At 61.0% G+C, this 113,251-nt stretch carries 114 protein-coding genes and 4 tRNA genes (1 of these 118 cut by a window edge); 32 read left to right on the top strand and 86 right to left on the bottom strand.

Annotation, left to right across the window (positions count from 1 at the left end; translation table 11 throughout):
* The 23 genes from rpsE to rpsL all read right to left on the bottom strand — a co-directional run.
* On the bottom strand, window positions 1-361 hold the 5' portion of the coding sequence (gene rpsE / locus C8K44_RS17655; RefSeq protein ID WP_109577154.1) for a 30S ribosomal protein S5. 209 nt of this gene lie to the left of the window's left edge; the window shows 361 of its 570 coding nt (coding positions 1-361); the start codon lies at window positions 359-361; the stop codon falls past the left edge of the window.
* A 128-nt stretch (window positions 362-489) separates the two neighbouring features.
* Window positions 490-849, bottom strand: a complete 360-nt coding sequence (gene rplR, locus C8K44_RS17650) for a 50S ribosomal protein L18 (protein ID WP_055976445.1) — start codon at window positions 847-849, stop codon at window positions 490-492.
* 87 nt (window positions 850-936) lie between these two features.
* Window positions 937-1,470, bottom strand: a complete 534-nt coding sequence (rplF, locus tag C8K44_RS17645; RefSeq protein WP_109577105.1) for a 50S ribosomal protein L6 — start codon at window positions 1,468-1,470, stop codon at window positions 937-939.
* Window positions 1,471-1,505: 35 nt separating this feature from the next.
* The gene (gene rpsH / locus C8K44_RS17640; RefSeq protein WP_067961896.1) at window positions 1,506-1,904 is read right to left on the bottom strand and encodes a 30S ribosomal protein S8; all 399 of its coding nucleotides are present in this window, start codon (window positions 1,902-1,904) and stop codon (window positions 1,506-1,508) included.
* 12 nt (window positions 1,905-1,916) lie between these two features.
* Window positions 1,917-2,222 carry a 30S ribosomal protein S14 gene (gene rpsN, locus C8K44_RS17635; RefSeq protein ID WP_055976436.1) on the bottom strand — a complete coding sequence of 102 codons (306 nt, stop codon included), beginning with the start codon at window positions 2,220-2,222 and terminating at the stop codon, window positions 1,917-1,919.
* 27 nt (window positions 2,223-2,249) lie between these two features.
* Window positions 2,250-2,807 (bottom strand): 50S ribosomal protein L5, encoded by a 558-nt coding sequence (rplE, locus tag C8K44_RS17630; RefSeq protein ID WP_109577104.1) that lies wholly within the window; start codon window positions 2,805-2,807, stop codon window positions 2,250-2,252.
* Entirely contained in the window at window positions 2,800-3,114 is a 315-nt protein-coding gene (gene rplX, locus C8K44_RS17625; protein ID WP_109577103.1) for a 50S ribosomal protein L24, read from the bottom strand. The genes rplE and rplX overlap by 8 nt, the downstream gene beginning before the upstream one ends.
* A 12-nt stretch (window positions 3,115-3,126) precedes the next feature.
* Window positions 3,127-3,495 (bottom strand): 50S ribosomal protein L14, encoded by a 369-nt coding sequence (rplN, locus tag C8K44_RS17620; protein ID WP_006205457.1) that lies wholly within the window; start codon window positions 3,493-3,495, stop codon window positions 3,127-3,129.
* 68 nt (window positions 3,496-3,563) lie between these two features.
* Window positions 3,564-3,803, bottom strand: coding sequence for a 30S ribosomal protein S17 (gene rpsQ / locus C8K44_RS17615; RefSeq protein ID WP_109577102.1), 240 nt, complete (start codon window positions 3,801-3,803; stop codon window positions 3,564-3,566).
* A gap of 11 nt (window positions 3,804-3,814) precedes the next feature.
* Window positions 3,815-4,015 (bottom strand): 50S ribosomal protein L29, encoded by a 201-nt coding sequence (gene rpmC, locus C8K44_RS17610; protein ID WP_018427849.1) that lies wholly within the window; start codon window positions 4,013-4,015, stop codon window positions 3,815-3,817.
* 16 nt (window positions 4,016-4,031) lie between these two features.
* Window positions 4,032-4,445, bottom strand: coding sequence for a 50S ribosomal protein L16 (rplP, locus tag C8K44_RS17605; protein ID WP_055976423.1), 414 nt, complete (start codon window positions 4,443-4,445; stop codon window positions 4,032-4,034).
* A gap of 27 nt (window positions 4,446-4,472) precedes the next feature.
* Window positions 4,473-5,192 (bottom strand): 30S ribosomal protein S3, encoded by a 720-nt coding sequence (gene rpsC / locus C8K44_RS17600; protein ID WP_108608186.1) that lies wholly within the window; start codon window positions 5,190-5,192, stop codon window positions 4,473-4,475.
* A complete protein-coding gene (rplV, locus tag C8K44_RS17595; RefSeq protein ID WP_055976417.1) occupies window positions 5,192-5,581 on the bottom strand; it encodes a 50S ribosomal protein L22 in 390 nt (129 codons plus the stop codon). The genes rpsC and rplV overlap by 1 nt, the downstream gene beginning before the upstream one ends.
* 1 nt (window position 5,582) lies before the next feature.
* Window positions 5,583-5,861, bottom strand: coding sequence for a 30S ribosomal protein S19 (gene rpsS, locus C8K44_RS17590; protein WP_055976414.1), 279 nt, complete (start codon window positions 5,859-5,861; stop codon window positions 5,583-5,585).
* A gap of 15 nt (window positions 5,862-5,876) precedes the next feature.
* Entirely contained in the window at window positions 5,877-6,710 is an 834-nt protein-coding gene (gene rplB / locus C8K44_RS17585) for a 50S ribosomal protein L2 (RefSeq protein WP_109577101.1), read from the bottom strand.
* A gap of 22 nt (window positions 6,711-6,732) precedes the next feature.
* Window positions 6,733-7,026, bottom strand: a complete 294-nt coding sequence (locus tag C8K44_RS17580) for a 50S ribosomal protein L23 (RefSeq protein ID WP_109577100.1) — start codon at window positions 7,024-7,026, stop codon at window positions 6,733-6,735.
* Entirely contained in the window at window positions 7,023-7,643 is a 621-nt protein-coding gene (gene rplD / locus C8K44_RS17575) for a 50S ribosomal protein L4 (protein WP_109577099.1), read from the bottom strand. Before rplD ends, C8K44_RS17580 begins: the two co-directional genes overlap by 4 nt.
* On the bottom strand, window positions 7,643-8,356 hold the full coding sequence (gene rplC / locus C8K44_RS17570) for a 50S ribosomal protein L3 (RefSeq protein WP_109577098.1): 714 nt from the start codon (window positions 8,354-8,356) through the stop codon (window positions 7,643-7,645). The genes rplD and rplC overlap by 1 nt, the downstream gene beginning before the upstream one ends.
* A 58-nt stretch (window positions 8,357-8,414) precedes the next feature.
* The gene (rpsJ, locus tag C8K44_RS17565) at window positions 8,415-8,723 is read right to left on the bottom strand and encodes a 30S ribosomal protein S10 (RefSeq protein ID WP_006205468.1); all 309 of its coding nucleotides are present in this window, start codon (window positions 8,721-8,723) and stop codon (window positions 8,415-8,417) included.
* Between the two features lie 64 nt (window positions 8,724-8,787).
* Window positions 8,788-9,963, bottom strand: a complete 1,176-nt coding sequence (gene tuf / locus C8K44_RS17560) for an elongation factor Tu (RefSeq protein WP_109577087.1) — start codon at window positions 9,961-9,963, stop codon at window positions 8,788-8,790.
* 66 nt (window positions 9,964-10,029) lie between these two features.
* Window positions 10,030-12,120, bottom strand: a complete 2,091-nt coding sequence (gene fusA, locus C8K44_RS17555; RefSeq protein WP_109577097.1) for an elongation factor G — start codon at window positions 12,118-12,120, stop codon at window positions 10,030-10,032.
* A gap of 32 nt (window positions 12,121-12,152) precedes the next feature.
* Window positions 12,153-12,623, bottom strand: coding sequence for a 30S ribosomal protein S7 (gene rpsG / locus C8K44_RS17550; RefSeq protein WP_109577096.1), 471 nt, complete (start codon window positions 12,621-12,623; stop codon window positions 12,153-12,155).
* A gap of 79 nt (window positions 12,624-12,702) precedes the next feature.
* On the bottom strand, window positions 12,703-13,074 hold the full coding sequence (gene rpsL / locus C8K44_RS17545) for a 30S ribosomal protein S12 (RefSeq protein ID WP_008837709.1): 372 nt from the start codon (window positions 13,072-13,074) through the stop codon (window positions 12,703-12,705).
* 461 nt (window positions 13,075-13,535) lie between these two features.
* Between rpsL and C8K44_RS17540 the strand changes: the two genes are divergently transcribed.
* On the top strand, window positions 13,536-13,817 hold the full coding sequence (locus C8K44_RS17540) for a transcriptional regulator (RefSeq protein WP_109577095.1): 282 nt from the start codon (window positions 13,536-13,538) through the stop codon (window positions 13,815-13,817).
* Between the two features lie 30 nt (window positions 13,818-13,847).
* Here C8K44_RS17540 and C8K44_RS17535 read toward each other — a convergent pair whose 3' ends face one another.
* The 13 genes from C8K44_RS17535 to C8K44_RS17470 form a co-directional block, all read right to left on the bottom strand.
* Window positions 13,848-15,269 carry an APC family permease gene (locus C8K44_RS17535; protein ID WP_109577094.1) on the bottom strand — a complete coding sequence of 474 codons (1,422 nt, stop codon included), beginning with the start codon at window positions 15,267-15,269 and terminating at the stop codon, window positions 13,848-13,850.
* A gap of 149 nt (window positions 15,270-15,418) precedes the next feature.
* On the bottom strand, window positions 15,419-19,615 hold the full coding sequence (gene rpoC / locus C8K44_RS17530) for a DNA-directed RNA polymerase subunit beta' (RefSeq protein WP_109577093.1): 4,197 nt from the start codon (window positions 19,613-19,615) through the stop codon (window positions 15,419-15,421).
* A gap of 193 nt (window positions 19,616-19,808) precedes the next feature.
* Window positions 19,809-23,945, bottom strand: a complete 4,137-nt coding sequence (gene rpoB / locus C8K44_RS17525; protein ID WP_109577092.1) for a DNA-directed RNA polymerase subunit beta — start codon at window positions 23,943-23,945, stop codon at window positions 19,809-19,811.
* 205 nt (window positions 23,946-24,150) lie between these two features.
* Window positions 24,151-24,525: a 50S ribosomal protein L7/L12 gene (gene rplL / locus C8K44_RS17520; RefSeq protein WP_109577091.1), complete on the bottom strand. Its 375-nt coding sequence runs from the start codon at window positions 24,523-24,525 to the stop codon at window positions 24,151-24,153.
* A gap of 54 nt (window positions 24,526-24,579) precedes the next feature.
* On the bottom strand, window positions 24,580-25,098 hold the full coding sequence (rplJ, locus tag C8K44_RS17515) for a 50S ribosomal protein L10 (protein WP_067961867.1): 519 nt from the start codon (window positions 25,096-25,098) through the stop codon (window positions 24,580-24,582).
* A gap of 387 nt (window positions 25,099-25,485) precedes the next feature.
* Window positions 25,486-26,184, bottom strand: coding sequence for a 50S ribosomal protein L1 (gene rplA, locus C8K44_RS17510; RefSeq protein WP_109577090.1), 699 nt, complete (start codon window positions 26,182-26,184; stop codon window positions 25,486-25,488).
* A 4-nt stretch (window positions 26,185-26,188) separates the two neighbouring features.
* A complete protein-coding gene (gene rplK, locus C8K44_RS17505; protein WP_055973823.1) occupies window positions 26,189-26,617 on the bottom strand; it encodes a 50S ribosomal protein L11 in 429 nt (142 codons plus the stop codon).
* A 155-nt stretch (window positions 26,618-26,772) separates the two neighbouring features.
* Window positions 26,773-27,300 (bottom strand): transcription termination/antitermination protein NusG, encoded by a 528-nt coding sequence (gene nusG / locus C8K44_RS17500; RefSeq protein WP_109577089.1) that lies wholly within the window; start codon window positions 27,298-27,300, stop codon window positions 26,773-26,775.
* Window positions 27,301-27,325: 25 nt separating this feature from the next.
* Window positions 27,326-27,526, bottom strand: a complete 201-nt coding sequence (secE, locus tag C8K44_RS17495) for a preprotein translocase subunit SecE (protein WP_067966516.1) — start codon at window positions 27,524-27,526, stop codon at window positions 27,326-27,328.
* 306 nt (window positions 27,527-27,832) lie between these two features.
* Window positions 27,833-27,908 (bottom strand) — tRNA-Trp (locus C8K44_RS17490).
* A 1,075-nt stretch (window positions 27,909-28,983) separates the two neighbouring features.
* Window positions 28,984-30,159, bottom strand: a complete 1,176-nt coding sequence (gene tuf / locus C8K44_RS17480; RefSeq protein ID WP_109577087.1) for an elongation factor Tu — start codon at window positions 30,157-30,159, stop codon at window positions 28,984-28,986.
* Window positions 30,160-30,355: 196 nt separating this feature from the next.
* Window positions 30,356-30,429, bottom strand: a tRNA-Gly gene (locus C8K44_RS17475).
* A gap of 111 nt (window positions 30,430-30,540) precedes the next feature.
* Window positions 30,541-30,625, bottom strand: a tRNA-Tyr gene (locus tag C8K44_RS17470).
* Window positions 30,626-30,824: 199 nt separating this feature from the next.
* Here C8K44_RS17470 and rlmB point away from each other — a divergent pair.
* Both rlmB and C8K44_RS17460 read left to right on the top strand, forming a co-directional pair.
* Window positions 30,825-31,673 (top strand): 23S rRNA (guanosine(2251)-2'-O)-methyltransferase RlmB, encoded by an 849-nt coding sequence (gene rlmB / locus C8K44_RS17465; protein WP_109577086.1) that lies wholly within the window; start codon window positions 30,825-30,827, stop codon window positions 31,671-31,673.
* Between the two features lie 143 nt (window positions 31,674-31,816).
* Window positions 31,817-32,689 (top strand): F510_1955 family glycosylhydrolase, encoded by an 873-nt coding sequence (locus C8K44_RS17460; RefSeq protein ID WP_109577085.1) that lies wholly within the window; start codon window positions 31,817-31,819, stop codon window positions 32,687-32,689.
* Between the two features lie 114 nt (window positions 32,690-32,803).
* On the opposite strand, the gene C8K44_RS17455 is transcribed toward C8K44_RS17460, so the two are convergent.
* The 3 genes from C8K44_RS17455 to gcl are packed head-to-tail and all read right to left on the bottom strand — an operon-like array spanning window position 32,804 to window position 36,341.
* Entirely contained in the window at window positions 32,804-33,721 is a 918-nt protein-coding gene (locus C8K44_RS17455) for a 2-hydroxy-3-oxopropionate reductase (RefSeq protein WP_109577084.1), read from the bottom strand.
* Window positions 33,722-33,743: 22 nt separating this feature from the next.
* The gene (gene otnI, locus C8K44_RS17450) at window positions 33,744-34,541 is read right to left on the bottom strand and encodes a 2-oxo-tetronate isomerase (RefSeq protein ID WP_109577083.1); all 798 of its coding nucleotides are present in this window, start codon (window positions 34,539-34,541) and stop codon (window positions 33,744-33,746) included.
* 18 nt (window positions 34,542-34,559) lie between these two features.
* Window positions 34,560-36,341: a glyoxylate carboligase gene (gene gcl, locus C8K44_RS17445; RefSeq protein ID WP_109577082.1), complete on the bottom strand. Its 1,782-nt coding sequence runs from the start codon at window positions 36,339-36,341 to the stop codon at window positions 34,560-34,562.
* A gap of 196 nt (window positions 36,342-36,537) precedes the next feature.
* Between gcl and bhcR the strand changes: the two genes are divergently transcribed.
* From bhcR to C8K44_RS17400, 9 genes are all read left to right on the top strand, one after another.
* Entirely contained in the window at window positions 36,538-37,374 is an 837-nt protein-coding gene (gene bhcR, locus C8K44_RS17440) for an HTH-type transcriptional regulator BhcR (RefSeq protein WP_109577081.1), read from the top strand.
* Window positions 37,375-37,442: 68 nt separating this feature from the next.
* Complete coding sequence (locus tag C8K44_RS17435) at window positions 37,443-37,937, top strand: YbaK/EbsC family protein (protein ID WP_109577080.1); 495 nt, start codon at window positions 37,443-37,445, stop codon at window positions 37,935-37,937.
* Between the two features lie 107 nt (window positions 37,938-38,044).
* On the top strand, window positions 38,045-39,889 hold the full coding sequence (locus C8K44_RS17430) for a sensor histidine kinase (protein WP_109577079.1): 1,845 nt from the start codon (window positions 38,045-38,047) through the stop codon (window positions 39,887-39,889).
* Window positions 39,886-41,247 carry a sigma-54 dependent transcriptional regulator gene (locus C8K44_RS17425; protein WP_109577078.1) on the top strand — a complete coding sequence of 454 codons (1,362 nt, stop codon included), beginning with the start codon at window positions 39,886-39,888 and terminating at the stop codon, window positions 41,245-41,247. Before C8K44_RS17430 ends, C8K44_RS17425 begins: the two co-directional genes overlap by 4 nt.
* Window positions 41,248-41,458: 211 nt before the next feature.
* Complete coding sequence (locus tag C8K44_RS17420) at window positions 41,459-42,436, top strand: tripartite tricarboxylate transporter substrate-binding protein (RefSeq protein WP_109577077.1); 978 nt, start codon at window positions 41,459-41,461, stop codon at window positions 42,434-42,436.
* 197 nt (window positions 42,437-42,633) lie between these two features.
* Window positions 42,634-43,095: a tripartite tricarboxylate transporter TctB family protein gene (locus C8K44_RS17415; protein ID WP_109577153.1), complete on the top strand. Its 462-nt coding sequence runs from the start codon at window positions 42,634-42,636 to the stop codon at window positions 43,093-43,095.
* Window positions 43,096-43,105: 10 nt separating this feature from the next.
* A complete protein-coding gene (locus C8K44_RS17410; RefSeq protein WP_109577076.1) occupies window positions 43,106-44,617 on the top strand; it encodes a tripartite tricarboxylate transporter permease in 1,512 nt (503 codons plus the stop codon).
* 318 nt (window positions 44,618-44,935) lie between these two features.
* Entirely contained in the window at window positions 44,936-45,418 is a 483-nt protein-coding gene (locus tag C8K44_RS27540) for a hypothetical protein (protein ID WP_158282749.1), read from the top strand.
* Window positions 45,419-45,584: 166 nt separating this feature from the next.
* A complete protein-coding gene (locus C8K44_RS17400) occupies window positions 45,585-46,034 on the top strand; it encodes a CAP domain-containing protein (protein ID WP_109577075.1) in 450 nt (149 codons plus the stop codon).
* Between the two features lie 580 nt (window positions 46,035-46,614).
* Here C8K44_RS17400 and C8K44_RS17390 read toward each other — a convergent pair.
* The 20 genes from C8K44_RS17390 to C8K44_RS17300 all read right to left on the bottom strand — a co-directional run bounded on the left by C8K44_RS17390 (window position 46,615) and on the right by C8K44_RS17300 (window position 60,445).
* A complete protein-coding gene (locus C8K44_RS17390; RefSeq protein WP_109577073.1) occupies window positions 46,615-47,247 on the bottom strand; it encodes a hypothetical protein in 633 nt (210 codons plus the stop codon).
* A 112-nt stretch (window positions 47,248-47,359) separates the two neighbouring features.
* Window positions 47,360-47,968, bottom strand: a complete 609-nt coding sequence (locus C8K44_RS17385; RefSeq protein ID WP_109577072.1) for a hypothetical protein — start codon at window positions 47,966-47,968, stop codon at window positions 47,360-47,362.
* 2 nt (window positions 47,969-47,970) lie between these two features.
* Complete coding sequence (locus tag C8K44_RS17380; protein WP_146203956.1) at window positions 47,971-48,918, bottom strand: hypothetical protein; 948 nt, start codon at window positions 48,916-48,918, stop codon at window positions 47,971-47,973.
* A gap of 329 nt (window positions 48,919-49,247) precedes the next feature.
* Window positions 49,248-49,409, bottom strand: coding sequence for a hypothetical protein (locus C8K44_RS27535; protein WP_158282748.1), 162 nt, complete (start codon window positions 49,407-49,409; stop codon window positions 49,248-49,250).
* 187 nt (window positions 49,410-49,596) lie between these two features.
* Window positions 49,597-50,094 carry a hypothetical protein gene (locus tag C8K44_RS17375; protein ID WP_109577070.1) on the bottom strand — a complete coding sequence of 166 codons (498 nt, stop codon included), beginning with the start codon at window positions 50,092-50,094 and terminating at the stop codon, window positions 49,597-49,599.
* Window positions 50,095-50,312: 218 nt separating this feature from the next.
* Window positions 50,313-50,501, bottom strand: a complete 189-nt coding sequence (locus C8K44_RS17370) for a hypothetical protein (RefSeq protein WP_109577069.1) — start codon at window positions 50,499-50,501, stop codon at window positions 50,313-50,315.
* 46 nt (window positions 50,502-50,547) lie between these two features.
* Window positions 50,548-50,880, bottom strand: a complete 333-nt coding sequence (locus C8K44_RS17365; RefSeq protein WP_146203955.1) for a hypothetical protein — start codon at window positions 50,878-50,880, stop codon at window positions 50,548-50,550.
* A complete protein-coding gene (locus tag C8K44_RS17360) occupies window positions 50,880-53,015 on the bottom strand; it encodes a phage tail tape measure protein (RefSeq protein WP_109577067.1) in 2,136 nt (711 codons plus the stop codon). Before C8K44_RS17360 ends, C8K44_RS17365 begins: the two co-directional genes overlap by 1 nt.
* A 120-nt stretch (window positions 53,016-53,135) precedes the next feature.
* Window positions 53,136-53,402: a phage tail assembly protein gene (locus C8K44_RS17355; protein ID WP_109577066.1), complete on the bottom strand. Its 267-nt coding sequence runs from the start codon at window positions 53,400-53,402 to the stop codon at window positions 53,136-53,138.
* Window positions 53,399-53,587 (bottom strand): hypothetical protein, encoded by a 189-nt coding sequence (locus C8K44_RS17350; protein ID WP_109577065.1) that lies wholly within the window; start codon window positions 53,585-53,587, stop codon window positions 53,399-53,401. The genes C8K44_RS17355 and C8K44_RS17350 overlap by 4 nt, the downstream gene beginning before the upstream one ends.
* Complete coding sequence (locus tag C8K44_RS17345) at window positions 53,584-53,982, bottom strand: hypothetical protein (protein ID WP_109577064.1); 399 nt, start codon at window positions 53,980-53,982, stop codon at window positions 53,584-53,586. Before C8K44_RS17345 ends, C8K44_RS17350 begins: the two co-directional genes overlap by 4 nt.
* 113 nt (window positions 53,983-54,095) lie before the next feature.
* Complete coding sequence (locus tag C8K44_RS17340) at window positions 54,096-55,133, bottom strand: major capsid protein (RefSeq protein ID WP_245417524.1); 1,038 nt, start codon at window positions 55,131-55,133, stop codon at window positions 54,096-54,098.
* An 11-nt stretch (window positions 55,134-55,144) separates the two neighbouring features.
* Window positions 55,145-55,900, bottom strand: coding sequence for a hypothetical protein (locus tag C8K44_RS17335; RefSeq protein WP_146203954.1), 756 nt, complete (start codon window positions 55,898-55,900; stop codon window positions 55,145-55,147).
* A 179-nt stretch (window positions 55,901-56,079) separates the two neighbouring features.
* A complete protein-coding gene (locus C8K44_RS17330; RefSeq protein WP_109577061.1) occupies window positions 56,080-56,394 on the bottom strand; it encodes a hypothetical protein in 315 nt (104 codons plus the stop codon).
* Window positions 56,387-57,016, bottom strand: a complete 630-nt coding sequence (locus tag C8K44_RS27325) for a hypothetical protein (protein ID WP_146203953.1) — start codon at window positions 57,014-57,016, stop codon at window positions 56,387-56,389. The genes C8K44_RS17330 and C8K44_RS27325 overlap by 8 nt, the downstream gene beginning before the upstream one ends.
* A complete protein-coding gene (locus C8K44_RS17320) occupies window positions 57,013-57,909 on the bottom strand; it encodes a helix-turn-helix domain-containing protein (protein ID WP_109577059.1) in 897 nt (298 codons plus the stop codon). Before C8K44_RS17320 ends, C8K44_RS27325 begins: the two co-directional genes overlap by 4 nt.
* Window positions 57,909-58,100 (bottom strand): helix-turn-helix domain-containing protein, encoded by a 192-nt coding sequence (locus C8K44_RS17315; RefSeq protein WP_109577058.1) that lies wholly within the window; start codon window positions 58,098-58,100, stop codon window positions 57,909-57,911. The genes C8K44_RS17320 and C8K44_RS17315 overlap by 1 nt, the downstream gene beginning before the upstream one ends.
* Window positions 58,101-58,198: 98 nt before the next feature.
* Window positions 58,199-58,978, bottom strand: a complete 780-nt coding sequence (locus C8K44_RS17310; RefSeq protein ID WP_109577057.1) for a hypothetical protein — start codon at window positions 58,976-58,978, stop codon at window positions 58,199-58,201.
* A gap of 8 nt (window positions 58,979-58,986) precedes the next feature.
* Entirely contained in the window at window positions 58,987-60,204 is a 1,218-nt protein-coding gene (locus C8K44_RS17305) for an integrase arm-type DNA-binding domain-containing protein (RefSeq protein WP_109577056.1), read from the bottom strand.
* A 165-nt stretch (window positions 60,205-60,369) separates the two neighbouring features.
* Window positions 60,370-60,445, bottom strand: a tRNA-Thr gene (locus C8K44_RS17300).
* A gap of 159 nt (window positions 60,446-60,604) precedes the next feature.
* Here C8K44_RS17300 and C8K44_RS27735 point away from each other — a divergent pair.
* The 3 genes from C8K44_RS27735 (at window position 60,605) to C8K44_RS17290 (ending at window position 63,398) form a co-directional block, all read left to right on the top strand.
* Window positions 60,605-60,772, top strand: a complete 168-nt coding sequence (locus C8K44_RS27735; protein WP_199227127.1) for a hypothetical protein — start codon at window positions 60,605-60,607, stop codon at window positions 60,770-60,772.
* Between the two features lie 143 nt (window positions 60,773-60,915).
* Entirely contained in the window at window positions 60,916-61,689 is a 774-nt protein-coding gene (locus C8K44_RS17295) for an NAD kinase (RefSeq protein ID WP_109577055.1), read from the top strand.
* A gap of 167 nt (window positions 61,690-61,856) precedes the next feature.
* The gene (locus tag C8K44_RS17290; RefSeq protein WP_199227126.1) at window positions 61,857-63,398 is read left to right on the top strand and encodes a DEAD/DEAH box helicase; all 1,542 of its coding nucleotides are present in this window, start codon (window positions 61,857-61,859) and stop codon (window positions 63,396-63,398) included.
* Between the two features lie 176 nt (window positions 63,399-63,574).
* Here the strand turns inward: C8K44_RS17290 and C8K44_RS17285 are convergent, their stop codons facing one another.
* The 6 genes from C8K44_RS17285 to C8K44_RS17260 all read right to left on the bottom strand — a co-directional run bounded on the left by C8K44_RS17285 (window position 63,575) and on the right by C8K44_RS17260 (window position 70,776).
* Window positions 63,575-64,222: an OmpA family protein gene (locus C8K44_RS17285; protein ID WP_109577053.1), complete on the bottom strand. Its 648-nt coding sequence runs from the start codon at window positions 64,220-64,222 to the stop codon at window positions 63,575-63,577.
* A gap of 245 nt (window positions 64,223-64,467) precedes the next feature.
* Window positions 64,468-64,806: a hypothetical protein gene (locus C8K44_RS17280; protein ID WP_245417523.1), complete on the bottom strand. Its 339-nt coding sequence runs from the start codon at window positions 64,804-64,806 to the stop codon at window positions 64,468-64,470.
* Between the two features lie 138 nt (window positions 64,807-64,944).
* Window positions 64,945-66,076 (bottom strand): peptide chain release factor 2 gene (gene prfB, locus C8K44_RS17275; RefSeq protein WP_109577052.1). Its coding sequence is split into 2 segments (ribosomal slippage): window positions 64,945-66,009 and window positions 66,011-66,076, totalling 1,131 coding nucleotides; the frame shifts between segments, so codons are not numbered across the junction.
* Window positions 66,077-66,218: 142 nt separating this feature from the next.
* Window positions 66,219-66,689, bottom strand: a complete 471-nt coding sequence (locus tag C8K44_RS17270; protein ID WP_109577051.1) for a VOC family protein — start codon at window positions 66,687-66,689, stop codon at window positions 66,219-66,221.
* Window positions 66,690-66,924: 235 nt separating this feature from the next.
* Window positions 66,925-69,366, bottom strand: a complete 2,442-nt coding sequence (locus tag C8K44_RS17265) for a penicillin-binding protein 1A (protein ID WP_109577050.1) — start codon at window positions 69,364-69,366, stop codon at window positions 66,925-66,927.
* Window positions 69,367-69,579: 213 nt separating this feature from the next.
* The gene (locus tag C8K44_RS17260) at window positions 69,580-70,776 is read right to left on the bottom strand and encodes an N-acetylmuramoyl-L-alanine amidase (RefSeq protein WP_245417522.1); all 1,197 of its coding nucleotides are present in this window, start codon (window positions 70,774-70,776) and stop codon (window positions 69,580-69,582) included.
* A 726-nt stretch (window positions 70,777-71,502) separates the two neighbouring features.
* Here C8K44_RS17260 and C8K44_RS17255 point away from each other — a divergent pair.
* On the top strand, window positions 71,503-74,355 hold the full coding sequence (locus tag C8K44_RS17255) for a ribonuclease E/G (protein ID WP_109577048.1): 2,853 nt from the start codon (window positions 71,503-71,505) through the stop codon (window positions 74,353-74,355).
* Between the two features lie 157 nt (window positions 74,356-74,512).
* Window positions 74,513-74,953, top strand: coding sequence for a MucR family transcriptional regulator (locus C8K44_RS17250; RefSeq protein ID WP_109577047.1), 441 nt, complete (start codon window positions 74,513-74,515; stop codon window positions 74,951-74,953).
* 48 nt (window positions 74,954-75,001) lie between these two features.
* On the opposite strand, the gene C8K44_RS17245 is transcribed toward C8K44_RS17250, so the two are convergent.
* Together C8K44_RS17245 and C8K44_RS28195 are read right to left on the bottom strand one after the other, a co-directional pair.
* On the bottom strand, window positions 75,002-75,292 hold the full coding sequence (locus tag C8K44_RS17245; RefSeq protein WP_109577046.1) for a Dabb family protein: 291 nt from the start codon (window positions 75,290-75,292) through the stop codon (window positions 75,002-75,004).
* An 86-nt stretch (window positions 75,293-75,378) separates the two neighbouring features.
* Window positions 75,379-75,507: a hypothetical protein gene (locus tag C8K44_RS28195; protein WP_281063001.1), complete on the bottom strand. Its 129-nt coding sequence runs from the start codon at window positions 75,505-75,507 to the stop codon at window positions 75,379-75,381.
* Between the two features lie 372 nt (window positions 75,508-75,879).
* Here C8K44_RS28195 and C8K44_RS17240 point away from each other — a divergent pair, with 372 nt between their 5' ends.
* Window positions 75,880-77,136: a cyclopropane-fatty-acyl-phospholipid synthase family protein gene (locus tag C8K44_RS17240; RefSeq protein ID WP_109577045.1), complete on the top strand. Its 1,257-nt coding sequence runs from the start codon at window positions 75,880-75,882 to the stop codon at window positions 77,134-77,136.
* A 139-nt stretch (window positions 77,137-77,275) separates the two neighbouring features.
* Window positions 77,276-78,256: a glycerophosphodiester phosphodiesterase family protein gene (locus C8K44_RS17235; RefSeq protein ID WP_109577044.1), complete on the top strand. Its 981-nt coding sequence runs from the start codon at window positions 77,276-77,278 to the stop codon at window positions 78,254-78,256.
* Window positions 78,257-78,328: 72 nt separating this feature from the next.
* On the opposite strand, the gene C8K44_RS17230 is transcribed toward C8K44_RS17235, so the two are convergent.
* Window positions 78,329-80,311 carry a bifunctional 2',3'-cyclic-nucleotide 2'-phosphodiesterase/3'-nucleotidase gene (locus C8K44_RS17230; protein WP_109577043.1) on the bottom strand — a complete coding sequence of 661 codons (1,983 nt, stop codon included), beginning with the start codon at window positions 80,309-80,311 and terminating at the stop codon, window positions 78,329-78,331.
* Window positions 80,312-80,542: 231 nt separating this feature from the next.
* On the opposite strand from C8K44_RS17230, the gene C8K44_RS17225 reads away from it, so the two are divergent.
* Window positions 80,543-81,205, top strand: a complete 663-nt coding sequence (locus C8K44_RS17225; RefSeq protein ID WP_109577042.1) for a 5-formyltetrahydrofolate cyclo-ligase — start codon at window positions 80,543-80,545, stop codon at window positions 81,203-81,205.
* Window positions 81,206-81,222: 17 nt separating this feature from the next.
* Here C8K44_RS17225 and C8K44_RS17220 read toward each other — a convergent pair whose 3' ends face one another.
* Window positions 81,223-81,696: an Lrp/AsnC family transcriptional regulator gene (locus C8K44_RS17220; RefSeq protein WP_109577041.1), complete on the bottom strand. Its 474-nt coding sequence runs from the start codon at window positions 81,694-81,696 to the stop codon at window positions 81,223-81,225.
* A 153-nt stretch (window positions 81,697-81,849) separates the two neighbouring features.
* On the opposite strand from C8K44_RS17220, the gene ald reads away from it, so the two are divergent.
* On the top strand, window positions 81,850-82,965 hold the full coding sequence (gene ald, locus C8K44_RS17215) for an alanine dehydrogenase (RefSeq protein WP_109577150.1): 1,116 nt from the start codon (window positions 81,850-81,852) through the stop codon (window positions 82,963-82,965).
* 73 nt (window positions 82,966-83,038) lie between these two features.
* Here the strand turns inward: ald and C8K44_RS17210 are convergent, their stop codons facing one another.
* From C8K44_RS17210 to C8K44_RS17185, 6 genes are all read right to left on the bottom strand, one after another.
* Window positions 83,039-83,515 carry a DUF1203 domain-containing protein gene (locus C8K44_RS17210; protein ID WP_109577040.1) on the bottom strand — a complete coding sequence of 159 codons (477 nt, stop codon included), beginning with the start codon at window positions 83,513-83,515 and terminating at the stop codon, window positions 83,039-83,041.
* Between the two features lie 152 nt (window positions 83,516-83,667).
* Window positions 83,668-84,225, bottom strand: coding sequence for an OmpA family protein (locus C8K44_RS17205; protein ID WP_109577149.1), 558 nt, complete (start codon window positions 84,223-84,225; stop codon window positions 83,668-83,670).
* Between the two features lie 110 nt (window positions 84,226-84,335).
* Window positions 84,336-84,899, bottom strand: coding sequence for a GNAT family N-acetyltransferase (locus C8K44_RS17200; protein WP_109577039.1), 564 nt, complete (start codon window positions 84,897-84,899; stop codon window positions 84,336-84,338).
* Between the two features lie 2 nt (window positions 84,900-84,901).
* Window positions 84,902-85,753, bottom strand: coding sequence for a 3-mercaptopyruvate sulfurtransferase (sseA, locus tag C8K44_RS17195; protein ID WP_109577038.1), 852 nt, complete (start codon window positions 85,751-85,753; stop codon window positions 84,902-84,904).
* Between the two features lie 15 nt (window positions 85,754-85,768).
* Window positions 85,769-86,512 (bottom strand): alanyl-tRNA editing protein, encoded by a 744-nt coding sequence (locus C8K44_RS17190; protein ID WP_109577037.1) that lies wholly within the window; start codon window positions 86,510-86,512, stop codon window positions 85,769-85,771.
* On the bottom strand, window positions 86,512-87,546 hold the full coding sequence (locus tag C8K44_RS17185; protein ID WP_109577036.1) for a cysteine synthase A: 1,035 nt from the start codon (window positions 87,544-87,546) through the stop codon (window positions 86,512-86,514). Before C8K44_RS17185 ends, C8K44_RS17190 begins: the two co-directional genes overlap by 1 nt.
* A gap of 188 nt (window positions 87,547-87,734) precedes the next feature.
* On the opposite strand from C8K44_RS17185, the gene C8K44_RS17180 reads away from it, so the two are divergent.
* Window positions 87,735-88,556 (top strand): SDR family NAD(P)-dependent oxidoreductase, encoded by an 822-nt coding sequence (locus C8K44_RS17180; RefSeq protein WP_109577035.1) that lies wholly within the window; start codon window positions 87,735-87,737, stop codon window positions 88,554-88,556.
* Between the two features lie 130 nt (window positions 88,557-88,686).
* Here the strand turns inward: C8K44_RS17180 and C8K44_RS17175 are convergent, their stop codons facing one another.
* From C8K44_RS17175 to C8K44_RS17165, 4 genes are all read right to left on the bottom strand, one after another.
* Window positions 88,687-90,045, bottom strand: coding sequence for a DEAD/DEAH box helicase (locus tag C8K44_RS17175; protein WP_109577148.1), 1,359 nt, complete (start codon window positions 90,043-90,045; stop codon window positions 88,687-88,689).
* Window positions 90,046-90,379: 334 nt separating this feature from the next.
* Entirely contained in the window at window positions 90,380-90,556 is a 177-nt protein-coding gene (locus C8K44_RS27730; protein WP_199227125.1) for a hypothetical protein, read from the bottom strand.
* A 186-nt stretch (window positions 90,557-90,742) separates the two neighbouring features.
* Window positions 90,743-91,489, bottom strand: coding sequence for a purine-nucleoside phosphorylase (gene deoD / locus C8K44_RS17170; RefSeq protein WP_109577034.1), 747 nt, complete (start codon window positions 91,487-91,489; stop codon window positions 90,743-90,745).
* Window positions 91,490-91,596: 107 nt separating this feature from the next.
* The gene (locus tag C8K44_RS17165; protein ID WP_109577033.1) at window positions 91,597-94,188 is read right to left on the bottom strand and encodes a PAS domain-containing sensor histidine kinase; all 2,592 of its coding nucleotides are present in this window, start codon (window positions 94,186-94,188) and stop codon (window positions 91,597-91,599) included.
* Window positions 94,189-94,396: 208 nt separating this feature from the next.
* On the opposite strand from C8K44_RS17165, the gene C8K44_RS17160 reads away from it, so the two are divergent.
* Complete coding sequence (locus C8K44_RS17160) at window positions 94,397-95,155, top strand: flagellar biosynthetic protein FliO (RefSeq protein WP_109577032.1); 759 nt, start codon at window positions 94,397-94,399, stop codon at window positions 95,153-95,155.
* A gap of 68 nt (window positions 95,156-95,223) precedes the next feature.
* Here C8K44_RS17160 and dksA read toward each other — a convergent pair whose 3' ends face one another.
* Entirely contained in the window at window positions 95,224-95,640 is a 417-nt protein-coding gene (dksA, locus tag C8K44_RS17155; protein ID WP_109577031.1) for an RNA polymerase-binding protein DksA, read from the bottom strand.
* A 244-nt stretch (window positions 95,641-95,884) separates the two neighbouring features.
* Here dksA and C8K44_RS17150 point away from each other — a divergent pair, with 244 nt between their 5' ends.
* The 6 genes from C8K44_RS17150 (at window position 95,885) to C8K44_RS17125 (ending at window position 102,314) form a co-directional block, all read left to right on the top strand.
* Window positions 95,885-96,388, top strand: coding sequence for a histidine phosphatase family protein (locus tag C8K44_RS17150; protein WP_109577030.1), 504 nt, complete (start codon window positions 95,885-95,887; stop codon window positions 96,386-96,388).
* A 67-nt stretch (window positions 96,389-96,455) separates the two neighbouring features.
* On the top strand, window positions 96,456-97,928 hold the full coding sequence (locus C8K44_RS17145) for a YcjX family protein (protein ID WP_109577029.1): 1,473 nt from the start codon (window positions 96,456-96,458) through the stop codon (window positions 97,926-97,928).
* Window positions 97,925-99,013, top strand: coding sequence for a TIGR01620 family protein (locus tag C8K44_RS17140; protein WP_109577028.1), 1,089 nt, complete (start codon window positions 97,925-97,927; stop codon window positions 99,011-99,013). The genes C8K44_RS17145 and C8K44_RS17140 overlap by 4 nt, the downstream gene beginning before the upstream one ends.
* Before the next feature lie 72 nt (window positions 99,014-99,085).
* Window positions 99,086-99,640 (top strand): hypothetical protein, encoded by a 555-nt coding sequence (locus C8K44_RS17135; RefSeq protein ID WP_109577147.1) that lies wholly within the window; start codon window positions 99,086-99,088, stop codon window positions 99,638-99,640.
* 263 nt (window positions 99,641-99,903) lie between these two features.
* Window positions 99,904-101,766, top strand: a complete 1,863-nt coding sequence (locus tag C8K44_RS17130; protein ID WP_109577027.1) for a monovalent cation:proton antiporter-2 (CPA2) family protein — start codon at window positions 99,904-99,906, stop codon at window positions 101,764-101,766.
* A 2-nt stretch (window positions 101,767-101,768) separates the two neighbouring features.
* Complete coding sequence (locus C8K44_RS17125; protein ID WP_109577026.1) at window positions 101,769-102,314, top strand: DUF924 family protein; 546 nt, start codon at window positions 101,769-101,771, stop codon at window positions 102,312-102,314.
* A gap of 4 nt (window positions 102,315-102,318) precedes the next feature.
* On the opposite strand, the gene C8K44_RS17120 is transcribed toward C8K44_RS17125, so the two are convergent.
* Window positions 102,319-102,894 carry a GNAT family N-acetyltransferase gene (locus tag C8K44_RS17120; protein ID WP_109577025.1) on the bottom strand — a complete coding sequence of 192 codons (576 nt, stop codon included), beginning with the start codon at window positions 102,892-102,894 and terminating at the stop codon, window positions 102,319-102,321.
* 67 nt (window positions 102,895-102,961) lie between these two features.
* Between C8K44_RS17120 and C8K44_RS17115 the strand changes: the two genes are divergently transcribed.
* A complete protein-coding gene (locus C8K44_RS17115) occupies window positions 102,962-104,290 on the top strand; it encodes a DNA polymerase IV (protein ID WP_109577024.1) in 1,329 nt (442 codons plus the stop codon).
* A gap of 25 nt (window positions 104,291-104,315) precedes the next feature.
* Here C8K44_RS17115 and C8K44_RS17110 read toward each other — a convergent pair whose 3' ends face one another.
* The 4 genes from C8K44_RS17110 to C8K44_RS17095 all read right to left on the bottom strand — a co-directional run bounded on the left by C8K44_RS17110 (window position 104,316) and on the right by C8K44_RS17095 (window position 107,449).
* Window positions 104,316-104,624 (bottom strand): hypothetical protein, encoded by a 309-nt coding sequence (locus C8K44_RS17110; RefSeq protein ID WP_109577023.1) that lies wholly within the window; start codon window positions 104,622-104,624, stop codon window positions 104,316-104,318.
* A gap of 45 nt (window positions 104,625-104,669) precedes the next feature.
* Window positions 104,670-105,335, bottom strand: a complete 666-nt coding sequence (locus tag C8K44_RS17105; protein WP_109577022.1) for a L,D-transpeptidase — start codon at window positions 105,333-105,335, stop codon at window positions 104,670-104,672.
* 44 nt (window positions 105,336-105,379) lie between these two features.
* The gene (locus C8K44_RS17100) at window positions 105,380-106,273 is read right to left on the bottom strand and encodes a glycine betaine ABC transporter substrate-binding protein (RefSeq protein WP_245417521.1); all 894 of its coding nucleotides are present in this window, start codon (window positions 106,271-106,273) and stop codon (window positions 105,380-105,382) included.
* A 165-nt stretch (window positions 106,274-106,438) separates the two neighbouring features.
* Window positions 106,439-107,449, bottom strand: a complete 1,011-nt coding sequence (locus C8K44_RS17095; protein ID WP_109577020.1) for a methyltransferase — start codon at window positions 107,447-107,449, stop codon at window positions 106,439-106,441.
* Between the two features lie 192 nt (window positions 107,450-107,641).
* Here C8K44_RS17095 and C8K44_RS17090 point away from each other — a divergent pair, with 192 nt between their 5' ends.
* Both C8K44_RS17090 and C8K44_RS17085 read left to right on the top strand, forming a co-directional pair.
* Window positions 107,642-108,055 carry a YciI family protein gene (locus C8K44_RS17090; protein ID WP_109577019.1) on the top strand — a complete coding sequence of 138 codons (414 nt, stop codon included), beginning with the start codon at window positions 107,642-107,644 and terminating at the stop codon, window positions 108,053-108,055.
* The gene (locus tag C8K44_RS17085) at window positions 108,056-109,408 is read left to right on the top strand and encodes an RNA polymerase sigma factor (RefSeq protein ID WP_109577018.1); all 1,353 of its coding nucleotides are present in this window, start codon (window positions 108,056-108,058) and stop codon (window positions 109,406-109,408) included.
* On the opposite strand, the gene dnaE is transcribed toward C8K44_RS17085, so the two are convergent.
* On the bottom strand, window positions 109,405-112,884 hold the full coding sequence (gene dnaE, locus C8K44_RS17080) for a DNA polymerase III subunit alpha (RefSeq protein WP_245417520.1): 3,480 nt from the start codon (window positions 112,882-112,884) through the stop codon (window positions 109,405-109,407). The two genes, C8K44_RS17085 and dnaE, sit on opposite strands and share 4 nt — an antisense overlap.
* Window positions 112,885-113,251 lie beyond the last annotated feature (367 nt).

Raw genomic sequence — 113,251 nt, 5'->3', positions numbered from 1 at the left:
CTGCGATGATGCCGGTACCCTGCTTGGCAGAGCGCAGCAGAACGCGACCAGCGCCCCAACGGCCTTCAACATCGTGGTGCAACGTGCGGCCCGAGCGGAGCGGCACGAAGATCATGTCGCGCTTGGCCGATTCGGTTGCCTTGCGGATCGCTTCCGGCACTTCGCGCGCCTTGCCGTGACCAAAGCCAACGCGGCCCTTCTGATCGCCGACTACGACGAGTGCTGCAAAACCGAAGCGCCGGCCGCCCTTGACGACCTTGGCAACGCGATTGATGTGTACGAGCTTATCGACGAATTCGCTGTCGCGCTCTTCGCGGTCACGGCTGCGCTCGCGACCACCTTCCCTACGTTCTTGTGCCATATTCCTATCCTTGTTTTTTTCCGGAAGCACGGGGGTTAAAAACTAAATCCGGCGTCTATAGCGTCGCCGGATCGATTGCAACTGGTCAGTGATGCGGCGCAGCGCCACGCGCTACGCCGTAAACTGCATCAGAAGTTGAGGCCACCTTCACGGGCAGCTTCGGCAAGTGCCTTGATGCGGCCGTGATAGATGTATGCGCCACGGTCGAAAACAACGTCCTTGACGCCGGCCTTCGACGCACGCTCGGCGATCAGCTTGCCAACCGCAGTCGCAGCGGCAGTGTCGGCACCGGTCTTCAGCGAGCCCTTGAGATCCTTCTCGAGGGTCGAAGCGGCTGCGAGCGTCCGGCCATTGGCGTCGTCGATGACCTGAACATAGATGTTCTTCGACGTGCGGTGAACCGACAGGCGCGGACGGCCGTTGGCGACCTTCTTGATCTGGCGGCGGATACGCGCCGAGCGGCGCAGTGTGGTTTCTTTCGAAGCCATAGTTGCAGTTCCTTGCCTTCTGAAACGGGCGCGGCCATCTGCGGTAAGCTGAATTGCTTCCCGCGACCGCGCACCGCGGCGTTGATATTACTTCTTCTTGCCTTCTTTGCGGACGATCTTCTCGCCTGCATAGCGGACGCCCTTGCCCTTGTAGGGCTCCGGACCGCGATATTCGCGAATCTCGGCGGCAACCTGGCCAACCTGCTGCTTGTTCATGCCGTTGACGACGATCTCGGTCGGCTTCGGCACCGTGATGGTGATGCCTTCCGGCGTCTGATAGACGACGTCATGGCTGAAGCCAAGTGCGAGCTGCAGGTTCTTGCCCTGAAGCGCTGCACGGTAACCAACGCCGGTGATCTCGAGCTTCTTTTCGAAGCCGTCCTTAACACCCGTCAGGATGTTGACGATCTGCGTCCGCGACATGCCCCACTTGGAGCGGGCATCCTTCGACTGGTCGCGCGGCTGAACAGCGATTTCGCCGTTTTCCATCGTGACCAGAACTTCGTTGTTGACCACGAACTTCAGCTCGCCCTTGGGGCCCTTCGCCGTGACGGTCTGACCATCAACGGAGGCGGTGACGCCCTGCGGAAGCTGAACGGGTTTCTTGCCAATACGAGACATAGTCCTCGTGCCTTTCTTGTTTCAGCCTACGCAGATCAGAAGATCTGGCAGAGGATTTCCCCGCCGACGTTCTGTTCGCGCGCTTCATGGTCGGCCATCACGCCCTTCGGGGTCGAAAGGATCGAGATGCCGAGGCCATTGGCGACCGGCGGAATCGACTTGGACGAGACGTAGACGCGGCGGCCTGGCTTGGAGACACGCGCGATTTCGCGGATCACGGGCTGGCCGTCGAAGTACTTCAGCTCGATTTCGATCTCGGACTTGCCGTTTTCGAAGTCGGTCTGGCTGTAGTCGCGGATGTAGCCTTCCGCCTTCAGCACGTCGAGAACGCGGGCGCGCAGCCTGGACGCAGGCGTCGACACAGTCGACTTCTTGCGGCCATAGGCATTGCGGATGCGGGTCAGCATATCGCCGAGAGGATCACTCAAAGACATATCAAATGCTCCTTACCAGCTCGACTTGACCAGGCCGGGGATTGCTCCCGTCGAACCCAGATCACGAAGCGCGATACGCGACATCTTAAGCTTGCGATAGTAGGCACGCGGACGGCCGGTCACTTCGCAGCGGTTACGGATACGGATCTTGGCCGAGTTGCGCGGCAGCGCTGCGAGCTTGAGCTGCGCGCGGAAGCGTTCCTCGATCGGCTTGGACTGATCCATGATGACGTCCTTGAGGGCCTTACGCTTTGCAGCGTACTGGTCCACAAGCTTGCGGCGCCGGTTGTTCTTCTCGACTGAGCTGGTCTTTGCCATTTCAGATTTTTCCTTTGCTCGCTGCCGTTACTGCCGGAAGGGGAAGTTGAAAGCCTTGAGCAGAGCTCGGGCCTCTTCATCCGTCTTGGCGGTCGTGCAAACGATGATGTCCATACCCCACATCTGATCAACCTTGTCGTAGTTGATCTCGGGGAACACGATATGCTCCTTGAGGCCCATAGCGTAATTACCGCGGCCGTCAAAGCTTTTCGGGTTCAGGCCGCGAAAATCGCGAACGCGCGGCAGTGCGATGTTCACGAGACGGTCCAAAAACTCGTACATGCGCTCCTGGCGAAGCGTGACCTTGGCACCGATCGGCATCTGCTCACGAACCTTGAAGCCAGCGATCGACTTGCGGGCGCGAGTGATGACCGGCTTCTGGCCGGCGATCAAAGCCAGGTCCTCGGCTGCGACCGACGGCTTCTTCGAATCCGCGGTCGCTTCGCCGACACCCATGTTGAGCACGATCTTGTCGATGCGCGGAATCTGCATGACGTTGTCGTACTTGAACTGTTCCTGCATCGCCGCGCGAATGGTCTCGTTGTAGACCGTCTTCAGACGCGGAGCGTTGGTTGCGTTAGCCATTGATGACTTCTCCCGAGCGCTTCGCGACACGGACCTTCGTGCCGTCCTTCTGGACCTGGAAGCCGACGCGGGTCGGCTTTCCGTCCTTGGGGTCGGCAAGCGCGAGGTTCGACAGATGAATCGCCGCTTCCTTGGTAATGATCCCACCCTCTTGGGTCTGGGACTGCTTCTGGTGGCGGCGGATCATGTTCACGCCGCGGACAACTGCCTTGTCTTCCTTCGGCTGAACAGACAGCACCTCGCCGGTGCGGCCCTTGTCCTTGCCGGCCAGAACGACAACCTTGTCGCCTTTACGGATCTTCTGCATTGTTCCGGCTCCTTACAGCACTTCGGGCGCGAGCGAGATGATCTTCATGTGGTTCTTGGCGCGGAGTTCGCGCGGAACCGGCCCAAAGATACGCGTGCCGATAGGTTCTTTCTTGTTATCGACAAGAACGGCCGCGTTCTTGTCGAAACGGATCACGCTGCCGTCCGGACGACGAATGTCCTTGGCCGTGCGAACCACGACCGCCTTCATCACGTCACCCTTCTTTACGCGGCCGCGCGGAATGGCTTCCTTGATCGACACCACGATGATGTCGCCAACAGAAGCATACTTCCGCTTCGAGCCGCCCAGCACCTTGATGCACATGACACGACGGGCGCCGGAATTATCCGCGACGTCGAGGTTTGTTTGCATCTGAATCATGACTGGCCGCCTTCTTCTTTTCTAACGGGATGGGCTACCGCCCTCCCCGGCTTGTCCAAAATTCGTTGTTACGCCTGGTCCGAGGAAATGACGACCCAGCGCTTGTCCTTGGAAATCGGCTTCGATTCCTGGATAGACACCTGATCGCCTACCTTGTGGGCGTTGTTTTCGTCGTGCGCCTTGTAGTTTTTCGACATACGCACGGTCTTCTTCATCACCGGGTGCGTGAAGCGACGCTCGACCTTGACGACGACCGTCTTCTCGTTCTTGTCGCTGACGACCGTACCCTGCAGGATGCGCTTTGGCATGGTTTTCGTCCTTAAGCCTTCTTGCCGGCCGATTTTTCGGCGGCGATGGTCTTGATACGCGCGATGTCCTTACGAACTTGTTTCACGCGCGCCGTCTTTTCCAGCTGACCGGTCGCCTTCTGGAAGCGCAGGTTGAACTGCTCCTTCTTGAGGCTGGCGAGCTCGTCGGTGAGCTGGTCCTGGGTCTTCGTCCTGATGTCCGAGGCTTTCATGATGATCAGCCCTTCCTTATTCTGCGATGCGCTGAACGAAGCGCGTCCTGACCGAGAGCTTGGCAGCGCCGAGACGCAGCGCTTCACGCGCAACTTCCTCGGAGACACCATCGATCTCGAACATCACGCGGCCTGGCTTGATGCGGCATGCCCAGTAGTCGACGGCGCCCTTGCCCTTACCCATGCGGACTTCGGTCGGCTTCGACGTGACCGGCACATCTGGGAAAATACGGATCCAGACGCGGCCCTGACGTTTCATTTCGCGGGTTATCGCGCGGCGAGCCGCCTCGATCTCACGCGCGGTGACGCGGTTTGGCTCAAGCGCCTTCAGTCCGAAGCCGCCGAAATCCAGGTTGGTGCCACCCTTCGCGGTACCGTGGATGCGGCCCTTGAACTGCTTACGGAACTTTGTGCGCTTTGGCTGCAGCATCGTTCTAACTCCAAATTCCTATGCGTGTCAGGCGTTTTCGCGACGGCGGCGCTCGGGGCGCTCGCCAGCATGCGAATGATCGCCTTCGGTTGCGCGACGCTCGGAAGCCATCGGATCGTGCTCGAGGATCTCGCCCTTGAACACCCAGACCTTGACGCCGCAGATGCCGTAGGCAGTCTGGGCTTCAGCCGTGCCATAATCGACATCGGCGCGCAGGGTGTGCAGCGGAACGCGACCTTCGCGATACCACTCCATACGGGCGATTTCAGCACCGCCGAGGCGGCCCGAGCAGTTGATACGGATGCCCTCTGCACCAAGACGCATGGCCGACTGCACCGCACGCTTCATGGCGCGACGGAAGGCAATGCGGCGCTCGAGCTGCTGCGCGATCGACTGGGCGACCAGCGTGGCGTCCGTCTCGGGCTTGCGAACCTCGACGATGTTGAGGTGCGTCTCGGACTTCGTCATCTCCATCAGCTTCTTGCGAAGCTTTTCGATGTCGGCGCCCTTCTTGCCGATGATCAGGCCCGGACGCGCAGCGTGAATGGTCACGCGGCACTTCTTGTGCGGACGCTCGATCACCACCTTGGAGATCGCGGCCTGCTTCAGCTCGGACTCAAGATACTTGCGGATCTTGATGTCTTCGTGGAGCAGCTGGCCGTATTCGCCGGTGTTTGCATACCAGCGCGAGTCCCAGGTGCGGTTGATGCCGAGGCGGAGACCAATAGGATTGATTTTCTGGCCCATTATGCGGCCTCCCCTTTCTCTTCGACTTCACGAACAACGATCGTGAGGTGCGAAAACGGCTTCTCAATGCGGCTGGCGCGACCGCGGCCACGAGCGTGGAAACGCTTCATGACGATCGACTTGCCGACAAAGGCTTCCGCCACCACCAGCGCATCGACATCGAGGTCGTGATTGTTTTCCGCGTTGGCAATAGCCGATTCGAGGGTCTTTTTAACCGTACCGGCGATGCGCTTGCGCGAAAATTCCAGATCCGAAAGCGCGGTCGCTACCTTCTTGCCGCGGATAAGCGCGGCAACGAGGTTGAGCTTCTGCGGGCTGACCCGGATCGTGCGGAGGACCGCACGTGCCTCGTTGTCAGCAAGCCTGCGCGGAGCTTTGGCCTTGCCCATGTTACTTCCTCTTTGCCTTCTTGTCCGCGCCGTGACCGTAGTAGGTCCTGGTGGGAGCGAACTCACCGAACTTGTGGCCGACCATGTCCTCGTTCACCGAGACCGGGACGTGCTTCTGGCCGTTGTAGACACCGAAGGTGAGGCCGACGAACTGCGGCAGGACTGTGGAGCGACGGCTCCACATCTTGATCACCTCATTGCGACCGCCTTCACGAACCTTCTCTGCCTTCTTGAGCAGATAGCCGTCAATGAACGGGCCTTTCCAGACTGAACGAGTCACTGGCGTTACCTCTTCTTAGCTCTTGCGCTGATGGCGCGAGCGCAGGATGAACTTGTCGGTCGCCTTGTTGGACCGCGTCTTCTTGCCCTTGGTGGGCTTGCCCCACGGCGACACCGGATGGCGTCCACCCGAGGTGCGGCCTTCACCACCGCCGTGCGGATGGTCGACCGGGTTCATGGTCACGCCGCGATTGTGCGGACGCTTACCACGCCAGACCGTGCGGCCTGCCTTACCGTCGTTAATGTTGCCGTGGTCCGGATTGGACACGGCACCGACGGTGGCGATGCAGAGACCGCTGACGACGCGCTGTTCACCCGAGTTGAGGCGAAGGATCGCCATGCCCTGGTCGCGACCGACGAGCTGTGCGTAAGCACCAGCCGAACGGGCAACCTGGCCGCCCTTGCCTGGCTTCAGCTCGATGTTGTGCACGATCGTGCCGACCGGCATCGATCCGAGCGGCATCGCGTTGCCCGGCTTCACGTCGACCTGCTCACCAGCGATGATCTTGTCGCCAGCCTGCAGACGCTGCGGAGCAATGATGTAGCTCAGCTCGCCATCGTCGTACTTGATCAGAGCGATGAAGGCGGTGCGGTTCGGGTCGTACTCGAGACGCTCGACCGTGCCGACAACGTCGAACTTACGACGCTTGAAGTCGATGATGCGGTACGAACGCTTGTGACCGCCGCCGATGAAGCGAGCCGTGATGCGACCGTAGTTGTTACGGCCGCCCGACTTGGTCAGGCCTTCGGTCAGGCCCTTGACGGGCTTGCCCTTGTGGAGACCCGAGCGGTCGACGATGACCAGCTGACGGGTGCTCGGCGTTACTGGCTTGAATTTCTTAAGTGCCATTGTCCTGTCCTCGCGGTCTAGCTCAGAGGCCCGTCGCGACGTCGATCGACTGGCCGTCGGCCAGCGTCACAACCGCCTTCTTGACGTCGCCCTGGCGGCCGATCGTGCCGCGGAAGCGCTTCACCTTGCCCTTGCGGACCAGGGTGTTCACAGCAGTCACCTTCACGCCAAACAGCGCTTCGACGGCAGCCTTGATCTCGGGCTTGCTCGCCTTCTTGGCGACGTTGAAGACGACCTGGTTGTTTTCAGAAGCCATGGTCGACTTTTCGGTGATCGCCGGCGAGACGATCACGTCGTAGTGGCGGAGATCCGTCATTTGAAGCGCTCCTCGAGAGCCTCGACGGCGGCCTTGGATAGGACCAGCGTGCCGCGGCGCAGAATGTCGTAAACGTTGATGCCCTGGATCGGCAGGACATCGATGTTCGGGATGTTGGTCGCTGCGCGCTTGAAGTTGACGTCAAGCTCAGCACCGCCGATCACCAGGGCGTTGGTCAGGCCCAGCGTCGCGAAATTCGCGAGCAGTGCCTTGGTCTTGCCTTCGGCGAGGGTCAGCTCGTCGACGATGATCAGGTTCGAAGCCTTGGCCTTGGCCGACAGGGCGTGCTTCAGGCCAAGAGCGCGGACCTTCTTGGGAAGATCGTGCTCGTGGCTGCGAACGACCGGGCCATGGGCCTTGCCGCCGCCGCGGAACTGCGGAGCGCGTGCCGAATGGTGACGAGCACGGCCCGTACCCTTCTGCTTGTACATCTTGGCGCCGGTGCGTGCGATTTCAGCGCGACCCTTGGCCTTGTGCGTGCCCTGCTGCTTCTTGGCGAGCTGCCAGCGCACGACGCGCTGGAGAACGTCTTCGCGCGGGTCCAGGCCGAAGATCTCTTCCGAGAGCTCAACCTTGCCGGCTTCTTTGCCTGCAAGCGTGGTGATCTTGAGATCCATTATTCCGCTCCCTCTGTGGCCGGAGCCTCGTTCTTCGTAGCGGCGCGGATACCAGCAGGCTTCGGAGCGTTGGCCGGAAGCGCAATCTTGGCAGCGTCGCGGACCAGGATCCAAGCGCCCTTCGAACCCGGAACCGCGCCGCGGATCAGGATGAGACCGCGATCGGTGTCGGTCGAAACAACCTCGACATTCTGGGTCGTGACGCGAACGTCGCCCATGTGTCCGGCCATCTTCTTGCCTTTGAACACCTTGCCCGGATCCTGGCGCTGGCCAGTCGAACCGTGGGTACGATGCGAAACCGAGTTACCGTGGGTGGCGCGACCGCCACCGAAGTTGTGCCGCTTGATGACACCCTGGAACCCCTTACCGATCGTCGTGCCAGTCACGTCGACCTTCTGGCCGGGGACGAAGTGCTCGACAGTGATCTCGGAGCCGACATCGAGCATGTTGTCGGCGGAGACGCGGAATTCAGCGACCTTAGACTTCGGCTCGACGGAGGCGGCAGCGAAATGACCGCGCAGCGCCTTCGACGTATTCTTAACCTTGGCCAAGCCAACGCCGAGCTGAACGGCAGTGTAGCCATTCTTCTCTTTCGTGAGCTGTGCCACGACCTGGCAGTTCTCCATGCGGAGAACGGTGACGGGGACGTGTTCGCCAGCGTCATTATAGACGCGGGTCATTCCCACCTTCTGTGCAATTACACCTGAACGCATCGGTTCGTTTTCCTTCAGAGGAGCCGTTTGGATCTGCTCGCGCGGCTCATGTTAGCTCTTAGAGCTTGATTTCGACGTCGACACCTGCTGCGAGGTCGAGCTTCATCAGAGCATCGACGGTCTGCGGGGTCGGATCGACGATGTCCAGCAAACGCTTGTGCGTACGCATTTCGAACTGCTCGCGGCTCTTCTTGTCGACGTGCGGCGAGCGGTTCACCGTGAACTTCTCGATCCGCGTTGGCAGCGGGATCGGGCCGCGAACATTGGCGCCGGTGCGCTTCGCGGTCGACACGATCTCACGCGTCGAAGCGTCGAGAACCCGGTGGTCAAACGCCTTGAGGCGGATGCGGATATTCTGTCCGTTCATGGTCACTTCCTTGTTCTGGCGCGGCGCGGGCGTATTCCCGCCCGCGACAGATCGTTAATTCGGATTATTCTTTGATCGAAGCGACGATGCCGGCGCCGACGGTGCGGCCACCTTCACGGATAGCGAAGCGCAGCTTCTCTTCCATCGCGATCGGCACGATCAGCTCGACATCGACGGTGATGTTGTCGCCGGGCATGACCATCTCGGTGCCTTCCGGCAGCGACACGATGCCCGTCACGTCGGTCGTGCGGAAGTAGAACTGCGGGCGGTAGTTGGTGAAGAACGGCGTGTGACGGCCACCTTCTTCCTTGGTCAGGATGTAGGCTTCAGCCACGAACTTCTTGTGCGGCTTGACCGAACCCGGCTTGCACAGAACCTGGCCACGCTCGACGTCCTCACGGCCAACGCCGCGGATCAGCGCGCCGATGTTGTCGCCAGCCTGGCCCTGATCGAGCAGCTTGCGGAACATTTCAACGCCGGTGACCGTCGTCTTCGAGGTTGCCTTGATGCCGACGATCTCGACTTCTTCGCCAACCTTGACGATGCCGCGCTCGACGCGGCCGGTGACAACCGTGCCACGGCCCGAGATCGAGAACACGTCTTCGATCGGCATCAGGAACGGACGGTCGATCGGACGCTCCGGCGTCGGGATGTAGGCGTCAACCGCTTCCATCAGCGCGCGGATGGCGTCTTCGCCGATCTTCTTGTCCGAATCATTGAGCGCAGCAACGGCCGAACCCTTGATCATCGGAATGTCGTCGCCCGGATATTCGTACTTCGACAGCAATTCGCGAACCTCGAGCTCGACCAGCTCGAGCAGCTCGGCGTCGTCGACCAGGTCGACCTTGTTGAGGAACACCACCAGTGCCGGAACGCCAACCTGACGGGCAAGCAGGATGTGCTCGCGGGTCTGCGGCATCGGGCCGTCGGCAGCCGACACGACCAGGATCGCGCCGTCCATCTGGGCGGCACCGGTGATCATGTTCTTCACATAGTCGGCGTGGCCGGGGCAGTCGACGTGGGCGTAGTGACGGTTCGGCGTCTCGTATTCGACGTGCGCGGTCGAAATGGTGATGCCGCGGGCCTTTTCTTCAGGCGCTGCGTCGATCTGGTCGTAGGCCTTGAACTCGCCGAAATACTTGGTGATCGCCGCCGTCAGCGACGTCTTGCCATGGTCGACGTGACCAATCGTGCCAATGTTCACATGAGGCTTATTACGCTCGAATTTACCTTTTGCCATGTGAGGTCTCCATTCTTGCTAGCCCATAAGGGCGTTGAATTAATAAAACGCTGCAATCCGTTGGAATTACGCGTATTTCTTTTGAACTTCCTGAGCGACCGCGGTCGGAACCGGCTCGTAGTGGTCGAACTGCATCGTGTACTGGGCGCGGCCCTGCGACATCGAACGCAAGCTGTCCACGTACTTGAACATGTTCGCCAGCGGAACCATCGCGTTGACGACGACGGCAATACCGCGGCTTTCCTGGCCCTGGATCTGGCCACGACGGCTGTTCAAGTCGCCAATGACGTTGCCGACATAATCTTCCGGCGTCACGACCTCGACCTTCATGATCGGCTCGAGCAGCTGGACGCCCAGCTTCGGAGCAGCTTCGCGAAGGCAGGCGCGACCGGCGATTTCGAAAGCCAGCACCGAGGAGTCGACGTCGTGGTAGGCACCGTCGATGAGCGTCGCCTTGACGCCGATCATCGGGAAGCCTGCGAACGGACCCGACGACAGAACGCTGCGGAGGCCCTTGTCGACACCCGGGATGTATTCCTTCGGAACCGCACCGCCGACGATCTTCGATTCGAAAACGAAATCTTCGCCCTCGGGGTTCGGCTCGAACACGATCTTGACGCGAGCGAACTGGCCCGTACCACCCGACTGCTTCTTGTGGGTGTAGTCCTGCTCGTGGGTGCGGGTGATCGTCTCACGATACGCAACCTGCGGAGCACCGACGTTCGCCTCGACCTTGAACTCGCGACGCATGCGGTCGACGATGATGTCGAGATGCAGTTCGCCCATGCCGGCGATGATGGTCTGACCCGACTCTTCGTCCGACTTGACGCGGAAGGAAGGATCCTCGGCAGCCAGACGGTTGAGCGCGAGGCCCATCTTTTCCTGGTCGCCCTTGGTCTTCGGCTCGATCGCGATCTGAATGACCGGCTCGGGGAATTCCATGCGCTCCAGGATGACCGGGTGCAGCGGATCGCAGAGCGTGTCGCCGGTGGTCGTTTCCTTGAGGCCTGCCAGAGCGACGATGTCACCAGCATATGCCTCTTCGATGTCAGAGCGCGAATTCGAGTGCATCTGCAGCATACGGCCGAGACGCTCCTTCTTGCCCTTGACGGTGTTTTCGAGCGAAGCGCCCTTGACCACCTTGCCCGAGTAGATGCGGCAGAACGTGAGCGAGCCGACGAACGGATCGTTCATGATCTTGAAGGCCAGCATCGAAAGCGGCTCGTTGTCGTCAGCGTGACGCTCGATCTCGGCTTCGGTCTTGGCATCGATGCCCTTGATGGCCGGAACGTCGAGCGGCGACGGCAGGAACTCGACGACACCGTCGAGAAGCGGCTGAACGCCCTTGTTCTTGAAGGCCGAGCCACAGAACATCGGGAAGAACTTGACGGCAATGGTGCCCTTGCGGATCAGCGCGCGCAGTTCGTCGTTCGTCGGCATCTTGCCTTCGAGGTAGTTCTCGAGAGCCGTCTCGTCCATCTCGACGGCAGCCTCGATCATCTTGTCGCGGAATTCGGCGGCCTTGTCCTTGAGGTCGTCAGGGATCTCGACGACGTCCCAGGCCGCACCCAGGCTCTCGTCGCGCCAGACGAGCGCATTCATCTCGATCAGATCGACAACGCCCTTGAATTCCGATTCAGCGCCGATCGGCAGCTGGACGGCGACGGCCGTCGCGCCGAGACGGGACTTGATCATCTCATAGGAGCGATAGAAGTCGGCGCCGATCTTGTCCATCTTGTTGCAGAAGATCATGCGCGGGACGTGGTACTTGTCCGCCTGGCGCCACACGGTCTCGGTCTGCGGCTCAACACCTGCGTTGGCGTCGAGCAGCGCAATGGCGCCGTCGAGGACGCGCAGCGAACGCTCGACTTCAATGGTGAAGTCGACGTGGCCGGGGGTGTCGATGATGTTGAAACGGCGCTGCTTGCCGTCACGGCCTTTCCAGAAGGTCGTGGTCGCAGCGGACGTGATCGTGATGCCGCGTTCCTGCTCCTGCTCCATCCAGTCCATGGTGGCAGCGCCGTCATGGACTTCGCCGATCTTGTGCGACTTGCCCGTGTAATACAGGATGCGCTCAGTGGTCGTGGTCTTGCCGGCGTCGATATGCGCCATGATACCAAAGTTACGGTAGTCTTCGATCTTGTATTCGCGGGCCATGGGAGGTGCCTCTCAGTCGTTCGTTCGCGCTGTTACCAGCGGTAATGCGCGAAGGCGCGGTTGGCTTCCGCCATCTTGTGGGTGTCTTCACGCTTCTTCACGGCGGTGCCGCGGTTGTTAGCCGCGTCCATCAGCTCGCCCGAGAGGCGATCGATCATGGTGGTCTCGTTGCGGTTGCGGGCGGCAGTGATCAGCCAACGAATGGCGAGAGCCTGACGACGCTCAGGGCGCACATCGACCGGAACCTGGTAGGTGGCGCCGCCGACACGACGCGAACGCACTTCCACGTGAGGCGCGACATTGTCGAGAGCCTGATGGAAGACCGTGACCGGCTCCTGCTTGGTCTTAGCCTGGACCTGGTCGAGCGCACCATAGACGATCGTTTCGGCGATCGACTTCTTGCCGTCATACATAACGGCATTCATGAACTTGGTGACAACCAGATCGCCAAACTTGGGATCCGGGTTGATTTCGCGCTTATCTGCACTGTGACGACGGGACATGGTTCTTGTCTCTCAAACTTTTGGCCGGCGCTCTATTACGCGGAGAACCTCGCGCAGCGCCAAAATTGCAGAACCCGAATTACTTCGGACGCTTCGCACCGTACTTCGAACGGCGCTGCTTGCGGTTCTTCACACCCTGCGTGTCGAGCACGCCGCGGATGATGTGATAGCGCACACCCGGAAGGTCCTTCACGCGGCCGCCGCGGATCATGACCACGGAGTGCTCCTGAAGGTTGTGGCCTTCGCCGGGGATGTAGCCGATCACTTCAAAACCATTGGTCAGGCGGATCTTTGCGACCTTACGCAGAGCCGAGTTCGGCTTCTTCGGCGTCGTCGTGTAGACGCGCGTGCAAACGCCCCGCTTCTGCGGGTTGGCCTGCATGGCCGGCACCTTGTTGCGCTTCACCGGCGCTATGCGCGGCTTGCGGATCAGCTGGTTGACGGTAGGCATTAAACCCTCTTGTCTCTCAATTCCGTGTCTCAAGCCCGTTCAGGGCGGCTTCAAGCGCAAAATCCATACGCGAATTCGGGCCACAAACCGCGTTTTGCGGTCTTGCCCGAACAAAGGCAGAGGAAGCGAATCCGCTTCATGCACGCCGGAAATGTCTTCTCGCTCGTAAAAACGAACCCTGTTTGAGGTGAACTCCGAAACTCGTCGCTTCGGAAAGACCAACCTCACATCGGCTCAGACGACGCGGTATCTACTCGCATGACCGCGAACCGTCAACCCCGTCCCCGTAAAATCCTTAACGAAACCGGGGCTTCGGGCGGCGTAAAGGGCTCAGAGCAACTTTATTGCGCTGCAACATAGACCGAGCGCCGGTTTGTGACTCTGTTTGCGCTGTCTTGGCCCCACTCTTCATGCGAAAATCGCGAATCCCCCATTAGCGAATCTGAATCAAGGGAATCACCATGAACGACAACGACGAACGGCCGGTGACGATCATCACGGGCCGAGTCTGGCGCAAGAAGGGAAGCAAGCCCGAAGGCGTCCACATCATGCTCGTCGCACCAGACGATGATACGGCCGTACGCTCTGCGCTCGACGCGTTGGCGAAGGAAGGCTACGCCGAAGCCGAACTCGACCAGATCGGCGAGATGCAAGGCGAACCCGACGACGAGCCGCATATCTCCGCCTATCAGGGCGCGCTCGAAGGCGAGGTCTCCATCGTCACCTTCAACGAACCGTTTTGACTCTGGCGGATCCAGATGGATGCGCCAAGGTCAGTTGACCGGCCCCGTCCCTCCGATGTCGGCCATCTCCGGTTCGGCGGGCCTTTGGCCGGTGGCGCGATTGACCAGAACGGTCACCAACCAAAGCGCCACGCCGATGCCTATAAGAATGCCGGCGATCTTGTATTGAACGGGATCGCGTCCGGTCCATGGGCCCGCGAAGAAGGCGCAAGCCAAGGCGCCGACGATCGGCAGCAACGTCGGCGTGCGGAAGTGGTCGTGACCGACGCCGTCCTTGCGCAACACGAGGACTGCGATGTTGACTACGGTGAAGACGCCGAGCAGCAGCAAGGCCGTGGTACCTCCCAGTGCCGGGACCTCACCGACGAAGGTGATCAGTGCAAAGGCCAGCAAGGTGGTGAACCCGATCGCAATGTAGGGTGTACGTCGTGATGCATGGACCTTGCCAAGAATTGCCGGCAGGACATGCTCGCGGCTCATGCCATAGACCAGACGGCTGGCCATCAGCATGTTGATGAGTGCGCTGTTGGCGACGGCGAACATGGTGATGAAGCCGAAAATCCAGACCGGAAAATTCGGCGCGCCAGCCTGGACGACCTTGAGCAATGGCGTCTCGCCCTCGCCCAGTTCCTGTGGTGGCACCAGCGTGATCGCCGAGATCGACACCAGCACGTAGATGACACCGGTGATCAGCAATCCGGTCAACAACACTTTCGGGAAGATGCGCGTGGGGTCCTTGCACTCCTCGGCCATGTTGACCGAGTCCTCGAAGCCGACCATGGCGAAGAAGGCAAGCGTGGTCGCCGCAATCACCGACCAGAACGCGCTGCGGTCGGGTGCCGAGTGGAACTGGGTGATGCGGGAAACATCGCCCTCGCCCGCACCAATGGCCCAAAGGCCTATGACAATGATGATCATCAGGCCGGTGAATTCGACGCAGGTCAACACCACGTTGGCCTTGACGCTTTCACCGACGCCGCGAAAGTTCACCGCAGCCACGATCGCCATGAATGCCAAGCCGATGAGCGTTATGCCATAGGTTCCGGTCAACCCCAGGTCGAAGGCGCCCGACAAGTTGGCGGCGAAGGCACGTGAGGCGGTCGATGCCGAAGTAATGCCCGAGCACATCACGGCAAAGGCAACGATGAACGTGATGAAGTGGATTCCGAAAGCCTTGTGGGCGTAAAGGGCCGCACCTGCAGCCTTGGGATATTTGGTGACCAGTTCAAGATAGCTGAACGCGGTGATGACGGCGACGATGAAGGCGACCAGGAACGGAAGCCAGACGACGCCGCCGACCTGCTTGGCCACCTGCCCCGTCAGCGCGTAGATGCCGGTGCCCAAGATATCGCCGACGATGAAGAGCAGGAGCAGCCACGGCCCCATGACACGATGGAGGCTCGGCTCGACCGACACCGCCTGTCCTTTCTCAATGGAGGGGACGTCGGTCATCGGGCACTCCTCTCAGGGCTGATGGCTTCCAAGAAGAGGCTATTTTCGTGGGACAGAGATGTCAAACAGCACATCGCCGGACCGACTGACTCCAAACCATGAAAAAAGGGGGCCGAAGCCCCCTTTTCCATTGTTGCAGAACGGCGCCCTTACTGAGCGGCGTTGACCATGTCGGTCAGGATCGGCTCGGCGACTTCGGCGCCCGACAGCTTACGACGTTCGTCGAGGATCAACTCGTCGCGCGAGGTGGCGATGCGCCGGATCTGGCTCATCATGCCGCCCGTACCGGCCGGGATAAGACGGCCGACGATGACGTTTTCCTTCAGACCCTGCAGCATGTCGGTCTTGCCGGCGACCGCAGCTTCCGTCAGCACCCTGGTCGTTTCCTGGAAGGAAGCGGCCGAGATGAAGGACGGCGTCTGCAGCGATGCCTTGGTGATGCCGAGCAGAACCGGCTGACCTTCGGCAGGCTTCTTGCCTTCCTCGATCAGGCGATCGTTGATCTCATCGAACTCGATGACGTCGACGTGGTCGCCCGGAATGTAGACCGAGTCACCCTGAGCGGTGATTTCGATCTTCTGCAGCATCTGGCGAACGATAACCTCGATGTGCTTGTCGTTGATCGACACGCCCTGCAGTCGGTAGACTTCCTGGATTTCGTTGACGAGGTAGGAAGCAAGCGCTTCCACGCCCTTGATCGCCAGGATGTCGTGTGGCGCAGGATTGCCGTCGAGGATGTAGTCGCCCTTTTCGATGGCGTCGCCGTCCTGGAGATGGAACGGCTTGCCCTTCGGGATCAGGTATTCGACCGGCTCAAGCGTCGAGTCATGCGGCTCGATGATGATGCGGCGCTTGTTCTTGTAGTCGCGGCCAAAACGGACCGTACCGTCGATCTCGGCGATGATAGCGTGATCCTTCGGACGGCGGGCTTCGAAGAGCTCGGCAACACGCGGCAGACCGCCGGTGATGTCCTTGGTCTTCGCGCTTTCCATCGGGATACGCGCCAGCACGTCGCCAGGACGAACGTGGGCACCCGGCTCGACCGAGAGAATGGCCTCGACCGAGAGCAGGAAGCGGGCATCGCCGCCCTTCGACAGCTTGCCGACCTTGCCCTTGGAGTCCTGAACGACCATCGCGGGCTTCAGATCGTTGCCGCGCGGGGTCGAACGCCAGTCGATGACCTCACGCTTGGTGATGCCGGTCGACTCGTCGGCCGTTTCCTGAACGGAAATGCCGTCGACCAGATCCTCGAACGCCACGCGGCCTTCGATTTCGGTGAGGATCGGACGGGTGTAGGGATCCCACTCGGCAATACGCTGGCCGCGCTTCACCTTGTCGCCGTCGTCCACGAAGATACGCGAACCATAGGTGACGCGGTGCGTGGCACGCTCCTTGCCGGCTTCGTCGAGGATCAGGATCGCCATGTTGCGGCCCATCACGACGAGGTTGCCGTCGGAATTGCGGACCACGTTGCGGTTGCGGATCTCGACCTTGCCCTCGTACGAAGCTTCGAGGAACGAGCTGTCGACCACCTGTGCGGTACCGCCCATGTGGAAGGTACGCATGGTGAGCTGCGTGCCCGGCTCGCCGATCGACTGAGCGGCGATGACGCCGACAGCTTCGCCCTGGTTGACAGGGGTACCGCGTGCCAGGTCGCGACCGTAGCAGACCGCGCAGACGCCGACCTTGACTTCGCAAGTCAGTGCCGAGCGGATGCGAACCGACTGGACGCCAGCCTTTTCGATCACCTCGACGTCGCGCTCGTCCATCAGGGTGCCAGCCTTCACCAGCAGATCGCCAGTGACCGGATGGTTGATGTCGTCGAGCGACGTACGGCCGAGGATACGCAGGCCGAGCGACGCGACCACCTGGCCGGCATCGACGATCGGCTGCATGGTGAGGCCCTTGTCGGTGCCGCAATCAACCGAATTGACGATGCAGTCCTGTGCCACATCGACGAGACGACGCGTCAGGTAGCCGGAGTTAGCCGTCTTCAGAGCGGTATCCGCGAGACCCTTACGGGCACCGTGGGTCGAGTTGAAGTACTCGAGAACCGTCAGACCCTCCTTGAAGTTGGAAATGATCGGCGTCTCGATGATTTCACCCGACGGCTTGGCCATCAGGCCGCGCATACCGGCGAGCTGGCGCATCTGGGTGGGCGAACCGCGCGCACCGGAGTGCGACATCATGTAGATCGAGTTCATCGGCTTCTGACGGCCGTTGTCTTCGAACTCCACCGCCTTGATGCGGGCCATCATTTCGTCGGCGACCTTTTCCGAGCACTTGGCCCAGGCGTCAACGACCTTGTTGTACTTCTCGCCCTGCGTGATCAGGCCGTCATTGTACTGCTGCTCATATTCCTTGGCGAGCGCCTCGGTATCAGCAACCAGCTTCTCCTTGGTATCCGGGATCAGCATGTCGTCCTTGCCGAACGAAATGCCGGCGCGGCAGGCATGTGCGAAGCCGAGAGCCATGATGCGATCGCAGAAGATGACCGTCTCTTTCTGACCGCAGTGGCGGTAGACGGTGTCGATCATCTTGGAGATGTTCTTCTTGGTCATCTCCTGGTTGGCGGTATCGTAAGGCACGTTGACGTTCTTCGGCAGCAGTTCGCCGATGATCATGCGGCCAGGCGTCGTTTCATGGATGTGCGACACGACGTTGCCTTCGGCGTCGACCGTGCGGAAACGACCCTTGATCTTAGCGTGCAGCGTGACGGCCTTGGTCTCGAGCGCGTGTTGGAGTTCGCCCATGTCGGCAAACACCATGCCCTCACCCGGCTCGTTCTGGTTGACGATCGAGAGATAGTAGAGACCGAGAACCATGTCCTGCGAAGGAACGATGATCGGTGCGCCGGAAGCAGGGTGCAGGATGTTGTTGGTCGACATCATCAGCACGCGTGCTTCGAGCTGAGCCTCGAGCGACAGCGGAACGTGAACCGCCATCTGGTCGCCGTCGAAGTCGGCGTTGAAGGCCGTGCAGACGAGCGGGTGCAGCTGGATCGCCTTGCCTTCGATCAGAGTGGGTTCGAAGGCCTGGATGCCCAGGCGGTGCAGCGTCGGCGCGCGGTTGAGCAGCACCGGATGCTCGCGGATGACCTCGTCGAGGATATCCCAGACTTCCGGCTTTTCCTTCTCGACCAGCTTCTTGGCCTGCTTGACGGTCGAGGAGTAACCCTTGGCGTCGAGGCGGGCGTAGATGAACGGCTTGAACAGCTCGAGCGCCATCTTCTTCGGCAGGCCGCACTGGTGCAGCTTGAGCTCCGGACCGGTCACGATGACCGAACGGCCGGAATAGTCGACGCGCTTGCCGAGCAGGTTCTGACGGAAGCGGCCCTGCTTGCCCTTGAGCATGTCGGACAGCGACTTCAGCGGGCGCTTGTTGGCACCGGTGATGACGCGGCCACGGCGGCCGTTGTCGAACAGTGCGTCGACGGCTTCCTGCAGCATGCGCTTTTCGTTGCGGATGATGATCCCCGGCGCGCGGAGCTCGATCAGACGCTTCAAGCGGTTGTTGCGGTTGATGACGCGGCGATAGAGATCGTTCAGGTCGGACGTCGCAAAGCGGCCGCCATCGAGCGGAACCAGCGGACGCAGGTCCGGCGGGATCACCGGCACGACCTTCATGATCATCCACTCGGGACGGTTGCCCGACTCCATGAAGTTCTCAACGACCTTGAGGCGCTTGAGGTACTTCTTCTGCTTCAGTTCCGACGTCGTCGTGGCGAGTTCGGAGCGCAGATCACCTGCGATCTTTTCGAGATCCATCGAGGCGAGGAGATCGTGGATGGCTTCAGCGCCGATCATGGCGGTGAAGGAATCTTCGCCATACTCGTCGACGGCCAACTGGTACTCTTCCTCGCCAAGGAGCTGGTGCTCCTTGAGCGCGGTGAGGCCCGGCTCGGTGACGATGTAGTTCTCGAAATACAGGACGCGCTCGATATCCTTGAGCGTCATGTCGAGCAGCGTGCCGATGCGGCTCGGCAGCGACTTCAGGAACCAGATGTGGGCAACGGGCGCGGCCAGTTCGATATGGCCCATGCGTTCGCGGCGAACGCGCGACAGCGTCACTTCCACGCCGCACTTTTCGCAGATGACGCCCTTATACTTCATGCGCTTGTACTTGCCGCACAGGCACTCGTAGTCCTTGATCGGCCCGAAGATGCGGGCGCAGAACAGCCCGTCACGCTCCGGCTTGAAGGTGCGGTAGTTGATCGTCTCCGGCTTTTTGATTTCGCCGAACGACCAGGACAGAATCTTCTCAGGGCTGGCGAGCGAAATCCGGATGGAATCGAACACCTGCGCAGGCGCCTGGGGGTTGAAGAGATTCATGACCTCTTGGTTCATGCCGTTCTCCTTTTCGGGGCCCTCGAAAGCCCCTTGTCATCATGTGCGGGCCAGAGCGCCCGCCAGCTGTGTCGGCCGTCGCCGAAAAATTCTCATCATTCGAGCACGATCTTGACCGAAAACGGCACCCGTTCTGCGGGATCATGCTCTGGCGGCGACGCCGCGGGAAGATCCCGCGGCGCGCCTTTGGTGCTTACTCGGCTGCGTCGGGCAACCGGTGTGGGGTCTCGTCGATCTTGGTATTCTCAAGCTCGACATTGAGGCCCAGCGAACGCATTTCCTTGACGAGAACGTTGAAGCTCTCGGGGATGCCCGCTTCGAACGTGTCGTCGCCGCGCACGATCGCCTCGTAGACCTTGGTACGCCCTGCCACGTCGTCCGACTTCACGGTCAGCATTTCCTGCAGCGTGTAGGCGGCGCCGTAGGCTTCGAGTGCCCAGACCTCCATTTCGCCGAAGCGCTGGCCACCGAACTGCGCCTTGCCGCCCAGCGGCTGCTGGGTAACGAGCGAGTAAGGTCCGATCGAACGGGCGTGGATCTTGTCGTCGACCAGGTGGTGAAGCTTGAGCATATAGATATAGCCCATGGTCACCTTGCGGTCGAACGGCTCACCAGTACGGCCATCGTACAACTGCGACTGACCGGACGTGTGCAGACCCGCCTGCTCCAACATGATGTTGATGTCGGCTTCATGCGCTCCGTCGAACACCGGGGTCGCGATTGAGACGCCACGCTTCATCTGCTCGCTGAGGCGAACGATGCTTTCGTCGTCATATTCGCGAACCGGCTCATTGCGGTCGTTGGCCGGAATGAAGCTCTCGAGCGTCTCGCGCAGCGGCTTGATATCGCCACCCGCCTTATACGCCTCGATGAGTTCACCGATCTTCTTGCCCATGCCTGCGCATGCCCAGCCCAGATGTGTTTCCAGAATCTGGCCGACATTCATGCGCGAAGGCACGCCGAGCGGGTTGAGCACGATGTCCGCATGCGTTCCGTCTTCGAGGAACGGCATGTCCTCGACAGGAACGATACGCGACACGACACCCTTGTTGCCGTGACGGCCGGCCATCTTGTCGCCGGGCTGCATCTTGCGCTTCACCGCAACGAAGACCTTGACCATCTTCATGACGCCGGGCGGCATCTCGTCGCCGCGCTGCACCTTTTCGACCTTGTCCATGAAGCGCTGCTCGAGCTGCTTCTTGGAGTCGTCGTACTGGCCGCGCAGAGCTTCAAGCTCGCCCTGCATCTTTTCGTCTTCGACGGCGAACTGCCACCACTGCGAACGCGGGTAGTCGTCCAGCGTCTCCTTGGCGACGGTCGAGCCCTTCTTGAAGCCCTTCGGTCCGGCGATCGCGTCCTTGCCGACGAGCATGTCGTTCAGGCGGCTGTAGACGTTGCGGTCGAGGATGGCCTGCTCGTCGTCACGGTCCTTGGCGAGACGCTCGATTTCCTCGCGCTCGATGGCCATGGCGCGTTCGTCCTTCTCCACGCCGTGGCGGTTGAAGACGCGAACTTCGACGATGGTGCCGTAGGTTCCGGGCGGCATGCGCATGGAGGTGTCACGCACGTCCGAGGCCTTTTCACCGAAGATGGCGCGCAGAAGCTTTTCTTCCGGCGTCATCGGGCTTTCACCCTTCGGCGTGATCTTGCCAACCAGGATGTCACCTGGCTGCACTTCCGCGCCGATGTAGACGATGCCGGCTTCGTCGAGGTTCTTCAGCGCTTCTTCCGAAACGTTCGGAATGTCGCGGGTGATTTCCTCAGGCCCAAGCTTCGTATCGCGGGCCATGACCTCGAACTCCTCGATATGGATCGAGGTGAAGACGTCGTCGGCCACGATGCGCTCGGAGAGCAGGATCGAGTCTTCGTAGTTGTAGCCGTTCCAAGGCATGAACGCGACGAGCACGTTGCGGCCGAGCGCCAGATCGCCAAGCTCGGTCGACGGACCGTCGGCGATGATGTCGCCCTTGTTGACCCGGTCACCCATGCGGACCAGCGGACGCTGGTTGATGCAGGTGTTCTGGTTCGAACGCTGGAACTTCATCAGGCGGTAGATGTCGACGCCGGACTTGCCCGGATCGAGGTCTTCGGTAGCGCGGATAACGATACGGGTCGCGTCGACCTGGTCGACGATACCGCCGCGGCGAGCGCCGATGGCAGCACCCGAGTCACGGGCGACGATCGGCTCCATGCCGGTGCCGACGAACGGGGCTTCGGCACGCACCAGCGGCACGGCCTGACGCTGCATGTTCGAGCCCATCAGAGCGCGGTTGGCGTCGTCGTTTTCCAGGAACGGAATCAGCGCAGCTGCGACAGACACCATCTGCTTGGGCGAAACGTCCATAAGGTCGACGTTTTCGCGCGGCGCCATCATCACTTCGCCGGCGTTACGGCAAATGACGAACTCGTCAACGAAGTGGCCGTTCTTGTCGAGCGCGGCGTTGGCCTGTGCAACGAAGTGCTTGGCCTCTTCCATGGCAGACAGATAGACGACCTCGTTGGTCAGCTTGCCGTCGACGATCTTGCGGTACGGGCTTTCGATGAAGCCGTACTTGTTGACGCGCGCGAAGGTAGCCAGCGAGTTGATCAGACCGATATTCGGGCCTTCCGGCGTTTCAATCGGGCAGATACGGCCGTAGTGGGTCGGATGCACGTCGCGGACTTCGAAGCCAGCGCGCTCGCGGGTCAGACCACCGGGTCCAAGCGCCGAAAGACGACGCTTGTGGGTGATCTCCGACAGCGGGTTGGTCTGATCCATGAACTGCGACAGCTGCGAGGATCCGAAGAACTCGCGCACTGCGGCAGCCGCCGGCTTGGCGTTGATCAGGTCCTGCGGCATGACCGTGTCGATTTCGATCGAGGACATGCGTTCCTTGATCGCGCGCTCCATGCGCAGCAGGCCGACGCGGTACTGGTTTTCCATCAGCTCGCCGACCGAACGGACACGACGGTTGCCGAGGTTGTCGATGTCGTCGATCTCGCCCTTGCCATCGCGCAGTTCGACAAGGGTCTTGACCACGGCAAGGATGTCATCCTTGCGCAGAACACGAACGGTGTCTTCGGCGTCGAGTTCCAGGCGCATGTTCATCTTGACGCGGCCGACGGCCGACAGGTCGTAGCGCTCGGCGTCGAAGAACAGCGAATTGAACATCGCTTCAGCGGTGTCGATCGTGGGCGGTTCGCCCGGGCGCATGACACGATAGATGTCGAACAGCGCGTCCTGGCGGCTCTCGTTCTTGTCGACCGTGAGCGTATTGCGAATGTAGCCGCCGACATTGATGTGGTCGATGTCGAGGATATTGATCTCTTCTTCGCCGGCCGAGAGCAGAACCTTCAGGGTCTTCTCGTCGATCTCATCGCCAGCTTCGAGGAAGATCTCGCCGGTAGCGTAGTTGACGATGTCCTCGGCGAGATAGCTGCCGAAGAGGTCATCTTCGGTCGCCTTGATCGCCTTCAGGCCCTTTTCGGCAAGCTGCTTGGCCTGACGAGCCGTGATCTTCTTGCCGGCTTCGACGACGATTTCGCCGGTGTCGGCATCGACCAGGTCGCCGACAGCCTTCAGGCCACGGAAACGCTCGACCGAGAACGGGATGCGCCAGTGGTCGCCCGACTTCTTGTAGGTGATCTTGTTGTAGAAGGTCGACAGGATCTCTTCGCCGTCCATGCCCAGCGCCATCAGCAGCGACGTCACCGGAATCTTGCGGCGACGGTCGATACGGGCGTGGACGATGTCCTTGGAGTCGAACTCGATGTCGAGCCACGAACCGCGATAGGGAATGACGCGCGCGGCAAACAGAAGCTTGCCCGACGAGTGCGACTTGCCCTTGTCGTGATCGAAGAACACGCCAGGCGAACGGTGCATCTGCGAGACGATGACGCGCTCGGTGCCGTTGACGATGAAGGTGCCGTTGGACGTCATGAGCGGCATGTCGCCCATGTAGACGTCCTGCTCCTTGATGTCCTTGATCGACTTGGCGCCGGTGTCTTCGTCAATATCGAACACGATCAGGCGCAGCGTCACCTTGAGCGGCGCAGCGAAGGTCAGATCGCGCTGACGGCACTCGTCGACGTCGAATTTCGGTGCTTCGAACTCATACTTGACGAACTCCAGCATCGACGCGCCGGAGAAGTCAGAGATCGGGAAGACCGACTTGAAAACGGCCTGCAGTCCTTCATCCGGACGGCCGCCCTTGGGCTCGTCCACCATCAGGAACTGATCGTATGATGCCTTTTGAACCTCGATGAGGTTCGGCATCTCCGCAACTTCGGGGATCTTCCCGAAGAACTTGCGTACGCGTCTGCGGCCATTGAAAGTCTGGATCTGGGCCATCGTCGCTCCTTGCTGCCTTTCTTGGGGTGAGCGTCGCTAATGCTCACCTTGCATTTTCGCGCCGCCTCGGCGGCGGCCTATCCAAAACGGTTGAAAACCCGTTTCCTGAAAGCCGCTTGCGGCCATCAGGAAATAGGTTCCCCACAATCCCCCGGGTCACGGGAGCCGGTGGGCGGCATTGGAGCCGCCCACCGAAACCGTGAGCTTACTTAAGCTCGATCTTGGCGCCAGCTGCTTCCAGCTGAGCCTTGAGCTTCTCGGCGTCAGCCTTCGAGACGCCTTCCTTGATCGGCTTCGGAGCGCCTTCGACGAGGTCCTTGGCTTCCTTGAGGCCCAGGCCGGTGATGGCGCGGACTTCCTTGATGACTTCGATCTTCTTGTCGCCGGCAGCTGCCAGGATGACATCGAACTCGGTCTTCTCTTCAGCCGGAGCAGCAGCAGCGCCGCCAGCAGCAGCAGCAACAGCCACAGGAGCTGCAGCCGAAACGCCCCACTTCTCTTCGAGGAGCTTCGACAGCTCAGCCGCCTCAAGGACGGTCAGAGCCGACAGGTCGTCAACGATCTTTGCGAGATCAGCCATTTTTCTATTCCTTCAATCAGTTCGAACGTGTGTTGATGATAGCGAGGAACGGCCTCATGCCGCCTCGTCCTTCCGGGCATAAGCGCCAATGACGCGCGCGACCGAAGCCGCCGGCGCATTGACGATCTGGGCGATCCGGGTAGCCGGGGTGGCGATCATGCCAACCAGCTTTGCACGCAGCTCGTCGAGCGAAGGGAGCGAGGCGAGAGCCTTCACACCATCGGCGTTGAGCAGGGTCGTGCCCATCGAACCGCCAAGGATGACAAGCTTGTCATTGGTCTTGGCGAACTCGGACGCGACCTTCGGCGCTGCAATCGGATCTTCCGAATAAGCAACCAGCGTCTGTCCCTTGAACAGATCGATGATGTTTTCGGATTCCGTGCCCTGAAGAGCGATCTTGGCGAGGCGGTTCTTCGCGACTTTGACGGTGCCGCCGGCCTGACGCATCTTCACGCGAAGATCGTTCATTTGCGCGACGGTGATACCGGCATAGTGGGCCACGACGACTGAACCCGCGTTCGAGAACGCGTCATTCAGGCCCGTGACGAGTTCGCGTTTTTCCGCTCTGTCCACTGCCTATCTCCAGTTGACCGCTTCCCATTTGCGGGGTTGGCGGTCGGGTTGCCTTTTGCCGGGCGGCCAATCCAGAAAATTCCAGATCACCCGAACGGCGCTCGAGGATCCTGCCCCCTTTCGCCACACCGACGGGCTTGCGGCCCGGCGCGATGCGCAGACAAAAGGCAAACACGGTTCGAACCTTTCATTGGAGCAAAGGCTCCTTTGTCTGGTCTTCACCCGTCTCATGCAGGCCCATTCGAATTAAGGACCAAGGGTCGCTTGGACCGCCTGCAATCTCGGACAGGATTTCGAAAGTTGTTGCCAACTTCCGAAACTCCGGGCCCTGAGGCCCGGAATTCTTTCCTTGGATCAGCCCTTTTCCAGCTGACCCAAATTCAACAATCAGGACACAACGAGCGTGCCCAAGTCGACCTTGAGGCCAGGTCCCATCGTCGAGGTGACGGACACCTTCTTGACGTAAACGCCCTTGGCGCCAGCCGGCTTTGCCTTGTTGACCGCGTCAGCGAAAGCACGGACGTTTTCTTCCAGCGCCTTGACGTCGAACGAGACCTTGCCGACGCCAGCGTGGATGATGCCGGCCTTCTCGACGCGGAACTCAACAGCGCCGCCCTTCGAAGCCTTGACGGCCGCAGCGACGTCAGTGGTCACGGTGCCGACCTTCGGGTTCGGCATCATGCCGCGCGGGCCAAGCACCTTACCGAGACGACCGACCAGCGGCATCATGTCGGGGGTGGCAATGCAGCGATCGAACTCGATCTGGCCCTTCTGGACGATATCGACGAGATCTTCCGCACCGACGATGTCCGCACCGGCAGCGCGGGCTTCATCAGCCTTTGCGTCCCTTGCGAACACCGCGACACGAACCGTACGGCCCGTGCCGTTCGGCAGGTTGACCACGCCGCGGACCATCTGGTCAGCGTGGCGCGGGTCGACGCCGAGGTTCATGGCGACTTCGATGGTCTCGTCGAACTTGACCGACGAACGTGCCTTCAAAAGCTCGATGGCTTCACCAAGGCCGTAAGCCTTGTTCGCATCGATGCCTTCGCGGGACTTGGAAACGCGCTTTGCAATCTTAGCCATGATCTCAGCCCACCACTTCCAGGCCCATCGAACGAGCCGAGCCTTCGACCATCTTGATGGCGGCTTCGATGTCGTTCGCGTTGAGGTCCTTCATCTTGACTTCGGCGATCTCGCGCACCTTGGCGCTGCTGATCTCGCCAGCCTTGATCTTGCCCGGCTCCTTCGAACCCGACTTGAGGTTGGCAGCCTTCTTCAGGAAGTAGGCCACCGGCGGCGTCTTCATGACGAAGGTGAACGACTTGTCCTGATAATAGGTGATCACGACCGGGATCGGCGATCCCTTCTCAAGCTCCTGGGTCTGCGCGTTGAACGCCTTGCAGAACTCCATGATGTTGATGCCACGCTGACCAAGCGCCGGACCGATCGGGGGCGACGGCGTCGCCGAACCCGCGGAAACCTGGAGCTTGAGCTGGCCCGCAACTTTCTTAGCCATCTCTTTCCTGCTTTCGTTTTATGCCGGATGACCCGGCGGTTGCAGTTCGGTGGTCCGAATAAGGCAACCGGCTAAGCCGCCTCTTCTCCCACCATGCTTGCGCCAGGCATGCGCCTGACACCGCCCATCACCAACAGAGGCGACAGGCGCTTCGATCAACCCTTTTCGACCTGACCGAATTCGAGATCGACAGGCACGGCGCGCCCGAAGATCGAAACTTCCACCTTGAGGCGTGCACGCTCCTCGTCCACTTCCTGGACGAAACCATTGAACGACGCGAACGGACCATCCGAAACGCGAACGGCCTCGCCGATCTCGAACGTGACCGAGGGCTTGGGGCGCTCAACACCTTCCTGAACCTGGTTCAGGATGCGCTGGGCCTCCGATTCCGTGATTGGCACCGGCTTCGAATCACCAAGGAAACCAGTGACCTTCGGCGTGTTCTTCACGAGAGAGAAAACCGCGTCGCTTAGATGAGCCTTCAAAAGCACATAGCCCGGGAAGAACTTGCGCTCGGCATCGACCTTGCGACCGCGACGAACCTCAACAACCTTCTCGGTCGGAACGACGATCTGTTCGATCTGGTCGCTCAGGCCCTTCTGCTTGGCCTTGTGCTCGATATCCTCAGCGACCTTCTTTTCGAAGTTCGAATAGGCGTGGACGATATACCAGCGCGCAGTCATTCAGGAATTCTCCGTATTCGCAGCCTTAGCGGCCCATGCCCAGGATCTGCTCGACAGCGAATGCCATCAGCTGGTCAGCGGCAAAAAAGAAAATCATCGCAATAATCGCAAAGCCGAGAACCATGACCGTCGAGATCATGGTTTCGCGCCGCGACGGCCACGTCACCTTCGCCGTTTCCGACCTTACCTGCTGCAGAAAGGTGAAGGGGTTCGTGGTTTTCGCCATGTGCCGCTCTGCTTTCAACGTCCGTTGACCGGACTTCTGGATGACCCCGTGACCGGGAGATGCGCTGCATAGCCGTCACTTCGCGCCGAATCAGCGCAAACATTTCGCCCATGCAATTCGGACGCGTAAAGCCGGATCCCCAGCTCCACGCGCCGCGTGTCTGTTTCGCCTACATAAAACCGATTCTCTTTCCACGCAAGTGGCAGGAGTCCGCTTTACGTTTAAACGCCGCATCGGAACCATCCAGTCGTCCCGTCCCGGCTATTGAAAGTCTGTTATGCCTGAATCAGCGAGTTCTGGCAAGACTGGCACGGGCAGCAGGGCTCGAACCTACGACCTGCGGTTTTGGAGACCGCCGCTCTACCAACTGAGCTATGCCCGTGCATTGCGCCGCGCATCAACTGCGCAGCACCGGCTTCCTAAGGACTTCCACGCCGTCTGTAAAGAGCACAATGTGTGAAGTCGCGAACATTCACAGTTGTGGTTTTGGACTACTGTAGCGAAGCTCGGGCCGCCTCCCCACGAGGCAGTTCAATTGCGCGACGGCGGGTAAGGACCACCACTCATGCGCCAGCCCCAGCGTGGCATCGGCTCGTTGAACTCTGGCCGAACCAGGCTGCGGCATGGACTGGATGATCGTCGCACATGTGGCGGAACACCGGCTCCAGAATCAGATCGTGCCGCGCTTTGGCGCGGAACACATTCGTCGGCCGATCGAGCGCAACTGCCCGACCTGCCCAGTCCTACGATGCCGGCACGTCAGCTCCCATCGCTTTCGTCCCAGTTCGCGTGAAAGCATGCGGGGAGGCGCCGATAGGGGTGCAAAAGAATGCAGCAAGGCAAGGCAGCCCCTACTATTCAAGATCGGCGACCCTGAAAACGCGGCAGCGATCAGGCATCGGATGCTTCTTGCTACGTCGTCAGTCTTGGGACAACGAGGCGCAGTTGTCTGCCGGGGGACTAGTCTTGCAAAGCGCCACCCCAGTCAGCAAGTAAGCGGCATCAAGGCCGGTGATGAGGTCCAAATCATGTAATTCATCTGGCTGAATCTGACGAATGGCCAGGCGCCACTCAGCTTCATTTCGGCAAGAAGAGACAAGCTTATGCCCATTTCACCCAGGTATTTTCCCACTTGGTCGCCAAGGGCTATGGCGTTCTGTGACCGAACGGTGACGTCGCCGACGCTCACAATCGTTGCTGGGCCGGCTAGCCGCCGTACCCCTCCAGCGAGTACGAGGGGACACGCTGCGTTGCAAATTGCACCGATGGCTTCCACCACCCCAAGTTTGGCTCCTGCACCTTGGCAATCTTTCTCCGCGCAGATGGCATATTTCGTTTTGCCCACGGCGACGTCGAGTCTTCTGGCCCTGATCATCCGCCCCTTGCAATGTAGCCTTTGGGCCAAACAAAAAGGGCGACCCGAGGGCCGCCCTTCATGCAATTCACTGAAGCGTCGATTATTCTTTGATCGAAGCGACGATGCCGGCGCCGACGGTACGGCCACCTTCACGGATAGCGAAGCGCAGCTTCTCTTCCATCGCGATCGGCACGATCAGCTCGACATCGACGGTGATGTTGTCGCCGGGCATGACCATCTCGGTGCCTTCCGGCAGCGACACGATGCCCGTCACGTCGGTCGTGCGGAAGTAGAACTGCGGGCGGTAGTTGGTGAAGAACGGCGTGTGACGGCCACCTTCTTCCTTGGTCAGGATGTAGGCTTCAGCCACGAACTTCTTGTGCGGCTTGACCGAACCCGGCTTGCACAGAACCTGGCCACGCTCGACGTCCTCACGGCCAACGCCGCGGATCAGCGCGCCGATGTTGTCGCCGGCCTGGCCCTGATCGAGCAGCTTGCGGAACATTTCAACGCCGGTGACCGTTGTCTTCGACGTTGCCTTGATGCCGACGATCTCGACTTCTTCGCCAACCTTGACGATGCCGCGCTCGACGCGGCCGGTGACAACCGTGCCACGGCCCGAGATCGAGAACACGTCTTCGATCGGCATCAGGAACGGACGGTCGATCGGACGCTCCGGCGTCGGGATGTAGGCGTCAACCGCTTCCATCAGCGCGCGGATGGCGTCTTCGCCGATCTTCTTGTCCGAATCATTGAGCGCAGCAACGGCCGAACCCTTGATCATCGGAATGTCGTCGCCCGGATACTCGTACTTCGACAGCAATTCGCGAACCTCGAGCTCGACCAGCTCGAGCAGCTCGGCGTCGTCGACCAGGTCGACCTTGTTGAGGAACACCACCAGTGCAGGAACGCCAACCTGACGGGCAAGCAGGATGTGCTCGCGGGTCTGCGGCATCGGGCCGTCGGCAGCCGACACGACCAGGATCGCGCCGTCCATCTGGGCGGCACCGGTGATCATGTTCTTCACATAGTCGGCGTGGCCGGGGCAGTCGACGTGGGCGTAGTGACGGTTCGGCGTCTCGTATTCGACGTGCGCGGTCGAAATGGTGATGCCGCGGGCCTTTTCTTCAGGCGCTGCGTCGATCTGGTCGTAGGCCTTGAACTCGCCGAAATACTTGGTGATCGCCGCCGTCAGCGACGTCTTGCCATGGTCGACGTGACCAATCGTGCCAATGTTCACATGAGGCTTATTACGCTCGAATTTACCTTTTGCCATTGTCTCTTTCCTTGGGCATCGGGACCTTGGTTCCGGTCGGATGCGGGGCGATTACCGATAAAGCCCGAAAAAGACAAGCGCCTTTTGGCCAAACGCTGACGTTGCGGCCAAAAGCGGTGCTGCTCTTTCAGTGCAGGACGCACATATGGGGGCAAGCGGATGCAAATAAAAGGCTTCTCGCTCCTGGGAAAAGCGCTGGAGCGGGTAGCGGGAATCGAACCCGCGTATTCAGCTTGGAAGGCTGCTGCTCTACCATTGAGCTATACCCGCACCCTGAGCGCTGCGCGCCTGTTCAGGAGCGAAGTACGCTCTGGTACTGCCTTGCCGCATGTCGAAAGATGAACTTTCGATGCATGCGTCTAATGGCTTCCGGGCCGGCAGTGGTGGAGGAGGTTGGATTCGAACCAACGTAAGCTGAGCTAACGGATTTACAGTCCGTCCCCTTTAACCACTCGGGCACTCCTCCAACTGCTTTGCCGGAGCCATGCAACGAGGCATTTCCAGATCCCGGTGCGAAGCGAAGCGCCCTGCCCCGAAATCTGGGTGGGCTTATGGCGACAAGGATTTGGCCTGTCAACCGGACAGGGTGCGTTTTCATGCGGATTATTCGAAGCGCCTGATAACGGGCCGTATCCAAAGCCGGGAGCTGACGTTATAGCAGGCGCATGAACGATACAAAAAAGCCCGGAACACCCAAGGATAGCCACTACGCCAAGCTCAGGCGCACTTTCCGCGACCAAAAAAGCGGCGGCGCGCCTGCCTTCAGGCCCAAGCGGCCATTGCCGCCCGGCGAGAACGCTCCCGACGGACTGGTGCGGCTTTATGGCCTGCATACGGTGCGGGCGGCGCTCGACAATCCGCGGCGCAAGATTCGTCATATGTGGGTGACCCGCAATGCACAGGAGCGGCTGGAAATCGCCGACCTAAGCGCCCTGCCCTTCGCCGCCGAAATGGTCGAGCCCAAAGACATCGACAAGATCACCGGCACAGACGCCGTTCACCAGGGCGTTCTGGTCGAGGCCGAACCGCTGAAGGCCAAGGCGCTGTCGGCGCTCGGTGATTCGCCGCTGATTCTGGTGCTCGACCAGGTGACCGACCCGCACAATGTCGGAGCGATCATCCGCTCGGCGGTGGCATTCGGCGCCGGCGCATTGATCACAACCCAGCGCCACAGCCCGCATGAAAGTGGCGTACTGGCCAAATCGGCTTCCGGCGCGCTCGAACACATCGACATGATCGAAGTCCGCAATCTCGCCGACGCGCTCGGCGTGCTACACGAGACGGGCTTCCAGACGATCGGGCTTGATTCGGAAGGTCCGGCGGAACTTGAAAAGACGTTTGCGGGCGACAAGGTGGCTCTGGTGCTCGGTGCCGAGGGCAAGGGCCTTCGCCAGAAGACGCGCGAGACGGTGAACGCACTAGCACGGCTGGATATGCCGGGCGCGATTCATTCGCTGAACGTGTCCAATGCCGCCGCCGTGTCGCTTTATGCGGCGAGGAAATTCTTGCGCTGACGCAAGTCCGGATTTGAGGGTGTCGGCGCTGCGGCTTGCTGCTGAAAGCGCAGCGCTACACCGCAGCGTGGTTTCTTCTCAAGCAGCCCTTGACCTTCCACTTGGCGGAAGCCGTAGCCTGTCGGCCAAACGGAGTTACGTCAATGGCACACCGCCTCAAATTCATTCCATTGTCCTCGCTCGCCTTCGCGCTCGCCATTGCCGCGCCGGCCCGCGCGCAAGCAAACACTGTCGCTGACCTCGCGGGGCGCACCCATGTTCACGGGCTCGCATTCGACCGTGCCGAGCCGGCCAACATTCTGATCGCCACGCATCATGGCCTGATGCGCGCGGCAGCCGACGGCAGCGTGAGCGAAATTTCAGACAGCCGCGACGATTTCATGGGTTTCAGTCCGCATCCGACCGACGCTGCCATCCTGTTTGCCAGCGGCCATCCAAAAGGTGGCGGCAATCTCGGCTTCATCAAGTCAAACGACGCGGGAAAAAGCTGGACTCAGATTTCGCCTGGCGCAAATGGACCGGTCGATTTCCACCAGCTGGCCGTCAGCCCTTCGAATCCGAATGTCTTTTATGGTGCGTATGGCAGCATCCAGACTAGCAGTGATGGAGGCGCAACGTGGACAATCGCCGGCGAAGCTCCACCCAAGCTTATCGACCTGACCGTATCTCCGGCCGATCCTTCTGTCGTTTATGCTGCGACTGAAACCGGACTGATGATCAGCCGTGACGGTGCCAAGAGCTGGGACGTGCTGATCGCCGACGTTCCAGTCACAACAGTCGAACTGACCGCCGACGGCACGATCTATGCCTTCGTGCCCGGCCGCGGCCTGCTCAAGGCAACTGAAACCACCCCCAACTTCGAAACGATCGGGCAAGGCCCCGACGGTGCGGGCTATATCCTGCATCTTGCCGCGAACGCCAAGTCACCCGAACGGCTGGTGGCTGTCACCGGAGAACTGGTGATCGTGGTCAGCAGCGATTCTGGAGCGACCTGGAAGACGCTCGGCGCGAAATAGGCGACTTTTGACGGCACGCAAACCCTGAGCGGGTTCCCGCAACCATGGCCGGAACCCGCTCTTCGACGGCTTGGAAAGGCGCGGCTTGGGAACGTTAGGCCGCAACCTCCCTGCCTATGCTGCTTCGTTCTTGACCTCACCGGCTTCCGTGCCGACCTCGAAATTGGCCATGCGCTCAAGCGCGCGCACCAGCGCCGAATGATCTTCCTTCGCCCCTCCATTGGCGGTGCAGGAGTTGAACAGTTCCTGAGTCATCGAGGTGTTGGGCAGCGAGACGCCGAGCGCCTTGGCGCCCTGCAGCGCCAGGTTGAGATCCTTCTGGTGCAGTTCGATGCGGAAGCCCGGGGCGAAGGTGCGCCTGTACATACGCTCGCCATGAACCTCGAGGATGCGCGAGGCAGCCAGGCCGCCCATCAGCGCCTGTCGCACTTTTGCCGGATCCGCACCTGCCTTGGAGGCAAACACCAGCGCTTCGGCAACCGCCTCTATGGTCAATGCCACGACGATCTGGTTGGCAACCTTCGTGGTCTGGCCGACGCCATTGGGGCCGACGAGCGTGATGTTCTTGCCCATTTTCTCGAACACCGGACGAGCACGTTCGAACGGCTTTTCTTCGCCGCCGACCATAATGGTCAGCGACGCCGCCTTGGCACCGACCTCGCCGCCGGAGACCGGCGCGTCGAGATAATCACAGCCGAGCTGATTGATCTTCTTGGCGAATTCTTTCGTCTCGATCGGCGAAATCGAGCTCATGTCTACGACAAGCTTTCCCTCGGAAAGGCCTGATGCCACACCGTTTTCGCCAAACAGGACATCCGCAACCTCCGATGTGTCGGGCACCATCAGTATGATGATGTCGGACGTCCTGGCCAATGCCTGATGACCGGTGACAGATTTCAGCCCCCTGGCAACAAGCTCGGCAGGCAGCGCGCCGCGATGGTCGCTGGCGACAACCTCGTATCCGGCGGCGAGCAGGTGGCCAGCCATCGGCGCGCCCATGATGCCGAGACCGACAAATCCAATCTTTTCCATTTTCCTGTCCTTCAAATCCCGTTCAGGCTGCAGCGCTGCCCTTGTTTGCGAAGCCGGTGAACCAGCCCAGACCTTCGACCGTGCCGGCCTTGGGTTTGTATTCGGCACCGACCCACCCGGCGTAGCCGATGCGGTCGAGGTGTTCGTAGAGGAACGGGTAGTTGATCTCGCCGGTGCCCGGCTCGTGACGTCCTGGGTTGTCAGCCAGCTGCACATGCGCGATGCGGTCGAGGTTGGCCTCGATGGTGCGGGCGAGATCGCCCTCCATGATCTGCATGTGATAGATGTCGTACTGCAGATAGAGATTGTCCGAACCGACCCTTTCGATGATTCCGAGCGCCTGCCTGGTGTTGATCAGGAAGAAGCCCGGAATGTCCCTGGTGTTGATAGGCTCGATCAGGAGGCGGATTCCTGCTGTCTTGAGCTTTTCCGCCGCGAAGGCGAGATTCTCGACGAAGACGTTCTCCAGTACGTCGCGGGCGTTGCCTGCCGGGGCGATTCCGGCCAGGCAATTGACCTGTTCGCAACCAAGCGCATGCGCATAGGTGATCGCCTTGGCCACGCCCTGGCGGAACTCGTGGATGCGGTCGGGGAGCACCGCGATGCCACGTTCGCCCGCCGCCCAATCACCCGGCGGCAGATTGAACAATGCCTGGGTGAGGCCGTTCTTCTTGAGGCGGGCCGCCACGACATCGGGGGCGTGGTCGTAAGGCGCGATGTATTCGACACCCTTGAAACCGGCACGAGCGGCGGCATCGAAGCGGTCGAGAAAGTCATGCTCGCCAAAGAGCATCGACAGGTTGGCTGAAAACTTCGGCATTGGCTTCTTCCCAGTGAATCAGTCGAGCAGCATGATTGCGGTCGGCGCGTCTTCGTTGCTTTCGGCGAGTTCCTCGAACTCGACGACATTGTCGATCTCGACGCCCATGGAGATATTTGTGACGCGTTCGAGGATAAACTCGAGGACGACAGGAACCTGGTGTTCCTTCATGAGTTGCTTGGCCTGCTTGAAGGCTGCGGCGAATTCTTCCGGCTTCCGCACCCGAACGGCCTTGCAGCCCATGGCCTCAGCGACCGCGACGTGATCGACGCCGTAGCCCGCCTCGGGGTCACCTGACCGGTTGATGTTTTCGAACGACAGGCTGACCTCGAAATCCATCGCAAAGCCGCGCTGCGCCTGGCGGATGAGGCCGAGATAGGCGTTGTTCACGACGACATGGAGGTAGGGCAGCTTGTGCTGGGCGCCGACGGCCAGTTCCTCGATCATGAACTGGAAATCGTAGTCGCCAGACAAGGCGACGATGTCGCGGTTCGGATCGGCGGCACGAACACCAAGCGCTGCCGGGAGCGTCCAGCCGAGCGGTCCGGCCTGGCCGCAATTGATCCAGTTGCGCGGCTTGTAGACGTGCAGGAACTGCGCTCCGGCAATCTGCGACAGGCCGATGGTGGTGACATAGGTGGTGTCGCGGCCAAAAGCCTTGTTCATCTCCTCATAGACGCGCTGCGGCTTGAGCGGCACCTGCTCGAAATGGGTCTTGCGCTTCATGGTCTTCTTGCGCGTCTGGCACTCCTTGGCCCATCCGGACCAATCGCGCAGCCTGCCCGCCGTCTTCCACTCGGTGGCGACGTCGAGCAGCATCTTCAAGGCCGCGCCGGCATCAGAAGTCACGCCAAGGTCAGGCGAAAAGACACGGCCGATCTGGGTCGGCTCGATGTCAATGTGGATGAACTTGCGGCCGGCGGTGTATTTGTCCACCGAACCGGTGTGGCGATTGGCCCAGCGATTGCCGATGCCGAGCACGAAGTCGGATGCCAGCATCGTTGCGTTGCCATAGCGATGCGATGTCTGCAGGCCGCACATGCCGGCCATCAGACGATGATCATCAGGAATAGAGCCCCAGCCCATCAGTGTCGGAACCACTGGAATGCCCGATATTTCCGCGAATTCGATTAGGAGATCGGACGCATCGGCATTGATGATGCCGCCGCCGGCGACGATCAGCGGCCTCTCCGCCTCATTGAGCATCGATAGCGCCTTTTCGGCCTGCGCACGCGTCATCGCGGGCTTCTGGACGACCATCGGTTCATAGGTATCTATGTCGAATTCGATCTCGGCGAGTTGGACGTCGACTGGCAGATCGATCAGCACCGGCCCCGGCCTGCCGGTGCGCATCAGATGGAAAGCCTTCTGCAGGGCCATGGGCACCAGATACGGCTCCATCACTGTGACTGCCCATTTGGCGACGGGAGCAGCGATCGCGGCGATGTCGACGGCCTGAAAATCTTCCTTGTTCAGCCGGGCACGCGGCGCCTGGCCGGTGATGCACAGGATCGGGATCGAGTCAGCCGAGGCCGAGTAAAGCCCCGTGATCATGTCGGTGCCGGCCGGCCCGGAGGTACCGATGCACAGGCCGATATGGCCGGCCGCGGTGCGGGTGTAACCTTCGGCCATATGCGATGCAGCCTCGACGTGACGTGCAAGGATGTGGCGGATCGAACCGCGTGCCTTCAGCGCCGAGTAAAACGGGTTGATGGCCGCACCCGGCACACCGAAGGCGCAGGAAATGCCTTCCTTTTCGAGAACGAGGACCGCTGCATCGACAGCACGCATCCTTGCCATGGACTTACCTCCAACGATCAAAACTGAATGTTGGCTGATCGTCTCACCGTGCTCGGGTTTTTGCAATTTTTTCAAAATATTTTTTCATTATTTAGATTGGCACCTTTCACGTTGATTTATCGTGTGTTTTCATTTTTCGTTGCGTCACGCCGCAAAACGAGTGAAAAAGTTTTTTAAACGAATATTGGAGCCTGGCATGGCAACGACCGAAAAGCGCCAACGCGGAAGACCGCGAGCATTCCAGCCGGCGCCCGAGGCCGGATCGGTGCAGTCGCTTGATCGGGCGCTGCGCATCCTTGCCATCGTCGCCCACAGCGATGGGCTTTCGCTGAGCGAGATTTCAGCGGCATCGGACCTTGCCGCGGCGACCGCCTACCGCATGCTGACCACGCTGCAGAACCACGGCATGGTCGAGTTCGAAAGCGACGGCCAGCTTTGGTCGATCGGGGTCGAGACCTATCGCATGGGTGCCGCCTTCCTGCGCCGGCGCAAGCTCGTCGACCGCGCCCGCACCGTCATGCAGGAGCTGATGGAAAAGACCGGCGAAACCGCCAATCTCGGCGTCGCCGAAGACGACTGCGTGGTCTTCGTCAGCCAGGTCGAGACGCACCAGGCTATTCGCGCCTTCTTCCGACCAGGCACGCGCAGCCCCTTCCATGCGTCGGGCATCGGCAAGGCAGTGCTTGCTCATCTCGATCGCGAGCGCGTCAACGCGATCGTTCGCAAGGCTGGCCTTGATGCTTATACCGAACGCACGCTTTCAGAACCGGCGGCCCTTGCCCGCGACCTCGACCAGATCCGCGCGCGCGGCTGGTCGGTGGACGATGAAGAACGTTATCCCGGCATGCGCTGCGTGGCAGCGGCAGTGTTCAACGAATTCGGCGAACCCATTGGCGGCGTTTCGGTTTCCGGACCTACTGTACGCGTGACACCCGAACGCCTAGCCGAAATCGGGCCAATCGTTCGCGCTGCCGCCGCCGAACTGACCAGGATGATCGGCGGCTCGCCAGATGGCGCCTTGCCAAGCATCTGAACTTGACAGCACAACCACAACGGCTGAAGTCAGGGCCGAATTTGCGATGATAAGTGTTGGAAACGAACATGAGCCTGCAGTCCGTCAAAGCCTTCTTCGCCGAGCATGCCCCCGACATCGAAGTCATCGAGACGCCAACTAGCTCGGCGACGGTCACACTTGCGGCCGAGGCCCATGGGGTCGAGCCCGCCCAGATCGCCAAGACCATCTGCCTGCGCGTCGGCGATCGCGTCCTGCTGGTCGTTGCCCGTGGTGACGCCCGCATCGACAACCGCAAATCCCGCGATGCGTTCGGCGGCAAGCCACGCATGCTTGATGTCGAGCAGGTCGCCGAGATCACCGGCCATCCGGTGGGCGGTGTCTGTCCCTTCGGCCTGGCGACACCGCTGCCGATCTATTGCGACGTATCGCTCCGCGCTTATGACGAGGTTGTGCCGGCTGCCGGTGCCACCAATGCGGCAGTCAGGATCGGGGTCGAGCGCATGGCAACGCTGGTCAATGCCGAATGGTGCGACATCTGCCAGGATGCGGCAGGCAAGGCAGAGGCGGAAGCTGCGGAATAGCGCCGCCTTAGCCGGCACCTAAGACGTCCAGCGGAGTTCCGGGCCTTGGTTGTTTGAACGCAACCGACCGCTATACTCGGCAGTATCAATCAGGTTCGGGCGCATCGATGCCACAATTTCTTGGAGGACGCCGTTGGCTGTGGCCGGGTCTCGCTGTGGCGACCCTGGCTGCGGCCATCGTGTTCTTCGGTGGCGCTCTCGCCAACCGGATCTACCTCGACGAGGCGGCATCGCGCGGCCAAACCACACTGCGGCTCGCCGTCGCCGCACTCTCCGGCCAGATGAACCGCTTCGAGCCATTGCCCGAACTGATCGCCGACCATGACGATATCAAGGAGCTGGTCAGCGACCCGGACAATCCGTCACTACGGGCAAGTGCCAACGATTATCTTAAGGAAATCAATGCGCTATTGAAGTCTTCTGACATCTACGTGCTAGTCCCCGGCGGAGAGACGATCGCGGCCTCCAATCACGACCAGCCGATCAGCTTTGTTGGCGAAAACTTCTCTTACCGGCCCTATTACCAGGATGCCATTCGTGGCAATCAAGGGCGCTTCTTTGCGCTCGGCACCACGTCGCTTAAGCGTGGCTATTATTTTTCCTCGCCGATCCGCATCGGCATGGAAATTCGTGGCGTCGTTGTCTTCAAGGTCGACATCGACGCCATCGAGGCGTCGTGGAAAGGCGGCGATCAAGAAATCATCGTCACCGACCCCGAAGGCATCATCTTCATGAGTGGCCGGCCAAGCTGGCTCTACGCCAGCCTCCGCCCGCTGACCGACGAACGCCTTGCCCGTACCGAAGCCTCTCGCCGTTACGCTGACGCTATGCTGCGAGAGCTGCCGGTTGCGCGAAGCGTCACCAATGAAGGCAATTCGCTGCTGCGCATCACCGAAGATGGCAAGTCGCGGGAGTTTCTCGAACTCGCCGAACAGATGCCTGAGGCGCGCTGGACGGTTCGCGTGCTCGCCGACACGGCTTCGGCGCATACGCAAGCACTGGCGGCTGTCATCTCCGCCCTGCTCGCGCTCGGCCTTGCCGGTCTCGGCGGCGCGATCATCCTGCAGCGCCGCGCCCGCCTCACCGAGCGCATGCAGATGCAGCAAAGCGCGCAAGTCGAGCTTGAGCGTAGGGTTGAGGAGCGCACCGCCGATCTGGCACAGGTCAACAGCCGGCTGGAGACCGAAGTTGGCGAACGCCGCGCCACCGAACAGCAGCTCCGCCGGACGCAGGCAGACCTTATCCAGGCCGGCAAGCTCGCAGCCCTTGGTCAGATGTCGGCGGCACTTTCGCACGAATTCAATCAGCCGCTGGCAGCCGTGAAGACCTATGCCGAGAACGCCGCGACCCTGATCGACCGTGCCCGCATCGACGAAGCGCGCGACAATGTCGCCCGCATTTCCAAACTCGCGGATCGGATGGCGTCGATCAGCCGGCACCTCAGGAACTTTGCCCGCAAGCCCAACCAGAAGCTCGGGCCGGTATCACTTGAAGAGGTTGTGCGCGACACCGAAGAAATTGTGGCAGGGCGCCTCAAGGCGGCAGATGCTGTGTTGGTTGTCGACCTTGGTCCGACGCCACTCGCAGTCAAGGCGGGTTCAGTGCGGCTGCAGCAGGTGCTGGTCAATATCGTCACCAACGCTGCCGATGCCGTCGACGGTCTTGCCGACCGGAGCATCGAACTCAGCGCACGGCGCAAAGGCTCGAAAGTGACCATCTCGATTCGCGATCACGGCCCAGGTGTGCCGGCAGCGATTGCCGAACGCATCTTCGATCCGTTCTTCTCAACCAAGGGCGTCGGCAAGGGGCTAGGCCTTGGTCTTTCGATTTCCTATAATATCGTCAAGGACTTCGGTGGGAGTCTTTGCATTTTGAATCACCAAGAAGGTGGCGCCTTGTTCACCATCGAGCTAGACGCGGCGCGTGCGGCCGTCCGTGAGGCTGCGGAATGAAGCCGCCCATCGTTCTTCTGGTTGACGACGAGGACGAACTCAGGCGCTCAACCGCCCAGTCGCTCGATCTTGCCGGCTTCACGGTCGAAGATTTTTCGTCAGCCGAACGCGCGCTCGACTTTGTCACGCAAGGTTTCAACGGCGTGGTCATCACCGATGTGCGCATGCCCGGCATGGACGGCATGACGCTGATGAGCCGGATCCGCGAGATCGACGCCGACATTCCGGTGATCCTTGTCACCGGTCACGGCGATGTGCAGCTCGCCGTTCGCGCGATGCGCGAAGGCGCCTATGATTTTGTCGAAAAACCCTTCGTTACCCAACATCTCACCGAGATGGCGGCGCGCGCCACGGACCGCCGCAACCTGGTGCTGGAAAACCGCGAGCTGCGCGCCGTCGCTGGCAAGCGTGACGACATCGAAGCACGCCTGCCCGGCCGCAGCCAGGCAATGGTCGACCTGCGCTACAAGCTGCGCGCTGTCGCCGCGACCGACGCCGATGTTCTGATCATTGGCGACACGGGCACGGGTAAGGAGGTCGCCGCGCGCGCCCTGCACGATATCAGCAGCCGCGCGACAAAACCCTTCGTTGCGATCAACTGTGCCGCCCTGCCTGAAACGCTGATCGAAAGCGAGCTGTTCGGCCATGAGGCTGGCGCCTTTCCGGGCGCGCTCAGGTCACGCTACGGCAAGTTCGAGCATGCGCGCGGCGGCACGGTGCTGCTCGACGAGATCGGTTCGATGCCGGCGGACCTGCAGGTCAAGCTCCTGCGCGTGATCCAGGAACGCGTGATCACCCGCCTGGGCTCCAACGAACCGATCGCGCTCGACGTGCGCTTCGTGGCTACCAGCAAGGTCGATCTCGACGCCGAAGTTGCGGCCGGCCGCTTCCGCGCCGACCTGCTCTATCGCCTCAATGTCGTTACCTTGCGCATGCCGGCCCTTTCGGGCAGGCGCGAGGACGTGCCCCTACTCTTCCTCCAGTTGGCCCGCGAGGCCGCAACCCGTTATAGGCGCGAGGACGTCGAGGTGCCGCCCCTGGCAATTGCTGAAATTGCCCGCCGCGACTGGCCCGGCAACGTGCGCGAACTGCGCAACGCCGCCGACCGCTTCGTGCTCGGCCTTGGCCTGCAATTGCCCGACGGGACAGCCGAGCCAGATGGCAGCGGTGATCGCCTTGCCGACCGAGTCGCCGACTTCGAGAAAAATGCCATCTCGGCAGCTCTTCTTGCCCATGGCGGCAGTCTCAAGCCGGTCTATGAACAGCTCGGAATCTCGCGCAAGACGCTTTACGAAAAGATGCAGCGCTACGGCCTCGGCAAAAACCGCCTGGGTGACAGTGACGCCCAAGAGGCATGATCACCTGTTCCATGTGTGGAAATGCACACATGGCGACGGCGCGATGTAACCTTTTTCACCCATCCGTGTTGCGATTGGGCGAAATTGACCGCTCGTAATGTTCCTCTCGCATTGAAGCGCGCCAATCCCCCTGCTCGTAATTGCCCATCCACCGCCGGCGCCGGGAGGGACCAGGCGCGGGTGGAAGCACAACAGATCCCGGGAGGATTTCATGAAGAGACTGCTCGCCTCGCTGACGGCCGCCGCAACGCTTGCCGTATTCCCGCTCGCCGCCGACGCGCAGGCCTATCCTGAGCGCACCATCACCGTGGTCGTACCGTTCTCGGCCGGTGGCCCGACCGACACGGTCACCCGCCTCGTCGCCGAATCGATGTCCAAGGACCTCGGCCAGCAGGTCATCGTCGAAAACGTCGGCGGCGCCGGCGGAACACTCGGTGCCGGCCGCGTCGCCGCCGCCGATGCGGATGGCTACACGCTTTTGCTGCACCACATCGGCATGGCCACCAGCGCCACGCTCTACCGCAAGCTCGCCTATGACACGCTGAACGCCTTCGAATATGTCGGCCTCGTCACCGAAGTGCCAATGACAATCGTCGCCAAGAAGGACCTCGCACCGACAGACCTCAAGGGCCTGGTCGAATACGCCAAGGCAAACAAGGACACCGTGACAGTCGCCAATGCCGGCATCGGTGCGGCCTCGCATCTGTGCGGCATGCTGTTCATGAGCGCCATCGGCACCCCGCTGGTAACTGTTCCCTACAAGGGCACCGGCCCAGCCATGACCGACCTGCTCGGCGGCCAGGTCGACATTATGTGCGACCAGACCACCAACACCACCAAGCAGATCCAGGGCGGCACCATCAAGGCTTATGCGGTCACCTCTCCCGCGCGCCTCGACGTGCTGAAGGACGTTCCGACCACCAAGGAAGGTGGCCTTGACGGCATGGAAGTCGGCATCTGGCACGGACTCTACGCCCCCAAGGGCACGCCGGCCGAGGTGACCGAGCGGCTGTCCAAGTCGCTGCAGGCAGCCCTAAAGGACCCCAACGTCGTTGCCCGATTTGCCGAACTCGGCACCGCGCCGTCGTCCGAAGCCGACGCCACCCCGGCTGCACTCAAGGCCAAGCTCGAAGGCGAAATCGCCCGCTGGAAGCCGATCATCGAGAGCGCCGGCCAGTTCGCCGATTAAGCGCAAGCGCCTCGGACTTGGGGTGGACAGGCGTCGCCTGGCCACCCCCGCAAGTCCGGTTTCCACTTCGCTCACCTCCCTCTCTGTCCAGGGAGGAGATTGGCAATGCCTCGGCCTGCCGCATTCTCCCTAAAGGACCTGGCCTTTAGCAGGGCGGATGAACCGGCATGGCCAGATGGAACCTCAAAGAGGAAACCATGAACAAGCTTTCCATCGACCCCACCAACGGCGCATGCGGCGCGATCTTCGTTGCCACCGGTGCTTTCTTCGCCGTCCAGTCGCTCGGTCTCGAACTCGGCACAACATTCCGCATGGGACCGGGGTATTTTCCGCTGGTCCTGGCTTCCGTTCTGATCCTGCTCGGCCTCGTCGTCATCGTCCAGGCAACACGAGTTGAAGGCGAGCCGATTGGCCCGGTCGCCTGGCGCGGCATGGCCTTCATCCTGCTGGCGCCGATCTTCTTCGGCCTCACCGTGCGCGGCCTCGGCTTCGTGCCGTCGATCTTCTTGACCTGCCTGATTGCCGCCTTCGCATCGACGCGGATGAAACCGCTGGCCGCCATCATCCTCGCTGCCGGGGTTACGCTGTTTTCGGTCGTCGTGTTCAGCTACGCGCTCGGGCTGCCGTTCCAGCGCTTCGGCCCCTGGCTGCCGTTCTGAGGAGGATGTGATGGAACTCTTCGACAATCTGGCGCTCGGTTTCTCGACCGCTTCGACCATCGCCAACCTCGGCTTCTGCCTGATCGGCGTGTTGCTCGGCACGCTTATCGGCGTATTGCCCGGCATCGGCGCAACCGCCACCATCGCCATGCTGCTGCCAATCACCTTCCAGATCGGCGATCCGGTCTCGTCGTTGATCATGCTCGCCGGTATTTACTATGGCGCGCAATATGGCGGCTCGACCACGGCGATCCTGATCAACATGCCGGGCGAATCCTCATCCGCTGTCACCGCCATCGACGGCTACCAGATGGCACGCAAGGGCCGTGCAGGTGCGGCGCTCGCCATCGCGGCCATCGGCTCGTTCTTCGCCGGCACCGTTTCGACATTCCTCGTCGCCATCTTCGCGCCGCCGCTGACGGCAATTGCGCTGCAATTCGGCGCCGCAGAATATTTCTCGCTAATGGTCGTCGGCCTCGTCTCGTCGATCGCGCTTGCCCATGGCTCGATCGTCAAGGCATTGGCCATGGTCGTTCTCGGCCTGCTGCTCGGCCTCGTCGGCACCGACATCTATACCGGCACACCGCGCTTCACCCTTGGCATCCGTGAATATGCCGACGGGCTCAACTTCGTCGCCGTTGCGGTCGGCGTCTTCGGCGTGGCCGAGATCCTGCGCAATCTCGAAAGTGAAAAGACTCGCGAAGTGCTGATGGCCAAGGTTACCGGCCTGATGCCGACACGCCAGGATTTCCGCGAGATGACAGCGCCCATCCTGCGCGGCACCGCCATCGGCTCAGCGCTTGGCATCCTGCCCGGCGGCGGCGCGATCCTTGCGGCATTCGCCTCCTATACGGTGGAGAAGCGCGTTTCCAAGAACCCGGAGGAATTCGGCAAGGGGGCGGTTGCAGGCGTTGCCGGGCCGGAATCGGCCAACAATGCGGGTGCGCAAACATCTTTCATTCCGATGCTGACGCTCGGCATCCCGGCCAATCCGGTCATGGCACTGATGATCGGCGCGATGATCATCCAGGGCATCGTGCCCGGACCCAACGTCGCGACCGAGCAGCCGGCACTATTCTGGGGCATCATCGCCTCGATGTGGATCGGCAATCTGATGCTGATCGTGCTCAACCTGCCGCTGATCGGCCTGTGGGTTAAGCTTCTGACCGTGCCCTATTATGTACTGTTTCCGATCATCATGGCGTTCTGTGCCATCGGTGTTTACAGCGTCAATTCCAACGTCTTCGACCTTTACGCCGTCGCGTTCTTCGGCCTCATCGGCTATGCGCTGGTCAAATTGCGTTGCGAGCCAGCTCCCCTATTGCTCGGCTTCGTGCTCGGCCCGTTGCTGGAAGAAAACCTGCGCCGCGCCATGATCCTGTCGCGCGGCGATCCCACCACCTTCGTCACCCGCCCGATCAGCGCCTTGCTGCTTGCATTGGCTGCCTGCGTCCTGATCGTGGTGCTGCTTCCCGCCGTACGCAAGAAGCGCGACGAGGTCTTCGTCGAAGAAGAAGCTTGAAGCCGCTGCGCGCCGACCAAAGTTGGAAGGCGCGCAGAGGATGCGGCAAGGTCGGCAGCCCTCCACACAAATTGGTATATCCGGTGCAAAAACTCGAATGGTGATTTGACCATGCGGCTGGACGGCGCGAACATTCCCCGTCGGATGTGAACGAGGGCTCTTACACCAACCATCCCGTTCGATCGCGCAGCATATGACGCGACGACTGCTTTGGCCCGCTGTGTAAATTGATCCCCCCGCCCTCACGGCGGGTTCTTTTTGAGTCGAGGCTTCTGACGAGGGCACATTTCCTGCGAGATACAGGGCGATGGCTATGATTTGCTGCGGAAGGCGTCCAGTCTAGCCCACCTGCCCGTATTTTCAGACGAACATCATGATCACGATGCCCCCGACGACCAAAAGAACAAGTCCGGCAATCAGCATTGGGATCAAGGTGCTGTCTTGGTTGGTGTCAGGCACGAGCGTTTCTCAGATCTGTCACCCGGCAAGATGATCTCGGCCTGTCGGGCGCTCTTTGCGCCAGCGCAAACAAAACCAAGTCGGGCGAACCTTGCAGGTCGACATCCGCAATTGGATTGGCATGGGAGCGACGAAAAAAAGCCCGCGCCGAATGAAAATACAGCGCGGGCGAGCGACAGTTGGGATCAAGTGCAAACAAAGGGCGATGCACCCGACAAGATTGATGATAGTCAAATCCAAGCGAGACTTTTTGCGCTGGATCAAATGCTCGCGCGAATTTCGGTCGTGGAAACTCGCGCCGCTGTCACGCTAAGCAAAAATTCCTGCAACCGCGGGAGTTGAACCGCGAGATGGAAATCCGCGAAACGTCGGCACAAGCCCAAACTTGGACACCTTGTGAGATCACCCTTTGTCCTGCAATTCTGCTGCAAGATCGGGCGGGTGGTGAGAGCGGAAGCGGAGCCAATCACCGGGCTGCGCAAGCCGCAAGAACACTGGTGCAAACACTATGAAGAGTTGGATATCAAACACTTCGAGGACAGTCGCAATCGCGATTCTCGTCTCCGGTTGCTTAGGCATGACACAGGCCATCGCCACGGCCGCCGACTTTGGCCCAGAGACACTTGCGCTGATCAATGCCTACAGGGGCAGCCGCGGCCTTGCGCCCCTAACCTCCAATCGTACGCTGCAGGCTTTGGCGCGGCAGCATAGCCGGTACCAAGCGGCAAGAAACAGACTCGGCCATGATGGTTTCCGCCAGCGATCGGCCCAGGCGAAGGCCGCCGGGCTCAGCGTGGTATGCGCGGAGAACGTTGGTTACAACTATCAAAACGCACAGCAACTTTTTACAGGCTGGAAGAACTCCGCCCTCCACAGGACGAACTTGCTTCGGCCCAATCTGCGCTACGCGGGTGTTTCCGTAGTTGGCCCATATTCGACTTTCTTCGCTTGCAGATAAGGCCGTCTCCCGTTTCCAGCGATGCCATTCGAGGCTAGGCGCGGAGAGGAAATACCTTTGCAAGGCGCGAACTAACGATTGTTCGAGCAGTTTTTCTGGCCAGAAGCCGAGACGGCCTCAACACCAAATTCAGCAGCGACTTGTGAAATGGTGCCCCGGCAGGCATTCAACTGCAGCGGCAACACTCTGAAATGATGTCACATTTTTGACCATCTATTGGAAAGATACCCCCAATAGTACCCCCACTTCGGATTAGTACCCCCCGCCAAACGACAACGAACGGCCTGTTTGGTCCCGGAGGTATGGCCGAAAGACATGCGGGCAACCATGTCGAAGTATCCTCAGACGGTATCGTCGTAATGAAAGGAAATCTTCGATGTGCACAATACTTTCGAACGAACTCTATAGCCGCTTATTCAGGGAGAGCGCATTTCGGACAAAGGCAGAAAACAAGACAATCCTCGCTAGCGGACTAGCCGAAAATGGACTTGCCGGGCCCGCCATCAAGGAAACGATCTTGGGACGAAACGCGGCGAGGTCGGAGGTCACCTGGCTCAAAGGCTGACAGGCAACCTTTCATTCAGGCCCCCGCCCTCGCCTGCAACGCAACCACAGCCAGATCGCGATATCTGATCATCGCCTTCGGGCTGCTCGACACCGGGTTGATGTCGATGGCCTTGAGGCCCTCGATGTCGCCGGCCTTGGCGAGGGCGACAATGTTGGTGAGCTTCTTACGGAAGCGGGCGTGGGTCGGCGCAGAGAAGTCAGGCACCGGCGGCAGGATGCCCTTTGCTGCGTTCTCGGTGATCTCGGCGCGGCGTGCCTTCGGCGCCGCGTCATTGACCTTGCCGGCGGCCCTACGGGGCGCTGTGGGGCATATCGCCTTCTTGCCTCGCCCATCGGCCGCCATAGCCCGGCGCTCGCGCATGGCCCTCCCTATATCGGGAATGGCCGCATCCGCGCCTGTGACCCGCTGCATAGCCTTCGGAACCGGAATGGAATTGCCCTCGGGCGTGATTGCATAGACGAGGCAGTCGCGGCCCTTGTTCTCGGCTCGGATTTGCTCCGCGATGTCGATCGCATCAGGAAGGGTGGGCGCCTCCTGCTTGAACACGTCCGCCGGGCCCCGGCGCATGTGCACGACGAAATGCGTCGCCTGGGCGATTGCGATAAGATCGGCCTGATCGGCGGGGTGGATTGTCGTCTTCGGCATGGGCTGTCCTCCTTTGGCGGTGAACAGTCCAGTTATCGGCACTGGTGGAAAGAGCAACTCTGGGCGCTGGAACCGCAGGCACAGTCGCCAGGGGAAACTGGAGCGAACTAATTCAAGCGGCTTTCGTGTCGCTTCCACTCTTCGGCGCTGGTTTGAAGGAAACTACGCGATTTGCACGGTGAATTCGATCGGTAAGGTAGAAAAGTCCGAGCAGCGCGTTCGATAGAATATTTCCTAACAGGACCGCATAGAAGATCCAGAAAAAGACGAATGATGTGGTAGACCACTTCGGCGCAAACTCGGCTACGAGATACGTCTGGATCGCAAAAAATGCGAAGCCAAGCGCGTACGTGACTATTGATGCGAGCGCCAAATAACCAAACAGGTAGGACAGAAAACGGCGACGCGAGAGCCTGTCGGGTTTACCTGCCCGATCAATCAACGTCACAGGCTCATCACCTGTCATCGGCTCGTCCATTTCGGCATTGCCAAAAGTCGCCACAGCCGCCAACGAAGCGACGAAAAAACCAATCAAGATGCTCAACAGGTCGCTCGTTCGACCAAGAATGTCGAGGCTTGTCATGGCATCCAAAAGGAACTTTTCAGAAAGAAGTGGCAGCGCGGCAATAATCGCAAACGCGATTGGAAAATAGAGATCGAACTTGATCTTTTCTGGATGCTTAATCCTCAAATATTTCAGGGGAACCAGAAGCCGCCACATCGCTAGACCAGCGCTTTCTTCATTTCTGTGATCAGTTCGTCACTCAACTCTGCGCAGATATCAGGCAAAGGTGTGGCAAATGACACTTCTGCAGTCTTAATGAAAAACGCTTCGCCTGCGTCCGCCTTTGCAGTGTCTACCTTCGCGCTCTGCGGCCGGCTGGAAGATGCCTCTTTCCAGCGAACCCTCATGGTAGCATAGCCGTTCGTATTCGCCCATAGCCGAACCTTTTCGATCAGGCTGAGACCTTCCCCCTTCGGCAAAGTCTTCGAAACAGAAACGTTCAGAGCGCGCCTGGCAGTTTTTAGAAATTTGTCTTCGTCCATCCCAAAATCGACATCTGTGTAGTCGACGAGTTCGATATGAAGCAGCTTACCTTGTTCGAGCGAGTTTTTTAGCTTGTCGGATGCATGCCCTGCCAGTTCCACCATTGGGCGGGTCTTGACTGGTCGCTTGTCGTCGCGCGGAAATGTGAATTCTTGATCGTCACAAATGATTTTGAATTGCGAACGTAGGAAAGACTGGATCGGCGTCCGTCCGAAGCCGGTAATATCCTCCAGAACTGCGCGATAGAGGTGACCTTTCTCCTTCGTCGGGGTCAGGCGAATTACTGCGTGAACAGAGAGCCCCCCGACCTCGTCCTCTTCCTTTTCGAAAACGCGCACTGCCCCAGTTTTGAAGTGCGTGACACCTGTGTCCGCCTTGTCGTGATCTCCTAGGCAGAAAAGCATTGCGACAGCGGGCTCACCGCCTGCGAGTTTTATAGATTTCATGGAGGAAAGCCTGATGATACGCCGCTCGGCGTCTATCACTTCAACTGCTTCTCCTGCATCGCACCGCTTTTGAAGGAATGGAATGAGGGTTCCGAGTTCGATTGCTGGTGCATCGCTTGGATGAGGTGCCATCACCAGATCAAAGAAAAGAATGTTCCGCCGGTTTTTCTGAAGCATATTTGTTTCCCTAGCCGACTTTACTTCGGCACAGCGAGATCACGGTGTCAACGAGCAGCTGTGGGCAAAGTGCGCGCTCTACCGAATTTCCATTCACGTGTTGATCGCGCCCGGTGACATCGCAAAGTAGGCGGAAGCCAAAGTCGGACAGATTGATGGGCTAGAATGAAACAAGGCCGGTCATTGACCGGCCTTGTGGCCTCACCCTGCGCGTACATCCGGCGTCAGGGGAAGCTGATACATCGATTATGGCCGGCCCATTGGACAAAGCAAGTCGGTGAAATGAATATGGGCGCGCAGGCCTGCCCTTGAAAGTAAAAGCGTGCCGATCAGCTTGCCTGGCGGCGCGCCTCGCCTGCGGCGCGGGCCGCCAGGTGTTCGATCGACGGCTGATTGAACTTGGCGGCCCGGAGCGCAGCAATGACGGCGGCAGGGTTGGAAAGGTCGGTATCGGCCCCATTGAGGGCCTCGCCCATCAGGAAGACCTTCATTTCATCAGTCCACTCGCGGACGGATGGGCGGCGGGCGCGGGTATGCATATGAATGGTCATGCTATGCTCTGTTTTGCTGCTGAAACGACGCAGGATCGCGTCAGGGACCAGTTCAAGGCGGTCGTGGGGGAAGTCAACTCAGAGCATCGGACCTCGGCAAGGACCTTCTCGTTGGTTCGAAAGACGCTCATTCGTCACCATCCTCTTGCGTGTCGCTCTGGCCGGTCGCAAGGCCGTGGCGGATACGGGCGAAGCTCCGCCGGAGGCGCCTGGCATCAGCATCAACGATTGCCTTGACGCGGGTACGCTCGGCAGGCTGCTTGGCGATGAGCGGTGGCAACGTGTCTGCGAATTTCAGCATCTCGCTCGTCATCTCGTCGAACACCCCAAGCGCCTCGCGCAGGTCGACAAGATAGGCGTCTTCGCGATCCATCCGACGCTGGATCGCCTCGGCTTTCGCATCGCGCAGGCGGCCGTCTGCCGCCTCGCGGCCGGCGTTTCGTCCTTTATCCTTGAGAAAACGGAAGTAGCCTTGGCAGGCGCCGATAAGGCTGTAGCGCCCATGGCCGGCCCTAGGAATATGCCCGGCCCTGACAAGCTGACGGACGCGATCAGTGGAAAGCATCAGGAGACGGGCAAGCCCTTCTGTCGATACGGTTCCGGCGGCAGGTGTGGCAGCGTTCATATGATCAACAATCCTTCATTTCCTTGGGTTTGAGGCGTCTCGAAACGAAAACGAAAGTGGGTTTTTGAAAACTCGAAAAACGTGCAATTCCGGGGCCGCCTAGCCATGGCCCCTGATTGCTGCCCCTAGAAAGGTACCTAAGCCGGGGAGGCCCCTCGGCCCTGCCGTAGCGAGCGGCGTATCGACGCCGCTTGCGGTAGGAGCTTTCGCAGCGCAGATCACTCGTCCTCGGACGTGACCAACTCGACGCTGTCTTCCGACTTGATGCGGGTCGCGACGAAGACCTCATCTCCGTTCGGACGCTTAAAGGTACGTCCATTCACCTTGAGGGTGAATGAGCCGACTTCCTCGGCGCCCTCGGGGTTGTTGTTCGCAAAGACCTGATTTGCGAGTGCGTGGATGCTCATGATCTGACCTCGTGTGGTTGTGTTGGAGTACGGCTGGCGGGTGGGCTCATGTGCTCATCATCATCGACGCTACGAGTGCTCCGACCGCAGGCCCGCCCTCGATTTCGAGGTGCATGGCATCGGCATGCCGGGCCAGTTGATCTCGCCGCGCCTCGTCGCCGGCGATGAGCATGTTCAGCAGCCGACCTAAGGTCGCCGCGAGTTGGGCCATTTCCACACGCACGCAGGCGTAAAGGGCGTGGTCGTCAGAAACCGACTGGCCACATTGGCAGACGAACGCGGGCGTGACACCGGCACTAGGCGCGCGAACGCCGACGAGCGCATTGCAGGCAACGCAGTGCACCGGCGCAGCCTCTCGCCCCATGTATGACGGGACCATCATATACCCCCGTCACCCCCGTCGCTGAACATCCCCTCGACCAACGCCTTTACGCGGCTGCCGACAGCGGCACCGATGTCGGCGGCCGAGGCGTTGGTTGTCGCATAGACGGTAACGTTGATAGGCGCGGCGACCTTTTGCGGATTGGTGACCTGCACCTGCTGGACGCCGGTCGGCTTCGTCTGAACAACGGTTTCCCGAAGCGCCGCCGCAACATCGACCTGCGGCGCGTCTGCGCCGCCCTTCGATATGCGGAAATGATCCTTCGCGCTGAACCGTTCGTCAGCCGCCGCGCCAAGGAAAAACCGCTTTTGCTGCTTGATAGAATTCCACCAGTTTTCGACGCCGCCAAACTTCTCGTTGGCCGCATCGGGATCGTAACCGGCGGCGCGGAAACCACTGTTGATCGCGTATTCGCCGACTACCGTGGCGATTGCGCCAGCGATGCCGCCCCGCAGACCGGCGCGCAGCTTGCTCGCAAACCCACCGCCTTTCGGTGCCGTTGTCTTGGGTCCTGTCGGTTTCCCGCCGCTGGCTTCGGCAACGGCTTCAGGCGTACCCCATAGCGTCCATTTCCCCGCCTTCGCCAAGGCCGTGACGATGCCAAGCGCAGCCCTCGCACCGGAGACTATGAGCAGGGCCCGACCGAGTTTGGCGACTGCGCCGGCCAGCATGACTATGCCGGTGGACGCCACGAACAAGCTGAAACCTTGGCCCGAGACCTCGCCGAGGAACTTGGCAACCGGGCTTTCCTTGTTCGCGTCCCAAAATTCCTTGATCGCCGCGCCGCCTTCGCGGAACTGAGCAAAGATGCGGCCAAGCTGATCGCCAGCGCCGCTGCCGTCTGCCTTACCGAAAAGCAAGTCACCGATTGCGCTGACCGTCTCGCGCACGCCGCCATCGAAACCAAGGCCCTGCGTAAAGCCTTGCATGGCGGTCGAGAACCTGTCGAAGATGGAGGCGCGCTCGCCGAGCGTATCGAGGACATCGCCGACCCCGAGAGCGGCTTCCTTAATATCCGGCAGCATGTTGTCGCCCATGCCTCGAAAGACATCAGCGACTTTGTTCTTCAAGATGGTGAGGACGTTCGATGTCGTGTTCGCCCTCGCGATGTATTCCTTAAATGCCGACCCCGAATAATTCGCGGCGTCGCCGGTGAGCTTGAGCAGGCGACGGAGCTCGTCCGCATTCTTGAACAGCGGCGCCAGGCCGCGCGCCTCGTCTCCGAATAGCGCCGTGGCGATGCTGATCTGCTGATATTCCGGCAGCTTTTTGATGCGATCGAGAACATCGAGCGTCGTGCCGACCGCATTTTTCTGCATCCCCTTGGCAGTCTTCACCGCGTCGAGGCCGAGGGCCTTAAAGGCGGTGCGCTGCGATTTGGTGGCCTGCGTCCCCTTGGTCAATGCCCGGGTCAGGTTGCGGAACGATGTCGCCGCGACCTCGGGCTCGAAGCCGGAGCCGACCATGGCGCCGCCGAATGCAATGGCATCCTCGGCGGCGAAGCCTGCCGTTTCGGCGAAGGCTGCCACGCGATTGGTGAATTCGAGCATGTCTGGCGCGGACGCCGCCGAGACGTTCGACACCTCGTTGATCGCGTCCGCGAGAAGGAAGGTGCCTTTCAGATCGCGCCCGAGCGCGGTCTTAATCTTGGCCAAGCTTTCGCCCGTGGTATCGACCGCCGTTTCCCAAGCGGTCGAGACCTTCACAACGCCATCGGAAAAGCCCTCAAGTTCCTGCGTCGCAACGCCGGATTGCGCAGCGGCGGCGTAGATCGAGGCAATGCCATCGGCCGTGACAGGCAGGTCTTTCGAAAGGCCGATCACAGATCGGCTCATGTTCTGGAACTGCTCGTCGTTGACATCGACGACCTTGCGCACGTCCGCCATGGCGTCTTCGAAGGACATCGCCGCGCCGGCGGTGGCCCTGATCCCCTGCGTGACGCCCACGTAACCGGCGGTCATTGCAACGAGGCCGCCAGCAAACCCGCGCATAGGAGCGATGGCGGCTGCCTGGCCGCGATTGAAGCGGCCGACCTGCCCGTTGATGCCGGCAATGGCTGCGCTGATGCCCTTCGCCGGCCCAGACGCCCGATCGAGCAACTGCACGATCAGTTTTGAAGTGAGCGTTGCCATGTCAGTCCTTTAGCCGCTTCTTGAGCCTCGCCAGCGCATCAAGCTCCGCGAGGGCAAAATCCGGCGTGTAGTCGGCGACGATGTTGCGCGGTGTGCAGGTTTCGCGGGCGATGTGGATGGCTACTTCGTGCCATCCTGTTCCACGTTTCCCACCAAGTCCTTTGTGTCTCGGTCGATCCGTATGAAGTCGCGCGCCGAGATGGTCTTGAAAACCGGATAGGGAATGTCAGCCATGGCCGCGAGGGTGGCGGCAACCTGTCCAGTTTTACTCGCGCCGCCGACTGTTTCGCCGGCGATGAGGTCGCCAACTGTTGGCTCGTGGAAGGTCAACGAGGTGATTTCCTTGTCGCCATGGGAGATTGGCTTTGACAGCGTCACGGTCGTCATGGTCGGTCCTTTAAAAATGGCCCGCCGAAGCGGCCGGGCTTGCGATTGCCGGTGGAGAGGGTCGGATCGGTGCGCGATGCCGGGAAGGCGCGACCAGCGTGCGGAATGGCCTGCCTGGCGGCTAGCTTGCGCAGATCGTTGCGGAGCAGCCGCGCCTTACGGTCGAGGATGACGCGAGCGGTCATCGCACCGATCCCTGGCTTCCTCCCGCGCGTGCGAAGGCGTCAGCCCACCCGGTGCTTTCTGCGCTGGCAACCGGGAACGGCGACCCGCCAAAGCTGCCGAGTGGATCGGAACCATCAGCGGCGATGCGGTTGGCAAGCGCTGCGGCGGATAGCGATTGTTTCGGTGTGGGGGCGACATTTGCGGTGACGAAAGCGACAACATCGTCGCCCGACATGCTGTCGTTCTTGGCCGCAAGATCGAGTGCGGCGCCCATCAAACGCGCGTCACTCCTGAGTTTCTCATCACCGGCGATCGAGGCGAACCGTTCCTTTACCGCCTTGCGGCCAGCGGCCTCGCCCTCCGCTCGTGCGGCAGCGATGGAAGCCTGACCGGGCTTGTTCGGATCTTCAGACATGACGGTCTCCTGTGCTTGCCCCCTTGGGGCGTGAGAATGATTTTGGGGATCGTCCGAAGCGACAGCGCTTCGGATCGCGGCGAGAAAACTGCGGGACATGGGGGGCTCCCGGATCAGGTGCGCTTGGCGCGCATCAGGGCGCTCGGACGGGTCGCGATATGCAGGGTGTTGGTCTGCGTCTCGCCGTGAACGCCCTTGCCGTTGGGCATCGGCCACTGCATGGCGTAAAGACGCTGACCGGGCGTGTTGACGGTTTCCATGTAGTCAGCAGGCGCGTGGTACGTCCTAAACAGGCCCGGGACGCCGACTGGCACAAACTTCGCCGAATTGGTGTCGATGCCGATTAGTGCGCCGTCACCGGTGTCGTCGATCGCGCCATAGTTTTCCCACACGATGCCGCCGAACTCGAACATCGGGTTCGACGAGCGGTTCTTGCCGATGTAGCTCTCGCGCAGGATTTGCGCCTCGCCCCATCCCTTGTACGTCTCGCGCACTTCCCGATGGCAGAGCAGGTCATCGAAGAAATTGTCGCCAACAAAAGCATGAAGGCTTTCAAATGAAACGCCGCCGAGTTCTTTGCGGACATCTCGGATGACGGCCGAACACTTCTTGCGGAGGATACCATCCGATGGGTTGGCGGCATCGAGGTCAAAATCGAGCTCGTCGGGCTGAGCCATTCCGAATTCGCTGAACAAGTTCAGCTTCAGTCCGCCCTTGTAAGTGACGATGCCCTGAATGGCGCCCAGGCGGGCATATTCGTCGGTCAGGTCGAGATCGGCAATATTGACCCTAATCTTTTCCGCGACGAGGCCCTGCACGGTCTTCATCGCACTCTCGGAACCAAACTCACGGACGCCCTGCACCTCATCCGCCATGACCGACCAACTACGCTGGAAATGGGGGATGGAGAGGTTCGAGATGGACCGTTTTGGCATGTCTCTCGTCTCGCCGGGTGCGCCGCGAGGCGAAGGAGCAACGAGCTGGATGGTGTCGCCGATGCGTTCGATCGCGATGGTCAGGGTTGTGACGGAAGTCGAAGCGAATAGGCCAAGCTCGCCGAGGCGGCCGGAATACACGCGCTGCGATTTGATCGCATCGGTCAGCGAGGTGACGCTGAATGCGTTGTTGTTGAAGATGTCGAGCATGGACATTTTTGGTGCTCCTAAGCGAGTTCGAGCAGTGCGCGCGCATCGGCGCCGCATCGGCGGGTGATGATGGTTCCAGCCACGTGGGCGGCGGCGATGGTTGCTTCTTCGTCCCGCTCAATCGTCAGGCGTTCGGCAATGAGGTCGGCTATGGCGGCCTCTTTGGCGGCCACGGACATCGCGTTGGCGGCGTCTTTGATCTCGGCGGTGAGCTTGGCGACGAGGGCGTCGCGGTTGAGCCACAACACAAAAGTGTCGGTCCGCGCGGCGCGGATGAGCGCAGCGCCGATGCTGCCAGGATCGCGGTGATCTATGGCCGGGCAGCCTGCCTCGGCCAGCCGGTCAACTTCGTAGGTGATCTGTGCTCGCAGGTCGTCCGCCGGCGCCGGGGCAAGCTCCACGGCCTCGATCTGTCCCGTGACCTCGTCGATGCGGGTACGGGCTTGCTCGACCAGCTTCCGGTGATCCGCGCCAGCCTTCACCACCGGTGGCGACCTGTGCTTGAACGGGCGCTGTAGCTGCGGCGCCTCGGCTAGCCACTTGGCGGCCCGATCAAGGCAGTCGTGCGACTGGAACTCACGCTCGGCGCGGCCGACCTCGGCTTTGAGGCGAGAAATTTCAGCTTCGACGATTTTCAGCGGCGCTCTCGCAGCTTCGATCTCATCGGCATAACGGCGATCTGCCGGCATTTCGGAAAGCTGTGCCTCAATGGCGTTCGACATCGCGTCGTGGCGGGTGAATGCCTCGCGTAGCCTGACGTTCACAGCAGCCAAGGCCGCATGTGCGGCCTGGCGAGCATGGTCGAGAGTGATAGCCTTTTCGCGGCTCGCTTCCGGCAGGCGGGCAAGGGTGGCGTCTGGAAATGTGGGGAGCACGATGGAATAGCCTCCTGAGTTCCACAGGAGGCTATTCGTTGCAGGTGTCGGTGGGGACTATCGCCGTTTGGTGCGACCTATTGCGATGTAATGCGCGGCTTCGGAAGGAGGAGAGCGAGGCGCGGCCGATTTATGTACCACTGGCCGAAGCGGTAGACACCAATGATGCGGCGATACTTGCGGATCGTAGTCTCGGACCATCCGCTTTCGTGAACGGCTCCCTTGACGCTCGTCCAATCGGGGCCGGTGATGACGATATCGGCCGGCGGCCACGCGTCATCGCCAGCAAGCTCGACCGGAACGCCGCCCCGCAGCGCAATCAGTGCGCTGCGGGCATGTTCAAGGGCAGCAATAGCCTTGTCAATCACATCGCGGTCGCGGTCATCAGTCATTGCTCGGACCTGCAAGTGGGCCGGCCGGATCGAGCTCATCGTTCGCCCACTGAATGCGCGTCAAAAGTTCACCTGCAGCATGCCGATGACCGAGCAGAAGATTTCGCGCCTTGCGGCATTCTGCGAGCACTGTGGCCACAGATGGGAAGAAGTCATCTCTGCGGACAATCTCGCGGATCGCGTAAAGCACATGGGCTGGACCGAAATGCAGACTATATCCGGCGGCCTCAGTGCCCTCGATGTCACCGGCCATGAGTTCGGAAATCAACACCTGCACCTTCATCGCGTTGATCGCCTTGCTCCCGTTGGCCATGACAGCAGCGAGGTGGAAGCAAGCTTCTTGAATGACACGCTCGTTGATCGGCGCCCTCAATGCCTCGTCGCAAAACCAAAATTCGGTAGTGAGTTCTTTTTTCGTGGGAAACTCGGCTCGAATTAGCTTCGCAACTTCTTTCCGCGAGCGCCCTGACTTTCGGGAAAATTTGCTCGATTTCGCAACATCGCGTGCAAAGGCAATACGAGCCTTTGCTACTGGGAGCATATGATCAGCGATCTCGCGGCCTGTCGAAAACTCAGTGAGGGCCGTCCTTACTTGGTCGGCAACGGTGATCTCGGTGCTCATGATGCAACCCCCCGCAGACCGCAGATGCGTGCGATGCGCTCCAATTCTGTTTCCCTCTGCGGCTGGCGGGCCGCCGAGAACTCAATCACCTTTCCACTCTCGTCGATGATCGGTGCCGCGCCTGCGCGCGGTGCCTCGTCTTCCCACCGCCGATTGGCGAGCCATGTCGCTGCGTGTGCGGTGAACCGCGCTTCCTGACCGGATCGGTCGGCTGCATATCTCATACATCCTTGCAAGATCACGTCCGGATCAGCACCTGACCGGATCGCCAGCACATAGGCAGCGCGAGCTTTCGGCTCATTCACTCGGCGTGGATAGTGCTTCCAAAAGACAGGGAAGGAACCGTCTATGTCCGGTCCTTCTTCGATTGATCCGCGACCAAAACCCCGCTCTCGCGGAGAGTGTTCATTTCCCGTGTTTAATTTCCTGTATTCACCTTCCCGTGTTCTATTCCCGTATTTGAGTGCGGATTTCTTCACCCCTCCCACGCTGTTTTCTTCACTAGGGGGAGTGCCGTATTCTTCACTACCCCTAGTGAAGTTTTCCACACTCCCATGGTGAACGCTGTTCACCTCACCGGTGCCGTTTTCTTCACTCCTGCGGGGAAGGTGGATCAGGTATCGATTGACCGAATATCCCGAGCCGGGCGCGCCACCCGAAGATCGCTCGACCGTCAGCAAGCCGTCATTTTCGAGCACCTTGACCATATCGATGACGCCGCGCCTGGTTATCGACGTGCCTCCGGCAAGGGTCTGATACGATGGATCACAGCGCCCCGTTTTTGTGTTCATGTGGGCCAGAAGCCGAAAGAAGACGAGCTTCGCGGCCGGTGGCAGTTCGGAGGCCGTAACGGCCTCCATGGCCTGCCATTTGTCTAAGAGCGAGGCGGCCATCACGCTGCCCTCCCCCGCCGGATTTCTGGGAGCGTTCCGAGATAGCGCGCAATCTCGCTGTCGGAGATCAGAGTGCGCGACCCGATCTTCCTAACAGCAATCTTGCCGGCCTTGATTTCGAGGAACAGTTTCGACCGGCTGATGCCAAGGGCGGCTGCGGTTTCTTTGATTGATCGAAGGTGATTTGTCATGTCGGCACCCTTATTGATGGATGCCGTGAACCTGCCGTGGACTGCCTAAATCACATAGGCGGGCATTTTTTGCGCAAAACCGCTGAAAATCGCCGCCTCTATGGGTTTGCCCCTCGGGCTGCCAATTCCTGTTGCTCCCTGTTCCGTTTCCGGGCAGTGCGAAGGCCATCAAGAATGCCCCCAGGCGTCTTAATCTTGAGCTTGTCGAGCCGCTCCTGCACTTGTCCATCCTGCGGAAACGACGCGCGTACACGGTCGGCGACCTTTATGAAAAACTCGGCCACGAACACGATGGCTGGTGTCTCTTTTCCGCGATGCTCATTTGACGGAAGCTCGTCGAGCCGTTCCGGTGCAATTGCAGCGATAAAGCCAGTGATGTCGTCAAATAGCTGCGCCTCGCCCTGCACTAAACGAAAATCTGCGCGCGGCGGCTTTTCCCGAAGGAGAGCCGCCGCAAGGTCACCGATTGCCGACGCGCCAACGGTAGTCGCAGGATCGTAACCGTGGTGATCGGCGAGTTCGCGTAGGAGATCATGAGCTGCTTGCGCGCCGGGATTGTGGGCGGTCGAGAGAATTGTGCGCGCAGGATCGTTCGCGAACCGCGCAAATTCATCACCGCGCTGGCGTTCATATCTCGCCGTGGTTTCTGCATCGGGGGTATCGAAGAATGCCGCGAGATTGCGTACCGAGGCGCGGACTGCATCGTTGAGCGCCCATGCCATGCGTGTATCGACAGCAATATCGAGCGCACCCGCCAACTCCGTCACCTGATCGGCCGACAGTGGTGCGACCGGGTATTCCCGGCCGTCGATGCGGCTGCGCGCCTGCTCGATAGACGTGTCGAGATGGAGCCAATTCACATCGACGATGCTGCCCAACCGCCCACTCATCGCCGTGCCTCGAACGGCACGATCTCAGCACCCTTCCTCAGCGTGTCGAGATAGTCGGCCCACCAGCCCATCATCTCTACCCGTTCCGGCCAGAACGCGCCACGCTGGTAGATGCGCCTGATTTCGTTGCCGTCCTGATGTGCAAGTTGCCGCTCGATCGCGTCGGTCGACCATTTGCCACTTTCATTCAAAAGCGTGCTGGCGGTGCTGCGGAAGCCGTGGGCCGTCATCTGATCGGAGGTGTACGCGAGCCGGCGCAGGGCGGCGTTCATGGTGCCGTCGCTGATCGGCCGGGTGCCAGATCGCACGGATGGAAACAAGAGCTTGCCTCGGCCAGAGATGGCATAGAGCTCGCGCAGGAGCGCAATAGATTGGGCCGGCAATGGAACTCTATGTTCCTCGCGCATTTTCATGCGCTCGGCGGGGACGGTCCAAACCTTCCCATCGAAGTCGATCTCCCGCCATTCGGCCTGGCGAAGCTCCCCGGGTCGAGGAAAAAGGACTGCGGCAAGTTCGAGTGCGATGCGGACCTCGGGGCTACCGTCATATCCCCGAATGGCGCGCAGAAGCGCGCCAACCTCCTTTGCCGAGGTCAATGCCGCGTGATGGCGAACGGTGGGCGGCGCCACGGCGCCGCGCAGCGCCTGCGACGGATCAGCGTCGGCAAGGCCACTGGCGATTGCAAAGCGAAAGACCGCGCCAATAGTGCTTCGAAGCCGGTGGGCCGTTTCCAGACGGCCACGCTTTTCAATATGACGCAGAACGGCCAGGATTTCAGGCGCCATGATCTCGCGAACTGGTCGCTTGCCAAGAGCCGGCCGAGCAAAGTCCAGAAGCCACTCAACTTTGTTGATCGTGGCCTGAGCTCGACTTTTCCGCTTGAGCAGGAGCACATACTCCTCGGCGATGGCGCCAAAAGTGTTCTCGCGGCTCAAGGCGCTGGTCAGCTTCTCGATACGCTTTTGCTCGCTGGGGTCGGTACCCTCGCGGAGAAGGCGTCGAGCATCATCTCGCTTTTCTCTTGCCTCCGCGAGCGAGACCTCAGGATATGATCCGAACGAGAGAACCTTCTCCTTGCCACCGAAGCGATAGCGCATGCGCCATAGCTTGCTGCCGCTCTCGGTAACAAACAGAAAAAGACCAGCACTATCGGCTACTTTGTGGGATTTGGGACCGGGCTTTAGATGTCTAATCGCTGCGTCGGTAAGTGGCATTTGGGGGTATCGCCTCATCTGGGGGTATCGCGATACCCCCAGTGATACCCGCAAATTCGTTAGATGCAACGGGACCCGGTTGGACAGCCATAGACTACTGGCACGCTAAGAAGCCCAGAAATCCGCCATACTGTAGACGCTTCTGGACTTGCTTGATAGGGTGAGTGGTGCCCCCGGCAGGAATCGAACCCGCGACCTTCGGTTTACAAAACCGCTGCTCTACCAGCTGAGCTACAAGGGCAATTCGCTCCGGTTAGCACATTTTGCGGCGCAGTAAAGACAATTTCGAGCGAGCAATGATGCATCCCCAGGCAACGTTGCCTGAGAGGCCTAAAACAGCGCATCCCCACTCACTACATGTCGCTCGCGGGTCGAACATGCCCTGCGCCGGAGGTGGTACATGCTCAGGGTCGTGGTTGTTGCCGTGGTGGTGATCGTCGCTTGGCTGCTGTTGCTCAAGCTGTTTCACCAGATCAAGGAAGCGCGGATCGATTGGACCGGCATCGCCGCTTTCATCGGCTTCATCGCCCTCGCCTTTTATCTGCGCCACGCTACTGGTCTGGGCTGATCTCTCTGCCAGCGTGCAGGCGCAGGACGGATAACGTTCGGCCACGACGCCAGCCGACACTCGCTCCCTTTGCTTCGCCAAATCAGCATGCTACCCCGTTGCCGGCGGACGACATCGGCGTTCGGACCGCCTGTAGGGAGCACATGGACGCCAAATCGCTGACATTTTCGCTCGCATCGTCGGGCACGGCTGAAGCAGACGCCGCCGCCGAGCGCCTTTCCAAGCGCTATGGACAGATGCCTTACGATCAGGCCGACATCATCGTGGCGCTTGGCGGCGACGGCTTCCTTTTGCAGACGTTGCGCGAAACCATGAGCACCGGCAAGCGTGTCTATGGCATGAACCGCGGTACAGTCGGGTTCCTGATGAACGAGTATCATGAACACGCCCTCCCCGCGCGCCTTGCCGCCGCCGTCGCCGAGACTATCCGTCCGCTTGAAATGGAAACGCTCGATAGTACCGGCGAAACCAGGCAGGCGCTTGCCATCAACGAAGTCTCGCTGTTGCGCCAATCCTACCAGGCGGCGCGGTTACGGATCTCGGTCGACGGCAAGGTCAGGCTCGAAGAGCTGATCTGCGACGGCGTGATGGTGGCAACACCCGCCGGATCCACGGCCTACAACTTGTCGGCCCACGGCCCGATCCTGCCGCTCGACGCGCCACTGCTGGCACTAACCCCAGTCAGTCCTTTTAGGCCACGGCGCTGGCGTGGAGCCCTGCTACCGAAGACCGCCGTTGTTCGCTTCGACATTCTGGAAGAGCCCAAACGCCCGGTAAACGCAGTCGCCGACCATACCGAAGTCAAGTCGGTGGTCTCCGTGGAAGTCAGGGAATCCGCGATGCACACCGCAACCTTGCTGTTCGATCCCGGTCATTCCTGGAGCGAGCGTATCCTGGCGGAGCAATTCAAATACTGAACATTAGGCCAAAGCTTGAAGTAAACAGACGCAATAGCTGTTCGGCTGCCAGTTTGAGTTGACAATTCGCGCACTTACGCCTATCGCGTTGCGGCATATTGCAGGCGAGTTGCGCCTGTCGTGGTCAAAGCGCCGCGCCCTTGAACGAGCAAAGACAGCCAACAAACTTGTCCGAAGACACTCAGACCGCTCCAGAAGCGTTGACCTTCGCAGACCTCGGCCTTTCGCCGAAGGTCCTTTCCGCAGTCACCGACGCCGGCTACACGCAGCCTACGCCGATCCAGGCAGGTGCGATTCCGCACGCGCTGCAGGGCAAGGACGTACTCGGCATCGCTCAGACAGGTACCGGCAAGACGGCATCCTTCGTGCTGCCTATGCTGACACGCCTCGAAAAAGGCCGTGCCAGGGCGCGCATGCCGCGCACGCTGATCCTCGAACCGACGCGCGAACTCGCTGCCCAGGTCGAAGAGAACTTCGTCAAATACGGCAAGAACCACCGTCTCAACATCGCGCTTCTGATCGGCGGCGTGTCGTTCGACGAGCAGGAAAAGAAGCTTGAGCGCGGCGCCGACGTCTTGATCGCCACGCCCGGCCGCATGCTCGACCATTTCGAACGCGGCAAGCTTCTGCTCACCGGGGTCGAGATCCTGGTCATCGACGAAGCCGACCGCATGCTCGACATGGGATTCATTCCCGACATCGAACGCATCTGCAAGCTGATCCCGTTCACGCGTCAGACGCTGTTCTTCTCGGCGACAATGCCGCCCGAGATCACCAAGCTGACCGAGCAGTTTCTGCATGCGCCGGTTCGCGTCGAGGTCTCCAAGGCAGCGTCGACCAGCACCAACATCACGCAGCGCCTCGTCAAGTCCGGCCCCAAGCCTTGGGACAAGCGCGAAACGCTGCGCAAGCTGATCAATGCCGAAGGCGATGCGATCAAGAACGCCATCATCTTCTGCAACCGCAAGGTCGACGTTTCCGAACTGTTCCGCTCGCTGGTCAAGCACGACTTCGACGCAGGCGCACTTCATGGCGACATGGACCAGCGCGCCCGCATGGCGATGCTCGCGGGCTTCCGCGACGGCAAACTGAAGCTGCTCGTCGCCTCCGACGTCGCAGCGCGCGGCCTCGACATTCCCGAAGTAAGTCACGTCTTCAACTATGATGTTCCGATTCATGCGGAAGATTATGTCCACCGCATCGGCCGCACCGGCCGTGCCGGACGCCTCGGCAAAGCCTTCACCATCGTCACCAAGTCCGACACCAAATATGTCGACGCCATCGAGCGGCTGACCGGCCTGCCGGTCGAATGGCACGATGGCGACCTGTCGACCGTCGTTGCCAGTGAAGGCGAAGACGAGGCTCCGCGCCGTGGCCGCGGTGCGCCGCGCCGCGCCGGCAAGGACAGGCATGGTCGCGAGCGCGACCGCAAGCCGCGTGAAGAAGCGCCGGTCGTCGAGACCGCCGCTTCCGCAACCGAAGCTCCCGTCGACAACGTCGTGTCCGACATCGACGAGCGCCGCGTGCGCAAGGAAGCGATCCGGAACGGCAACGCCGACCGCAAGCCACGCGAGCAAGAAGACAAGCCGCGCCGTGACGACAATCGCGGCCACCGCCGCAACAATCGCGATCGCGAGGAAGACGACGACCGCACGGTTGGCTTTGGCGACGACCTGCCGGCCTTCATGCTGATTTCGACAAACATCTGAATGCCAAGCGCTTCATGAGTGAAAAGCGGTCCATTCGTGGGCCGCTTTTCTTTTGGCGGCCGGGAAAACTGAACAAGCAGCGGCGCGTATTCCGGATCGATTAGTATCTTCGTGGCGCTTGAACGAAAAACGGCCCCTTTCGGGGCCGTTTTCCTTGGATCTCTTGCCTGCGCGGCTCAGGTGAGCGGCGACAGCTGGATTTCGACGCGGCGGTTCTGCGCGCGGCCTTCGGCGGTTGCGTTGGAGGCTATCGGACGGGTCGCACCGAAGCCAGTGACGGCGAAGCGACGCGAATCGACTCCCTGGGCGCCAAGGTAGTTCGCGACCGAAAGTGCGCGGCGCTGCGACAGGTCGAAATTGTGCTGGTCGCCACCGGTCGAATCGGTGTGGCCGAACACGTCGACCGTGGTCTGGTTGAACTTCTTCAGCACGAGGGCCACGGAATTGAGGGTTCCGTAGAAGCCCGACTTCACAGCGTCCTGATCAGTCGCGAAGGTGATGTTTGACGGCATGTTCAGGATGATCTGGTCGCCGGCTCGGGTGACGCTGACGCCGGTGCCCTGAAGCTGGGCGCGCAGTTCGGATTCCTGCCTGTCCATGTAGCCGCCGGCAAGGCCACCGGCCAAAGCGCCGACGCCAGCGCCAATCAGCGCATTGCGGCGGTCGTTGCCGCCAGCGAGCAGGCCGAGGCCTGCACCAGCCAGCGCGCCGATGCCTGCGCCTGCGGCGGCGTTCGAAACCTTCTGCTGACCCGTATACGGGTCGGTCGTGCAGGCGCCGACAAACATGCTGCCAGCCAGCACGAAAATCACTGTCTTCTTCATATAAGGATGTCCCTCTCAGTACCCGCGAAACGCAACGGCGCACCGCGCAAAGCCCTTCCCCGGCCTTGTAGCATGAAATACGGCGAAAAACGGAACGGCGGCAGTAACAAGCGAGCAAACTCACGCTCGCGCTGCATGAGAAATTTTGCCTCTTACCAAAGGTTCTTTCTGTCGAACGCTACAACCTCTTTCGTGCCGCGCTTGAAGTCGTCGAACGACCGCGAAATCAAGCCCTACCCGCAGGCTTAGTAGGATCTTGACGGCACGAACAGGCAGATGGTCCTGGTGTCTTCGGCGCCGCCAACCGAACACCAATGGTATTCGCCGTCAGGCGAGGTTTTGACGCGCGCGTCGTGGTAGGTGACAATCTCACCGGTGCGTTCGATGACGTAGCCCTGCGGACGCTCGCTAATCGCCTTTTTCGGCACTTCGCGGCAGTCGTATCCAGAACAGCAAGCGAAGGGATAGTTCCACCCCTTGGGGGCGTCATGCGAAAGGGCTGGGGGCGTGACAAGCGATATGAGAGCGAGTGCGGATACAGCCAGAGCGTATCGGCATGGGCTCGATTTTCCTGGGCGCAGCATGACGCTTTCCCTTGAGATCACCCTCCCAAGCGAATCCTGCGCCCGCGCGGTTAACGAAAAGTTGCTTAAAATGTTCCGGAGTAGACAACCCGGCCATCACCTGATGACCGGGTTCAAGTGCGCTAGGATAGCATCCTGCTAGTCGAGATCGGCGACAGGCTGCCCTGCGCCACCCTCGATGCGTTGCGACAGCGACGCTTCCATGAAGTCGTCGAGATCGCCGTCGAGTACGTCGGACGGGCTCGTGCTTTCGACACCGGTGCGCAGATCCTTGACCAGCTGATAGGGCTGCAACACGTAAGAGCGGATCTGATGCCCCCAACCGATATCGGTCTTGGCCGATTCCGTCGCGTTGGCAGCCGCTTCGCGCTTCTTCAGCTCTTCCTCGTAAAGGCGCGAGCGCAGCATTTCCCAAGCCTTGGCCTTGTTCTTGTGCTGCGAACGCTCAGCCTGGCAAGCAACTGCGATGCCGGTGGCGATATGCGTGATGCGGACCGCCGAATCGGTGGTGTTGACGTGCTGGCCGCCAGCGCCGGACGAGCGGTAGGTGTCGATGCGCACATCCGATTCCGAGACGTCGATTTCGATCGAATCATCGACCACCGGATAGACCCAGATGCTCGAGAAGGACGTGTGGCGGCGCGCGTTGCTGTCATAGGGTGAAATGCGGACCAGGCGGTGAACGCCCGATTCCGTTTTCAGCCAGCCATAAGCGTTGTGGCCCTTGATCAGAAGCGTTGCAGACTTGATGCCGGCCTCTTCGCCATCGTGAACCTCAAGGATTTCGACCTTGAAGCGGCGACGTTCGGCCCAGCGTGTGTACATGCGCAAAAGCATGTTCGCCCAGTCCTGGCTCTCGGTACCGCCTGCACCCGCGTGCACTTCGAGATAGGTGTCGTTCTGGTCGGCTTCGCTCGACAGCAGCGACTCGATCTGGCGCGCCCGGATTTCGCCGGCCAACGAACGGATGGCGGTTTCAGCTTCGCTGATGATGTCAGCGTCGCCTTCTTCCTCGCCCATCTCGATCAGGCCGATATTGTCATCCAGCGCTTGCCCAAGACCGTTTATCGCCTTGATGTTGTCGTCGAGCGATTGGCGCTCGCGCATCAGCTTCTGGGCTTCCTGCGGGTCGTTCCAGAGGTTGGAATCTTCTGCCCGCATGTTCAGGTAATCAAGCCGTTTTACCGCCTGATCCCAGTCAAAGATGCCTCCTCAGCAGGCTTATGGCCTGCCTGATTTCGTCGACGATGTTCTGCGTTTCCGCGCGCATGGAGATTGCTTCTTTTTGCTTGTTTCGCGCCCGAAGGCGGCTGTTGAATCCGCGCGGAACATAGGGATGAGGCTGCTCCCTGTAAAGCAAAATGGGCGGGCACCATAAGCCCCGCCCACCGACCTTGCCGCACAGCAGTTGCCTAGCCGGCGTATGCGGCTTCGAGTTTGGCGACGTCGATCTTGGTCATCTGCAGCATCGCCTGCATCACACGGCCCGCCTTGGCGGCATCAGGATCACCCAACAGCCGCGGCAAGGCTTCGGGTATAACCTGCCAGGAAAGCCCAAACTTGTCCTTCAGCCAACCGCACTGGCCAGGCTGACCGCCTTCCGAGAGCCTGTTCCAGAAGTGATCGACATCAGGCTGATCCTTGCAATCGATGCTCATCGAAATCGCTTCTGTGAACTTGAACATCGGGCCGCCGTTCAAGGCCGTGAAATGCAGCCCCTCCAGTTCGAACTCGGCCACCATGACACTGCCGGCCGGCCCGGGACCGGCCTCGCCATAGCGGGTCATCTTGCCAATCTTGGCGCTTTTGAACACTGACGCATAGAAATTGACGGCCTCTTCGGCCTGGTTGTCGAACCAAAGGAACGGGGTGATCTTCTGCATCGTTTTTTCCTCGTGGAAATTGGGTGGGCGGCGGAGGTTCCAAAGTCGTTCCTGCCTCGCAGGTGGGCAGGCTTCCATGGACAGACATCTATAAATAACTTTTAGGATATATAACTGCATGGCTATTTGCAAGCCTCAGGACATGCAATCGCGCAAACAAAAATGCGCGTGGCCAAGCCACGCGCATTTGTCATTTCGCCCGAGGATCCGGTGAATGCCCGACTAGACTGCGATCCTAATAGAGGCCGCCACCGCCTTCGCTGATGGCCTTGCTGGCCTGAGGCGACAACGCTTCGCCGTATCCATTTGTACCGTCTTCGCCCATGCCGATGACCCAGTAGCTGTCGGCGGGCCCGGTGCCAGGCTTGAACGCTTCCATGATCGTGCCCGGTGCGCCTTCCGCGGCCTGCATGCCGGTCTTGCGGTCGATGGAGATAACCTTCATGCCTTCGGGCAAGGCGAAGTCGCCCTTGGGCGTGCCTTCGAGCGCGACGGTCATGAAATCCTTGAACACCGGCGCCGCGAGGCCACCGCCGGTGGTGCCTTTACCGAGCCCCTGCGGCTTGTCGAAGCCCAGGTAAAGTCCGACGACGAGGTTGGGCGTGTAGCCGACGAACCAGGCGTCCTTCTCGTCGTTGGTCGTTCCTGTCTTGCCTGCAATCGGACGATTGAGCGACAGCAGCGTCGTTGCCGTGCCGCGCTGAACAACACCTTCCAGCATCGAAGTGATCTGGTAGGCCGTCATCGGATCGAGCACCTGCTCCGAATTGTCGACCAATTCCGGCTCGGGCTGGTTGGCCCATTCAGTGGCGACACAGCCATCGCAGCCGCGCTCGTCATGCTTGAACACCGTCTTGCCGTAACGGTCCTGGATCCGGTCAATCAGCGACGGCTTGATCTGGCGGCCGCCGTTGGCCATCACGGCATAGGCCGAAACCATGCGCATCACGGTGGTCTCGCCCGCGCCCAGCGCCATTGGCAGATATGGTGCGAGCTTGTCGTAGACACCGAACCGCTCGGCATATTCGGCAACCGTCTTCATGCCCATGTCATTGGCCAGACGCACCGTCATGAGATTGCGCGAGCGCTCGATGCCGGCGCGCAAGGTCGACGGTCCAGCCGCCTTGCCGTCATAGTTCTTGGGCGTCCAGGAGGTGTTGCCGGACTGGATGGTGATCGGCCCATCCATGATGACGGAGGCCGGCGTATAGCCGTTGTCGAGCGCTGCGGCATAGACGAATGGCTTGAATGCCGATCCGGGCTGGCGCATCGCCTGAGTCGCTCGATTGAACTCCGACTGCGAGAAAGAGAACCCGCCGACCATGGCGAGAACGCGACCAGTGTGCGGATCCATGGCAACCAGGCCGCCAGACACTTCCGGAACCTGGCGAAGCGCGTAACCGGCGCCGCCCTCGTTCTTCTCGACGTAGATCACGTCGCCGGGCTTGAGCACCTCGGCGGGAGAATTTGCCTTGAGGCGCTTGCCGTCGGAGACATAACGCATGGCAAAGCTCATGTCGTCCTTGGACACGGAACTCTGCTCGCGATCCTTGGAAAGAGCGCCTGATACTTCACGCTTCGGCTGCAGGCCAATCTCGAGCCCGGTCTTCGAGCTGTCGAGCACGACGGCCAGGCGCCATTCGGGAACGTCGCCGAGGGCCTTGACCGCCCCCAACGCCGTGCCCCAGTCGCCCGAGATGTCGATGTTCTTGACCGGGCCCCTGTAGCCGCGCAAGCGGTCATACTTTTCAAAGCCCGACTGCATGGCCTTGCGGGCCATGACCTGCAGCTTCGGGTCAAGAGTGGTACGTACCGAAAGACCGCCTTCGTAGAGCGCGTCCTGGCCATAACGCGCTATCAGCTCGCGGCGCACTTCCTCGGTGAAATACTCGCCGGCAAAGACGTAAGTGCCAGTACGGCGCGGCGTCACACCAAGCGGCTCGGCCCTGGCCTTGTCGCCCTCTTCGCGCGAAATATAGCCATTGACGACCATCTGCTGGATCACCCAGTTGCGCCGCTCGACGGCGCGGTCGGCGTACCTGAACGGATGATAGTTCGACGGGCCCTTCGGCAGCGCTGCGAGATAGGCGGCTTCGGCTACCGTCAGTTCGTTCACCGACTTGTCGAAATAAGTCAGCGCCGCGCCGGCAATGCCATAGGCGCCGAGGCCGAAGAAGATTTCGTTGAGGTAAAGCTCAAGGATGCGGTCCTTGGAATAAGCCTGCTCGATACGGAACGAGAGGATGGCTTCCTTGGCCTTGCGGTCCATCGTCTGTTCGTTGGAAAGCAGGAAGTTCTTGGCGACCTGCTGGGTGATGGTCGACCCGCCTTGGGTCGGACCGCCGGTGACATAGGCGAGCGCGGCGCGCGAAAAGCCCATGATGTCGATGCCGGGGTGCGAGTAGAAATTCTTGTCTTCAGCCGACAGGAAAGCCGCCTTGACGCGATCGGGCACAGCCTGAATCGGCAGGTAGAGCCGGCGCTCGCGCGCGAACTCGCCCATGAGCGCGCCATCGGAAGCGTGGATGCGCGTCGTCACCGGCGGCTCGTACTTGGCGAGCACTTCGTAGTCAGGAAGTTCCTTGGTAAGCTGGCCGAGATAGAGCGCCACGCCCGCCGCAACGACCAGCGCAAGCGTCGTGCCGATGCCGAAGAAATAGCCGATAAGACGAATCATGCCCGCTCCAGTACAAGGTTCGGGAATTTCCTAAACCAACCCGCCATCACCGCAAGCTGCAGGTACTGTCCCGATCCGCAATCGGCAACCCATGTCGCGCGGTTGTGGGCAAAATACGGCAACAGCCGTGCAGGCACCCAAGATTCTGGTCGAAAACACCAATAATGCCCAGTCAGTGACCTCTCGGCAACGCCAACGTGAGACCCGTCATGATCAGCCGCCTGGGACGCCTCGCTCCGCCACAAAGGCGGCGACTGCCTTGGAAATGCTCGTTGCGGCCTTTTCACGCCAATCCGAGCTGCGAAGCTGCTCTTCGTCCTGTGGATTGGAGAGATAGCCTAGTTCGACCAGCACCGATGGCACATCGGGTGCCTTGAGCACCTTGAAACCAGCCGAACGATGCGGGTTGTTGATCATACCCACCGTAGGCGACAGCTCACCGACCAAGGAGCGGGCAAATCGGGCCGAGAAACCATGCGTCTCGCGCCGGATAAGATCGACCAGGATGTCGGAGACTTCGTGATTTTCTTCAGCGACATCGACGCCAGCGAGCTGGTCCGAGAGGTTTTCGCGGTCGGCCAACGCCTGCGCGTCCGCATCGGAAGCCTTGTCCGACATCGTATAGACCGTGGCACCGCGAATGCCTTTTAGCCGGATTGTGTCGGCATGGATCGAGATGAACAGGTCAGCCTCTTGCTGACGGGCAATACGAACCCGATCGTCGAGCCGCAGGAATTCATCATTCTCACGGGTCAGGACGACCTTGTAGGCGCTGTTGGACGCCAGCTTGGACTTTAGCTCCTTGGCGAAAGCGAGCGTGACAGATTTCTCGACCGTGCCGTTCAATCCTTCAGCGCCGCCGTCGATACCGCCATGACCGGGATCGAGCACGATGGTGAACGGCCGATCGCCGCGATGTGCGATCTTACTGAGCCTGTCGGTCTTGGCCGTGGATACGGTTGAGCCGGTTGTCTCCGCCTGGATGGCGAGCGCGGCATCAAACTCGCGATCCGAAGCAGCAGAAATGTCAGCAACCAGCCGGTAGCCCGATCCATCTTCGTTCTTGAGCACATCGACCTTGTCGACGTTGAACGGCCCCTTTGAGGTCACGATCAGCCGCGAGGCCCCCTCGCCCGATGCACCGTAACGCACACTCTTGATCAACCCGCGCGCCTTCAGGTCCTTGGCATCGATGGCAATGGTTGCATCGGGAAGATCGATTACCAGGCGGTGCGGGCTGCGAAGCAGGAACCATTTCGGTTCCGGCTCGCGGTCGAAGTTCATGACGATGCGCATATGAGTCGCATCGCCCGCCATTTTGTAGTCGAGCGTCTTGATCGGCTCTGCGGCACAAACGGGCTGGCAATTGATTCCAGCAAACGCGGCGAGGAACACGAACAAGGTCAACATCGCACGGCACAATGCGCCCTGTGGCCGACTGCCCACAAAGGCGAAGCACTTGCCGTTCAATGCCACGGATCCCATCTCTGTACTGCCGCTCCAAAGGCAGGCGCGCTGTTGTCCCGCACCTTTGTCGTTCGTGAGCCGAATACGCGGCCCCCTCGATTAACAAGTGGTAACCAGAGAAGGTTAACCGAGTCTTTGTCGGAATGCTCGTTCCTTGTCGCCGCATCGGCTTTGCCGGCATCGGAAATCGGGGTTGCGCTCGACCTCGCCAAATCATAAAAGCGACGTTGGATCACTGCAATCCAGGGCCCGCGCCCTCAGCGCCTTCCGCTAGGGAACCACGCGACGAGCGATGGCCCGACTCGCAAAAGAGATGAGATTTCAGTGATCGCGACGAGATTCGCAGGCGCGGCCCGTGGCGGGGTAGCGACTGCGTGAGAAAAACGGCCGGACATTTCGTTCCGCGCCGGCTCTGTAAGAGCAAAGTAGCTGGTCCGGATCCCCGGGCTTAGATTTGAAACAAGGTTCCGCAAGGTCACGCATTGGCCACAGACGCAATCATGGACTGGTCCGCAGGTAACCGCGCCATCACGGCAGCGGGCGGCACCGCCATGGCGTTTTGGCTGCGACCGGCGGACGCAAAATCATCCGGCACCCCCACTTCAGCAAACTCACGGCGGCGGACGAGTTCCCGCAGGCCGCGGCTGACGGCTGCCGGGAGGACAAATAATGCCCAACAAGATGCTTATAGACGCCTCCCACCCGGAGGAAACACGGGTTGTCGTAGTTCGCGGTAACCGTATTGAAGAATTTGATTTCGAATCACAGGACAAGAAGCAGCTCAAAGGAAACATTTACCTCGCCCGCGTAACGCGGGTTGAGCCGTCTCTTCAGGCTGCCTTTGTCGAATATGGCGGGAACCGTCACGGCTTCCTCGCCTTCAGCGAAATCCATCCCGACTACTATCAGATCCCGGTTGCCGATCGGCAGGCACTGCTGCGCGCCGAGGCTGAGGAAGCCGAGGAGGACGAAGACGAAGACAGCGAAGCCGACGACAGCAAGAGCCAGGATCGCAACCGTGGACGCCGTCGTCGTCGCGGTGGAAAGAACCGCGGCCGCAACGACGAAAACAAGCCTGAAGGTTCCAGCGACGAAGATGGCGACTCATCTTCCGAGTACGATGAGTCGGTCGCAGCCAGCGAAGTCGCCGATACGAGCGACGGCGAAACGTCAGTTGAAGCTGCGACCGAGGAAGCCGATGCTGTCACCGAGGAGCGGGAGCAGGTTTCGATCGCTGCGTCGGTTGACGCCGATGTCGTGTCCGAAAGAGCGCCCGAGCCGACCGTCACTGAAAACGAGAACGGCGGTGTGATCGAAGAAGTGCACTCGACCCACCACGACGATCACGAGATCGAGTCGGTTGGCGCCGAGGATGCGCTCGAGGAAGTGCGCGACCGCCGCAAGCCGGTTCGCCGCCACTACAAGATCCAGGAAGTCATCAAGCGTCGCCAGATCCTCCTGGTCCAGGTGGTCAAGGAAGAGCGCGGCAACAAGGGCGCCGCCCTGACGACCTATCTGTCGCTTGCAGGCCGCTATTCGGTGCTGATGCCCAACACCGCACGTGGCGGCGGCATTTCCCGCAAGATCACCAATGCCCAGGACCGCAAGCGCCTGAAGGAAGTGGTTGCCGATCTCGAGGTGCCGAAGGGCATGGGCGTCATCCTGCGCACGGCAGGCGAAAGCCGCACCAAGGCCGAGATCAAGCGTGACTACGAGTACCTGATGCGCCTGTGGGAGAACGTCCGCAGCCTGACGCTGCAGTCGACGGCACCCGCGCTGGTCTATGAGGAAGGCAGCCTGATCAAGCGATCAGTGCGCGATCTCTACAACAAGGACATCGACGAGGTTCTAGTTGCCGGCGAAGACGGCTATCGCGAGGCCAAGGACTTCATGCGCATGCTGATGCCCAGCCATGCCAAGGTCGTCCAGCCTTATCGCGACATCACGCCGATCTTCGTGCGCAGCGGCATCGAATCGCAGCTCGAGCGGATGGTGCAGCCACAGGTGACGCTGAAGTCGGGCGGCTACATCATCATCAACCAGACCGAGGCGCTGGTTGCCATCGACGTCAACTCCGGGCGCTCTACCAAGGAGCACTCGATCGAGGAGACGGCCCTTCACACCAACCTTGAAGCCGCAGAGGAAGTCGCCCGTCAGCTCAGGCTGCGCGACCTCGCCGGCCTGATCGTCATCGACTTCATCGACATGGAGGAGAACCGCAACAATCGTGCGGTCGAAAAGAAGCTCAAGGATTGCCTGAAAAACGATCGTGCCCGCATCCAGGTCGGCCGGATTTCACATTTCGGCCTGATGGAGATGTCGCGCCAGCGCATTCGTGCCAGCGTGCTCGAATCCACCATGAAGCCCTGCCCCCATTGCGGCGGCACCGGCCACGTCCGTTCGGACTCGTCGGTAGCGTTGCAGGTCGTGCGCGCCATCGAAGAGTTCCTGCTGAAGGACTCGCGCAGCCACATCACCGTCAAGACCCCAGTGGCGACCGCACTTTACGTGCTCAACCACAAGCGTTCCACGCTGGTCGATCTCGAGACCCGCTTCGGAGTGACGATCACGCTCGAAGCCGATGACAGCGTCGGTTCGCAGAACCACGCCATCTTCCGCGGCGCCATCGCAGAGAAGCCGGCGAACTTCGCCCTGCCAGTGCAGGCTCCGGCTTATGATGAGCCCGAGGAAATCGAAGACGAGATCATCGAAGAGGAAGAAGAAGAAACCACAGTTGCCGAGGCGCAGCCAGCGCGTGCGCCGCAGCCTGCTGCGGCCGAAGGCGAGCAGCACGATCGAAAGCGTCGCAAGCGCAGGCGTCGTCGTGGCGGCCGCGATCGAGACCGCGAGCATGGCGCAGCGCAGCAGGATGACGCAGCCGCTGTTGTTGCTGGCGAGACTACTGAAGCCGAAGGTGACGAAACGGTAGCTGTCGCTGACGCAGCGGTTTCCGAGGAAGCCGGCGAAGCAGTTGGCGTGGATGCAGCGGCAGCTGAAGAAGCCGCCGCCAAGAAGCGCCGGCGCGGCAAGCGTGGCGGCAAGCGCAACCGCAAGGATGAAGACGAGCAGTCGGCGGAAGGCGAAGAACGGGTTGCATCCGGCGAGGCGACCGTCGCCGAGGCCGTTGTGAGCGAAGTCGTCGCCGTCGATGATGTTGTCGTGGAAACCGCCGCCGTCGAGCCGGAAGCTGTGGTCGAAGCCAAGCCGAAACGGGCCCCGCGCCGTACGGCCAAGGCCAAGAAGGCGGAAGCTGAGGCTGCCGACGCTCCTGCCGAGGTCGTTGTCGAAGCGGCAGCGCCAGAGGCCGAAGCCAAGCCCGAGAAAAAGGCTGCCAAGCCCCGCGCGCCGCGCCGCAAGGCCGCTGCCGCTCCGGCCGAGGAGGAGGTTGTCTCCGAAGTCACTGCAGCTCCCGTTGCGCCCGCCGCCCCGGTGGTCATCTCCGTGGTCGAGACCGACGCGGAAGCTTCGACGGAGACCAAGCCCAAGAAGGGTGGCTGGTGGCAACGCAAGGGTTTCTTTTGATAAGCTAATATAGAAAGCCCCGGTCAGTGACTTGCTGACCGGGGTCACCCATATTTGAGATTATTTTGCTTGCTGTCTGACACAATTTGCACCGATATACGGCGCAATGAATAGTTAGACTCATAGTTTGCTTTAATACTGCCCGGAGAGACCGTCGATGACGAATGATAGCAAGATCGACATCCTAGGACTGACTGCCCACATCGTTAGTGCCTACGTTGAAAACAACAAGGTTCCTGCCAACGGCCTGCCAGAGTTGATTGCTAGCATCAATGCGTCGATCCTGTCCCTCGACCAACCTGCCGAGGCGCCGACCGAAGCCCAGCAGCCAGCCGTGAATCCGAAACGCTCGGTCATGCCCGACTACATCATCTGCCTGGAAGACGGGAAGAAGTTCAAGTCACTGAAGCGCCACCTCTCGGTCCACTTCGGACTGACGCCTGAGGAATACCGCGCCAAGTGGAACCTTCCGGCCGACTATCCGATGGTTGCGCCGAACTATGCCGCGGCCCGTTCGGAACTGGCTAAGTCGCTTGGCCTTGGCCGCAAGGCCGCAGCCGCGCCCGCCAAGCCACGCGGTCGCGCCAAAAAGGCATAATCTCCAGAAGTTCAAAGACGCGCTTCGGGCCATCCCGGAGCGCGTTTTTTATTGTGCGGCGACAACGTCAGCCGAATAGCGCAACTCGCGCATCGGACGAACGCGCTGCGTCGTGCGGTCATAGATCGGATGGGCCTTGTAGGCGGCAAGCGCTGCCTGGTCGACAAATTCGGCATAAACGACGATGTCGATCTCGTCGGAATACGGATCGACCTTGGTGTTGATCGTCACTTCGAAGACGGTGGAATGCGGAATACCGCCGAGCGCCGATAGTTCCTCACGGATCAACTCGACGTCCTGTTTCTGACGCGCACTGAAGAACACGATGTGCCGGATCAAGCCGCGATTCCTTCTGCTGCTTTCGCTGGCGCTTTTTGGGTCGGCTTTGGGTCCGCGTCAATCGGGCAAAAGGCAGCGGCTCCCTTTCAGCCCGCGATCATCCGCACGAGACGATGCAGTTCCCGCACCGTCGTGCCTATGGCGTTGCCATGGTTGTAGAGGACGTCCCAGATGAGGAACAAGGTGCCGCACATAATCACAATCACATAGCGCAACGCGTGCTCTCCTAGACTGGCGCGGAACTAGATATCTCGGCGGCTTGGTTCAACCTCGCAGCAATGAATTAGTACCCCATAATATTTAATGAACTCGCTTTTCACTTCCACGACCAGTTTTGCTGGGCCCGATAGTTTCGCCTGGCATATCAGCGATTGCCAGATGTCACTTGAAGTTCCAGATTTTGCCGGTGAAGATCGCGGCAGGAATTCACCGCAGCACGCGGAAGTCGTGGCAGCCCCCGGCCAAGTCCTTCGCAACCTGACAGGAGACGCCGAGGCGGCGTATCTTCGGCCAGGCGCAGCAGCGGTGCACGGCTTGGAGCAACGCGCCCGACAACGCCGTACCGGGCAAGAACTTGGGACGTCGAGATGGCCCAGAGGATTTCGGACGGTTCTATCAATCATGACGTGACGAAGCTTCACGAAGGCAACGTCGCGGACTTTGCCCGCGGCCTGCCGGCGCGCGTGCGCATGGTTTTGTCGGCAGCGCTTCATCTGCCGCGCGGCTCGCTCAAGGTGAAGATGCCCGACGGGCGCAGCATCCTGGTCGGCGGCAAGGCGCCCGGCCCGGAGGCCGAGATCGTATTGCACAATTGGAAGCTGCCCTCACGCGCCTTCAGTGGCGGCACCATCGGGGTTGCCGAATCCTATATCGACGGTGACTGGGAAAGCCCTGACGTCACCAGCTTCCTCGAACTGTTCGTGGTCAACACGGAGACGGGCGAAGGTGTTGCCGGCGGAACAAACTGGTTGCTGACCACCGTCCAGCGCATTCGCCACTGGCTCAACGAGAACACGCGCACGGGCTCGAAACGTAACATCTCCGCTCACTACGATCTCGGCAATGCCTTCTACAGCCAGTGGCTCGACCCCAGCATGACTTACTCCTCGGGGCTTTACGCGACCGGTGCCAACGACCTCGCGGGCGCTCAGACAGAGAAGTACCGGGCCCTGGCGCGCGACACCGGCATCGGTCCCGATGACCATGTGCTGGAGATCGGCTGCGGCTGGGGCGGTTTCGCCGAGTTTGCGGCGCGCGAGATCGGCTGCAAGGTGACCGGGCTGACGATCAGCCGCGAGCAGTACGATTTCGCCCAAAAACGCATCCACCTTGCAGGGCTTTCCGACAAGGTCGAATTCAAGCTGCAGGATTATCGCGACGAAACCGGCCTCTATGACCGTATCGCCTCGATCGAGATGTTCGAGGCAGTGGGGGAAAGATACTGGCCGGCGTTCTTTGCCAAGATGAAGCAATGCCTACCCCAGGGCGGCACCGCAGGACTGCAGATCATCACCATCAACGAGGCCGCCTACCCCCTTTACCGCAAGCGGCCCGATTTCATCCAGCGCTACGTCTTTCCGGGAGGCATGTTGCCGACGCCAACGCTGCTCAAGTCGCTCGGCGCCGAGCATGGACTCGACTACCTGCGCGAGCGGATTTTCCCGCAGGACTACGCCCGTACGCTCGCCGAATGGCGCGACCGGTTCTGGTCGTCCTGGGAACGCATTGTGCCACTTGGTTTCGACGAGCGCTTCAAGAAGCTCTGGGAGTTCTACCTGCACTATTGCGAGGCTGGTTTTCGCGCCGAATACATCGACGTACGCCAAGTGGTGTACAAGGCCTGATCGAAAACGTTCAGCCAGCCCCACCGGGTACAACTGATGCGTCGCCAGCAATTGCACCGTTGCGACACCATTTCGTCTTCAAAGCGCCGGATCCTTGGTCAGTCTCTTCTCGCGGGCTGCCCCGGGAGCGAATCAAGTCATGCACAAGCGAAACATCTTCTTTCTCGTTGCTCTGGTAGCGGCTGGAGCCGTCTACCTCAACAACTCGTCGCTGCTTTCCAATCGCCCTGACGGCAAGCCGGTGGTCCTCGCCCATCGTGGGCTGGCTCAGGAATACGATCGCACCGGCCTGACCGGCGACACCTGCACCGCAGAGCGCATGTTGGCACCTCGGCACGACTATCTCGAAAATACCGTCCGCTCGATGGAGGCTGCCTTCGCGCGCGGAGCGGACGTTCTGGAACTTGACGTGCACCCCACAACCGATGGCAAGTTCGCGGTGTTCCACGACTGGACCGTTGATTGCCGCACGGAAGGCTCGGGCGAGACACGAGACCATTCGATGGCGGACCTCAAAAAGCTTGATGTCGGCCACGGCTACACTGCCGATGGCGGCAAGACTTTCCCGTTTCGCGGCCAGGGCGTCGGGCTGATGCCATCGCTCGACGAAGTGATGGATCGGTTCCCGGACCGCCGCTTCCACATCAACGTCAAGAGCAACGACCCCAGAGACGGCGAATTGCTCGTTGCCTTCCTCGCAGCACTGCCGGCCAAACGTCAGGCAGACTTGACCGTCATCGGCGGCGACCGGCCTGTCCTGGCGATCAAGCAGGCGCTGCCCGGAATACGGACGCTGTCGAAGCAGTCGCTCATGCGCTGCCTGTTGCGCTACGAAGGGCTGGGCTGGAGCGGCTATGTGCCGAAAGACTGCCGTGGAGCGACGCTCGGCGTGCCAATCAACGTTGCGCCCTGGTTGTGGGGCTGGCCGAACCGCTTCCTCGACCGGATGGAAAGCGTCGGCACCAATGTCTATCTGCTCGGGCCCTATCACGGCGGCGGCTTCTCCGACGGCATTGACGATCCAGCCATGATCGAAACGTTGCCGGCCGGCTATTCGGGCGGCATCTCCACCGACGCGCTCGACCTTGTCATGCCGGCCATCGAACGCCGGACCAACTGACCTGTTTAGCTTCGGCGCAAGTGAAAGGGCGGCCAGGTCTCTCCAGCCGCCCTCCCGTTCAGCCAAAAAAGCTCAAAGCGTGATGCGGTACTTCGCAAAGCCTTCAGCGCCATCGCCTGCCGGCTCGATCTTGACCGCCTTGACCTCGGCAATGTGATCCTTGGCCTTGGGGCCGGTCTCGAAGATCACCGAAGCGCCTTCTACTGGCGCAAACGACCAGTTCGCATCGGCGGACGGGTTGATCGTGCCCTGATCGACGATGTAGCGCACTATGACGTCCCGATTCGTATCAGGTGCCTCGAATACCAGCTTGGAGGCGTTGATTTCGGGGAAGTTGCCCCCGCCCCCTGCCCGGTAGTTGTTGGTTGCGACAACGAACTTCGCGGCCGGATCGATCGGCTTGCCCTCGAATACCAAGTCGACAATGCGGCTGGAGTTGGCATTCAGCACCGCGCCCTTGGGATCGTATTTCGGTGGCTGCGCCAGATCGATCTTGTAGGTGACGCCGTCGATGACGTCGAAGTTGTAGGATGGAAAATCAAGATTGATAAGCGACTGGTCGGCCTTGCCGGGTTCGACCTTGTTGAAGATGCCGGCCGACATTTCCAGCCACTCCTTGACCTGCGCGCCTGTGATCGCCACCGCCTGAACGGTGTTGGGGTACAGATACAGGTCGGCGACGTTCTTGATTGCCACGGCTCCGGCCGGAACGTCCGTGTAGTAGTCCGGACCGCCACGGCCGCCTGACTTGAAGGGCGCAGCAGCCGAAAGCACCGGCAAATCCTTGTGCTCGGTGTCCTTCAGCATGTCCTTGATGTACCAGATCTGGGCCTGGCTCACGATCTGAACTGACGGATCGTCGGCGACAAGCGCGAAATAGGAATAGAGCGGCGCCGAGGTCTTGCCGACCGGGGTGCGAACGTAAGCCAGCGTGGCCTCGTGCTCCTCCTTGGCGGCCGCCTCGACCTCCGGCTTGCTTTCGACTGTCGGCACCACCTTCTTGTCGACGCGCTTGGAAATCGGGCGCGCCTCGCTGGTCGAACTGATGACCTCCCAGGCATTGCCGTCGCGCTCGAGCAGCAGATCGATCAGGCCGAGATGGGAGCCCCAGAAGCCACCCATCACGCCCGGCTTGCCATTGATGGTGCCCTTGGCGTTGTCGACACCTTCGACCTTGTCGAATTTCGGACCGGGGAAGTCGAGATGGCTGTGGCCAGTGACGATCGCGTCGATGCCATTGACGCCAGCAAGCAGGATGGAGGCGTTTTCGAGGTTTTCAGCGGCCTGCGGCGTGCCCATGCCTGAGTGCGAGAGCGCGATGACGATGTCGGCGCCTTCCTCCTTCATCTGCGGCACCCATGCCTCAGCTGCCTTGACGATGTCGCGGGTCATCGCTTTGCCCTGCAGATGCCTCGAATCCCATGTCATCACCTGCGGCGGCACGAAGCCGATCAAACCGATGCGGATCGGATGCTCGGCGCCTGAACCATCCTTGACCTTCTTGTCGAGGATTACATAGGGCTTGAGGAACAACTCGTCCGTGGTCGCGTTGGCCGCAAGCTTTCCCTTGGTCAAATTGGAGCAGACGACCGGGAAGTTGGCACCGTTGAGCACCTTGAACATATAGTCGAGCCCGTAGTTGAACTCGTGATTGCCGAGCGTCGAGCAATCGTAGCCAAGCGTGTTCATTGCCTTGATGATCGGGTGGACGTCGCCATCCTTCATGCCGCGCTGATAGGCCATGTAGTCGCCCATCGGGTTACCCTGCAGGAAGTCGCCGTTGTCGACCAGGATCGAATTGCTGGCCTCGGCACGGATGGCGTCGATGATCGAGGCCGTACGGGCCACGCCCATCGTGTCGTTCGGCTTGTCGGCATAGTAGTCGTAGGGAAAAACGTGCACGTGCAGGTCGGTCGTTTCCATGATGCGCAGATGCGCCTGATTGGCCTGGGCGCGCGCCGAAAACGGGTGCAGCATCACAAGCGCGCTCGCCGCAGCCGATCCGGCAAGAAAGGAACGGCGAGATATTGGGTGAAGCATGGTGGACATTTTCATTCTCCAGGAAATGAACTGACAGTATTTAGCCGGCGTCCCAAAGATCAAATGTCGCGCCAAAATTCGCGCGAGTCCAGCCGAGTCGCATGACAGGTGCGCGACAGCCAGCGGGGAATGGATTGGTCCCACACTTTGCGACCTGTTCGGCCAAAGCGATGTCGCCCGTTGACCACAGGCGACCGGCATGCAGGACTAGGCTCGACGATGCTCGAAACCTCAAGAAGGTGCGATATGGGCGATCTCGACGACGAAGAACCTGCGCAATACGCGTCACCCCCATGTTTCATGCATGAACTCGATCCGGAATTCCGGGCGCCACCCGCGCCGGAATGGCCGGAAGTCAGGCGCTGGCGCAAGACCGAGCGCGCAAGGCTCATCGAAGCCCGCCTGGCAGTCGCCGCCGACATACGCACGGCCATGGCCGGCCTGATCGCGCAAGGTCTCGACCAAGCCATTGGCGATGTGGCAGGCAAGCTGATCAGCCTCTACTGGCCGTTCCGCGGCGAACCCGACCTGCGGCCCTGGCTGGCATCGGTCAATGCGCGAGGCGGCAAGTCGGCGCTGCCTATCGCAGTCGAACTCGGTCGACCTCTGATCTTCCGCGCTTACGCCCCTGGCGACAAGCTCGAACGCGGCGTCTGGAACATCCCAGTACCGGCCGCCGGTCCGGAGGTCATCCCTGATATCGTTATCGCCCCACTCGTTGGCTTCGACGCCTCAGGCTACCGGCTTGGTTATGGCGGAGGTTTTTTCGACCGAACCCTTGCCGCGCTCCCCCGAAAGGCGCTGGTCATCGGCATAGGCTACGAGATTGCGCGTATTCCGACGATCTTCCCGCAACCGCACGACATTCCCATGGACAGGATCGTGACCGAAGCCGGCATCATCCGCTGAAGCGATTGCGTCAGCAGTCACGCCAGATCTGGCCGCATGCCCATGGCGGTGCGGTCGACAATCTCGCGCAGGGCGAATGAGGAGTTGATCTTGGTCACATGCGGCATGGCCGACAGCCATTCCTTATGGATGCGCTCGTAGTCAGGCAGATCGCGGGCGGCGATGCGCAAGATATAATCATATTCGCCCGACATGAGATGGCATGACAGGATATTGGGGCAGCGCTTTACCGCGACCTCAAAGTCCGAAAGCGTTTTTTCGAACTGTCCCGACAACGAAATGTGCACGATCACGGTCACCTGATGGCCAAGTGCCACATTCGAAAGCCTGGCGTGGTAACCGCTGATGATGCCCGACTTCTCGAGATTGTCGAGGCGACGCGAGCAGGCCGATTGCGACAGTCCTATCTTTTCAGCCAGCGCGGCGTTGGGCATCCGCCCATCCTTCTGAAGCGTGTCCAGAATAGCGATATCGATCCTGTCCAACGGCATTCTTCGAATTTCCTTCGACAAACCAGAGGATACACGCAAAAATTACCGAGCAAGTCTGGGTATGGCAACCTTTTTCGCAAACATATTCGGAACGATTCGTGATTGACTTCGTCATGAGGGAAAAGGCCAGAAATGGCTGCGGAGGAGCAGAAAATGCGCGTTGGTTGCCCCAAGGAAATCAAGAATCATGAGTACCGCGTCGGGCTCACGCCCGGTTCGGTCCGCGAATATGTCGCCCACGGCCATGAAGTCCTGGTCGAGACAGGCGCGGGCGCCGGAATAGGTGCCGATGACAACGCCTATCGCGCTGCGGGCGCGCAGATCGCCAAGACCGCCGAAGAGATGTTCACCCGCTCGGACATGATCGTCAAGGTCAAGGAACCGCAGCCCAATGAATGGGCGCAACTGCGCGAAGGCCAGATCCTCTACACCTACCTGCACCTTGCGCCCGATCCAGAGCAGACCAAGGGTCTGCTCGCCTCCGGCGTGACCGCAGTCGCTTATGAAACCGTGACAGATGAGCGAGGCGGCCTGCCGCTACTGGCGCCGATGTCGGAAGTGGCCGGCCGCCTGGCGATCCAGGCGGGTGCCACCGCACTACAGAAGGCTTATGGCGGCCGCGGCGTGCTGCTTGGCGGCGTGCCGGGCGTGCTGCCTGGCAAGGTCGCGGTCATCGGCGGCGGTGTCGTTGGCCTGCATGCGGCGCGTATGGCAGCCGGTCTCGGCGCCGATGTCAGCATCATCGACCGCTCGATACCGCGCCTGCGCCAGCTCGACGACCTCTTCGCCGGACGCGTGCACACGCGCTATTCGACAGTCGAAGCACTGGAAGAAGAGTGCTTTTCAGCCGACCTGATCATCGGCGCCGTGCTCATCCCGGGCGCTGCCGCGCCCAAGCTAGTCAGCCGCGAAATGCTGTCAGGCATGAAAAAAGGCACCGTGCTTGTCGACGTCGCCATCGACCAGGGCGGCTGCTTTGAAACTTCGCACGCCACGACCCACGCGGACCCGACTTACGAGGTCGACGGCATTATCCACTACTGCGTCGCCAACATGCCTGGCGCCGTGCCGGTAACCTCCGCCCATGCGCTCAACAACGCCACTCTGCACTACGGCCTGGCGCTGGCCGACCGTGGCCTCAAGGCGCTCGCCGACGAACCACATCTGCGCAACGGCCTCAACGTTCATCGCGGACGCATCACCAATCGCGCCGTGGCCGAGGCCCTTGGCTACGAAATGACAGAAGCCAAGTCCGCCCTGGCAGCTTGAGACAATCGTCTTACGGAAGGAGCCCGTCGCAGCGATGCGGCGGGCTTTTTGCGTTCACAGGCCTGTCTAGACCTCATGGCTCGTCCCGCTCGATGCGACACTGGTAGCAATTGTTCTTTGCCGAGCGCATGTGCACGTAAGCAACCTCAGGACGCGCGAGCAGTTCCCCGGCACGCCCTACGATCTCTGATGTCAGCGTCACAGCCCCGGTGCCATAGACTATGCGGTCGTCCGCACCATATCCGCGCAGGATATAGTCCTTTGTCCTGCTGAAAAGTTCCGGCAGCTCGCCGCTCTCCGCCGCTCGCGGGCATTCCTCGGCATGCAGGAAGATCGGCCCGGTTTCGGCATATGGCTGAAGCTCCGGGAACGGGCGATATGCGAGCACAAGGTAGGGTTCACCCGCTGCAACATTGGTCAAGCAATGGCGGCAGGGCACGCCAACGCCATCCGAGATCTTGCGCTCGGGCTTCATGCCATAAGCGTCCGGCGCCCCGTGCTGGAGGGCCCTCACCGAGTCGTTGGGAAGTGCGAGGAAACGAATGGTCATAACGGCGTTCCTGGTTGGTTGATCGCCGCACGTTATGGCGAGTGGCAGCGCTCGCCCACCCGATTTCCTCCACCGACTGTTCTCCATCGAATGGCAATGAGAAGCCCGGCTCAGGCGAGCCGGGCTGCATCGATGGAGTTGAACTCAGGCCTTTATCGAATGAACGCGTCGTAGCGGCGCAGGGTCACCCGGCGATTGCGCCAGTTCTCGTTCTGCGTCGGCACGAGCAGGAATTCCTCGCCATAGCCGACCGTCTCCAGCGCATAGCGGGGAATGCCGAACTCGCGCACCAGCGTCTGCTTGAGAGACGCGGCGCGGCGTTCCGACAGCGCCTGGTTGGAAGCGAACGAGCCGACGGCATCGGTATGGCCTTCGATCAGTACCCGCGCGCCGGGATCCCGATGCAGGATGCGATCCAGTGCATTGGCGATGTTTTCCACCTTGCCGTACTGGGAATAGGGAACTTCGGCCGAGCCAAAGGCGAAATTGATCGACTGGATGTCGATCGACGGAGCCATGCGACGAAGGTCGGGCCGCCGCTTGAATTCGCGGACAGTGACGCGCTGGTTGGGCTGGATCCTTGTTGTCGGCGCCGCCTGGAGCTGCCGCTCGATCTGCGCCGCCGATGGCGTCGTTGCCTGCGCTGAAGCGTAGGACGGTGCGGCAAGCACGGCAATCAGAGCGGCGGCAAGCATGCGGCGGTTCAACATCTTCATTCTCCTTGCATATTTCGGCCATCCGGCCGGAAGTGATGCGAGGTAAATGGCAGAAGCTGGCTGAAGCGGCGATGAACAGGCGGTTCAGCGGATGTTGTAGGTGATCAGGGACGCATCACGCTTGCCGAGCGCTCGGCAAAGGTCATCGTGCGAACAATTTCGGTCTTCTGCGCGACCGGCGAGAAACCCATCTTCTGATACAGCGGCAGCGCTGCGGGATGGTCGAGCGTGCAGGTCTGCACCGTGACCTTTCGCGGCCGATAGGACCATGCCGCGGCAATCGCCGCCCCGAGGAACCACCGACCGATCCCCTGCCCCATGGCGTGATCCATCATGCCGAAATAGGCGAGCTCGACCTCATCGGGCAGATGCGGCTTGATATCCATGAACCCAGCCGGCGCGCCATCGAGATAGAGCACCCTGATATCACGATCTTCGCGATGGAGGCCGGCGGCAAGTTCTTCGTCGTCTAGCCTGAGGATGTTGACCCAATGCCATTTGCGGCCGACGCGGTCGGCCAGATAGCGGTAGAAATGCAGCGGAATGTCACGTGTCTTGAGAAGCGCGATCTGGCGATTGACTGGCAGCGGCGGCGTGTAGGCCGGCGGCACGTGCATCTCCAGAAAGGTAACCGTGACTTCGATGTTCTCGCTGCGATTGGCTGCCATATTCATGCTTTCCCCGTCACCACCGGGGTATCGGACATACCGCCCCATTCCGTCCACGAGCCGTCATAGAGACGATTGTCGCCATGGCCGAGCGATTGCAGCGCAAGCGTGATGACGGCGGCGGTCACACCTGAGCCACAGGAGGTGACGATGGGCTTGGACAGATCAAGCCCGGCCGCCTCGAGCGTTGTCTTCAGACGATCGAGCGGCAACAACTCGCCGTTTTGGGAAAGCGTGCCAACGGGTACGTTGCGCGCGCCGGGCATATGGCCCGAGCGCAAGCCGGCGCGCGGTTCCGGATCGGTGCCTTCGAAGCGCCCGGGCGAACGAGCGTCCGCGATCTGGGCGCTGCCGCTATCAACGACCTTGCGCATCTCGGCGAGCGAAACGACCTTCGACGCATCATAGTCGACATGGAAAAAGCTCGGGGCGGTCCTTGTCGGCTCAGATGTCACCGGTCGCCCGGCCGCCTTCCAGCGGTCGAAGCCACCATCCAGAATGTAGACCTGGAATACACCCATGATGCGGAATATCCACCACACACGTGGTGCGGCCATGAAACCGGGACCGTCATAGATCACGATCGTGTCGTCAGCCGAAATCCCCATCGAACCGGCAAAGCGCGCGAACAGCGAAGCCGACGGCAAAGTGTGCGGCAAGGCCGACTCCGGATCCACGACCAAGTCCTGGTCGAAGAAGACAGCCCCAGGAATGTGGGCCGCATCGTACTCCGCGCGGGCGTCGCGCTTGAGTGCGGGCATGTACCAGGAGGCGTCGACGATCGACAAACCCGGGGTGCCCAGCCGCTTTTCCAACCAGTCCGCATCAATGACGAACGCGCTTTTCTCGCTCATGGCAACTTCTCCGGTTCAGATAGCGGGCATCGCGCCGAAGCGGATGCGGAAGCGGCGGTTCTCGCGCCCCTTCTTTTCGATCTTGCCTATGTGGATATCGCCGATTTCGGCTGTGCCGGCGACATGGGTTCCGCCGCAGGGCTGGCTATCGATCGATCCGTTGTCGCCGATGCAGACCAGCCTGATCTGGCCAGTCCCCGATGGTGGGCGCACATTCTTCGACTTCACCAGGTTCGCATTGGCGGCGAGTTCGTCGTCGGAAATCCAGCGCGTGCAGATCGGATGGTTGGCTCGTACGAGTTCCATCAGCTGCGCCGTTACATCTTCCTTAGTGAAACCGGCATCGGGCAGATCGAAGTCGACGCGCGAATCGTCTTCGCTGACCGCAGCCCCGGTGATCGGGTACGGGCAGACGACCGTCAGGAGATGGCAGGCAGCGTGCATGCGCATCAACAGATGCCGGCGCGGCCAGTCGATTGCCAGCTTCAGCCGCTCGCCGATCTCAGGCCTTGCCTGATCGAGCGCCGGCACATGGATGATCTCGTCCTTGGTCTCGCCGGTAATCGTGGCCGAAACGGCAATCCGGCTACCGTCATTGCGTATCAAGGCGCCGGTATCGCCCGGTTGTCCGCCCGACGTTGCGTAAAAAATCGTCCGGTCGAGGATGACGCCGCCACGATCATTGACCCCGACGACATTGGCCTCGGTCTCGCGCAGATAGGCATCTTCGCGAAAAACCGCCTCGGTGGAGAATGCCATCACACCACCTGTTCGAACGGAACAGTAATATTCGGCTCGCTCTCCATCCAATCGGGCACAGGCAAGCTCTTGCTGCGCAGGAAATCCGGATTGAACAGCTTGGACTGATAGCGCGTGCCGAAATCGGCAAGCACGGTCACAATGGTGTGGCCCCGCCCGAGCTCGCGGGCGAGCCTGATCGCCCCGGCAATATTGATGCCGGTGGAGCCGCCAACGCAGATGCCTTCTTCCTGGATCAGCCCAAAGACGATCGGCAGCGCCTCTTCGTCGGGTATCTGATAGGAGAAATCAGGCGTGAAGCCATCCAGATTGGCGGTGATGCGGCCCTGGCCAATGCCTTCGGTGATGGACGTGCCTTCTGCCTTGAGTTCACCTGTCGTGTAGTAGCTGTAGAGTGCGGCCCCCAGAGGATCGGCGAGTGCGATCTTGACTGCGGCGCTCTTTGCCTTCAGCCCCATGGCAACGCCGGCCAGCGTTCCCCCGGTCCCGACGGCGGAGACGAAGCCATCGACCTTCCCTCCGGTCTGTTGCCAGATTTCTTCCGCTGTGGTGCGGATGTGTCCGTCGCGGTTGGCGACGTTGTCGAACTGGTTGGCCCAGATGGCCCCGTTCGGCTCGGACTTTGCCAGTTGTTCGGCGAGGCGGCCTGAAACTTTCACATAGTTGTTCGGGTTCTTGTAGGGGACTGCCGGAACCTCGATCAGTTCGGCGCCCAGAAGGCGCAGGGCATCCTTCTTTTCCTGGCTCTGGGTGTCTGGAATGACGATCACCGTACGGTAGCCGAGCGCCTTGGCAACCACGGTCAGACCAATGCCGGTGTTGCCGGCGGTGCCTTCGACGATGACGCCGCCGGGCCTGAGCAGCCCGCGCTTTTCAGCATCGCGGATGATGAACAGGCCAGCTCGATCCTTGACCGACTGGCCGGGATTCATGAACTCGGCCTTGCCGAGGATCTCGCAGCCCGTTTCTTCCGAGGCTCGCTTGAGCCGGATGAGTGGCGTGTTGCCAATGGCATCGATCACGGAGCGCATCAAGATTCCTTCCTAATTCTGCCGAGAACCCTAGAAATGTGAAGCGGCGCTTTCAAGGGATGAAATTCTCTGGACCAGTGTATGTGGGGGTCAACGAGCGCAAGCCCTTATGGTGCCGGCCTAAAACGGCCTTTCCATATGGGTGGGGCCTCGGCTAGAGCTTCATCAGCTACACTGCCGAGGGATTTGAAGTGAGCACATATCGGGCCAGTCCAGAAGACGGAGTCGCGTGGATTACAGGCGGCAGCACCGGCATCGGCCGAAGCGTAGCCCGCATGCTGGCGAGCGAGGGCTACACGGTTGCCGTCACAGTCCGTCCCGATGATCCGATCGACTCGCTTATTGACGAAACCAAAGGCATGAAAGGCCGCGTGCTGTCATTTCCCTCCGACGTCACCGACGAAGCCGGCATGGCAGCTGTCGTCGCGGCCATCGAAGCGAAGGCGGGAGCCATCGTGCTCGCCATCTTCAATGCCGGCACCTATACGTCGGTGACAGGCACGAACCTCGGCATTGGAGCCTTTCGCCAGAGCTTTGAAGTCAACGTCTTCGGCGTCCTCAACGGTCTTGTCCCCGTCATCGAGCGCATGCGCAATCGCGGCCGGGGCCATGTCGTGTTCATGGGCTCGATCAGCAGTTATTTCGGCTGGCCGACGACTGCTGCCTACGGCGCCACCAAAGCCGCGGTCAACGTCATGGCTGAAGCGCTGAAGTTCGATTTCGACAAGATGAACGTCCGAACGCAGGTGATGAACCCAGGGTTCATCAACACGCCGCTGACCGAACAGTCGCCCTTCTCGATGCCGGCGATGATGGAAGTCGACGCGGCAGCCGCGCGCATATGCAAATCGATACGCAAAGGCGGCTTTGAGGCTACGTTTCCGCGCCGCCTGACCTGGGGTATGAAACTGCTGTTCCTGCTGCCACGTCCGCTACGGGAAAAGGCGCTGCGAATCGCCACGCGCTGGCAGGCCGAGCCGATGATCTACCTCAGGCGTTCAAGCTTCGACTGAAGTGTCGCTGGAACGATAGCTAGGATCGCTATCGCCCCCCAAATGAAAGGGCGGCCGAGGCACCGCCCCGACCGCCCTAACCTATCTAGCTAGCCGCCAGCAATGGACCAAGCTGGCCCATTCTGCTGAATCATGCTGCGCGCGTGTTCGGCTTGCGTGCGCCGAAGCGACGCTTGCCGCCCTTGGGGGCCGCGCCCTTGGGACGGTCGCCCTTTGGCTTTCCGCCATTGTTGCCACGCGGGCGCTGACCGCCGGGGCGGCGCTCCTCGCGATCGCCACGGTCGTTGGCCGGTACGAAGCTGCGCGGCTCGCCGGCCGGGCGAACCGGATCCGGCTCACCAAGATGGTCGGCATCGATGGTCAGCTTCATGCGGATGATGCGCTCGACCTGCCTCAGCTTGGAGTTCTCAGAAGGATCGACCAGCGTGACAGCCACGCCGTTGGCGCCGTTGCGGCCGGTACGGCCGATACGGTGGACGTAGCTCTCGGCTTCATCAGGCAGGTCGAAGTTCACGACGTGGCTGATGCCGGGCACGTCGATGCCGCGCGCTGCGATGTCGGTGGCGACTAGGATGCGGACCTTGCCTGCGCGGAAGCCGTTGAGCGCAGCTTGGCGGGCATTCTGCGACTTGTTGCCGTGGATGACGGCGGCGGGGAAGCCATCCCGATCCAGGTCCTTCACCACACGGTCGGCGCCATGCTTGGTGCGGGCAAAGACCAGTACCGAAGTCATGGCTTCGTCAGACAGCATCTTCGCCAGGATCTGGCGCTTCTGCTTGGTGCGGGCGAGGATGATGCTCTGGCGGATTTCAGCGGCGGTCGTGCTCTGCGGCGCAACCTCGACGCGAATCGGATCCTTGAGCAGGCCTTGCGCCAACTCGGCAATCTCGGCGGGCATGGTTGCCGAGAACAGGGCGGTCTGACGGTTGCGCGCGGTCGCCTTGGCGATGCGCTTGACGTCGTTGATGAAGCCCATGTCGAGCATGCGGTCGGCCTCGTCGAGGACCAGCCACTGCGTATCCGCGAGCACGAGGTCGCCCTCGCGGACGAGATCGGTCAGGCGGCCCGGCGTGGCAATAAGCACGTCGACGCCCGGAGCGATCTTCTTGACCTGCGAAAAACGCGACACGCCGCCGAGGACGAGCGCCGTCGAGATGTGCGCGCCCTTGGCAAGAATCTTGATGGTGTCTTCGATCTGCACGGCGAGCTCGCGGGTCGGCGCCAGGATCAGCGCACGCGCAGTCTTGGGCCGGCGCTTGGTGCCGAGGGCAATGATCTTCGACAGGATCGGCAAGGAGAAGGCAGCCGTCTTGCCAGATCCGGTCTGGGCAATGCCGAGGATGTCGCGACCCGCCAGCTGTGCCGGGATCGACTCGATCTGGATCGGCTTGGGCTCATTGAAGCCCGCCAGATGCGTTGCCTTGAGCAGAGCGCCGGTAATGCCGAGTTTGGCGAAGCCGTTCAGCTCCGCATTGATTTCATTCGTCAATATCTTCTTCTTTCGTGCGACGGCAATCCGCCACAAACAACAATGGCGGCAGGGCGCAACCTGCCGGCCTCAATCTCTCGTGAAACGACAAGGCGGCGGACGAGTGTCCGCTCGGCTGCGCTGTCGTGCCCGCTGGCCTCATGCCGCAGGTCTATTTCGCCGCTTGCCGTTGCCGGAAAGGGTGAAAACAGACGCAACCAGTCTCTCTGAGGAGAAAGCCGTAAGCCCGGCTCAAGCGCCTATGACGCCGCATATGGATGATTTGGCAACAAATTGCAAGCCTGCCATGCTGCAACGCAACATAGCAAACCGGTCATCCTACCGCCGCACACCGTCACGCGGTGCCGACAACCTCGTTGAAAGTATCCAGATCGACGTAGAATATCCTGGTGATCGCGATGATCAGCTCATCACCCCAATAGCCATGCGACTTCAAGATGTTGACTGCGGTGAGTATGTCGACCGGCTCGGTCAGACGCCTCTTCATGCTTTCCTCGACAAACTGTTCCATCAGGCTGCCCCTTCGTCCAATTGCCCATACGCAATGAACACAGACCAGAACGCCCAATCAGTATGGATCGCAGCTTGCGCGGAACTTGCCGGCGCAGCCGGCGATTCCATTTTTTGAGCGGGATGACGCGGGAAAAGCGGCCGACTCACAAGGCCATGAAGATGTTAGCACGCGCATTGGGCCACGCTAGAGCCGAGATCCTCGCTGCTCTGCCGTTGGCGTTCCGGCCGCAACATCGAGTGCGAGCCGCACCATATCGGAGAACAGCTCCTGCCGCTCGGCGGGATCGGTCTCCTCGCCAGTCACCAGACTGTCGACCACTGTGCAGATCGACAGTGCCTTCGCTCGAAAGCGGGCAGCAACGGTGTAGAGGGCGTTGGTTTCCATATCGACCGCCAGCGCACCATGCGCCCGAACACCGGCGAAACGCCCTAGCACGTCAGGGTGGTAGAAAACGTCGCTGGACGCCGTCTGGCCGACATGATGATCAAGGCCAAGTTCGACGGCACGCTCTGCCGCGCGGCGAAGCAACTCGAAATTCGCGCTCGGAGCGTAGTCATAGAACCCAAAAAGCTGGCTGTTGATCGCACTGTCGCTGCTCGAGGATTGGGAGATGACAAGGCTGCGCAGCTTGATGTGTTCGGCAAGTCCACCGCAGGTGCCGACACGGATCAGCGTCTTTGCGCCATAGGTCTCCAGCAATTCATGGGCATAGATGGCCAGAGAGGGGGCGCCAATTCCAGTCGTCTGGACACTTACCGGCACGCCTTGGAATCTGCCGGTGTAGCCGAGCGCACCTCGCAGCCGGTTCACGCAGCGGACGTCTTCAAGAAAAGTGGATGCGATCCATTCCGCGCGCTGGGGATCGCCGGGCAGCAGCACGGTTTCGGCGTAGTCGCCTCGTCTTGCTTCGTTGTGCGGCGTTGTCTGCATTTGTCCACCCCGACGACGCGCTTGCCGGCATGATGGCATCATAAATGCCTGCGGGAAAGCGATTCAAATGGTCGGGCAGACCTGCGCGAAGCCTATTCGCACAGCTTTCAGCTTTCAAGCACCTCTTTGACGACCGTTGCCAGTTGCTTGAGCGAGAACGGCTTAGGCAGGAAACCGAACTGCGCATCCGCAGGCAGGTTCTTGGCAAAGGCGTCTTCCGCGTAGCCGGAGACGAAAACGAACCTGATGTCGGGCTGGCGCTTGCGCAATTCACCCAGCAGCGTCGGCCCATCCATCTCTGGCATCACCACGTCGGAAACGACGATATCGACCTGGCCCTGAAGCTCGTCGAAAATCTCGAGCGCCTCGACGCCGGAGGATGCTTCGTGCACGGTGTAGCCACGCGAGGTCAACGCCCTGACCCCGCCCATGCGCACCGCATCCTCGTCCTCGACAAGCAGCACGGTCGCCGAACCGGAAAGATCCTTGGCGACGGCGCTCGGCGCCGGTTCAGACTTGGCAACAGCGGCGGTCTCGGCGCCAGCCTTGACCTCATCCACCGACACGGCCTTGACGACATGCCTGGGCAGGAAGATGCGGAATACGGTGCCCTTGCCGACTTCGGAGTCGCAATAGATGAAGCCGCCGGTCTGCTTGATGATGCCGTAGACCATCGACAGGCCAAGGCCAGTGCCCTTGCCGACTTCCTTGGTGGTGAAGAACGGCTCGAAAATCTTCTTCAAGACCTCGGGCGCGATGCCGCTACCGGTGTCTTCGACCTCAACCAGCACGTAGTCGGCTGGCACCAGCTCGCGATATCCATAGCCCTTGCACTCTTCGACCGACACATTCTTGGTTCGAACCACCAGGTCGCCACCGGCTGGCATCGCATCGCGCGCGTTGACCGCGAGATTGACCACCACCTGTTCGAGTTGGCCAATGTCGGCGCGAATTGGCCAAAGGTCACGGCCATGGTCGATCTTGAGCTTGATGCTGTTACCGACGAGGCGTGCCAGAAGCGTGCGGAGATCGGCGAGAACATCGGTGAGATTAAGCACCTCGGGACGCAGTGTCTGCTTTCTTGAGAACGCCAGAAGCTGCCTGACCAAGGAGGCCGCGCGGTTGGCGTTCTGCTTGATGTTCATGATGTCGGGGAAAGACGGATCCGACGGGCGGTGGTTGGTCAGCAACAGGTCGGACGCCATGATGATAGCGGTCAGCACGTTGTTGAAGTCGTGCGCGATGCCGCCAGCGAGTTGCCCCACAGCCTGCATCTTTTGGCTCTGCGCCATCTGGTTTTCGAGCGCCTTCTGCTCGGTCGTCTCGACAGCGTAGACGATAGCCGCCTCTTCGGCGCCCTCAGCATCCGAGCCGTCGGCCACGGCATTGACGTAGAAACGCATGTGGCGCTCCTCGTTGTCGGGCATCACCGTGTCGATGGGCGCAATGTCAGCCTGGCGCTGATGTGCTTTTTCGAGTGCAGCCGCAAAGGCAGCCCGGTCGCGCTCGTGGATGACCGTATCCAGACGCACCCGCCGATCGACCGCGTCGCGATCGACGACCGACGAGAACAGCGACAGGAACGGCGCATTGGTGCGCAGGATTCGACCGGCATGGTCGACGCCAGCAATCGCCATGGGCGTGGAGTTGAAGAAACGCGTGAAGCGCACTTCAGAAGCACGCAGTTGCGCCGACGAATCCTCACCTTGGGTGCGGTTGAGCACAATGGTTCGCGTCGGACCGTTGACGCCTTCGCGGCTCGCCGAGACACGATGCATGAAGCGCACCGGCAACGCCTCGCCATTCACTGTTGCGAGATCGAGGTCGATCACTGCGTTGCGCGTCGTGCCTGGATCGGCCTTGACCGATCGAACAAGTGCCATGCCGTCGCCGGCGACCACCTCATCCAGGCTAACGGAACCCGGGGTAAAGCTAGCGAGGTCGATGCCGAGCCATTCGGCCAGAGTCGCATTGACGTAGGTGATGCGGCCATCCTGGTCGGCCGAGAAGAAGCCTGCCGGGGCATGATCGAGATGATCGATGGCCTGTTGCAGGTCGAGGAAGAACCGCTCCTGCTCTGCTCTCTCCGGCGAAATGTCGGCAAGCTGCCAGGCGTTCAGCGGCTGGCGCTGACCAGGCACGTTAAAGGCGCGTGCCCGCACCCTATACCAGCGGGCACCTGGCGCAGCGCCTGGCCGGACGGACTGCGCGAGCCGGAACTCGCCGTCACCCGCCTGGCCGTCGCGCAAGCCGGATGCCAGCTGCGAAATGGTCGAAGATGCCTCTGTGACATCCGAGAGCAAACCCTCGACGGTTTTCAGGTCCGATGCCGTCGTCGCACCCGTCATGTCGGCATATGCGCGGTTCGCATAGACGACCCGGCCCTTGGCGTCGGTCACGACCAGGCCTTGCGACATCGAATCGACAAAGGCCTTGGACAGGCCGTCGGAAGGCGAGCGCGGGGAAATCTGGACGAAGCCGATCGCGGTCGCGAAAAGGTAGCCGACGCCGATCATGGCGAGCACGCCGAGCATGCCCAACAAGAACGGGTCGCCGAGGCGCTCACGGAAGACACCGAAGACGATGGCCGCGCCAGTCAAGACGACGATGAAGATGATCAGTCGCGTGATGGCATCGGGGCGCGCCGCCTGATCCACGATCGGAACCGGATAAAAGTCGTTGCGCGTTTCCTTGGCCATGCCCCTGCGAGTCTCTCCGGATCCCTCATACGGAAGCGGTTGAATCACATTCTCCTTACCGGGAAAAGGCCTAGACACAAAAAGGCGGTGCAAGCCCGGGGCAAGATCATGCGCTTAGCCTCAAACTTGCTTGTAACACGCGAATGGCAACTTGCCGTGCGCGGCAGCTAAGGGTTAGTGTCGCCCGGCGCGGCGACGGGGGCAAGACATGTTCGAATGGCTGGATAGCGTAGCTGGACCCGGATATGCGGCAGCGGTGCTGTGGACTTTTGCTGCGCTGGTGCTGCTCGTCATTGTGCTTATCATCGTCAAGCTGATCCGCAGCCTTACCTTCGGCACCTTCGTTGCCGGCGGCAGGAACAGGAAGACGCGCCTCGCGGTCATGGATGCAACCGCAGTCGACAGCCAAAGGCGGCTGGTACTGGTGCGCCGCGACGACATCGAGCATCTGTTGCTCATCGGCGGGCCGACAGACGTCGTGATCGAAACCGACATCCGCATGTCTGCCCCACGCCGTCCGGCGCTGACGGGCAGTGAAAGCGCACAGGACGCTCCGCCGAGACCCCGCCAGCCCGCGCCTGTACAACAGGCGACTCCCCCACAACAGCCAGTTCCGCAGCCGGCGACCCAAGTCCCTGCCCGGCCTCCGCAGCAAGCGGCCCCTGCACCTGTGCAGCCGCGCCCCCCCCTGCCCAAGGTGCCGCTCTCACCAGTACCGCCGGCCCCACCGAGTGCCGCCCCCCAAGCGTACGCTCCACCGGCCCACTCCGTCCCAGTGCGGCAAGCGCCCATGCCTGCACCTGTCGCAACTCCACCTGCCCGCGACGCCATCGACGATGCGCTGATGAGCGAACTGGAAGTTTCGCTCGACGACAAGCCACTGGCGAAACCGGCAAAGGCCGCCGATCCCTCTCTCGACGACGAGATGGCCAAACTGCTTGGCGAGCTTTCGAGCCACAAACGCTGAAACTTGATCGAACAGCAGACGCAAAAAAGGCGGCCGGAGCCGCCTTTTTCATTGCTTCGATTCCGCGATCAGTCGTCTCGATAGACTTTCTCGCGGCGCTCGTGCCGCTCCTGAGCTTCGATCGAAAGCGTGGCGATCGGACGCGCGTCCAGTCGCTTCAGCGAGATCGGCTCACCGGTCTCCTCGCAAAAGCCGTAGGTACCCTCGTCAATCCTCTGCAGCGCCGAGTCGATCTTGGAGATCAACTTGCGTTGACGGTCGCGCGCTCGAAGTTCGATGGCACGGTCCGTCTCGGATGATGCACGATCGGCAAGATCCGGATGGTTGGCGTTTTCCTGCTGGAGTATTTCGAGGGTTTCGCGAGCTTCGCGGAGGATGTCGTTCTTCCAGGCAATCAACTTAGCTCTGAAGTAAGACTTCTGCCGTTCGTTCATGAACGGCTCCTCATCGGAGGGCACGTAGCCAAGAGTAACGGTATCGTTCATTCGACTCACCCGACAACCCCGTTTTGGCGCCTATATATTCGCGGGAAAACCCTCGCACAAGTGCATTCCTCGAAAAGTTAACACTGGCTCGCATGTAACGATTCGGGCGTGGCAAGCGCGCAACTCTCCTGCACAAGAAACGAAGAGTGCCACCGCCCGGTTGCAAGGTGCCTGACGCTTGGTTACATCCTGAGATGGCAATTGGCACAGGCTCATCGGGAGCTTGAGCTCCCGGGAGCGACTTTTGAGCAAGCTCTACCTTCTCAGGCACGCCAAGGCCGGCTGGGCGCTACCCGGCGTCAGGGATTTCGACCGACCGCTCGATGCCACCGGGATTGCGGACGCCGAGGCAACCGGCAAGGCGATGCGTGCCAACGGTTATGTTCCTGAACTGACCCTATGCTCCAACGCCCTGCGCGCACGCGAAACGCTACAAGGCATCGCCGGCCAGGCTGATACCGGGCGTGTGGTTTTCACTGACGACCTCTACAGCGCCGACGCCGCCGGTTATCTCGGAAAGATCCGCGACAATGGCAGGCACGGCTCGGTGCTGGTCATCGGGCACAATCCGATGATGGAGGACCTGGTCATGGCCGTAACGGGTGATGGCGAGGAGGCAGCGATGCATACGCTGCAAACAGGTTTCCCAACATCCGGCCTTGCGGTGATCAGGTTCGAAGGCGACCTTTCCGCAGCCGAACTCGGCCAAGGTTATCTCGAAGCCTTCCTCACACCAGCCGATCTTTGAAATCACACGCCATTTCAAATCTCGACGGCGCCACCTATATCGGTGGCGACCGCATGGGGATCGACGATTGGCGTCTCTGACCACTTTCACCGACGAGGCGCGCATTGCCCTCGACACGCTATCTGGGCGTGCCACCGGGCTTTTTGCGCCTTCGTTGCGGCTCGGCGTAACCGGCCTGTCACGCGCGGGCAAAACCGTGTTCATCACCGCATTCGTGCACAACCTGATCCATGGCGGACGGTTGCCGCTGTTTGAAGCCCAGAAATCGGGCCGCATTTCGCGCGCATTTCTCGAAGAGCAGCCCGACGACGCAGTACCTCGCGTCCAGTATGAGGACCATGTCGCGGCACTGGTCGACCAGCGCATCTGGCCAGACTCGACGCGGGCCATCTCAGAACTCAGGCTGACCATAGAATTCGAGTCAGCTTCGGGCTGGAACCGCATGTTTTCAGCCGGAAAATTGTCGGTCGACCTCGTCGACTACCCCGGCGAATGGCTGCTCGACCTGCCCCTGCTGGGCAAGAGTTACGACGATTTCTCCAGGGAAGCATTTGAACTCGCAACCCTGCCGGTTCGCTCCGACCTTTCGGAAGCCTGGCGCGAGCTTGCAGCCTCGGTGAAGCCCGAGGCGGACGCCGACGAGATGACGGCGCGACGGCTGTTCGAGAGCTTTGCTGCCTATCTCAAGGCGTGCAAGGACGATGAGCGAGCGCTGTCCACACTGCCGCCGGGACGTTTCCTGATGCCGGGCGACCTCGAGGGCTCGCCTGCGCTGACATTCGCACCCCTGCCGGGCCTTGCCCAGCGCGCGCGACCCGGCTCACTGCACGCAATGATGGAGCGGCGGTACGAAGCTTACAAAACCCATGTGGTGAAGCCGTTCTTCCGCGAACACATAGCCCGGCTCGACCGGCAGATCGTGCTGATCGATGCGATGCAGGCATTGAATGCCGGTCCAGGCGCTATCGCCGATCTAGAACGCGCGGTGACGGAAATCCTCGCCTGCTTCCGCCCCGGCCGCGGCAACCTCTTCACGGACCTGTTTTCGCGGCGCATCGACCGTATCCTGGTCGCGGCGACCAAGGCCGACCATTTGCATCACGAGAGCCATGATCGGCTGCAGTCGATCGTACGCCGACTGACGGATCGAGCCGTGGCACGGGCCAATCTCTCGGGTGCCGAGGTCGATGTACTCGCACTGGCTGCTGTCCGGGCCACGCGCGAGGGCACGGTCAAGCAGGGCCGAGAAACTCTCCCTGTCATCATGGGAACACCGATCGAAGGCGAAACCATCGGCAAGGACCGCTTCGACGGCAATTCCGAAACCGCCATATTTCCCGGCGACTTACCGGAAAAAGCCGATGTCGTGTTTCAGGATTTCGGCACCGACCATCGTCAGGACGCGAACGATCCGACAATCCGCTTCGTACGCTTCCGCCCGCCACGGCTGGAACGCACGGCCGAAGGTGTGACGCTGTCGCTGCCACATATCCGCCTCGACCGCGCCCTGCAGTTCCTTATCGGAGATCACCTCGCATGAGCGCTCCCCGAAAGCCGGCGGCATTTCGTATCGAACCGGAGAATGCCGTACAGGACGTCGCTCCCAACAAGCAGACGCAAGCCCCCCGGCCCGCCGAGCGCAAGCCGCGCGCGCTGGCCGCCGAAACTGCTGTCGTTACACCCGCCGAATTCGATGTATTCGACGAAGCGGACATCGCCGCCGCCGAACCGCCGCCGGCTATCGCGCCGAAGCGCAAGTCGCGCATTGGTGCCATCTTCCTTGCCGCTGCGGGCGTCCTGATCTCGCTCGGCGTCGGCCTTTGGACCGACCGGCTGATACGAGACCTGTTCACCCGCGCCGATTGGCTTGGCTGGCTGGCAGTGGGTGCGGCAGGCATCGCTGCGGTCGCTCTGCTGGTCATTGTCATCCGCGAGCTTCTGGCCGTTTTCCGTCTCGCGTCGGTGGAACGGCTGCGTAATCGTGCGACGGACGCAATCGAGCGCAACGACCCGGGCTCGGCCCGCAATGTCGTCGACGCATTGTCGAGCCTTTTGGCATCAAAGCCTGAAACGGCAGCAGGGCGGCGCGCGCTTGCGGATCTGCGTGGCGAAGTGATCGATGGCTCCGACCTGTTGCGCCTGGCCGAGACCGAGATCCTGACTCCACTTGATGCGCAGGCAAAGGTCCTCATCCTCGATGCCGCCAAGCGCGTGTCGCTGGTGACGGCGGTAAGCCCGCGTGCGCTGGTCGACATAGCCTATGTCGTCTTCGAAGCCGCACGGCTCATCCGCCGGCTGGCGGAGCTTTATGGGGGACGCCCTGGCACGCTCGGCTTCTTCCGGCTTGCCCGCGCGGCCCTTGCCCACCTTGCCGTCACCGGATCGATCGCCGTCGGCGACAGTTTCGTCCAGCAGGTTGTCGGCCACGGACTCGCGGCGAAACTCTCGGCAAAACTCGGCGAAGGCGTGGTTAACGGGATGATGACGGCGCGCATCGGCATCGCCGCGATGGAGACCGCGCGGCCCCTGCCCTTCAACGCCGTAAAACGTCCTGGCATGGGCGATTTCCTCGCCGCGCTCACCACATTCGCGGGCAAGGACAAGGCTACAGAAAAGGCGAAATAGACGAAGCATTAACCATTCTTGGTCATGGTCTTTGCAGCCAATTGTTCCAGTTTCCTGCTGTCGGGTGTACTCATGAAGCGCTTGTTGTTGTCCGCTGTCCTGCCTGCCGTGGCGGTGGCACTGCCATCCGTGGTGCAGGCAGAGACAGTCAAAGCGCCCGAGCGCGACAAGAAATTCTTCAAGTCGGTCGAAGGCGCATGGGTCGGCCCGGGCGAGATCGTCGCCGGCAAATACAAGGGCACCAAATTCACCTGCAATTTTACCGGCTCGACACCTGACGGGAAGGTCGGGATGTCGCTCGACGGCGGTTGCCGAGTGGGCGTGTTCACGCAGAAGATGTCGGCAACCATCGAACAGAAAGGCCGTGGCGGCTATGGCGGCACCTTCCTTGACGGTTCCGAGGGCAAAGGACTGGACATCGTTTCGGGTAGCGTCGTCGACAGCCGCAAGGTCGTGCTTGCGATCAACCGTAAACAGCTCAACGGTGTTATGCAGGCGCGCGTGCCGGACGACAATTCCATGCATGTCACCATTTCGGTTCGCGTCGACAAACAGCTGGTGCCCGTGATCGGCATGAAGTTGTCGCGTGTCGACGGTACCGCGGTCGGCGCCATCGCCAAGAACTGATTCTATTCCATAGACCCAACGATAGAACGGGGGGCGCTTTTGGCTGCCCGTTTTGCTTTTCGTCCTAGAACCAACCCTTGATGGGCATCAGGTGCCAGTGCCTTTGCAAGGGCCGCTGCCACCACCACGCCGAAACTACCGACATTTTCACAACGCGTCGCGATTCGAGCGGACGGGCGGGCTGTTCGGCGGCCCCCGAAGCACCTATCTTGGCCCTTTCAGCAAAGCGGCCGGCTGCCGCACGACAAGGATCGACGGGGCGCATGGCGGCAGAAGCATCGGGTGTCGATCTGGTTCCGGTGGTGGCGTTGCTTGCCGCAGGCGTTGTTGCCGTCCCCCTGTTCAAACGTCTCGGCCTTGGCTCGATCCTCGGCTATCTCAGTGCAGGCGTGATCATCGGCCCGTTTGGCATCGCGGTCTTTTCCGAAGCAGAGACAATTCTGCATGTTGCCGAGCTGGGCGTGGTGATGTTCCTGTTCATCATCGGCCTCGAAATGCAGCCATCGCGATTGTGGGGCCTGCGCCGCGAAATCTTCGGTCTTGGCGCCCTCCAGGTTGGCGTCTGTGCGCTGTTGCTGATGACAGTCGGGCTGGCAGGCGGTTTTTCGGTAGCTCAATCCTTCGTAGCCGGCGCAGGGTTTGTGCTGACCTCAACCGCAATCGTCATGCAGTTGCTCGACGAGCGCGGCGAGATGTCCACGCCCAAGGGCCAGCGCATGGTCTCGATCCTCTTGCTCGAAGACCTCGCCATCGTGCCGCTGCTGGCGCTTGTGGCCTTCCTCGCGCCTGTCGCGCCAAATGATGCAGGCACCGGCTGGGCCGGTAGGCTCAACGAGATCGGAATCGGCATCGCAGCGATCACCGGCCTGGTGATCGCTGGGCGCTATTTGCTCAACCCGCTGTTTCGCATCCTCGCCGAATCGCGCGCTCGGGAAGTCATGACCGCAGCAGCCCTTCTGGTCGTGCTCGGGTCGGCACTTGCCATGCAGTTGAGCGGCCTATCCATGGCGATGGGCGCCTTCCTCGCCGGCGTTCTGCTGTCCGAATCGACCTTCCGTCATCAGCTCGAGGCCGACGTCGAGCCATTCCGCGGCATCCTGCTCGGCATGTTCTTCATTGCCGTTGGCATGTCGCTCGATCTTATGGTGGTCGTCGCGAACTGGCAGCTGATCGCACTCTACGTCGTAGTCTACATGCTGATGAAGGGCCTCGGCATCTACATCGTTGCCCGCTTCCTCAGATCAGGGCACCGCGAGGCGCTGGAGCGAGCGGTGATCATGGCGCAAGGCGGCGAATTCGCCTTTGTGCTTTATTCCTCGGCCCTTGCCGTCGGCATCATCGATGGGGAAGCCAATGCAGTGCTTACCGCCATCATCATCATTTCGATGGTGCTGACCCCGTTGGCGATCATGTTGTTGCGCCGCTTCACACCCCAGGACGAACAGTCTCTCGAAGACGTCGACGTTGCAGCCGAACTCAGCGGCACCGTGCTAGTCATCGGCTTCGGTCGCTTTGGCCAGATCGCCAGCCAGCCACTGCTGTTGCGCGGTGTCGACGTCTCCATCATCGACAACGACGTCGAGATGATCCAGGCAGCCGCCGATTTTGGCTTCAAGGTCTATTATGGCGACGGTACGCGCCTCGATATCCTGCATGCGGCCGGTGCTGGGCGTGCACGAGCCGTCCTGATCTGCGTGGACAAGGAAGACGTCGCGGTGCGCATCGCCGAAAACCTCGCCGCCGAATTCCCGCTCGTGCCTGTACTGGCACGCGCCTATGACCGCGGCACGGCGATCCAGCTCATTCGCGCGGGCGTTGACTACCAGCTTCGTGAGACATTCGAATCGGCCATCATCTTTGGCGGCGCGACGCTCAAGAAGCTCGGCGAGGATCCAGACGACGTCGCCGAGGTGATCGAAGAAGTTCGCAACCGCGACGCAGCGCGTTTGGAGATGCAGATTGCTGGCGATATTCAGTCTGGCCGAGACTATCTGCAGGGCAACATAACCGGTCCGATACCGACACCGCTGACACCGCCGCGCCGCACCGCCAAGGCACTAAACGAAGAAGCCGCAAGCATGATCGCCCAGAAGACCGCGCCAGGCGGACAAACGGAGAGGAACTGACGATGATCAACAGGCAGCGCGCAACCGAAGTCGTGGCCTACTGGCGCGAGGCCGGCCCCGAAGGCTGGTTCCGCAAGGACGAGATGTTCGACGATGGTTTCCGCGGCCGCTTCGGCGACCTGCATATGGCTGCCGCCAAGCGCCAGTGCGATGGCTGGGCGGAAGATGCCGAAGGCGCGCTGGCGCTGATGATCCTGCTCGACCAGTTTCCGCGAAACTGCTTCCGGGGCAGCGGCCATATGTATGCTACCGATCCGCTCGCCCGCTACTTTGCGCGCAAGGCGATTGCCGATGGCCATGACCTCGCAACAGATGGGCCGATCCGGGTGTTCTTTTACCTGCCGTTCTCGCATTCCGAAGCACTGGCCGACCACGACATTCCGCTGGAGCGCTCTACAGCCCTTGGCGGCGACTATCTGAAACATGCCATCGGCCATCGCGACATCGTCGCGCGTTTCGGCCGCTTCCCGCACCGCAATTACATCCTCGGCCGCGAGTCGAGCGAACAGGAGCTCGCATTCCTGGAAGCGGGTGGTTTTTCCGGCTGAGCTGTCAAAGCTCCAAGCGCATCAAAGGGCGGCCAGGCCTGCGTTCGATAGCGCGGGCGAAGCCTGCCTTTTCAAACACCCGCGTCGAGCCGACAAACAGGCCGACCGAACGCGAATCCTTCGACTGGTCCATCGGGCACGCTTCGACAACGCGGGCGCCCGATTGCCGCGCGAACGCGACGCCAGCATCCACCAGCCGGTGCGTCAGCCCCTGGCCGCGCGCCTTGCTGCGGATGAAGAAACACGAAATCGCCCAAACGCTTGGATCGCGGGCATCATCCGGGTCGAGCGGTGCTGAGCCGCGGCCCGCATTGTTGAACTCGGGAACGTCGGAGCGTGGACCGATCTGCATCCAGCCGCTTGCCTCGCCGTTTTCGAAAGCAAGGATGCCCGGCGGCGGCCCGGACTCGATGCGCGCCTTGATGTGATCCTTGTTACGCTCGCGATTGTTGTCGCGACGGGTCGCCGGCGGGAGCCTGAAGTAGGTACACCAGCAGCCGTAGCAAGCGCCCTGCTTGCCAAAAAGATCCTCGAAATGCGGCCATAGTTCCGGCGTCAACGGCGAGATGGCAATAGTCATGGCATAGCTCCGTCACACAGCCTTGTCCCGAAGGGGCAGCTGACATAAAATCACATTTGTTCTCTTTATGTTCGCAGTGAAGGCGATGCCTGTCAACGATCCCAGCCACGGTTTCTGCCGCGACTGCCTTGCCCTTCAGCGCGGCGCGGGGCCGCGCTGTCATGCCTGCGGCAGCCCTCGCCTGTTGCGCCACCCCGAATTGTACAAGCTTCACCTCGCCCATATCGACTGTGACGCCTTTTATGCGGCTGTCGAAAAGCGCGACAATCCTGACCTGAAGGACAAACCTGTCATCATCGGCGGCGGCAAGCGCGGTGTTGTCTCGACCTGCTGCTACATCGCCCGCATCCATGGCGTGCGCTCGGCAATGCCGATGTTCAAGGCGCTGGAAGCTTGCCCAGAAGCGGTGGTTGTCAAACCAGACATGGAAAAATATGTCCGCGTCGGGCGCGAGGTGCGTTCGATGATGCAGGCGCTGACCCCACTGGTCGAGCCGATCTCCATCGACGAGGCATTTCTCGATCTCGACGGCACCGAGCGGCTGCACGGTCTGCCGCCAGCGCTGGTGCTCGCCCGGTTCGCGGTCGCGGTCGAAAAGGAAATCGGCATCACCGTCTCCGCCGGGCTGTCCTACTGCAAGTTCCTCGCCAAGATCGCCTCCGACTTCCGCAAGCCGCGCGGCTTTGCCGTGATCGGCGAAGCAGAGGCGGTCGGCTTCCTTGCCGAGCAACCCGTGACCATGATCTGGGGCGTGGGCAAGGCGTTTGCAGCCACGCTCGAAAGCGACGGTATCCGTTCCATCGGCCAATTGCAGCGCATGGATCGCAACGACCTGATGCGCCGCTACGGCACCATGGGCAGCCGGCTCTACCATTTGTCACGCGGCCAGGACGACAGGCGGGTTTCACCCGACCACGAGGCCAAGAGCGTTTCTGCGGAGACGACGTTCGACAGTGATCTCGCCTCGACTACGGACCTAGTTCCGGTATTGCGGGCGCTGTCGGAAAAGGTCTCGGCCCGCCTGAAGAAGGCAAGGATCGCAGGCCGCACGGTCGTGCTCAAGCTCAAGACGCAGGACTTCAAGACCAGGACCCGCAACCGCCAGCTCGCCGATCCGACACGGCTCGCCGACCGCATTTTCCAGACCGGGATGCAATTGCTGGAGAAGGAAACCGACGGCACCAAATACCGCCTGCTCGGCATTGGCGTCAGCGACCTTTCGGACGACGAACGCGCAGACCCGCCTGATCTTGTCGATCTCCAGTCACGCAAGCGCGCGTTGGCCGAAAGCGCGATCGATACGTTGCGCGACAAGTTCGGCCGCAAGGCTGTCGAGACGGGCTATACGTTTGGCAAAGGCCGCAATGCCCATCCTCCGGAGCCGATCGAAGACTAGGTCACGTGCTGGGTGCAAGCAGCCTTCAAGCCGCCTTCTGCACCGAAGTCACGTTGCCCGTATTGTCCACGATACAAGTATAACGCTGGCCCGACGCGTTGAGATCGACCTGGTATCTGGTGGCGTCGAGCGTCGACGAGCCGACGGGCAGCACCTTGTTGGCATCTACGCCGGCTTGCGTTGCCGTTGCGGTGGCGCAGGTCAGTTGCAGATCCGCTGGTGCGGTCTGGACGGTGGTCCGCGCCATGTTTTGCGGTTCAGGCGCGGTAGAGGAACAGCCTGCGGCCGCAAGGCCGATCAACAAGCCAGTCCCGGCAAGAAAAGCTGCTCGCATGATATCCCCTCATTCGACACGCTTGTTGTTATCAGATGACGGCGCCTACACCCCCTTGTAGAGCGCTGCCCCCTGCATCAGCACCACGACCTTGGCCCCGACTTGGACCTGCGAATACAGGTCGACGATGTCATCATTGTTCATGCGGATGCAGCCCGACGAAACGTCGAGGCCGATCGTCCAGGGCTCGGGCGTGCCGTGGATGCGGTAAATCGTGTCCTGGTCGCCCTGGTAGAGGTAGAGCGCGCGGGCGCCGAGCGGATTGTCGGGACCTCCGGGCATGCCGCCAGCGAATTTTACTGCGTTCGGATCACGTGCGACCATCTCGGCCGGTGGCGTCCAGGTCGGCCATTCGGCCATGCGTCCCACCCGCACGATGCCCGCCCAGCCAAAACCGTCGCGGCCGACGCCAATGCCATAGCGCACGGCCTTCAGACCGGGCAGCACGAGATAGAGGAAGTGCTGGTTGCCATCGATGATGATCGTTCCCGGCTTTTCAGCGGTGCGGAAGTCGACCACCTGACGCCGGAACGCGTCCGGGACCTGACCATGGGCGGCGTAGTATTGCCGCGCCTTCTTGCGATCATAGTTGACCCACTTGTGCGTCTTTGGATCGAATATCTGCGTCTGATCAGCAAAAGCGAGTGTCGTGCCAAGTCCGACTGCAACAGAAAGTGCAACGGCTCGGCGCAATCTTCCACCTAGACGCATTATGCCTGTCATTGAGCTTGTCCCCGTTGCGGACCTGTCCGGCCCTACTGCAGCCATGCCTTCACGCGATCTTCATGGCTCGCCACCCATTGCTCCGCATATTTCGCCGGATCCTGCCGTTCGACTTCGATGGCGTAGCTCATCGCCGTCACTTCGTCGGCGGTGAAATCAATATTGTCCAGTAACTTGGCAACTTGCGGCAAGCGTTTGGACAGCGAGGTTGCATAAGCGACGCTGAAACTTGACGGCTTCCAGGCCACTGGCGCATCCGACTTCGACAGCCACATAGGATCGTCCGCCTGCAAGACGATGTTCCATTTCGCAGCATCGAATGGCGGCTCGCTCAACTGTTTGACCTGGTGAAGTTCGAACACATGATGCGGGCTGTAGCAGTAAAAGATGATCGGCTTGTCGGTGGCAGCGGCGGCATCGACCGCCGACATGGCAACCTCTTCAGGCATTTCGAGCAGCGTCATCGTGTCGGCATAGCCATAGCTCTTGGCGCGAATGCGCTCGACATCGGTCGACAGCCAGCCGCGAGCACCGATCCACATCTCGCCCTTGCCGTCGCCGTCGGTGTCGAAGACCTTGGCCTTGGCGGGATCCTTCAGGTCGGCAACGTCGTGAATGCCAAAGTCGTCGTACGTCTTTTGCGTGACGCAAAGCCCCTGGGTCGCCGCCACATTGCGCGAACTCAGATGGACCGTTCCGCGTTCGGTGCTGAACTTCTGGATCAGCTGGTCGAAATTCGGTTGCCAAACTTCAGGGTAGACATCGACAGTCCCCGTATCCAGGCCAGTGAAGGCGATCATCGTGCCCATCTCCTGGACGTCGACCTTCACCTCGAGGGACTTTTCCAACGCAGCCTTGATGATGTTTGCGGACGCCTGTCCGGAGGGCCAGTTGGGCATCGCCACAACCAGATCGGCAGCCGACACCTGGAAGGCTCCTCCCAAGACCGCAGCTGTTACGCAGACACCACGCAATAGGGGCTTCATATCGTCCGCCTGCCATCGTTTCCGCTGATGGGCAGGATTTATTCTTATCGGTGCCAAGTCAAGCCGAGTTCCGCCACAATCGGTGGTCGCGAAAAACCGATGGCTTCAGTCCGGCACGCCTTCGATGATGCTGATGCGCGGACCGGCATTGATCGTTCGCGTCAACCTGAAGCCTGAAGCCTCGAATAGCCGGGCGAACTCGTCAGCAGTTCGCTCCTGCCCTCCTGGCACCGCGAGCATGTTGAGGTCGGCGAACTTCACGCGCGCGCCCTCGTTGGGCGGTGCCAACACCGCCTCCAGGACCAAAAGCTTGCCGCCTGGACGCATCGCGCGCCGGCTGCTTTTCAGGACCGCGATGGAACGTTCGTCATCCCAGTCATGGATAATCCACTTCATGACGTGCGCGTCAGCACCGTCGGGAACCGCTGCAAAGAAGTCGCCACCAACGATCTGACAGCGCTCCGCGACCAGGGCCGCCTGAAGTGTGGGCGCCGCACCTGCAACCACCTGCGGTTGATCAAACAGGATGCCTCTTTGGGAAGGATTACGCTTCAATATCCCGGCGAGAAGCGCGCCTTGCCCGCCACCGACATCCATGACCACGTCGAAAGGACTGAAATCATAGGCATCAAGCACCGCGTCGGCCACCAGGCGCGACAACGAAGTCATCGCCCGATCGAATGTCACCGACTCCTCAGGGTGCTCCGCCCGGTATTGCCAGACCCCCATGCCATGGGCATGCTGGAATGCGTTCTCGCCGGTGCGCACGCTGTGCAGCAACTCGCTCCACGCCTGACGGTAGTAGGCTCGTTCAACCATTCGCGCCCACCCAGCCACGGATTGAGGCGCATCCGAACACAGGCCGTATCCGAGCTCGGTCAACGTGAATCGACGGCCGTCTCCCTCATGCAGTACGCCGACAGAAGCAAGCGCGCGCAGCAGCCGGTATAGCGCCTGCGGATGAGAATGCGTTGCCGTCGCCAACTCGTCGCTGGTTCGGGCGCCATCGGTAAGTTGATCTGCGATACCGAGTGTTGCAGCGACGCAGATCGCCTGTGACACCTGGTATCCGTTGACCATCTGCATGAGTTGAGTGGTGGCGGCATTTTCGTCCATGACGACACTCCGGCTTCACACATACGCTCAAACTAAAATACCACTACAGGTTGCCACCGGCAACGCGCCTCCAATTGGTCCCTAACTCAGAAAAAATTCTTTGAAGCGTCGATCCTGCTAACCTCCACTCGTCGTGTTGGCGGATCGAAGGCCGGCAATGGGTGCTGGCCGAGCAACCCAGGAGCACAGAGCATGCGTTTCATGATCGTCGTCAAAGCCAGCAGGGACTCCGAGGCAGGCATCATGCCACCAGCCGAAATGATCAGCGCGATGGCAGACTATCACGAGGAACTGGCCAAGGCCGGCGTGCTGCTTGACGGCAGCGGCCTGCAACCGAGTTCCAAGGGCTGGCGGATCAAATGGTCCGGTGGCAAGAAGACCATCACCGACGGCCCCTTCGCAGAAACCAAGGAACTGATCGCTGGCTACACCATCATCCAGGTGAAGACGCGTGAGGAAGCGATGGAGTGGGCCAACCGTTTTCCGAACCCTCAGATCGAAAATGGCGAGATCGAAGTGCGCCAGATGTTCGAGCTAGAGGATTTCGAACACAGCGAAGGCATCGACCGCTTCCGCGAAATGGGCATCGCACAAGACAGGACATAGATGCCCACGAACGATCGCCATTCGCGGGACCACCCGGACCTGTATCCTCAGCCCGACGACAGCGTTGCCAAAAGCCGGGCGACGCATCGGGCCATCGAGACGGTGTTCCGAATGGAGCGGGCGCGGATCATTGCAGCACTCGCCCGCTTCACGCGCAATGTCGACCTCGCCGAAGAATTCGCCCAGGACGCGCTGATCGCAGCATTGCGTAGTTGGCCGGAGGACGGCGTTCCGGACAAGCCCGGCGGCTGGCTGATCACCTCCGCCAGGCGTCGCGCCATCGACCATTTCCGCCGGACCAAGATGGCGCATGGCAAGCTCATGCTGCTCAGCATCGATGCCGAGGCCGAGGCACCGGTCGGACCACCAGACAGCGACGCCGATTTCGGCGACGAAATGCTCGGGTTGATGTTCGTGTCCTGCCATCCGGTTCTATCGACGGAAGCACGCGTTGCCTTGACGCTCCGGCTGATCGGCGGACTGACGACCGAGGAAATCGCACGCGCCTATCTGGTCACTGAAACCGCCATGTCCCAACGCATTGTGCGGGCGAAGCGTCTGTTGTCGGAGGCCGGAGTCCCGTTCGAAATGCCCAATGGATCCGACCGCGCGGAACGACTGACTTCCGTGCTCGAAGTGCTTTATCTGGTCTTCAACGAGGGATATTCGGCGACCAAGGGCGACGACTGGATGCGTCCGCAGCTATGCCAGGAGGCGATGCGACTGGGGCGAATGCTGGCGAGCCTCGCTCCCAACGAAGCGGAAGTCCACGGCCTTATCGCCCTGATGGAAATCCAGGCATCGCGGCTGCCGGCCCGCAGCGATGCCCAAGGCCGTCCGATCCTCCTGCTCGACCAGAACCGCACCCGCTGGGATCACCTGCTGATCAATCGCGGGCTTGCAGCCCTTGCCAGGGCACAAGCACTGCCCCAGCCCGGGCCCTACACACTGCAGGCGGCCATTGCCGCCTGCCACGCGCGTGCCCGCACCGCGGAAGAGACCGACTGGAAACGCATTGCTGCGCTCTATGCGGCGCTCGGCGAGCTTGCCCCCTCGCCCGTGATCGAACTGAACCGTGCCATGGCACTGGCGATAGCGTTCGGCCCGGCCGCCGGGTTGGAACTTGCCGACCAGCTTGCGTACGAGCCGGCGCTACGCAACTATCACTTTCTGCCCAGCGTGCGAGCCGACCTGTTGATGAAGCTCGGCCGTGTTCACGAAGCGCTCGGCGAATTCGAACGGGCGGCGGCGCTGACGCAGAACCAGCGCGAGCGAGCAATGCTGCTGGAGCGCGCGCAGTCCTGCCGGGACGCGCTGGTACGCAAGGGCAGCGACAAAGGTTTCCTGACCTAGACCAGTTCTACTTCGACAACCCCTGGCACGGCCCTCATGGCAGAGGCGATCGACGGCGTAATGCGATAGCGATTGGGCAGTTCGATCTCGATCTCGCCCTGCGCTTCGCCCTTGAGCACGATGAAGCTGACCTCGCCCTCGCCGCGTACCGTCAACTGATTGGACAGCATGTTGAGCGGGGCCGCGTCACGCACGAAGATGCGCAGCGTCTTTTGCACCCGGCTTGCTTCGTCTTCGAGCGACTGCACCGTCTGGATGCGCAGGTTGACGCCCTCCGGACGGTCCTCGGCAGCAACGGTGATGACCACCGACCTGCCCGGCTCGAGCAGATCGCGATACTGGGCCAGCGCCTCCGAAAACAGCACCGACTCGTACTGCCCCGAGACGTCGGAGAACTGGATCACACCCATCTTGTTGCCGGTCTTGGTCTTGCGCTCCTGCTTGGTGGTGACTGTTCCCGCCAAGCGCCCCGCGGTCGCCCCGCGCTTCACCGCAGCAGCGAAATCCGTCCAGTTCTGGACACGCATCTTTTCCAGAGCCGATTTGTATTCGTCGAGCGGGTGCGCCGAAAGGTAGAAGCCGACGACCTGGAATTCGCGATGCAACCTGTCGGCTGGCAGCCATGCATCTGCCTGCGGCAAGTGCAGCACCGGCGCCTGGCCGGAAAACGCGCTGCCAAAAATGTCGGACTGGCCTAGCGTGGCGTTCTCATGCGCCAGCGAGGCCAGGCCCATCATTCGTTCGATGCCGGCCATCAGCGCCGCGCGCTCATACCCGAAGCAATCGAAGGCCCCGGCCATGATCAGGCTTTCGAACACACGCTTGCCAACGATCTTCGGATCAATGCGCTCACAAAAGTCTGCGAGGCTGGCAAAAGGCTTTTCCGCGCGCTTGGCGACGATGTGGTGGACCGCGGCTTCGCCGACGCCCTTGATGGCAGCAAGCGAGTAGAAGATCTTCTTTTCGCCAACCTCGAAGTCGCGGAAGCTGGTCATCACCGACGGCGGAACGACCTCAATGCCAAGGCGCATCGCGTCCTGGCGGAAGTCATTGAGCTTGTCGGTGTTGGACATATCGTAGGTCATCGACGCGGCGAGGAACTCGACCGGGTAATGCGCCTTCAGATAAGCCGTCTGGTAGGATACGATGGCATAAGCGGCCGCGTGCGACTTGTTGAAGCCGTAGTCGGCAAACTTGGCGAGCAGGTCGAAGATCGCGTTGGACTGGGGCTTGGAGACGCCTTTTTCCACCGCGCCGGTGACGAAGCGCTCGCGCTGCTTGTCCATCTCCGCGCGGATCTTCTTGCCCATCGCGCGACGCAAGAGGTCAGCCTCGCCCAGCGAATAGCCCGACAGCTCCTGGGCGATCTGCATGACCTGTTCCTGGTAGACGATGACCCCTTGGGTCTCCTTCACCAGATGGTCGATCATCGGATGGATCGAGGCGATCTCCTCGTCGCCATGCTTGCGGGCGTTGTAGGTCGGGATGTTCTCCATCGGGCCCGGGCGATAGAGCGCCACCAGCGCGATAATGTCTTCGACGCGGTCGGGCTTCATGCCGATCAGCGCCTTGCGCATGCCAGCACTTTCAACCTGGAAGATGCCGACCGTTTCGCCGCGCGACAGCATCGCATAGGTCAGCGGGTCGTCGAGCGGGATTACGGCAAGGTCGATGTCTACGCCGCGCCGGCTGATGAACTGCAGCGCCTTCTGCAGCACCGTCAGCGTCTTCAGGCCAAGGAAGTCGAACTTCACCAGCCCGGCCTGCTCGACGTACTTCATGTTGAATTGCGTGACCGGCATGTCCGAACGCGGATCCCGGTACATCGGCACCAGTTCGGACAAGGGACGGTCACCAATGACGATGCCGGCGGCATGGGTCGAGGCGTGGCGATAGAGCCCTTCGAGCTTCTGCGCCATGTCGAGCAGCGTCTGGACGATCGGCTCGCGTTCGGCCTCTTCGGCAAAGCGCGGCTCGCCCTCTATCGCTTGTCCCAAAGTCACCGGATTTGCCGGATTCTGCGGCACCATCTTGCACAGCTTGTCGACCTGGCCGTAGGGCATCTGCAGCACGCGCCCGACGTCGCGCAACACGGCGCGTGCCTGCAGCGTTCCGAAGGTGATGATCTGCCCCACCTGGTCGCGGCCATATTTGCCCTGAACGTAGCGGATCACCTCTTCGCGCCGGTCCTGGCAGAAGTCGATGTCGAAGTCGGGCATCGAAACGCGGTCGGGATTGAGGAAGCGCTCGAACAGCAGCGAGAAACGCAGCGGGTCGACGTCGGTGATGGTCAGCGCATAAGCGACCAGCGAACCAGCGCCCGAACCGCGGCCGGGTCCGACTGGAATGCCCTGCAGCTTGCCCCACTTGATGAAGTCCGCAACGATCAGGAAGTAGCCGGGGAATTTCATGCGCTCGATGATGCCGAGCTCGTATTCAAGCCGCTCCGTGTATTGCTCCGACGTGTAGCCTTCGGCCAGCCCACGCGAAGCTATGCGCATGGCAAGGCCATCGTGCGCCTGCCTGGTCAGTTCGGCGGCTTCGGCTGCGACCGCCGCATCGGCATCGGCTATGTCGCCGCCGGTGAAGCGCGGAAGGATCGGGTTGCGGTTCTTCGGATAGTACGAGCAGCGCCGGGCGATCTCGACCGTATTGTCAATCGCCTCAGGCAAGTCTGCAAAAAGCTCCGACATCTCCTTCTGAGACTTGAGGTAATTGTCGGGCGTAAGCCTGCGGCGATTGTCTTCCGCGACCACGGAGCCCTCGGCGATCGCGATCAGCGCGTCATGTGCCTCGTAGTCGGCGCGCGCCGGGAAAAACGCCTCGTTGGTGGCGACCAGCGGCAGATGATGGCGATAGGCAAGTTCGACAGTTGCCGCTTCGATGCCACGATCGTAGCCGGCCAGACGCTCCACTTCCACGTAAAGCCGGTCGCCGAACATGGCCTTGAGGGCCAGCAGGCGATTTTCTGCCAGCGGTGCGTGATCGCTCTTGATCGCAGCACCGATCGGCCCGCGAGGACCGCCGGTCAGGCAGATGATGCCTTCCGCCGATGCCGCAAGCCAGTCGAGCGTCGCATGCACAGGATCGCCCGCAGGCGTTTCGAGATAAAGGCGGCTGACCAATCGCACGAGATTGGCGTAACCCACCTCCGTCGCGGCCATGAGCACCACGGGCAATAGCTCAAGAGGAGCCTTGAACACCGGCCCGCGCTGAGCGGGATCGACAGCCTCGGCAAAATCGACATCCACCTGACAGCCAATCAAAGGCTGGACGCCATCCTTGGTGGCCTTTTGGGCGAATTCGAGCGCACCAAACAGATTGTTGCTGTCGGCTATTGCGATGGCCGGCGCCTGGTCCTTGACGGCATAGCCTACGACCTTGCCGAGCGGCAAGGCACCCTCAAGAAGCGAATAAGCAGAGTGAACGCGAAGATGGATGAACATCCGATCGGAAGCTTCTGGCTTGTCAGCCATTTTTAACGCTTCACGCTTGAGCGGGTCGCGCGGGAGCCTGTCACTCGACATCGAATCGTCTGCCATTGAAATGAGAATTCCGCAGCCATGTTCGGTCACCGTTGCCGCCATGTCCATCCCGCAAGGGGTCGCGCCAGCATCGGCTTGTGGAGTACCATCGCAGGCGCCGCTTTACGACCGTGCGGTGTCGTCTTCCAGGTTGATCGCCCCGGCAAAACCTGAAACCCTGCTGCCAGACATTTGCCCCTGACTTTGCTTGAAGGAACATCGCCATGAAAACCCGCGCCGCCGTAGCCGTTGGAGCCGGAAAGCCGCTCGAGATCATGGAGGTGGACCTTGAGGGGCCGCGCGAGGGCGAGGTGCTGGT

The organism is Aminobacter sp. AP02, from assembly GCF_003148805.1.
In the GTDB taxonomy this organism is placed as follows: domain Bacteria; phylum Pseudomonadota; class Alphaproteobacteria; order Rhizobiales; family Rhizobiaceae; genus Aminobacter.
This window is presented reverse-complemented; position numbering and strand designations above follow the sequence as displayed.

Coding starts and splice junctions, on each gene's coding strand:
- rpoB (WP_109577092.1), bottom strand. CDS start 23,945: ATGGCCCAGATCCAGACTTTCAATGGCCGCAGACGCGTACGCAAGTTC.
- C8K44_RS17400 (WP_109577075.1), top strand. CDS start 45,585: ATGAAGAGTTGGATATCAAACACTTCGAGGACAGTCGCAATCGCGATT.
- C8K44_RS17455 (WP_109577084.1), bottom strand. CDS start 33,721: ATGGAAAAGATTGGATTTGTCGGTCTCGGCATCATGGGCGCGCCGATG.
- C8K44_RS17120 (WP_109577025.1), bottom strand. CDS start 102,894: ATGACTATTGCCATCTCGCCGTTGACGCCGGAACTATGGCCGCATTTC.
- C8K44_RS17330 (WP_109577061.1), bottom strand. CDS start 56,394: ATGACTGATGACCGCGACCGCGATGTGATTGACAAGGCTATTGCTGCC.
- C8K44_RS17535 (WP_109577094.1), bottom strand. CDS start 15,269: ATGACCGACGTCCCCTCCATTGAGAAAGGACAGGCGGTGTCGGTCGAG.
- C8K44_RS17200 (WP_109577039.1), bottom strand. CDS start 84,899: ATGGCAGCCAATCGCAGCGAGAACATCGAAGTCACGGTTACCTTTCTG.
- rpsC (WP_108608186.1), bottom strand. CDS start 5,192: ATGGGCCAGAAAATCAATCCTATTGGTCTCCGCCTCGGCATCAACCGC.
- rplD (WP_109577099.1), bottom strand. CDS start 7,643: ATGGATCTCAAGATCACCACGCTTGCAGGCAAAGAAGCCGGCAAGGTT.
- rplN (WP_006205457.1), bottom strand. CDS start 3,495: ATGATTCAGATGCAAACAAACCTCGACGTCGCGGATAATTCCGGCGCC.
- C8K44_RS17435 (WP_109577080.1), top strand. CDS start 37,443: ATGAGCCTGCAGTCCGTCAAAGCCTTCTTCGCCGAGCATGCCCCCGAC.
- sseA (WP_109577038.1), bottom strand. CDS start 85,753: ATGAGCGAGAAAAGCGCGTTCGTCATTGATGCGGACTGGTTGGAAAAG.
- C8K44_RS17370 (WP_109577069.1), bottom strand. CDS start 50,501: ATGAGCATCCACGCACTCGCAAATCAGGTCTTTGCGAACAACAACCCC.
- C8K44_RS17355 (WP_109577066.1), bottom strand. CDS start 53,402: ATGACGACCGTGACGCTGTCAAAGCCAATCTCCCATGGCGACAAGGAA.
- C8K44_RS27325 (WP_146203953.1), bottom strand. CDS start 57,016: ATGAGCACCGAGATCACCGTTGCCGACCAAGTAAGGACGGCCCTCACT.
- rpsQ (WP_109577102.1), bottom strand. CDS start 3,803: ATGCCAAAGCGCATCCTGCAGGGTACGGTCGTCAGCGACAAGAACGAG.
- nusG (WP_109577089.1), bottom strand. CDS start 27,300: ATGACTGCGCGCTGGTATATCGTCCACGCCTATTCGAACTTCGAAAAG.
- fusA (WP_109577097.1), bottom strand. CDS start 12,120: ATGGCCCGCGAATACAAGATCGAAGACTACCGTAACTTTGGTATCATG.
- C8K44_RS17230 (WP_109577043.1), bottom strand. CDS start 80,311: ATGAAAATGTCCACCATGCTTCACCCAATATCTCGCCGTTCCTTTCTT.
- C8K44_RS17110 (WP_109577023.1), bottom strand. CDS start 104,624: ATGCGAGCAGCTTTTCTTGCCGGGACTGGCTTGTTGATCGGCCTTGCG.
- rplB (WP_109577101.1), bottom strand. CDS start 6,710: ATGGCACTTAAGAAATTCAAGCCAGTAACGCCGAGCACCCGTCAGCTG.
- rplL (WP_109577091.1), bottom strand. CDS start 24,525: ATGGCTGATCTCGCAAAGATCGTTGACGACCTGTCGGCTCTGACCGTC.
- C8K44_RS17205 (WP_109577149.1), bottom strand. CDS start 84,225: ATGTTGAACCGCCGCATGCTTGCCGCCGCTCTGATTGCCGTGCTTGCC.
- dksA (WP_109577031.1), bottom strand. CDS start 95,640: ATGAACGATACCGTTACTCTTGGCTACGTGCCCTCCGATGAGGAGCCG.
- C8K44_RS17390 (WP_109577073.1), bottom strand. CDS start 47,247: ATGCCGAAGACGACAATCCACCCCGCCGATCAGGCCGATCTTATCGCA.
- rplV (WP_055976417.1), bottom strand. CDS start 5,581: ATGGGCAAGGCCAAAGCTCCGCGCAGGCTTGCTGACAACGAGGCACGT.
- C8K44_RS27535 (WP_158282748.1), bottom strand. CDS start 49,409: ATGAAGGTCTTCCTGATGGGCGAGGCCCTCAATGGGGCCGATACCGAC.
- C8K44_RS17420 (WP_109577077.1), top strand. CDS start 41,459: ATGAAGAGACTGCTCGCCTCGCTGACGGCCGCCGCAACGCTTGCCGTA.
- C8K44_RS17460 (WP_109577085.1), top strand. CDS start 31,817: ATGGCACACCGCCTCAAATTCATTCCATTGTCCTCGCTCGCCTTCGCG.
- C8K44_RS17380 (WP_146203956.1), bottom strand. CDS start 48,918: ATGCTTCAGAAAAACCGGCGGAACATTCTTTTCTTTGATCTGGTGATG.
- gcl (WP_109577082.1), bottom strand. CDS start 36,341: ATGGCAAGGATGCGTGCTGTCGATGCAGCGGTCCTCGTTCTCGAAAAG.
- C8K44_RS17365 (WP_146203955.1), bottom strand. CDS start 50,880: ATGGTCCCGTCATACATGGGGCGAGAGGCTGCGCCGGTGCACTGCGTT.
- C8K44_RS17140 (WP_109577028.1), top strand. CDS start 97,925: ATGAGCGCTCCCCGAAAGCCGGCGGCATTTCGTATCGAACCGGAGAAT.
- C8K44_RS17115 (WP_109577024.1), top strand. CDS start 102,962: ATGTTCGCAGTGAAGGCGATGCCTGTCAACGATCCCAGCCACGGTTTC.
- C8K44_RS17190 (WP_109577037.1), bottom strand. CDS start 86,512: ATGGCATTCTCCACCGAGGCGGTTTTTCGCGAAGATGCCTATCTGCGC.
- rpmC (WP_018427849.1), bottom strand. CDS start 4,015: ATGAAAGCCTCGGACATCAGGACGAAGACCCAGGACCAGCTCACCGAC.
- C8K44_RS17165 (WP_109577033.1), bottom strand. CDS start 94,188: ATGGCCAAGGAAACGCGCAACGACTTTTATCCGGTTCCGATCGTGGAT.
- C8K44_RS17125 (WP_109577026.1), top strand. CDS start 101,769: ATGATCAACAGGCAGCGCGCAACCGAAGTCGTGGCCTACTGGCGCGAG.
- rplA (WP_109577090.1), bottom strand. CDS start 26,184: ATGGCTAAGATTGCAAAGCGCGTTTCCAAGTCCCGCGAAGGCATCGAT.
- C8K44_RS17340 (WP_245417524.1), bottom strand. CDS start 55,133: ATGTCCATGCTCGACATCTTCAACAACAACGCATTCAGCGTCACCTCG.
- rpsH (WP_067961896.1), bottom strand. CDS start 1,904: ATGTCTTTGAGTGATCCTCTCGGCGATATGCTGACCCGCATCCGCAAT.
- bhcR (WP_109577081.1), top strand. CDS start 36,538: ATGGCAACGACCGAAAAGCGCCAACGCGGAAGACCGCGAGCATTCCAG.
- C8K44_RS17250 (WP_109577047.1), top strand. CDS start 74,513: ATGACGAATGATAGCAAGATCGACATCCTAGGACTGACTGCCCACATC.
- C8K44_RS17285 (WP_109577053.1), bottom strand. CDS start 64,222: ATGAAGAAGACAGTGATTTTCGTGCTGGCTGGCAGCATGTTTGTCGGC.
- C8K44_RS17345 (WP_109577064.1), bottom strand. CDS start 53,982: ATGTCTGAAGATCCGAACAAGCCCGGTCAGGCTTCCATCGCTGCCGCA.
- C8K44_RS17135 (WP_109577147.1), top strand. CDS start 99,086: ATGAAGCGCTTGTTGTTGTCCGCTGTCCTGCCTGCCGTGGCGGTGGCA.
- C8K44_RS17305 (WP_109577056.1), bottom strand. CDS start 60,204: ATGCCACTTACCGACGCAGCGATTAGACATCTAAAGCCCGGTCCCAAA.
- C8K44_RS17540 (WP_109577095.1), top strand. CDS start 13,536: ATGAACGACAACGACGAACGGCCGGTGACGATCATCACGGGCCGAGTC.
- C8K44_RS17095 (WP_109577020.1), bottom strand. CDS start 107,449: ATGGACGAAAATGCCGCCACCACTCAACTCATGCAGATGGTCAACGGA.
- C8K44_RS17410 (WP_109577076.1), top strand. CDS start 43,106: ATGGAACTCTTCGACAATCTGGCGCTCGGTTTCTCGACCGCTTCGACC.
- rpoC (WP_109577093.1), bottom strand. CDS start 19,615: ATGAACCAAGAGGTCATGAATCTCTTCAACCCCCAGGCGCCTGCGCAG.
- C8K44_RS17260 (WP_245417522.1), bottom strand. CDS start 70,776: ATGTTGACCTTGTTCGTGTTCCTCGCCGCGTTTGCTGGAATCAATTGC.
- C8K44_RS27730 (WP_199227125.1), bottom strand. CDS start 90,556: ATGGAACAGTTTGTCGAGGAAAGCATGAAGAGGCGTCTGACCGAGCCG.
- rpsN (WP_055976436.1), bottom strand. CDS start 2,222: ATGGCAAAGACCAGCTCAGTCGAGAAGAACAACCGGCGCCGCAAGCTT.
- C8K44_RS27735 (WP_199227127.1), top strand. CDS start 60,605: ATGCTCAGGGTCGTGGTTGTTGCCGTGGTGGTGATCGTCGCTTGGCTG.
- ald (WP_109577150.1), top strand. CDS start 81,850: ATGCGCGTTGGTTGCCCCAAGGAAATCAAGAATCATGAGTACCGCGTC.
- C8K44_RS17415 (WP_109577153.1), top strand. CDS start 42,634: ATGAACAAGCTTTCCATCGACCCCACCAACGGCGCATGCGGCGCGATC.
- dnaE (WP_245417520.1), bottom strand. CDS start 112,884: ATGGCTGACAAGCCAGAAGCTTCCGATCGGATGTTCATCCATCTTCGC.
- C8K44_RS17360 (WP_109577067.1), bottom strand. CDS start 53,015: ATGGCAACGCTCACTTCAAAACTGATCGTGCAGTTGCTCGATCGGGCG.
- C8K44_RS17210 (WP_109577040.1), bottom strand. CDS start 83,515: ATGACCATTCGTTTCCTCGCACTTCCCAACGACTCGGTGAGGGCCCTC.
- C8K44_RS17225 (WP_109577042.1), top strand. CDS start 80,543: ATGGGCGATCTCGACGACGAAGAACCTGCGCAATACGCGTCACCCCCA.
- rplR (WP_055976445.1), bottom strand. CDS start 849: ATGGCTTCGAAAGAAACCACACTGCGCCGCTCGGCGCGTATCCGCCGC.
- tuf (WP_109577087.1), bottom strand. CDS start 9,963: ATGGCAAAAGGTAAATTCGAGCGTAATAAGCCTCATGTGAACATTGGC.
- C8K44_RS17580 (WP_109577100.1), bottom strand. CDS start 7,026: ATGACGGATCTCCGCCACTACGACGTGATCGTCTCGCCGGCGATCACC.
- C8K44_RS17090 (WP_109577019.1), top strand. CDS start 107,642: ATGCGTTTCATGATCGTCGTCAAAGCCAGCAGGGACTCCGAGGCAGGC.
- rplK (WP_055973823.1), bottom strand. CDS start 26,617: ATGGCTAAGAAAGTTGCGGGCCAGCTCAAGCTCCAGGTTTCCGCGGGT.
- C8K44_RS17430 (WP_109577079.1), top strand. CDS start 38,045: ATGCCACAATTTCTTGGAGGACGCCGTTGGCTGTGGCCGGGTCTCGCT.
- rplC (WP_109577098.1), bottom strand. CDS start 8,356: ATGCGTTCAGGTGTAATTGCACAGAAGGTGGGAATGACCCGCGTCTAT.
- C8K44_RS17255 (WP_109577048.1), top strand. CDS start 71,503: ATGCCCAACAAGATGCTTATAGACGCCTCCCACCCGGAGGAAACACGG.
- C8K44_RS17130 (WP_109577027.1), top strand. CDS start 99,904: ATGGCGGCAGAAGCATCGGGTGTCGATCTGGTTCCGGTGGTGGCGTTG.
- rplP (WP_055976423.1), bottom strand. CDS start 4,445: ATGCTGCAGCCAAAGCGCACAAAGTTCCGTAAGCAGTTCAAGGGCCGC.
- rpsG (WP_109577096.1), bottom strand. CDS start 12,623: ATGTCCCGTCGTCACAGTGCAGATAAGCGCGAAATCAACCCGGATCCC.
- rpsJ (WP_006205468.1), bottom strand. CDS start 8,723: ATGAACGGACAGAATATCCGCATCCGCCTCAAGGCGTTTGACCACCGG.
- C8K44_RS17240 (WP_109577045.1), top strand. CDS start 75,880: ATGGCCCAGAGGATTTCGGACGGTTCTATCAATCATGACGTGACGAAG.
- tuf (WP_109577087.1), bottom strand. CDS start 30,159: ATGGCAAAAGGTAAATTCGAGCGTAATAAGCCTCATGTGAACATTGGC.
- C8K44_RS17375 (WP_109577070.1), bottom strand. CDS start 50,094: ATGAACGCTGCCACACCTGCCGCCGGAACCGTATCGACAGAAGGGCTT.
- deoD (WP_109577034.1), bottom strand. CDS start 91,489: ATGCAGACAACGCCGCACAACGAAGCAAGACGAGGCGACTACGCCGAA.
- rlmB (WP_109577086.1), top strand. CDS start 30,825: ATGAACGATACAAAAAAGCCCGGAACACCCAAGGATAGCCACTACGCC.
- rplX (WP_109577103.1), bottom strand. CDS start 3,114: ATGCAGAAGATCCGTAAAGGCGACAAGGTTGTCGTTCTGGCCGGCAAG.
- C8K44_RS17160 (WP_109577032.1), top strand. CDS start 94,397: ATGTTCGAATGGCTGGATAGCGTAGCTGGACCCGGATATGCGGCAGCG.
- C8K44_RS17280 (WP_245417523.1), bottom strand. CDS start 64,806: ATGCTGCGCCCAGGAAAATCGAGCCCATGCCGATACGCTCTGGCTGTA.
- C8K44_RS17320 (WP_109577059.1), bottom strand. CDS start 57,909: ATGGCCGCCTCGCTCTTAGACAAATGGCAGGCCATGGAGGCCGTTACG.
- rpsL (WP_008837709.1), bottom strand. CDS start 13,074: ATGCCTACCGTCAACCAGCTGATCCGCAAGCCGCGCATAGCGCCGGTG.
- rplE (WP_109577104.1), bottom strand. CDS start 2,807: ATGGCTAACGCAACCAACGCTCCGCGTCTGAAGACGGTCTACAACGAG.
- C8K44_RS17295 (WP_109577055.1), top strand. CDS start 60,916: ATGGACGCCAAATCGCTGACATTTTCGCTCGCATCGTCGGGCACGGCT.
- rplF (WP_109577105.1), bottom strand. CDS start 1,470: ATGTCTCGTATTGGCAAGAAACCCGTTCAGCTTCCGCAGGGCGTCACC.
- otnI (WP_109577083.1), bottom strand. CDS start 34,541: ATGCCGAAGTTTTCAGCCAACCTGTCGATGCTCTTTGGCGAGCATGAC.
- C8K44_RS17265 (WP_109577050.1), bottom strand. CDS start 69,366: ATGATTCGTCTTATCGGCTATTTCTTCGGCATCGGCACGACGCTTGCG.
- C8K44_RS17105 (WP_109577022.1), bottom strand. CDS start 105,335: ATGCGTCTAGGTGGAAGATTGCGCCGAGCCGTTGCACTTTCTGTTGCA.
- C8K44_RS17085 (WP_109577018.1), top strand. CDS start 108,056: ATGCCCACGAACGATCGCCATTCGCGGGACCACCCGGACCTGTATCCT.
- C8K44_RS17270 (WP_109577051.1), bottom strand. CDS start 66,689: ATGCAGAAGATCACCCCGTTCCTTTGGTTCGACAACCAGGCCGAAGAG.
- C8K44_RS17315 (WP_109577058.1), bottom strand. CDS start 58,100: ATGACAAATCACCTTCGATCAATCAAAGAAACCGCAGCCGCCCTTGGC.
- C8K44_RS17220 (WP_109577041.1), bottom strand. CDS start 81,696: ATGCCGTTGGACAGGATCGATATCGCTATTCTGGACACGCTTCAGAAG.
- C8K44_RS17385 (WP_109577072.1), bottom strand. CDS start 47,968: ATGTGGCGGCTTCTGGTTCCCCTGAAATATTTGAGGATTAAGCATCCA.
- C8K44_RS17350 (WP_109577065.1), bottom strand. CDS start 53,587: ATGACCGCTCGCGTCATCCTCGACCGTAAGGCGCGGCTGCTCCGCAAC.
- secE (WP_067966516.1), bottom strand. CDS start 27,526: ATGGCGAAAACCACGAACCCCTTCACCTTTCTGCAGCAGGTAAGGTCG.
- C8K44_RS17425 (WP_109577078.1), top strand. CDS start 39,886: ATGAAGCCGCCCATCGTTCTTCTGGTTGACGACGAGGACGAACTCAGG.
- C8K44_RS17235 (WP_109577044.1), top strand. CDS start 77,276: ATGCACAAGCGAAACATCTTCTTTCTCGTTGCTCTGGTAGCGGCTGGA.